This is a genomic window from Edaphobacter bradus (genome assembly GCF_025685645.1).
Lineage (GTDB): Bacteria > Acidobacteriota > Terriglobia > Terriglobales > Acidobacteriaceae > Edaphobacter > Edaphobacter bradus.
The window spans coordinates 115,344-230,686 of record NZ_JAGSYF010000003.1; the positions used below are offsets into that span (position 1 = coordinate 115,344).

At 60.2% G+C, this 115,343-nt stretch carries 102 protein-coding genes, 1 tRNA gene and 1 pseudogene (2 of these 104 cut by a window edge); 64 read left to right on the plus strand and 40 right to left on the minus strand.

What is annotated here, in order from left to right; translation table 11 throughout:
* On the plus strand, positions 1-518 hold the 3' portion of the coding sequence (locus OHL16_RS12795; protein ID WP_263367553.1) for an SGNH/GDSL hydrolase family protein. It extends 103 nt beyond the left edge of the window; 518 of the gene's 621 nt are visible here — the last part of the coding sequence; its start codon lies beyond the left edge, outside the window; its stop codon occupies positions 516-518.
* A 7-nt stretch (positions 519-525) separates the two neighbouring features.
* Here the strand turns inward: OHL16_RS12795 and OHL16_RS12800 are convergent, their stop codons facing one another.
* From OHL16_RS12800 to OHL16_RS12815, 4 genes are read right to left on the minus strand one after another with little or no spacing between them, the layout of a single operon-like run.
* Positions 526-909, minus strand: a complete 384-nt coding sequence (locus OHL16_RS12800) for a hypothetical protein (RefSeq protein WP_263367554.1) — start codon at positions 907-909, stop codon at positions 526-528.
* A 56-nt stretch (positions 910-965) separates the two neighbouring features.
* Positions 966-1,109: a hypothetical protein gene (locus OHL16_RS12805; RefSeq protein ID WP_263367555.1), complete on the minus strand. Its 144-nt coding sequence runs from the start codon at positions 1,107-1,109 to the stop codon at positions 966-968.
* A 43-nt stretch (positions 1,110-1,152) separates the two neighbouring features.
* Positions 1,153-4,371, minus strand: a complete 3,219-nt coding sequence (locus OHL16_RS12810; protein WP_263367556.1) for a hypothetical protein — start codon at positions 4,369-4,371, stop codon at positions 1,153-1,155.
* Positions 4,372-4,424: 53 nt separating this feature from the next.
* Positions 4,425-8,021 carry a TonB-dependent receptor domain-containing protein gene (locus tag OHL16_RS12815; protein WP_263367557.1) on the minus strand — a complete coding sequence of 1,199 codons (3,597 nt, stop codon included), beginning with the start codon at positions 8,019-8,021 and terminating at the stop codon, positions 4,425-4,427.
* A gap of 286 nt (positions 8,022-8,307) precedes the next feature.
* Between OHL16_RS12815 and OHL16_RS12820 the strand changes: the two genes are divergently transcribed.
* A complete protein-coding gene (locus OHL16_RS12820) occupies positions 8,308-8,550 on the plus strand; it encodes an enolase C-terminal domain-like protein (RefSeq protein WP_263367558.1) in 243 nt (80 codons plus the stop codon).
* Here the strand turns inward: OHL16_RS12820 and OHL16_RS12825 are convergent.
* Positions 8,496-8,681: pseudogene (locus OHL16_RS12825) on the minus strand (IS5/IS1182 family transposase); the annotation flags it as partial. The gene OHL16_RS12820 and the pseudogene OHL16_RS12825 sit on opposite strands and share 55 nt — an antisense overlap.
* Positions 8,682-8,806: 125 nt before the next feature.
* Here OHL16_RS12825 and OHL16_RS12830 point away from each other — a divergent pair.
* Positions 8,807-9,442, plus strand: coding sequence for a hypothetical protein (locus OHL16_RS12830; protein WP_263367559.1), 636 nt, complete (start codon positions 8,807-8,809; stop codon positions 9,440-9,442).
* A 241-nt stretch (positions 9,443-9,683) separates the two neighbouring features.
* On the opposite strand, the gene OHL16_RS12835 is transcribed toward OHL16_RS12830, so the two are convergent.
* Positions 9,684-12,968: a vitamin B12-dependent ribonucleotide reductase gene (locus OHL16_RS12835; protein ID WP_263367560.1), complete on the minus strand. Its 3,285-nt coding sequence runs from the start codon at positions 12,966-12,968 to the stop codon at positions 9,684-9,686.
* Positions 12,969-13,602: 634 nt separating this feature from the next.
* Complete coding sequence (locus OHL16_RS12840; protein WP_263367561.1) at positions 13,603-14,073, minus strand: HNH endonuclease; 471 nt, start codon at positions 14,071-14,073, stop codon at positions 13,603-13,605.
* A gap of 140 nt (positions 14,074-14,213) precedes the next feature.
* Between OHL16_RS12840 and OHL16_RS12845 the strand changes: the two genes are divergently transcribed.
* The 3 genes from OHL16_RS12845 to OHL16_RS12855 are packed head-to-tail and all read left to right on the plus strand — an operon-like array spanning position 14,214 to position 16,375.
* Positions 14,214-14,786, plus strand: coding sequence for a thioredoxin family protein (locus OHL16_RS12845; protein WP_263367562.1), 573 nt, complete (start codon positions 14,214-14,216; stop codon positions 14,784-14,786).
* A gap of 24 nt (positions 14,787-14,810) precedes the next feature.
* Entirely contained in the window at positions 14,811-15,461 is a 651-nt protein-coding gene (locus OHL16_RS12850; protein ID WP_263367563.1) for a carbonic anhydrase, read from the plus strand.
* On the plus strand, positions 15,458-16,375 hold the full coding sequence (locus OHL16_RS12855; protein WP_263367564.1) for a bestrophin family protein: 918 nt from the start codon (positions 15,458-15,460) through the stop codon (positions 16,373-16,375). Before OHL16_RS12850 ends, OHL16_RS12855 begins: the two co-directional genes overlap by 4 nt.
* Before the next feature lie 3 nt (positions 16,376-16,378).
* Here OHL16_RS12855 and OHL16_RS12860 read toward each other — a convergent pair whose 3' ends face one another.
* The 3 genes from OHL16_RS12860 to OHL16_RS12870 are packed head-to-tail and all read right to left on the minus strand — an operon-like array spanning position 16,379 to position 18,765.
* Complete coding sequence (locus OHL16_RS12860; protein ID WP_263367565.1) at positions 16,379-17,263, minus strand: magnesium transporter CorA family protein; 885 nt, start codon at positions 17,261-17,263, stop codon at positions 16,379-16,381.
* A gap of 26 nt (positions 17,264-17,289) precedes the next feature.
* Complete coding sequence (locus OHL16_RS12865; protein ID WP_263367566.1) at positions 17,290-17,949, minus strand: DUF2007 domain-containing protein; 660 nt, start codon at positions 17,947-17,949, stop codon at positions 17,290-17,292.
* Positions 17,950-17,988: 39 nt separating this feature from the next.
* A complete protein-coding gene (locus OHL16_RS12870; protein ID WP_263367567.1) occupies positions 17,989-18,765 on the minus strand; it encodes an ABC transporter ATP-binding protein in 777 nt (258 codons plus the stop codon).
* Positions 18,766-18,800: 35 nt separating this feature from the next.
* Here OHL16_RS12870 and OHL16_RS12875 point away from each other — a divergent pair, with 35 nt between their 5' ends.
* The 5 genes from OHL16_RS12875 to OHL16_RS12895 all read left to right on the plus strand — a co-directional run bounded on the left by OHL16_RS12875 (position 18,801) and on the right by OHL16_RS12895 (position 23,644).
* Positions 18,801-19,409 (plus strand): hypothetical protein, encoded by a 609-nt coding sequence (locus OHL16_RS12875; protein ID WP_263367568.1) that lies wholly within the window; start codon positions 18,801-18,803, stop codon positions 19,407-19,409.
* A gap of 464 nt (positions 19,410-19,873) precedes the next feature.
* Complete coding sequence (locus OHL16_RS12880; RefSeq protein ID WP_263367569.1) at positions 19,874-21,193, plus strand: hypothetical protein; 1,320 nt, start codon at positions 19,874-19,876, stop codon at positions 21,191-21,193.
* Positions 21,194-21,276: 83 nt separating this feature from the next.
* Entirely contained in the window at positions 21,277-21,678 is a 402-nt protein-coding gene (locus tag OHL16_RS12885; protein WP_263367570.1) for a hypothetical protein, read from the plus strand.
* A gap of 34 nt (positions 21,679-21,712) precedes the next feature.
* Positions 21,713-22,354, plus strand: coding sequence for a C39 family peptidase (locus tag OHL16_RS12890; RefSeq protein ID WP_263367571.1), 642 nt, complete (start codon positions 21,713-21,715; stop codon positions 22,352-22,354).
* A gap of 18 nt (positions 22,355-22,372) precedes the next feature.
* Positions 22,373-23,644, plus strand: coding sequence for a transporter (locus OHL16_RS12895; protein ID WP_263367572.1), 1,272 nt, complete (start codon positions 22,373-22,375; stop codon positions 23,642-23,644).
* Between the two features lie 96 nt (positions 23,645-23,740).
* Here OHL16_RS12895 and OHL16_RS12900 read toward each other — a convergent pair whose 3' ends face one another.
* On the minus strand, positions 23,741-24,106 hold the full coding sequence (locus OHL16_RS12900; protein ID WP_263367573.1) for a hypothetical protein: 366 nt from the start codon (positions 24,104-24,106) through the stop codon (positions 23,741-23,743).
* A 124-nt stretch (positions 24,107-24,230) separates the two neighbouring features.
* On the opposite strand from OHL16_RS12900, the gene OHL16_RS12905 reads away from it, so the two are divergent.
* From OHL16_RS12905 to OHL16_RS12930, 6 genes are all read left to right on the plus strand, one after another.
* Entirely contained in the window at positions 24,231-24,629 is a 399-nt protein-coding gene (locus tag OHL16_RS12905) for a holo-ACP synthase (RefSeq protein ID WP_317891061.1), read from the plus strand.
* A gap of 245 nt (positions 24,630-24,874) precedes the next feature.
* Positions 24,875-25,960 carry an MlaD family protein gene (locus tag OHL16_RS12910; RefSeq protein ID WP_263367574.1) on the plus strand — a complete coding sequence of 362 codons (1,086 nt, stop codon included), beginning with the start codon at positions 24,875-24,877 and terminating at the stop codon, positions 25,958-25,960.
* A gap of 115 nt (positions 25,961-26,075) precedes the next feature.
* Positions 26,076-28,133 (plus strand): M13 family metallopeptidase, encoded by a 2,058-nt coding sequence (locus OHL16_RS12915; protein ID WP_263367575.1) that lies wholly within the window; start codon positions 26,076-26,078, stop codon positions 28,131-28,133.
* 240 nt (positions 28,134-28,373) lie between these two features.
* The gene (locus OHL16_RS12920) at positions 28,374-29,573 is read left to right on the plus strand and encodes a lactonase family protein (RefSeq protein WP_263367576.1); all 1,200 of its coding nucleotides are present in this window, start codon (positions 28,374-28,376) and stop codon (positions 29,571-29,573) included.
* Positions 29,574-29,671: 98 nt separating this feature from the next.
* Positions 29,672-30,874 carry a lactonase family protein gene (locus OHL16_RS12925; protein WP_263367577.1) on the plus strand — a complete coding sequence of 401 codons (1,203 nt, stop codon included), beginning with the start codon at positions 29,672-29,674 and terminating at the stop codon, positions 30,872-30,874.
* Positions 30,875-30,944: 70 nt separating this feature from the next.
* On the plus strand, positions 30,945-32,213 hold the full coding sequence (locus tag OHL16_RS12930) for a lactonase family protein (RefSeq protein WP_263367578.1): 1,269 nt from the start codon (positions 30,945-30,947) through the stop codon (positions 32,211-32,213).
* A gap of 191 nt (positions 32,214-32,404) precedes the next feature.
* Here OHL16_RS12930 and OHL16_RS12935 read toward each other — a convergent pair whose 3' ends face one another.
* The 5 genes from OHL16_RS12935 to OHL16_RS12955 form a co-directional block, all read right to left on the minus strand.
* A complete protein-coding gene (locus tag OHL16_RS12935; protein WP_263367579.1) occupies positions 32,405-33,322 on the minus strand; it encodes a hypothetical protein in 918 nt (305 codons plus the stop codon).
* Positions 33,323-33,613: 291 nt separating this feature from the next.
* Positions 33,614-35,323 (minus strand): ArnT family glycosyltransferase, encoded by a 1,710-nt coding sequence (locus OHL16_RS12940; protein ID WP_263367580.1) that lies wholly within the window; start codon positions 35,321-35,323, stop codon positions 33,614-33,616.
* Positions 35,324-35,580: 257 nt separating this feature from the next.
* Positions 35,581-36,672, minus strand: a complete 1,092-nt coding sequence (locus tag OHL16_RS12945; RefSeq protein WP_263367581.1) for an ABC transporter permease — start codon at positions 36,670-36,672, stop codon at positions 35,581-35,583.
* 55 nt (positions 36,673-36,727) lie between these two features.
* Positions 36,728-38,263, minus strand: coding sequence for a hypothetical protein (locus OHL16_RS12950; protein WP_263367582.1), 1,536 nt, complete (start codon positions 38,261-38,263; stop codon positions 36,728-36,730).
* A 329-nt stretch (positions 38,264-38,592) separates the two neighbouring features.
* Positions 38,593-39,657 carry a class I SAM-dependent methyltransferase gene (locus OHL16_RS12955; protein ID WP_263367583.1) on the minus strand — a complete coding sequence of 355 codons (1,065 nt, stop codon included), beginning with the start codon at positions 39,655-39,657 and terminating at the stop codon, positions 38,593-38,595.
* A 345-nt stretch (positions 39,658-40,002) separates the two neighbouring features.
* Here OHL16_RS12955 and OHL16_RS12960 point away from each other — a divergent pair, with 345 nt between their 5' ends.
* Positions 40,003-40,422 carry a helix-turn-helix domain-containing protein gene (locus OHL16_RS12960; protein ID WP_263367584.1) on the plus strand — a complete coding sequence of 140 codons (420 nt, stop codon included), beginning with the start codon at positions 40,003-40,005 and terminating at the stop codon, positions 40,420-40,422.
* A gap of 14 nt (positions 40,423-40,436) precedes the next feature.
* Here the strand turns inward: OHL16_RS12960 and OHL16_RS12965 are convergent, their stop codons facing one another.
* The gene (locus OHL16_RS12965) at positions 40,437-41,606 is read right to left on the minus strand and encodes a hypothetical protein (RefSeq protein WP_263367585.1); all 1,170 of its coding nucleotides are present in this window, start codon (positions 41,604-41,606) and stop codon (positions 40,437-40,439) included.
* Positions 41,607-41,883: 277 nt separating this feature from the next.
* Here OHL16_RS12965 and OHL16_RS12970 point away from each other — a divergent pair, with 277 nt between their 5' ends.
* From OHL16_RS12970 to ahcY, 5 genes are all read left to right on the plus strand, one after another.
* Positions 41,884-45,555, plus strand: a complete 3,672-nt coding sequence (locus OHL16_RS12970) for a TonB-dependent receptor (protein ID WP_263367586.1) — start codon at positions 41,884-41,886, stop codon at positions 45,553-45,555.
* A gap of 212 nt (positions 45,556-45,767) precedes the next feature.
* Positions 45,768-46,934 carry a methionine adenosyltransferase gene (metK, locus tag OHL16_RS12975; RefSeq protein ID WP_449506063.1) on the plus strand — a complete coding sequence of 389 codons (1,167 nt, stop codon included), beginning with the start codon at positions 45,768-45,770 and terminating at the stop codon, positions 46,932-46,934.
* A 128-nt stretch (positions 46,935-47,062) separates the two neighbouring features.
* Entirely contained in the window at positions 47,063-48,169 is a 1,107-nt protein-coding gene (ada, locus tag OHL16_RS12980) for a bifunctional DNA-binding transcriptional regulator/O6-methylguanine-DNA methyltransferase Ada (protein ID WP_263367588.1), read from the plus strand.
* Positions 48,170-48,173: 4 nt separating this feature from the next.
* Positions 48,174-49,490, plus strand: a complete 1,317-nt coding sequence (locus OHL16_RS12985; RefSeq protein ID WP_263367589.1) for an MFS transporter — start codon at positions 48,174-48,176, stop codon at positions 49,488-49,490.
* A gap of 116 nt (positions 49,491-49,606) precedes the next feature.
* Positions 49,607-51,043: an adenosylhomocysteinase gene (gene ahcY, locus OHL16_RS12990; protein ID WP_263367590.1), complete on the plus strand. Its 1,437-nt coding sequence runs from the start codon at positions 49,607-49,609 to the stop codon at positions 51,041-51,043.
* A gap of 78 nt (positions 51,044-51,121) precedes the next feature.
* Here the strand turns inward: ahcY and OHL16_RS12995 are convergent, their stop codons facing one another.
* A complete protein-coding gene (locus OHL16_RS12995; protein WP_263367591.1) occupies positions 51,122-51,460 on the minus strand; it encodes a hypothetical protein in 339 nt (112 codons plus the stop codon).
* Positions 51,461-51,670: 210 nt separating this feature from the next.
* On the minus strand, positions 51,671-52,450 hold the full coding sequence (locus OHL16_RS13000; RefSeq protein WP_263367592.1) for a DUF4397 domain-containing protein: 780 nt from the start codon (positions 52,448-52,450) through the stop codon (positions 51,671-51,673).
* A gap of 52 nt (positions 52,451-52,502) precedes the next feature.
* On the opposite strand from OHL16_RS13000, the gene OHL16_RS13005 reads away from it, so the two are divergent.
* Positions 52,503-53,726 (plus strand): LssY C-terminal domain-containing protein, encoded by a 1,224-nt coding sequence (locus OHL16_RS13005; protein WP_263367593.1) that lies wholly within the window; start codon positions 52,503-52,505, stop codon positions 53,724-53,726.
* Between the two features lie 60 nt (positions 53,727-53,786).
* Here the strand turns inward: OHL16_RS13005 and OHL16_RS13010 are convergent, their stop codons facing one another.
* Together OHL16_RS13010 and OHL16_RS13015 are read right to left on the minus strand one after the other, a co-directional pair.
* Positions 53,787-56,393 (minus strand): GAF domain-containing SpoIIE family protein phosphatase, encoded by a 2,607-nt coding sequence (locus OHL16_RS13010; RefSeq protein WP_263367594.1) that lies wholly within the window; start codon positions 56,391-56,393, stop codon positions 53,787-53,789.
* 56 nt (positions 56,394-56,449) lie between these two features.
* Positions 56,450-56,773: a ComEA family DNA-binding protein gene (locus OHL16_RS13015; protein WP_263367595.1), complete on the minus strand. Its 324-nt coding sequence runs from the start codon at positions 56,771-56,773 to the stop codon at positions 56,450-56,452.
* Positions 56,774-57,104: 331 nt separating this feature from the next.
* Here OHL16_RS13015 and hisI point away from each other — a divergent pair, with 331 nt between their 5' ends.
* The 8 genes from hisI (at position 57,105) to hisF (ending at position 63,324) form a co-directional block, all read left to right on the plus strand.
* On the plus strand, positions 57,105-57,443 hold the full coding sequence (gene hisI / locus OHL16_RS13020) for a phosphoribosyl-AMP cyclohydrolase (protein ID WP_263367596.1): 339 nt from the start codon (positions 57,105-57,107) through the stop codon (positions 57,441-57,443).
* Positions 57,443-58,348 (plus strand): ATP phosphoribosyltransferase, encoded by a 906-nt coding sequence (gene hisG / locus OHL16_RS13025; protein WP_263367597.1) that lies wholly within the window; start codon positions 57,443-57,445, stop codon positions 58,346-58,348. The genes hisI and hisG overlap by 1 nt, the downstream gene beginning before the upstream one ends.
* Before the next feature lie 67 nt (positions 58,349-58,415).
* Positions 58,416-59,678, plus strand: coding sequence for a histidinol dehydrogenase (gene hisD, locus OHL16_RS13030; protein ID WP_263367598.1), 1,263 nt, complete (start codon positions 58,416-58,418; stop codon positions 59,676-59,678).
* Positions 59,675-60,814 carry a histidinol-phosphate transaminase gene (gene hisC, locus OHL16_RS13035; protein WP_263367600.1) on the plus strand — a complete coding sequence of 380 codons (1,140 nt, stop codon included), beginning with the start codon at positions 59,675-59,677 and terminating at the stop codon, positions 60,812-60,814. Before hisD ends, hisC begins: the two co-directional genes overlap by 4 nt.
* On the plus strand, positions 60,814-61,413 hold the full coding sequence (gene hisB / locus OHL16_RS13040; RefSeq protein WP_263367601.1) for an imidazoleglycerol-phosphate dehydratase HisB: 600 nt from the start codon (positions 60,814-60,816) through the stop codon (positions 61,411-61,413). The genes hisC and hisB overlap by 1 nt, the downstream gene beginning before the upstream one ends.
* Positions 61,410-62,018 (plus strand): imidazole glycerol phosphate synthase subunit HisH, encoded by a 609-nt coding sequence (gene hisH, locus OHL16_RS13045; protein WP_263367602.1) that lies wholly within the window; start codon positions 61,410-61,412, stop codon positions 62,016-62,018. The genes hisB and hisH overlap by 4 nt, the downstream gene beginning before the upstream one ends.
* A 120-nt stretch (positions 62,019-62,138) precedes the next feature.
* Positions 62,139-62,540 carry a YcxB family protein gene (locus OHL16_RS13050; protein WP_263367603.1) on the plus strand — a complete coding sequence of 134 codons (402 nt, stop codon included), beginning with the start codon at positions 62,139-62,141 and terminating at the stop codon, positions 62,538-62,540.
* A gap of 4 nt (positions 62,541-62,544) precedes the next feature.
* Positions 62,545-63,324, plus strand: a complete 780-nt coding sequence (hisF, locus tag OHL16_RS13055) for an imidazole glycerol phosphate synthase subunit HisF (RefSeq protein ID WP_263367604.1) — start codon at positions 62,545-62,547, stop codon at positions 63,322-63,324.
* On the opposite strand, the gene OHL16_RS13060 is transcribed toward hisF, so the two are convergent.
* Positions 63,274-64,299: a CHAD domain-containing protein gene (locus tag OHL16_RS13060; protein WP_263367605.1), complete on the minus strand. Its 1,026-nt coding sequence runs from the start codon at positions 64,297-64,299 to the stop codon at positions 63,274-63,276. The genes hisF and OHL16_RS13060 overlap by 51 nt on opposite strands.
* Between OHL16_RS13060 and OHL16_RS13065 the strand changes: the two genes are divergently transcribed.
* The gene (locus OHL16_RS13065) at positions 64,284-64,985 is read left to right on the plus strand and encodes a 1-(5-phosphoribosyl)-5-[(5-phosphoribosylamino)methylideneamino]imidazole-4-carboxamide isomerase (protein ID WP_263367606.1); all 702 of its coding nucleotides are present in this window, start codon (positions 64,284-64,286) and stop codon (positions 64,983-64,985) included. The genes OHL16_RS13060 and OHL16_RS13065 overlap by 16 nt on opposite strands.
* Positions 64,986-65,026: 41 nt before the next feature.
* On the opposite strand, the gene OHL16_RS13070 is transcribed toward OHL16_RS13065, so the two are convergent.
* Positions 65,027-66,061: a VWA domain-containing protein gene (locus tag OHL16_RS13070; RefSeq protein ID WP_263367607.1), complete on the minus strand. Its 1,035-nt coding sequence runs from the start codon at positions 66,059-66,061 to the stop codon at positions 65,027-65,029.
* A 212-nt stretch (positions 66,062-66,273) separates the two neighbouring features.
* Between OHL16_RS13070 and OHL16_RS13075 the strand changes: the two genes are divergently transcribed.
* Entirely contained in the window at positions 66,274-67,566 is a 1,293-nt protein-coding gene (locus tag OHL16_RS13075) for a VWA domain-containing protein (protein WP_263367608.1), read from the plus strand.
* 14 nt (positions 67,567-67,580) lie between these two features.
* Positions 67,581-68,456, plus strand: a complete 876-nt coding sequence (locus OHL16_RS13080; protein WP_263367609.1) for an EamA family transporter — start codon at positions 67,581-67,583, stop codon at positions 68,454-68,456.
* Positions 68,457-68,815: 359 nt separating this feature from the next.
* Here the strand turns inward: OHL16_RS13080 and OHL16_RS13085 are convergent, their stop codons facing one another.
* Together OHL16_RS13085 and OHL16_RS13090 are read right to left on the minus strand one after the other, a co-directional pair.
* Positions 68,816-69,622: a polyphosphate kinase 2 family protein gene (locus OHL16_RS13085; RefSeq protein WP_263367610.1), complete on the minus strand. Its 807-nt coding sequence runs from the start codon at positions 69,620-69,622 to the stop codon at positions 68,816-68,818.
* Positions 69,623-69,694: 72 nt separating this feature from the next.
* Positions 69,695-69,907: a Sec-independent protein translocase subunit TatA/TatB gene (locus OHL16_RS13090; RefSeq protein ID WP_263367611.1), complete on the minus strand. Its 213-nt coding sequence runs from the start codon at positions 69,905-69,907 to the stop codon at positions 69,695-69,697.
* A 145-nt stretch (positions 69,908-70,052) separates the two neighbouring features.
* Between OHL16_RS13090 and OHL16_RS13095 the strand changes: the two genes are divergently transcribed.
* Positions 70,053-70,760, plus strand: a complete 708-nt coding sequence (locus OHL16_RS13095) for a hypothetical protein (protein ID WP_263367612.1) — start codon at positions 70,053-70,055, stop codon at positions 70,758-70,760.
* 120 nt (positions 70,761-70,880) lie between these two features.
* Here the strand turns inward: OHL16_RS13095 and glgC are convergent, their stop codons facing one another.
* Positions 70,881-72,134 (minus strand): glucose-1-phosphate adenylyltransferase, encoded by a 1,254-nt coding sequence (glgC, locus tag OHL16_RS13100; RefSeq protein ID WP_263367613.1) that lies wholly within the window; start codon positions 72,132-72,134, stop codon positions 70,881-70,883.
* Between the two features lie 216 nt (positions 72,135-72,350).
* Positions 72,351-72,659 carry a hypothetical protein gene (locus OHL16_RS13105; RefSeq protein WP_396127198.1) on the minus strand — a complete coding sequence of 103 codons (309 nt, stop codon included), beginning with the start codon at positions 72,657-72,659 and terminating at the stop codon, positions 72,351-72,353.
* 279 nt (positions 72,660-72,938) lie between these two features.
* Here OHL16_RS13105 and OHL16_RS13110 point away from each other — a divergent pair, with 279 nt between their 5' ends.
* Both OHL16_RS13110 and OHL16_RS13115 read left to right on the plus strand, forming a co-directional pair.
* A complete protein-coding gene (locus tag OHL16_RS13110; protein ID WP_263367615.1) occupies positions 72,939-73,409 on the plus strand; it encodes a hypothetical protein in 471 nt (156 codons plus the stop codon).
* 100 nt (positions 73,410-73,509) lie between these two features.
* A complete protein-coding gene (locus tag OHL16_RS13115; RefSeq protein ID WP_263367616.1) occupies positions 73,510-75,129 on the plus strand; it encodes an acyl-CoA mutase large subunit family protein in 1,620 nt (539 codons plus the stop codon).
* A 4-nt stretch (positions 75,130-75,133) separates the two neighbouring features.
* Here OHL16_RS13115 and OHL16_RS13120 read toward each other — a convergent pair whose 3' ends face one another.
* Positions 75,134-75,784 carry a hypothetical protein gene (locus OHL16_RS13120; RefSeq protein WP_263367618.1) on the minus strand — a complete coding sequence of 217 codons (651 nt, stop codon included), beginning with the start codon at positions 75,782-75,784 and terminating at the stop codon, positions 75,134-75,136.
* Between the two features lie 133 nt (positions 75,785-75,917).
* Here OHL16_RS13120 and gcvT point away from each other — a divergent pair, with 133 nt between their 5' ends.
* From gcvT to OHL16_RS13155, 7 genes are all read left to right on the plus strand, one after another.
* Positions 75,918-77,048 carry a glycine cleavage system aminomethyltransferase GcvT gene (gcvT, locus tag OHL16_RS13125; RefSeq protein ID WP_263367619.1) on the plus strand — a complete coding sequence of 377 codons (1,131 nt, stop codon included), beginning with the start codon at positions 75,918-75,920 and terminating at the stop codon, positions 77,046-77,048.
* Positions 77,049-77,081: 33 nt separating this feature from the next.
* A complete protein-coding gene (locus tag OHL16_RS13130) occupies positions 77,082-77,372 on the plus strand; it encodes a muconolactone Delta-isomerase family protein (RefSeq protein WP_263367620.1) in 291 nt (96 codons plus the stop codon).
* 72 nt (positions 77,373-77,444) lie between these two features.
* Complete coding sequence (gcvH, locus tag OHL16_RS13135; RefSeq protein ID WP_263367621.1) at positions 77,445-77,834, plus strand: glycine cleavage system protein GcvH; 390 nt, start codon at positions 77,445-77,447, stop codon at positions 77,832-77,834.
* Positions 77,835-77,837: 3 nt separating this feature from the next.
* Entirely contained in the window at positions 77,838-79,163 is a 1,326-nt protein-coding gene (gene gcvPA, locus OHL16_RS13140; protein ID WP_263367622.1) for an aminomethyl-transferring glycine dehydrogenase subunit GcvPA, read from the plus strand.
* Positions 79,164-79,169: 6 nt separating this feature from the next.
* Positions 79,170-79,514, plus strand: a complete 345-nt coding sequence (locus OHL16_RS13145; RefSeq protein ID WP_263367623.1) for a hypothetical protein — start codon at positions 79,170-79,172, stop codon at positions 79,512-79,514.
* Positions 79,515-79,523: 9 nt separating this feature from the next.
* A complete protein-coding gene (gene gcvPB, locus OHL16_RS13150) occupies positions 79,524-81,071 on the plus strand; it encodes an aminomethyl-transferring glycine dehydrogenase subunit GcvPB (protein ID WP_263367624.1) in 1,548 nt (515 codons plus the stop codon).
* Position 81,072: 1 nt separating this feature from the next.
* Positions 81,073-81,357 (plus strand): hypothetical protein, encoded by a 285-nt coding sequence (locus OHL16_RS13155; RefSeq protein ID WP_263367625.1) that lies wholly within the window; start codon positions 81,073-81,075, stop codon positions 81,355-81,357.
* 3 nt (positions 81,358-81,360) lie between these two features.
* Here OHL16_RS13155 and OHL16_RS13160 read toward each other — a convergent pair whose 3' ends face one another.
* The gene (locus OHL16_RS13160) at positions 81,361-81,885 is read right to left on the minus strand and encodes a DUF2911 domain-containing protein (protein WP_263367626.1); all 525 of its coding nucleotides are present in this window, start codon (positions 81,883-81,885) and stop codon (positions 81,361-81,363) included.
* Positions 81,886-82,137: 252 nt separating this feature from the next.
* On the opposite strand from OHL16_RS13160, the gene OHL16_RS13165 reads away from it, so the two are divergent.
* Positions 82,138-82,214 (plus strand) — tRNA-Arg (locus OHL16_RS13165).
* A 1,747-nt stretch (positions 82,215-83,961) separates the two neighbouring features.
* On the opposite strand, the gene OHL16_RS13170 is transcribed toward OHL16_RS13165, so the two are convergent.
* The 7 genes from OHL16_RS13170 to OHL16_RS13200 all read right to left on the minus strand — a co-directional run bounded on the left by OHL16_RS13170 (position 83,962) and on the right by OHL16_RS13200 (position 91,021).
* Positions 83,962-85,092 (minus strand): GGDEF domain-containing protein, encoded by a 1,131-nt coding sequence (locus OHL16_RS13170; protein WP_263367627.1) that lies wholly within the window; start codon positions 85,090-85,092, stop codon positions 83,962-83,964.
* A gap of 99 nt (positions 85,093-85,191) precedes the next feature.
* The gene (moaA, locus tag OHL16_RS13175) at positions 85,192-86,274 is read right to left on the minus strand and encodes a GTP 3',8-cyclase MoaA (protein ID WP_263367628.1); all 1,083 of its coding nucleotides are present in this window, start codon (positions 86,272-86,274) and stop codon (positions 85,192-85,194) included.
* Positions 86,275-86,361: 87 nt separating this feature from the next.
* A complete protein-coding gene (locus OHL16_RS13180) occupies positions 86,362-87,351 on the minus strand; it encodes an electron transfer flavoprotein subunit alpha/FixB family protein (protein ID WP_263367629.1) in 990 nt (329 codons plus the stop codon).
* Entirely contained in the window at positions 87,348-88,112 is a 765-nt protein-coding gene (locus OHL16_RS13185) for an electron transfer flavoprotein subunit beta/FixA family protein (RefSeq protein WP_263367630.1), read from the minus strand. Before OHL16_RS13185 ends, OHL16_RS13180 begins: the two co-directional genes overlap by 4 nt.
* Entirely contained in the window at positions 88,109-90,121 is a 2,013-nt protein-coding gene (locus OHL16_RS13190; RefSeq protein WP_263367631.1) for a (Fe-S)-binding protein, read from the minus strand. The genes OHL16_RS13185 and OHL16_RS13190 overlap by 4 nt, the downstream gene beginning before the upstream one ends.
* Before the next feature lie 126 nt (positions 90,122-90,247).
* Positions 90,248-90,532 (minus strand): hypothetical protein, encoded by a 285-nt coding sequence (locus tag OHL16_RS13195; protein WP_263367632.1) that lies wholly within the window; start codon positions 90,530-90,532, stop codon positions 90,248-90,250.
* A 216-nt stretch (positions 90,533-90,748) separates the two neighbouring features.
* Entirely contained in the window at positions 90,749-91,021 is a 273-nt protein-coding gene (locus OHL16_RS13200) for a hypothetical protein (protein ID WP_263367633.1), read from the minus strand.
* A gap of 111 nt (positions 91,022-91,132) precedes the next feature.
* On the opposite strand from OHL16_RS13200, the gene OHL16_RS13205 reads away from it, so the two are divergent.
* The 6 genes from OHL16_RS13205 (at position 91,133) to OHL16_RS13230 (ending at position 95,792) form a co-directional block, all read left to right on the plus strand.
* On the plus strand, positions 91,133-91,351 hold the full coding sequence (locus tag OHL16_RS13205; RefSeq protein ID WP_263367634.1) for a hypothetical protein: 219 nt from the start codon (positions 91,133-91,135) through the stop codon (positions 91,349-91,351).
* A complete protein-coding gene (locus tag OHL16_RS13210; protein WP_263367635.1) occupies positions 91,348-92,067 on the plus strand; it encodes an SIMPL domain-containing protein in 720 nt (239 codons plus the stop codon). The genes OHL16_RS13205 and OHL16_RS13210 overlap by 4 nt, the downstream gene beginning before the upstream one ends.
* A 48-nt stretch (positions 92,068-92,115) precedes the next feature.
* Positions 92,116-92,913: an acyltransferase gene (locus tag OHL16_RS13215; protein ID WP_263367636.1), complete on the plus strand. Its 798-nt coding sequence runs from the start codon at positions 92,116-92,118 to the stop codon at positions 92,911-92,913.
* 63 nt (positions 92,914-92,976) lie between these two features.
* Positions 92,977-93,678 (plus strand): site-2 protease family protein, encoded by a 702-nt coding sequence (locus OHL16_RS13220; protein WP_263367638.1) that lies wholly within the window; start codon positions 92,977-92,979, stop codon positions 93,676-93,678.
* A gap of 36 nt (positions 93,679-93,714) precedes the next feature.
* On the plus strand, positions 93,715-94,806 hold the full coding sequence (gene trpS / locus OHL16_RS13225) for a tryptophan--tRNA ligase (protein ID WP_263367639.1): 1,092 nt from the start codon (positions 93,715-93,717) through the stop codon (positions 94,804-94,806).
* A gap of 8 nt (positions 94,807-94,814) precedes the next feature.
* Entirely contained in the window at positions 94,815-95,792 is a 978-nt protein-coding gene (locus tag OHL16_RS13230; protein ID WP_396127199.1) for a segregation and condensation protein A, read from the plus strand.
* Positions 95,793-95,875: 83 nt separating this feature from the next.
* Here OHL16_RS13230 and OHL16_RS13235 read toward each other — a convergent pair whose 3' ends face one another.
* The gene (locus OHL16_RS13235) at positions 95,876-96,883 is read right to left on the minus strand and encodes a choice-of-anchor A family protein (protein ID WP_263367640.1); all 1,008 of its coding nucleotides are present in this window, start codon (positions 96,881-96,883) and stop codon (positions 95,876-95,878) included.
* 146 nt (positions 96,884-97,029) lie between these two features.
* The gene (locus tag OHL16_RS13240; protein ID WP_263367641.1) at positions 97,030-98,181 is read right to left on the minus strand and encodes an endo-1,4-beta-xylanase; all 1,152 of its coding nucleotides are present in this window, start codon (positions 98,179-98,181) and stop codon (positions 97,030-97,032) included.
* Positions 98,182-98,239: 58 nt separating this feature from the next.
* On the opposite strand from OHL16_RS13240, the gene scpB reads away from it, so the two are divergent.
* From scpB to msrA, 4 genes are all read left to right on the plus strand, one after another.
* The gene (gene scpB / locus OHL16_RS13245) at positions 98,240-99,247 is read left to right on the plus strand and encodes an SMC-Scp complex subunit ScpB (protein ID WP_263367642.1); all 1,008 of its coding nucleotides are present in this window, start codon (positions 98,240-98,242) and stop codon (positions 99,245-99,247) included.
* Positions 99,248-99,317: 70 nt separating this feature from the next.
* Positions 99,318-99,737, plus strand: coding sequence for a cupin domain-containing protein (locus OHL16_RS13250; RefSeq protein ID WP_263367643.1), 420 nt, complete (start codon positions 99,318-99,320; stop codon positions 99,735-99,737).
* A gap of 48 nt (positions 99,738-99,785) precedes the next feature.
* Positions 99,786-100,700: a pseudouridine synthase gene (locus OHL16_RS13255; protein WP_263367644.1), complete on the plus strand. Its 915-nt coding sequence runs from the start codon at positions 99,786-99,788 to the stop codon at positions 100,698-100,700.
* 257 nt (positions 100,701-100,957) lie between these two features.
* A complete protein-coding gene (msrA, locus tag OHL16_RS13260; RefSeq protein ID WP_263367645.1) occupies positions 100,958-101,434 on the plus strand; it encodes a peptide-methionine (S)-S-oxide reductase MsrA in 477 nt (158 codons plus the stop codon).
* An 86-nt stretch (positions 101,435-101,520) separates the two neighbouring features.
* On the opposite strand, the gene OHL16_RS13265 is transcribed toward msrA, so the two are convergent.
* Together OHL16_RS13265 and OHL16_RS13270 are read right to left on the minus strand one after the other, a co-directional pair.
* Entirely contained in the window at positions 101,521-102,792 is a 1,272-nt protein-coding gene (locus OHL16_RS13265; protein ID WP_263367646.1) for a glycosyltransferase family 9 protein, read from the minus strand.
* Positions 102,782-104,179: a lipopolysaccharide biosynthesis protein gene (locus OHL16_RS13270; protein WP_263367647.1), complete on the minus strand. Its 1,398-nt coding sequence runs from the start codon at positions 104,177-104,179 to the stop codon at positions 102,782-102,784. The genes OHL16_RS13265 and OHL16_RS13270 overlap by 11 nt, the downstream gene beginning before the upstream one ends.
* 241 nt (positions 104,180-104,420) lie before the next feature.
* Here OHL16_RS13270 and OHL16_RS13275 point away from each other — a divergent pair, with 241 nt between their 5' ends.
* The 8 genes from OHL16_RS13275 to OHL16_RS13310 all read left to right on the plus strand — a co-directional run.
* On the plus strand, positions 104,421-105,101 hold the full coding sequence (locus OHL16_RS13275; protein WP_263367648.1) for a class I SAM-dependent methyltransferase: 681 nt from the start codon (positions 104,421-104,423) through the stop codon (positions 105,099-105,101).
* Positions 105,102-105,307: 206 nt separating this feature from the next.
* Complete coding sequence (locus OHL16_RS13280; RefSeq protein ID WP_263367649.1) at positions 105,308-106,147, plus strand: FkbM family methyltransferase; 840 nt, start codon at positions 105,308-105,310, stop codon at positions 106,145-106,147.
* Positions 106,148-106,528: 381 nt separating this feature from the next.
* A complete protein-coding gene (locus OHL16_RS13285) occupies positions 106,529-108,025 on the plus strand; it encodes a DEAD/DEAH box helicase (protein ID WP_263367650.1) in 1,497 nt (498 codons plus the stop codon).
* Between the two features lie 318 nt (positions 108,026-108,343).
* Positions 108,344-109,579: an acyltransferase family protein gene (locus OHL16_RS13290; RefSeq protein WP_263367651.1), complete on the plus strand. Its 1,236-nt coding sequence runs from the start codon at positions 108,344-108,346 to the stop codon at positions 109,577-109,579.
* A gap of 184 nt (positions 109,580-109,763) precedes the next feature.
* On the plus strand, positions 109,764-111,401 hold the full coding sequence (locus tag OHL16_RS13295; protein WP_263367652.1) for an ABC-F family ATP-binding cassette domain-containing protein: 1,638 nt from the start codon (positions 109,764-109,766) through the stop codon (positions 111,399-111,401).
* 162 nt (positions 111,402-111,563) lie between these two features.
* Positions 111,564-112,814, plus strand: a complete 1,251-nt coding sequence (rocD, locus tag OHL16_RS13300) for an ornithine--oxo-acid transaminase (RefSeq protein ID WP_263367653.1) — start codon at positions 111,564-111,566, stop codon at positions 112,812-112,814.
* A 41-nt stretch (positions 112,815-112,855) separates the two neighbouring features.
* On the plus strand, positions 112,856-113,257 hold the full coding sequence (locus OHL16_RS13305) for a DUF2237 family protein (RefSeq protein ID WP_263367654.1): 402 nt from the start codon (positions 112,856-112,858) through the stop codon (positions 113,255-113,257).
* A gap of 251 nt (positions 113,258-113,508) precedes the next feature.
* Positions 113,509-115,343 carry the 5' portion of a TonB-dependent receptor gene (locus tag OHL16_RS13310; RefSeq protein WP_263367655.1) on the plus strand. It continues 1,519 nt past the right edge of the window, so only the first 1,835 of its 3,354 coding nucleotides appear in the window; its start codon is at positions 113,509-113,511; its stop codon lies off the right edge, out of view.

Below are 115,343 nucleotides of genomic sequence, written 5' to 3' on the forward strand. Positions count from 1 at the left end.
GAGACTCGATCTCACGGAACTACTTTCCCGAGGTAACGAAGGACCTTGACGGGATTGCGAATGTTTACCTGTATGCGACGTCTACTTCTGTTGGTGATCCCAGGCTGCCGAAGCAGATCGAAGGGTTTGCGGTGATGGAACATGTCTCCTTTCGGGTGGTGCATTTCAACAACGGCATGCACGGATGGAACTACGCGGAGACGCAATACAAGGCTGCGTTCCCCGCCCTGCTGCATAGCGTTCGCCGGCTTACCGGAAAAAACGGGGCATTGGTGTGGGCAACCATCACCCCAGTTCAAGATCATGCTTTCAACGGAGCTACGAACGCGCGTGTGGATGCGCGCAACACGATCTCGCTGGCGATAGTGCAGGGCGCCCACATTCCTATAGACGACCAGCACGCGTTGATGATGAAGCACCAGGACCTCTATGAAGACACCGTTCACTTCGGTCCTGCAGGGGCGGCGATCATGGGCGATCAGGCCGCCGAAACGATTCGTACAGAACTGAAGAAGTGACTCTGGGTTAGTCGACCTGATGTACCTCGATCAGTTTCGACTCGGCAGGTTGCAGCTGGATTGTGATCTCGCCGTGTGCTGGTGCGAGCATCCCGGAAGCGACATCCTTTACGGATACGGTATGGGCTGCCGACAGCGCTGGGCCTAGGCGATCCAGTGGAACGTGAATGGTCTGTGACTTCTTGTCTTCGTAGTTGAAGACTGCGATATAGGTGCCGTTTGGGGAAGGCCAAGCGAAGACCGCCGCAGCCTTGTTTCCAGTGTCTCCTTCTATAGGCCGGAAGACTTTGCTTTCCGAAGCTACCGCAAAGAGATTGCGATTGTCATAGACGGCCGTGGCAAGCACCTGGCTTTCAGGATCGTCGGCCACCCGACTGCTATCAAGAATCATGCCTCCGCTGAGTACGAGTTGGAAGAAGCGGCGACCGGGGTGTTGTTCTGGAAGAACTACTCACTGGTGATCTGACCACCTTGTGGACCGATGCCATTATTGGAAGGATTGCCCAACGTGGGATGGTTCAAAAGGTTGAAAGCATCCGCGCGGAACTGCAGGCGCTCCTCGCGGAAGGTGGTGAAGTCCGTAAAGGACATGACATGTCGCGGGCACAGCAGATTGCTGTGCCCGCAGGTTGAGTTACTGCAGTTTGTAGATGGTGCTCTCGGCAGCGTTCAGGTTGACGGCCAGACTGCCGGTAGCTTGCGACGTAGTGCCGGTCCACAGGTCTGTGACGGTGTAGTTGGTTGAACTGCTCAACCCCGCGTGGCCCAGATCGATGCTCTGCACCATCGGATTGTTGCTGTCGTAGTTGAACACCGCCAGGTAGTAGGTGTTGCCCGACTGCGCCACCAGCACCGATGTGGGATTCTGAGCTGTGCTGCCGTCCACCGGACGGAAGTTCAGCTTGAGCGCGGCCAGACCATTGATGCTGCTATTGGTCAGCCACTTCTGTGCCAGCGCCGGAGCGACCGAATCGGTGAGGTCGTCGCCATCGATCATGTAGCCCTGGATCGCTGCAGAGGTGACACGGCTCTTGTTTTCGTTGCTGGTGAAGCCCTCCATAACGATCTGGTCGGGGTCATTGAAGTTGTACAGCCGACCCGCGAGCCACCAGCCGTAGCTGGCCGAGTTCATCTCGTTGGCGGTTGTGCCCTGACTCTTGTTGGGGTCGGTGGGGCTGCCGATGCCTCCGAACGTGTCGCAGGAGACGCGACGGGCGTGGGCGTACTGGTAGGGGAAGATCGGCGAGATCGATTCATCCATGTACATCGTCGCGCCAAACTTCTTGGCCAGATAGGCCATTCCCTGGTTGTAGGCCTGGACCCCGGTCTGCACGGTGGGATCGTAGTGTACTCCGTTGTTGGAACCGCCTTCGACGATGCCGTGACTCATGAAGTCGAACTTGACGGAGTCAAAGCCATTGGTGCTGAAGCGCAGGTAGTAGAAGTCGATGCGCTGACGCGCACCCGGATGCGTCGGATCGATGGGATAGGCGCCGTCGATCGTCCGCAGCGGGTTACCGTACGTGTCACGCATCACGATGTCTCCGTAGGTATAGTTGGAGCCCTCGACCAACTGGGTCAGGTCGCCGCCCCAGTATACCCACGGCGTCCAGTAGGTGCTGACCTTCTGGCCCTGGCTGTGCGCCGTCGTGATGAACTGCTGGGACTGCGTGTCGCTCCAGCCGGTGTTGGCATCGAGGTTCATGGTGCTAACACCCTGGTTGTTGAAGTTGGGCAGTTGCGTGTGGAAGTAGCTCGCGTCCTGAAGCGCGGTGCCAACCACGATGCTCGACTGCACCTTGCCCCAGCTGCTCCAGCCCATCGGCGCGGGATTGATCCAGGTCAACATGGGGGCGACCTTCGCGTTGGCGTTGGCATATGCTTCCAAGCCGTTGCGCCAGTCGCTGTAGAAGCCCACCATCACCGTCGGCGAAGCGATGGTGCTGCCGCTGACGGAGCCGTGCGGCACCTGGTCCTCGGGAGCGGTGAAGCCTCCCACCACACTGATCGTATCGAGCCCGAAGGTGCCCCAGGCGGCGTTGGCGATGATACCGGTCTTCCAGGTGTCATGGGTCACCGATCCGAGCACCAGGCCGTTGCGGCTGCCGCCGTCATGGAAGACGGCCACCTCATAGCTGGGGGTGTTGTACAGACCATTGTACGAGCCGTAGTCGTTGTAGGTCCTGAAGCTGTCGTTATCGAACGGCACCTCCAGGAAGCGCGGGTCCGAAGGGGTATTGGGCAGCTTGATCGACCCGGGCATCGTGGTGACGATCGGCGCCATCGAGTTGCTGCTCAGGGTCGCGCCGGTCGCGCCCACCAGTTCGACCTGCATCAGCAAGTAGTTGTTGTCGACGATGATGAAGCGCTGCACCATCGTCGGCGTGCCGTCGGTGGCCGTCAGCGTAACGTCGGTTTCACCGTTGGAACCAGCGGTCACCTTGCGGGTGTAGCTGCCCGAGGTGCTCTGCACGGGGGTTCCGCCCAGCATCACCTGACTGTAGAAGTTGGAGATGATGGTCGCGCCGTTGTAAGCGAACGAGGCCAGACCCGTGTTCAGATCGTAGTTGATCTGCACCGGACCGCTGCCAATCGGCGTCCACTGCGCCTGCGGACTCACCACGATATAGTCCAGCTGCGGACTGTAGTTGCTCGGCAAGGTATAAAACTTCAGCGTATTGTTGCCTTGCGTGAGCTGTACCTGGGTGGTGACCGGAGGCGCGTCGGCGTTCCAGTCGTTGCCGCTGATATTAGCCGACTGCGGAGTTGAGGATCCATTGACGGAAACGCTCACAGTGCGGTAGCCCGGGCTGTCGCCATCGACGCCATAGATCGTCAGGTTGTACGTTCCGCTGCTCGCAGCATAGACGTTGTTGAAGGTCACAGAGCCGTTCCCCGTATCGAAGCCGCCGACCTTGTAGCCGGTCTTGCAGTTGGAGCAGCCGACGACCTGCGCATTGGAGACGATGGTGTTGTTCGGGTCGTCCGCGTTGTAGACGCAGGTGGCGCTGGTGCAGGGCGCCGCGGCCACCTTCGTGTTCGGGCTGATGACGATGTAGTCCAGATCGGGCGCGTAGTTGCCGGCGTTGCCGAACTGAATCGAGTTGTTGCTGCCCTGGTTGAGCTTTACCTGCATGGTGCTGACGGGCGAGGTGGCACCCCAGCTGGGACCGTTGATATTGATCGTCTGCGTCGATCCGCCGTTGACGGAGACGGTAAAGTTACGACCGTTCGAGCCGATGCCATCGCCATCGACACCGTAGACGTTCAACGTGTAGGTGCCGGTGGCAGGCGCGGAGATATCGTTGATGGTCACAAAGCCGGATCCGCCCAGCCAGCCCACCTTGAGACCGCCCGAGCAGCCAGAGCAAGAATCGACCTGGGCGCCGCCGATCAGCGTGCTCTGCGGGTTCTCGGCCTCGTAGGTGCAGACCGAGCCTGTGCAGATGGGCGCATTGGAGACGGTGGGGGTCTGCGGCGCGGGCTGGTAGGTCAGCGCCTTGGCCAGCGTCACCGTGCCCGTCGAGGGACTGCTGACCACCACGTCCACGGCGCCGGGGGTGTTGTTGGCCGGGGCGTTGGCCGTCAGCAGGGTCGGGCCACCGTAGAAAACCGTTGCCGACTTGCCACCGATCGTCACCACTGCGTCGGGGGTAAAGTTGTTGCCGCCGAAGCTCACCTGTCCACCGGTTGCAGGCACGAGGGTCGGAGTGACAGAGTTGACGGCCAGAGGTCCGGATACGGTGCCGGCGGTGTTTTTGCTGCAGCCGGCCAACTGGATCAGCAGCGCTACAGACAGCAGTTGCAAACCAACGAACGAGATCCAGCCTAGTTTCTTGCCAGAACGATGCATAAAGCCTCCAAATGGGTTGGTGCGCGCGTGCCCCTTAGGCACGCGCGCGGGAATTACCACAGCACCTTGACGGCGATCTGTCCCTGACGCGGCACATTCGTTTGGCCCCACTGCTTCAGAATGGCTCCAAACTGCGGGTCCGACGGGTTTCTGTCATAGTCCTGCTGGAAGACCGGATGATTGGCCACGTTGAAGGCCTCCAGCCGCAACTGAACGGTGAACCGCTCCGTGGGATGGAAGTTCTTCGACAGGTTGGCATCGATCTGGTGGAAGTTGGGGATGCGAATGCCCGAGTAGACGATGTTCTGGTTTGGAGCATACGGAGCCTGCGAGATGAAGTCGTAATCGATGACGCCTGCGCTGGTCTTGCAGTTCGCAGCAGCCACCGGGTACGGCGTGATCTGCCAGTTGTATAGCCCTTTCTGAGTCCAGCCTGCCGCGCACGGCGCAGCACCGCGGATCGAGCCGGGAATGGACGGATCCGGACGATGCGGAACACTGGCGTTGTGCATGTAGTTCAGGCCGTTGCCGTTCAGGCTCCACGGGCGACCGGTCTCAAAGATGTAGAGCGAGGCCAACTCCCAGCCGCCGATCACCGCATCCACAAGTCGGTTGCTGGTGCCCAGGAAGCGGCGATTGCGGCCCACCGGCAGCATGTAGACACCCGAGAGGGTGATGCGGTGCGGAACGTCACTCCCATCGATCGTGCGCGACAGAATGCGGTAGTTTCCGTCCACAAAGCCGCCCGAGGTCATGTTCTTCGAGTACGTCCAGGTGCCGTGCAGCGTCAGGTCCTGGCCCATCTTGTGCGTGGCCGTCACCTGCAGCGAGTTGTACCACGAACGGCCTTCGTTCAATTGGTACTCGGTAATGTCGCTGAATTCCGGAAAGGCACGGCTGAAGCGGCTGGCCGGGAGGGTCGTCGAGCTGTAGTCGGAGCTGCCCTGGAAGTCCGGTACGTCAAAGAACGGGTTGGCCGACTGCCTGCCGCAGGCCGCCGAGCTCGGATCTCCGCCCAGCGTCGGGGCGCACTTCTCCATCGCTGCGATGCTGACGTGGTTGATGTTGTCGGCGCTGTCCTGGCGGGTGCTGCGGCTTCCCGAGTACGTCACGTTGATCACGTCGTGCTTGAGGAACTGACGCTCCACGCCCAGCGAGTAGTTCTCGTACCGCGGCGTCTTGTAGTTCGGGTTGATGAACCACAGACCCTGGCCCAGACCCGTCTTCAGCCCCAGCTTCGAGCCGGTCGGTTGGATGATACCGGTCGGGAACGGATTGTCGAGGGTGTTTCCGCTCTGGTGGATGCCGCCGTCAAAGCTATTGACGAACTGCGTGTTGGCGGAGAAGCCGAGGTTGTTGTCGCCCGGGACCGGGTTGCGGAACATCATGCCGTAACCACCACGGATGACCGTCTTCTCGTTGAGCGCATAGGCAAAGCCGATGCGCGGCTGCACATTGGACTTGATCATCGGAATGAACGTGCGCGGAGCGCCGTTGACACCGAGGAAGGTCATGCCGCCCAGAAGCTGTGTCCCCGCCGGCATCAGGCCTTGATTGACCTGCGCATTGACCGGATTGACCGAGGTAGTGTCAAAGGCATAGTTGCCGCGGTTGTTGCGCTCCGACTGTGTACCGTTCAGGTCGTAGCGCACGCCCAGGTTCAGCGTCAGCCTGTTGGTCAACTTCCAGTCGTCCTGTATGAACGGTGCAAAGTAGTGCTGCGACCAGTAGACCGGGGAGCCGATGCTCACGTTGCCATTGTCCGGCGTGCCCAGCAGGAACGAAGCGATCGAGTTGCCGGACTGCTCCGTTTGCGCACCGCCGTAGTTGTAGAAATGCTGCGTCCAGCCGGCGCCGGTGTGGAAGTAGGCGCCGCCGCCGACCTGCTTATTGATCTGCTGCAGGAAGCGCAGATCTACGCCGCCGTGGATGCTGTGCCGGCCTTTGATCCAGGTGAGGGTCGGATTCATGGCCAGCGCGTAGGCCGGGCTGATGTTGCCCCCCTGGTTCCCCATGCTGGCGAAGCTGTCGATGTCCAAGCTAGGGAAGTAGTTGTTGAAGCCGCTGTACTGAGAGACCAGGCTCGACGGCAATCCCAGCGAGGTCTGATCAAAGCCCTGCGCTCCACCCAGGTTGATCTGGATAAAGGTGGTCACCACCGCCTTGAAATCCAGCACCAGATTGGGCGTAAAGGTGTGCACCTCCTCTGTGGCAAAGGTGGAGTTGCGCGATCCGTTGGGCCACGCCCTAGCCACCGGGCCCGACAGGCCATTTTGATTCCACGCACCGCGCCGCTCCCAGTATCCGAAGCGCAGCGAGAAGCGGTCGTGGGAGGTCAGGTTGTAGTCCACTTTGGCGAGCGCGTTGCGATAGATCGTGTCGATCGGCTCGGGGACTACGTAGTTGCCGTTGGTGGGGTTCTGACCAGGGCGCGGCGCAACGTTCGGCGCCGGGTAATACGAGAGGATATTCTTCGCCACCTGACTGATGCGGCTGGCCGGAATCTTGTTGTTCGGGAACGGCTGGCGCACGTACTTTTGGTAGGTGGGGCTGTTTGGGTTGGAGTCGAAGACGACGGTCTGCGGATCGTAGATGATCAGCGGCTGCTGCTTCTGCCCGTCCCAGTAGGTGGCGTTGCTGAAGTCGCCGTTGATCCAGCCGGCCATGGGCACAGAGGTAGTTACGGTGTTCGGTTCGCGCTCGTTCCAGTTCTCAAACTGCAGCACGAAGAAGGCGCGATCGCGGCCATTGAAGAGCTTGGGAACGACGACAGGGCCGTCGAGTTCAAAACCATACTGATCTTGCCTGTGCTGGGCCCGGGGAATGGGAACACCGTTGCGCAAGGTATTGTTGTTGACCCAGGTGTTGGAGTCCATCCAGGTCCGGCGGGCGAACTCGTAGACATCGCCATGCAGTGCGTTGGTGCCCGACTTGAGGGTCATGTCGATGACGCCTCCCTGGCCACGACCGAACTGCGCGTCATACGGGTTGGTGATGATCTTGAACTCCTGCACCGCGTCGACGGGAGGAATGTAGGCCACCTGTGCGTTGCCCTGCGGCGACTCGTTGGAGACGCCATCGAGCATCAGCACCGTGTTGCCCTCGCCGCCGCCATTGATGGCCAGAGCGCCTTCCGTCTGATCGAAGGGACGGGTCCACTGCTTGCCGCCATACCATGCCACGCCGGCGCTTAGCTGGGCCAGTGTGCTGGGATCGCGGCCGTTGAGCGGCAACTCGGTGACGCGGGTATTTTCCACCACCTCGCCCACATCGGCCTTGCCCACGTCGAGCAGCGCATCGGAGGTCACCGTAACCGTCTCGCCCACCGAGCCGACCTTCAGCGTGAAGTTGATCGTGGCCGTCTTGCCGACTTCGAGCTTGATGTCGGTCTTGTTCTGCTTCTGAAAGCCACCAGCCTGCGCGCTAACCGTGTAGAGGCCAGGTTTGAGATACGGCACCGTATAGTCGCCGCTGCTGGTGGTTACGGTGGTCACGTCCGTATTCGTGAGCTGATTGTGGACGATGATCGTAGCTTTTGACACAACTGCATTACTGGGGTCAGTGACATGGCCGGTGAACTCCTGGCCAAAGAGCGGGCATGCTGCCAGGAGCAATCCGAGCACAGACACGTAGAGTGTGCGATGACGCATTGAAAGCCTCCAAAAATGTAAAACACGGGGATCGAAAGATGTTTTATAGGTGACTACATACAATCGTCAATGAAAAAATGAAAAAGACTGCTTACAGTTGGGGCACCATACTCTCGATGGAGAGAAGGGCGCGAATTGTGCTAGAAATCAGTCTTTAATTCAGCCATCTGACTGAGTCATGAAGACAGGTACATCCTTGCAATGTGCATGGGAAAGATACTGAAACAAGGTCCGCGAACTCACGCTCAGAGCGGTCGATCGGGGCTTCAAAGCACTAAAGCTGAAGGTGGGATCAGCAGATCATTCGCGCGATCTGCGCCGTGCCGCCATGTTGCGCGAGACCATTGGCGACCCCGGAACACTGATGTTCGATGCCAACCAGAACTGGGACCTGCGCGTTGCAACCCGCATGTGCGGCGAGCTGGCCCGATTCAACCCGCTCTGGATCGAGGAGCCGACTCACCCTGACGATTTCCGCAGCATAAGGCCCAGACCTACAGGCGGACGCCCGTTCTCGCCCTTCGGATAATGCGGCCGTACCAACGCCTCCAGCTCCGGCCACGGCACGATCCGCTCCATCTCCTCCAGAAACTGCTCCCGCCGCGTCTTCCTTCCGTATCTCTCAAACCCTGCCTGCGATGCCAGTGTCTGCTGTCGCACGTGCCCCCCGCCTACACCTGCAAACCTACCCGCTTAGGTGATCTCGCTCTCCGGCGACGGAGGGTTCCTGTAGGGCGTGATAATTCGTGCCTTCGCGCTCTGGCAACCTGACAAACCGAGAGTTCATGATCGTGGAGCAAGGGTCCTACTTACACTGTCATGGTGCCAAAGCGATCTATGTCGGCCAAGATCCAACGATCAGGAGGATCCAGCACGCCATCTACATCGACGTGACGCCGGCGCTGAATGCGGCGAAAGGAATTCCTCTAGAATGGGCGCCCCGGAATATCGAACACTTCCGCGGCCACCTGGCTAAATATCGCGAAAGCAATTTGGCTCGGGTACGTCGTCTTGAGTTCAATCCCACTGGGGTCTCGCCGGAGACCACCGCCATCGCAAAAGCGCTCGGAAGCTGCCTTGTGGATTCGCCCGACCTTCAGGCGGCGCTCGTTTCAATTCTCGCGCCGCGCGACCGGCAATGGGTCTCTGAAAGGCTGGATACAGCCGAAGCCTTAGTCGTCGAAGCGGTGCTCGCTCTGAGCAGGGGAGGCGCCGAGCAACTTTACGCACGGGAGATCGCGGTCGAGGTCAACCGTCTACTGGAAGTGCGCGGCGAGCGATCCAAACTTAGTCCTGAGAAAGTGGGACATCGGCTGAGGAGGTTGGGTCTGCCGACCCGCCGACTAAGCCAGGCCGGCAATGGCTTGCTTATGAACAAGGAGACGCTGACCCGGCTTCTGACGTCTCTGCAATGTACGTAGGGGAGGATCAGCTCGCTGTCACCGAAAACCTCCATAGCCCGGAAGCAACGGAAAAAAAAGAAGTTGAGGAAGTTATGTAGGTTATGGAGGTTTATAGCACTCATCTTAGGATCACTTTCACGTAAGTCGTCTAAAATGAGTGCCTTTCACCTTATGGGGTCTTGACTTTCACGTTATGGGGTACAACTTTCATCTATTGCGTAAACCCACATTTTTTTCTTGTTGGCATGTCCACCTTGTTCTAGCTGCAGCCGCTGGTGCTTCCGCACTCCATGCAGCGGTAGCAGGAGCCGTTGCGGGTCATGATGGCTCCGCAGGTAGCGCAGGATGGGGCGTCTCCCATGTCGACCATGGACTTCATGGCGTTGGCGGCGTGGTAGATTCCGCGATCCTCCAGGGACAAGTTGTTGGTTGTTGGTTGCTGGTTGCTGGTTGTTGGGTCGGGGGCGATTCCCTGCTGGGGTGGCCGCGTGGTGTAGGTTTCCTCGAAGATCTGTGGCGCTTCGGACGAAATGCGGGGGTTCTTCGCTTCGCTCAGAATGACACCTTCAGCGGACGAGGCGGAGAGTGAGGGGATGATGCGGTTGCCGGGGCTGGTGACGGCTCCTTCGACGGGGACGGTCTGCTGTGGGGCGAGGCCGGCGAAGAGGTCGAGCTGGTGTCCGGAGAGGAAGCGGATCTGCATCCAGCGGAAGAGATAGTCCATGATCGACTTGGCGTAGCCGATCTGCTCGTTGCCGGTCCAGCCGGAGGGCTCGAAGCGGGTGTGGGCGAACTTCTCGCAGAGGACGCGGAGAGGGACGCCGTGCTGGAGGGCGAGCGAGACAGCGGTGGCGAAGGAGTCCATGAGTCCGGAGACGGTGGAGCCTTCCTTGGCCATGCGGATGAAGATCTCGCCGGGTGAGCCGTTGGGGTAGAGTCCGACGGTGATGTAGCCCTCGTGTCCGGAGAGGCCGAACTTGTGGGTGATCGAGGCGCGCTCGGCAGGCAGTCGGTGACGGACGGCGCGGGGCGGAGCCTGGGCGTCGGCAGCGTCGGAGTTCTGCAGGGAGGCCTCGGTGATGGCCTTGATCTGCTGTTCGAGGGCCGCGATGCGGACCTGTGCGGCGGCCTTGGCGGCGATGACGGCCTCTTCGATTTCTACAGAGCCGGCAGCTGCGGGGGCTACTGCTTTACCGGCTAGATTGCTATCTTTCTGCCCATCTTTTTGTGCCTTGCCGTCGGCGGCGGAGACGTTGAGGGGCTGCGAGCCCTTGGAGCCGTCGCGGTAGATGGCTACGGCCTTGAGGCCCTGGCGCCAGCTCTCGAGATAGGCCTCGGCGATGTCGTCGACGGTGGCGTCGTGGGGGAGGTTGACGGTCTTCGAGATGGCTCCGGAGAGGAAGGGCTGGGTGGCGGCCATCATCTTGATGTGGCCCATGTAGTGGATGGAGCGGGTTCCCTTGGCGGGCTTGAAGGAGCAGTCGAAGACGGCGAGGTGCTCGGGGAGGACGTGCGGTGCGCCTTCGATGGTTCCGGTGGCGTCGATGTAGGAGACGATGGCGTCGACCTCGGCGTTGGTGTAGCCGAGCTTGAAGAGCGCGGAGGGGACGGTGTTGTTGACGATCTTAATCATTCCGCCGCCGACGAGCTTCTTGTACTTGACGAGGGCGAGGTCAGGCTCGATGCCGGTGGTGTCGCAGTCCATCATGAAGCCGATGGTTCCGGTGGGAGCGAGCACGGTGACCTGGGAGTTGCGGTAACCGTGACGCTCGCCGTGAGCGAGGGCTCCGTCCCAGACGTTCTTGGAGGCTTCGATCAGCTCGGTGAGCTGAGGGGCGACGAAGGGCTCGGCGGAGCTGCGGGAGGAGCCGATGTTGTTGACCTCGGCGCGGTGCATGCGGATGACGTCGAGGAAGGGCTCGCGGTTGACGTAGAAGCCGGGGCAGGCTCCGCCGGCGATCTGAGCCTGCTGAGTGAGGGGCGTGGCGGCTCCGAGGGCCGGGCAGGTCTCGGCGATGCGTGACGACTGCCAGTAGGCTTCGCCGCAGAGGATGGAGGTGAGGGTGGCAGCGAAGTCGCGGCCGGCGTCGGAGTCGTACGGCAGACCGAAGGCCATGAGCAGGGCGCCGAGGTTGGCGTAGCCGAGGCCGAGCGGGCGATAGTCGTGCGAGTTCTTCGCGATCATCTCGGTGGGGTAGCCTGCGGCGTCGACGATGATCTCCATGGCAGTGGTGACGATGCCGATGGCGTGACGGTAGGCGGCGATGTCGAACTGGCCGCCGGGAGTGAGGAACTTCAGGAGGTTGAAGCTGGCCAGGTTGCAGGCGGAGTCATCGAGGAACATGTACTCCGAGCAGGGATTGCTGGCGTTGATGCGACCGGTGTTCTTGCTGGTGTGCCAGCGGTTGATGGTGGTGTCGTACTGCATGCCGGGGTCGCCGCACTGCCAGGTGGCTTCGGCGATGGCGTGCATGATGTCGCGGGCGCGGTACTCCTTGACCGGCTTGCGGTCCTTGACGGTGCGGGTGACGAAGGTGGAGTCGGCGTCGACGGCAGCCATGAACTCGTCGGTGACGCGGACGGAGTTGTTGGCGTTCTGGAAGAAGATGCTCGAGTAGGCCTCGGAGTCGGGGCTGGAGCCGTCGTAACCGGCCTGCATGAGGGTCCACGCCTTCTTCTCTTCATTGACCTTGCAGTCGATGAAGTCCATGATGTCGGGGTGGTCGACGTTGAGGATGACCATCTTGGCGGCGCGGCGGGTCTTGCCGCCGGACTTGATGACTCCGGCGAAGGCGTCGAAGCCGCGCATGAAGCTCAGCGGGCCGGAGGCGGTTCCGCCGCCGGAGAGGGTCTCCATTGAGCCGCGGATACTGGAGAGGTTGCTGCCTGCTCCGGAGCCCCACTTGAAGAGCATTCCCTCGGTCTTGGCGAGGGTGAGGATGGAGTCGAGCGAATCCTGAACCGAGTTGATGAAGCAGGCCGAGCACTGCGGCTTCTTGTAGCCGGTGACGGAGAACTCAATGGCGCAGGAGTGCGGGTTCCAGTGCCAGTTCTGGGCGTCGGAGTTGGGCTCGAGGCGGTCGCAGCCGACGTTGAACCAGACGGGCGAGTTGAAGGCGACCTTCTGGTTGAGGAGCAGGTGGGCGAGCTCGTTGTAGAAGGTCTCGGCGTCGGCGGCGGAGGCGAAGTAGCCGCCTTCGATGCCCCAGTCGCGGATGGACTCGGCGACGCGGGTGATAAGGGCGCGGACGCCGGTCTCGCGCTCGGAGGTTCCAAGCTGGCCGTGGAGGTACTTGGAGGCCACGATGTTGGTGGCAGTCATGGACCAGTCGGCAGGGACCTCGACAGCCTTCTGCTCGAAGATGATGCGGCCCTTGAAGTCCTGGATGACGGCGTCGCGGAGCTCCCAGACGATGTCGTCGAAGGGCGAGTCGCCGGACTGCGTGAAGTGCCGGTTGAAGGTGAGTCCCGGGGCTCTCGAGCCCGTGGCGGCCTGCGCTTGAGAGGTGGAGGTGGCGGCAGTCTGTTTCGAAATAGTGGCCATGGGGAAGGTGCTCCTTTTAACTTGGATGATGTCTTCAAGGCCCCTGACCCACGGTGCGGTGGGCGAGAGGGCAAATCTGGTGGCTGCAATACCGTGACTGATGAGAAGACTGCTATCAGCCGGGGGTTGAAACCGGGTTTGAATCCAATGTCTTGTAAGCCCCAACGGGCGGGCTGCAGTCGTGAAAGTACCGCCGCTTATGGGGTGTGTCAAGTATAAAGCACAAGATGTAGTGTTGGCTGTGGGAATACCTCTATTTCAGAGGATTTCGTTGCGGAGGGTCACCGGAAATCGGTGATTCTGCTGTGGATTTCGCAAAATCGAGGCGGCAGGTGCGGGAACCGGGGGGCAGAATCCGGAGCGATTTTCAGGGGCAAGTTCTAACACCTTTGTTGTACCTCTGCGAGGGTAGGCCGGATGGCTCGGCGATACAAGGCGCAAGGGTTGTGCAGAGAATGTGGATGGGGGTGGAAACGGTGGAAAAAAGGGTGGTCAGGTCTGTGGTGTCATGGGTAAACCGCAGGTCCTTCGACTGCGCCTCTTGCAACAAGGCCGCAAGAGGCTCCGCTCAGGATGACACTTTCATTTAAGAATCAAACGCTTACGCAGTTCCACTATCCCAATACGCCCCTGGTCAGGCGGTGCGGCGGGCCTGGAGGCGCTGACGGAGCTCTGCGGTGGCCTGGCGGTGGCAGAGGAGGCAGAGGGTGCGGATGTTATCCAGGTCGCACTGGCCTCCGCCCTCGGCTACGGGGAGGATGTGGTCGGCGTCCCAGAGGCTGCGGCGGCTAGTGATGGTTTTCATGCCGTAGAGGCGGAGCCCGGCGGCGCGGGCGGGGCCTCGGGCACGCTTGAGGGCGGCGAAGACGGCGATGGTGTCGGTGCGGCAGAGAGTGCAGATTCCGCGGTCGCGGGTGAAGACCTGGTCGCGGAGGTAGCCGGGGTCGGTGCGGAGGCGCCACTGGTGGACGCAGTAGTCGCTGCAGAAGGTGCGGCGGCGTTTGGCGAGGATCTCAAGCTGGCACCAGCGACAGAGCGGCAGGCCGTTGGGTCCTTTGGGGAGGGATTTGCGAGTGGCGTGACCTCCCTGAAGGTTTCGCGGCATGAGCATGGCACGAGGATAGAGCCTCCGACGCGATGGACGCGATGATGAATTGGGTTCATTCTGGCTGCGAACTCATGAGCCGCGGTTCAGGGCAGACGTCGGGATGGATAGCTATATTGGAGAGAGATTTCGGAGGAGATATGTCGCGGACACAATCGACGATGGTAGAGCTTGGAACCACAGCCCCGGCGTTTGAGCTACCGGATGTGGTGACGGGCAAGGCGGTAGGACGCGATGATGTTGCAGCCGGGCAGAAGGGGATGCTGGTGATGTTCCTTTGCGTTCACTGCCCGTATGTGAAGCACGTGGAGGCCGAACTGGCGCGGATTGGCGTGGATTACGAGGACAAAATCGGCATCGTGGCGATCTCGTCGAACGACGTCGCCGCGTATCCTGAGGACTCGCCTGCTGAGATGAAGAAGCAGGCCGAGCGGCTGGGGTTCCGCTTCCCTTACCTCTACGATGAGTCGCAGGAGATCGCGCACGTCTATGACGCTGCGTGCACGCCGGATTTCTTTCTCTTCGATGGTGAGATGAAGCTGGTGTACCGCGGGCAACTGGATGACAGCAGGCCTCGCCGCAAGGACTTCGGTAATGACCTTCCTGTGACCGGCAAGGACCTCCGCGCGGCGATGGATGCGGTGATTGCGGGCAAACAGCCTGACCCCAACCAGAGGTTCGGTGTGGGTTGCAATATTAAGTGGAAAGAATAGAAGATCGATACGATCGAGGACGCCATGAAAGACGTGCTTTCAGAGCTGAAGGCGGGGATTCGCCAGTTTCGGACAGAGGTATATCCCGCACAGGCGGAGGTGTACCGCAAGGCCGAGAGCGAGCCACAGCGGCCGGCGGCGATGATTGTGACATGCGCGGACTCGCGCATCGATCCGGAGCTGATCACGCAGTCAGGGACGGGCGAGCTTTTCGTGACGCGCAATATCGGGAACCTTGTGCCTGCGTACGGCGAGATGATGGGCGGCGTGAGCGCCGTGGTGGAGTATGCGGTGAGCGCGCTGAAGGTGAAGCATATTGTCGTGTGCGGGCATAGCGACTGCGGCGCGATGAAGGCGCTGTTGAATCAGGAGAGCCTGGAGTCGATGGGGACGGTGAAGCGGTGGATGCGCAACGCTGAGGCGGCGCTGAGTGTGGCGGACTCTCTCTCGGAGCCGGACGAGAAACCGAGCACGCGCCTGCGACGGCTGACGGAGGAGAATGTTCTGCTGCAGGTCCAGCATTTGCGGACGCATCCCTCGGTAGCAGGGGCGATTGCGCGCGAGGAGCTTTCGCTCTCGGGCTGGGTGTACGACATCGGCACGGGCGAGGTGCGGATCTCCGAGAACGGCGAGCGAGTGTTCCGCGCGGTCACGCTGGAAGGCAAGGCTGGATGATCGTTCCCCGGTCGAGGCAATTGCTACTGCACACGGTGCAGTATGTCGGTCGCCCTCTGCTGGTTCTGCTGGCGTACGACATCTTTGTGGTGGTCGCGTACAAGATGGGGCTTCTGAGGTGGAAGGCCCTGGACGAGATTCCTGTATCGCTGTTCGGATCGGCCATCGGCGTCGTTCTGGCCTTCAGGAACGCCACGTCGTATGCGCGCTGGTGGGAGGCGCGCACGCTGTGGGGAGCAATCGTCAATAACGCGCGGAGCTTTGGGCGGCAGGTGACGACGGTGATGCGGCCGCGAAGCGAGAGCGATGAGGCTGATCTGCGTATGACGCAGCGGCGGATGGTCTATCACCAGATTGCGTATGCTCATTCGCTTCGCCAGTATCTGCGGCGACTGGAGCCGTGGGCGGAGCTGGCTCCCCTGCTGAACGAGACGGAGATCGAGGAACTGCGCACGAAGCAGAATGTGCCGCTTGCGATTCTGCAGGAGATGGGCGTCATGCTGCGGGAGGCTATCGACAATGGATGGATCAACGACATCCAGTCACAACAGATCGAACGATCCCTTGACGATCTAGCGGATGCGCAGGGCGGAGCAGAGCGCCTCCAGAATACGCCGATGCCGAGGCAGTACGACTACTTTCCGCAGCTATTCGTGCAAATCTACTGTGTCCTGCTGCCGCTCGCGATGGTCTCGAGCCTGGGGTGGCTCACTCCGTTGGGATCAACGCTGGTGGGCTTCATCTTTCTGGCGCTGGACAAGATTGGACGCGATCTGGAAGATCCGTTCGACAACACAGAGCACGATATTCCGCTGACCTCAATCACGAGGACGATCGAGATCAATCTGCGGCAGCAGTTGGGGGAGACGGAAGTTCCCAAACCGCTTGCGCCAGTCGATGGCGTGCTCTGGTAGGGCTTAGAACCATTTCATCCGGCGAAGGATGAGGAGCAACGCGACGGTGGTGAGAACGGTCGCCAAGCCGACATACAGGGCTCCGTGCGGGGATTCTTCAAAGGGCAGGCCTTTGAGATTCATGCCATAGACGCTGGAGATGGCGAGCGCCGGAAGCGCAATGGTGCCGAGGACGGTGAGGACCTTCATGACCTCGTTGGTGCGGTTGGCCACAGATGATAGATAGATGTCGAGCGTGTTGTTGAGCAGGTCGCGTTGCGTTTCGACCGAGTCGAGCAGGCGGGCGATGTGGTCGTACGTGTCGCGGATGTAGAGCTGATGCTCGGCGTCGATAATGGTGTTGGGGTCGCGCTGCAGGTGCAGGCCGGCATCGCGCGTGTTGACGAGGACGCGGCGCAGATCGATGAGCTCGCGCTTGAGGGCGAAGACTTGCTGGAGGATGTCGGGCGAGGGATTGTCGACGACTTTGTCCTGGAGATCGTCGATGCGATCGTCGAAGTAGTCGATGGCGGGAAAGTACAGATCGACGACGGTGTCGAGGATGAGGTAGAGGAGATGCGCCGGGTGCTCCTCGTCGCCGCAGCGGCGCGCTCGCTCGAGCGCTTTGTCTGTCGTCGGACACGCCGGGTTGGCGATGGTAATGAGGAAGTCTTTGCCGGCGAAGACATCGATAGTGAAGAAGGTGGGCATCGACTCGGATGGCGCGTCGGGGTCGGGCTTGAGGTAGACAGGCTTGAAGACGGCGAATGCGTACTGCGAACCGGAGTCGACCTTGACGCTCTCGTCGGCGCAGCGCGCATCCTCGATGTGGAGAGGATGGAGATTGTACTGGCGGGCTAGCTCGTCGAGCTTGGGGTCGTTGGCGTCTTCGAGTTGGTACCAGGGCATGCCGGTGAGGTCTCCAATAGAAGCCGCTATAACTTGCCGATGCCATCATTTTCTAGTGGGAGCTGTGTTGAGTCATCATCCTCTTCCGCCCAGCGGAGACCGCAGTTGCCACAGTGCCAGGATTCGGAGCCGCGCGGTGCAGGCAGCGACAAAAGATAGAGTGAAATCAGAGCGGCCTTTCGCCCATAACGTTGCCACGCGATGTCAGTAGAGTTGCACCGCGGGCAGCGAGGTTGTTCGTAGCCTGGCTGGTCTGGGAGAGGAATGGAGTTGGGGATTGGCTGAGCGAGGACCGCTTCCGCCGCTTCGACGTCCGTAGCGGCGACCTGCAGACGAATGCCTCCAATGAGATTGGACATCTGCCAATCGAGTCGGACGAGATTCTCGTCCTTGAGGAAGCAGAAGATACCAATGGATTCGACGACAGCGCGAGCGACAACGGCTTCAGAGAGATCACGATAGCGGCGGAGCGTCACGAGATCACGGTACTTAGGCAGGTCGTCGATTGGAAGAGGTGGCTCAGTGAATTCAAGGCCGCGGCTGGCAAACTCCGTCACAAGAGCAGAGCGCGCCTCATCAATCAGCGAGTGCCAGTCGGTGGCAAGCTCGCGCAGCTCAGGCTCGGACATCGACTTGTAGAGATCGGCGAATGTCGGTTCAGGGCTGTGATGAAAGAAATTCGCCATGCGACGCGATGATAGCAGAGGCTACAACCAGGCCTGCGATCAGCACTCGTGGACGACGTGGCCCTGCCCTTTTTCAATATGGGTGATCTCGCCGTCGCGCATGTGGAGGATGCGGTCTGCGATCTGCGCGGCTTCGGGGTTGTGCGTGATCATCAACACGGTCTGGTTGAGCTCGCGGCTGGATCGGCGCAGCATATCGAGGACGACATCGGAGTTCTTAGTGTCGAGGTTGCCGGTGGGTTCGTCGGCGAGGACGATGGCGGGGCGGGTGATAAGCGCGCGGGCGATGGCGACGCGCTGCTGCTCGCCGCCGGAGAGCTCGTTGGGGCGGTGATGGAGGCGTCCGTCGATTCCCAGTAACTCCGTGAGGTGATCGAGGAGGTTCCTGTCGAGTGGCTGCTTCTGCGAGGCTCCGATGTTGGCGATGTCGTGGGCGATCTCGATGTTTCCGAGAGCCGATAGCGTTGGGAGCAGATTGAAGCGCTGGAAGACGAAGCCGATCTTGGCGCGGCGCATGCGAGTGCGCTCAATATCGGAGAGACGGGCAAAGTCGACGTCGTCGATGAGCAGCGAGCCGCTGGAGGCATGTGTCAGTCCGCCCAGGACGTAAAACAATGTTGATTTGCCGGAGCCGGACGGCCCGACGATGGCGACGAACTCGCCCGGATCGACAGCGAAGCTGACCTTACGAAGCGCAAGTACTTCGAGCTTGCCGGAACGGTAGGTCTTGCCAAGGTCCTTGGCGAGGATAATCGGCTGCCGGGAGACAGGGGTTGCGGCAGTTGCGGTGGGTTGGGCGGAGATATCGGTTGACATGCGTTACCTTGAAGTTTATCGCGAATGAGGCGGGAATGACCTTTCGGGAGCTTTTGCTGTTGGGATTGGTGGGCTGGACGGCCGTTGGGCATCTGGGAGTGGCGTTGTCGTTCGCTATGCAACAGAGGGAGAAGGCGCTCCGCCATCTGGGCTGGATCGGCGGGGTATGGGCGGTCTACCTGGCGGCGCTTCTGGTGACTTCGCTGCTGCAGCCGCAGAAGACAGTTGCTATCGGGCAGCGGCAGTGCTTTGACGAGATGTGTTTTACCGTGACGGGCGCGGACGAGATGCCTGGCTATCTGATTCGCGATAGTTCGCGCCTGGTGCGGGTTAAAGTGAGCGTGACTAACCGCGGGCACCATACGGAGAGCGAGTCGATCCTTGAGGCGTATCTCATTGACCGGCAGGGACGAAGGTGGAACGAGGTTCCTGGACTGACTGGAGTGAGATTGACCACACGGGTTCCTGCTGGAGGATCCGTCGTGAGCGAGCCTGTCTTCAAGGTCGCCGGCAGCGCGAGCGGGCTGGGACTGGTGTTTACGCATGGGTGGAAGCAGCCTGGTGTGCTTGTCCTTGGAGGAAGCGACAGTCTGCTTCACAAGCGCACAGTGGTGTGGCTCGGCGACAGGAGCGCTCAGAACTGATTACTCCGGCCGGTGCACTACGAGCGACTGTCTTTTTTTTCTCCTTTCCCTGCAAAAGGATGCAGCCACACTGTGGTGGCTAAGTCTAAGACAAGAGAATTCAATGACTACTGTTGGCAAAGAAATTGCACCAATCGGCTAGTGATCCTCGGCCCCCCCAATCTGCGTGCACGGACCTCGTGCAAAACGTAGAGAAGACAGCAAAGAGGGCACAGTAGGGCTCCACCAGCACAGTTCGGATAGACGAAGGTGACTGCCGGAACAGGTGGTCTTTCACGAACCACTTATTAACGCTTTATTCTCGTCGATCCGTGGTTGAAGCCCCGACCCCACAATTCGTAACGGCGCTCTAAGGGCCCGCGACCGTGCTGCGGAAAAGTGCGCCTCCAACTCGTCCTGCGCGACTCCCTTGAGCCGCGTAAACGGCCGCGTTCTGTCAAAAGCCACTTCCATGGAGAAGAGCAGTGAACAAACTAATCTGCACACTGACCACAGCCTTTGTTCTCGTTTCTGGCGTGGCGTTCAGCCAGAGCAAGCAGACAACCTCCAACGACAAGCAGGGCAAGCATACCCTGCAGGACAACCAGATGGACAAAGTTACCGCTGCGGGCGAAGAGAGCTCTGCGATTGCAGCGAATAACTCGACCGTAACGGAAACCAACACCGGAGCGGTAAGCCTCTCCGGGAGCGCGCTGATGGGAGCAAGCGGCGTCAACATCGTCAATTCGACCGACAGCCTGGTTGCAAATGGGGTGAACGTCTATAGCGGGAGCCTGACGACGCAGGCCAATAACACCAGCGCGGATGTAGACCAGGCCAACGCCATCAGTCAGACCGCTGTAAGAGAGGCTACCCTCACCGACTACTCGCGTGGAACGAACAGCCAGCTGGACGCCACCAAGTCGTCGAGTGAGACGGAGACCAGCAGTTCTTCCAAGACCCTCAACGCTACGTTCAGTCACATGGCTACCCACAGCGAAAACAATACGGACAATTTCACGACCAGCAGCAGCTCTACGAACACAGAAAGCTCGACCAAGAATGCAAGCGACGTGAAGTCAGCCTCCGAGACGGAAAGCGCAATGGCGAGCAAGGCAAGCACCGGCAACGACACTTGGTCTTCTAACTCGACAAGCGCCACTGCCTCCAGCGCCACCGGCGGCAGTTCCGGATCGTCCGGTAGTTCGTCGCACACCAACAGCGCTGCGGGCGGCGGAGCCACGTCGGCAACTGCGGGGACTCAGACCAACGCTCTGACCACTACCGGCACCGCGTCGGCAAGCAACTCCACCAGCTCCAAATCCTACACGGATGCGGACTCGTATAATGCCTCTCATCAGTCGTCTGAAACCGACAACTCGGCGTCGAACGTGAGCAGCTCGAGCACGAATTCAGAGAATTCGACGAAGAACTCTTCGACTACCCACAACGCGACTGAAACAGAGAGCTCCACCAGCAACACGTCTGCGAGTCTTGTGGCTACAGACTCGAAGACGCGCTCGGAAACCTCCAACGACAGCAGCCATGTCATTCACAACATAGAGGGCGCGGTGAGCTTCGAATCAGCCAGCGCGCAGAACATCGCGGTGGATGGATCGCACGTGACCGCGACCAATAGCTACTCCGTGACGCTGGCGGGTACAGCGGAGCAGAATGCGAACGCGCTGAACATCGTGAACGCAGCCGGCGGATTGGTTGCTGACGGCGTCAACGTTGCTCGCACGACGAACATGACTGCGACCCCAACACTCACGCAGGTCAACAGTATCAGCCAGCACCACTAGCCAGAGTGGCGCCGCGGGAGGGCAGTCACGTTGGCAGTCCTCCTGCGGTCGCAGCTTCTTCCAAAGCAATCAAGGAGAGCTTTATGAGAAGAACTCTGGTGATCGCAGCAATGGCTCTGCTCACCACAATGGGCATGGCCCAAACAAAGACAAAACCAAAGCCGCTGAGCGATGCTGCGCTTGATAGGGTCACGGCGGCGGGAGTCACTGCCGGGTTGTCGAATGGAGCGATTCAGTTCCAGGGGGAGGTTCCGACGAAGAACGGTCTGGTCACTGGCGCGGGCACGCTCGCGATTCTGAACGGACCGGTCAACGGAATCACCACGGGGACTCTCTCACTCAACGGCAACTCGCAGCAGAACCTGACGTCACTGGTCAATATCAACGCAGTGAACTCAACGATCAGCGTGCTGCTGAACCTGAATGTAAACATCAACTCGTCTGTGGGTACGTTGACCCAAACGAACCTGAGCAACAAACACTGATGTTATGAACAGGCTTAAGCTAACAACCTGTCTAATGGTTCTTGCTCTCCTGCCCCCACTCGTCCACGCACAACTGCCGGGTGACGAGGAGGTGCAGGGGAGCAAGAGCGTTCGCAGCCTGAAAGAAATTCGGGGCGAGGATGTTGTGCGGCAGAAGTGGGACATGAGCTGCGGCGCGGCCGCGCTCAGTACGCTGCTCACCTACGACTTCAAGGACAAGACTCCCGAGACGGCGATTGTGGTGTGGATTCTGCATCGGGTCAATCCGGTCCGGGTACGGGAGCGGGGAGGATTCTCGCTTCTTGATCTTAAGCACTTCGCTCAGGCGCGCGGATACCACGCGGAAGGCTTCAGCGGAATGACGATCCAGGATCTCGCCTCAGAGAAGACCTCGGTGATTACACCGATCCGGCTGAAGGGCTTCGATCACTTCGTCGTCGTTCGAGGAATTCAGGACGGCCGAGTGATTATCGCCGATCCTGGGTTTGGAAATCTCACGATGAGAGTCGACCGGTTCCAACAACTCTGGAAGAACGGCATCGTGTTCGTCGTGCATCCGCCGGACGATCGCATGATTCAGGAGAAGAAGCCAAACGAAGCATCGCGGTTGCTTCCCGACGAGACCGTCATCTCGCGGAGTATCGGAGTCTCGATTCCAAGCAACCCACTCTATTAGGAGGAAAGGCGGGCCGGGATGCTGTCGCGAACTGTATTCAAGAGCCTTCTGGCGTTGCAGTTGACGGTTGTTGCCACGGCACAGACCACGACGATAGCAGCGAATAACGCTGCGCCGCCTGGGCAGCCGCAGACAAGAGATATCGTCGACCTCAAGCTGCAGGATGCGTTGCGCGAGCGGGATGCCATCATCCGTAACCTTCTCGAGCGGGTTCAGGAGCTTGAGTGGAGGGTCAATGGAGGATTTACGACCAGGCCCGGGGAGCTGACCGCGGGCGGAGCTGCGGCTGAGAAGCTAAGTCATGCGGTCTCGTCTACGGCCTACTCGACGGTGACAAACGCCGGTTACGACATTGAAGAACGACAGGCGAGCGAGGCGCTTGATCGCGCCCTGCTCGTCCGCGGCGGACTTTTGCTGCCGCAGGGAACGCTCGAGATCGACAACACGACGTCCTACTACACCGCCTCATCGGATCATCTGACCGTCAACGGATTCGCCCTTCTACCCATTTTGGTCGTGGGCGATATCACGTCACAGCGCGTCCGCAAGGACATCCTTCTGCCTACCTTCACAGCACGCCTTGGCCTGCCGGCCAGACTCCAGGCCGAGGTGAACATTCCCTATGGCTACGAGATGAACCGTACCGTCGACGCGACTAACAAGCAGACCTCACAAAGCACCTTCGGCCTTGGCGATATTCAGTTCGCGGCCTCGCGCCAGCTCACCTTCGAGCACGGGCGCGTCCCCGATCTGTTGGCGAATCTCCGGTTCAAGACAACAACGGGCGTGGAGTCGTTCGACATTCAGAGCGCCCAGACCTCACTCGGCTCGGGCTTCTACGCGTTGCAGGGCAACCTTACCGCGGCGAAGTCGAGCGACCCGGTCGTCTTCTTCGGGAACCTTTCTTATACGGAGAACCTGCCGGGGACTCACACGATTCCTAACCCTGACGCCACAAGTTCCTCCCCAACGATCCTTGGGCACTTCCGCCCGGGCGACGCAATCGGATTCCAGCTGGGCTCTATCCTGTCGCTGAACCCGGAGACCTCGATGACGGTTGGCTGGGACCAGCGATTCACGCGATCCACAGTTCTGAATGGCACCTCTATCCCGGCTTCGTATCTGGTGGAAGGGTCGCTGCGTCTGGGAATGACCTATCTTTATGCGCCGGGAAAGTTGGTGGACCTGAGCTTTGGCGTGGGGCTCACGCCAGATACACCGAATCTTCAGTTTTCCGTCGGGCTTCCGTTCCGGCTGTCTCTCTGGAAGCCGCCGGCCCGGACGTACTGACGTTGATGACAAGTGATGCCGCTGGAAACAAGGCGGCACAAACGCAAAAGACCATAGGCGATGGAGCTCCGCTGAGCATCTCCATCGCCTGATTTTTCAGGCGAGCGTGCAGCCCGTCATCAGCAGTGACTGCAGGGTCATGTGGTCGAGAAAGCTGACCTCCAGGCGGATGGAGATCACCTGGCCAAGTTCGGCTGCGGATGCGAGATTCCTGCGGCAACTCCAGAGATCGGTGAGGGCAAGGTGCCCTGAGCGCGTCAGCTCGAGGCCCGAGGAGACGATCGCGGCGTAGACGTCGACGATGGAGCGCAGTTGGATCTCAATGCGGAACTCGATGGCCGTGGGGGACAAGGTTCTTCGGCCGAGCATCCATGCGCCACACTCGGCAAAGGCTGTGTTGAGGCGCGGCAACAGAGCGTCGCGGTCTGCGTAACTGAAGCTCTGAATGTCGAGCGATTGCATGGATTCCGTCCGGATGCCTCGTTAGCTCTCTGTTGTTTAGTCTGTTCATCGGTGGGAGAGGCTTGTCGCATGACAGCCGGCGCGGTACGGTGGTCATGTGACGGAGGAGAGTAACCGTCGGTGAATGGAGATGCGTGCAGCGATGGTGCTTGGTTTGGGGTCAGACCTGATTGAGATCAACCGGATTGCGGAGAGCATGGAGCGGTTCGGCGACCGGTTTTTGCATCGCGTCTTCACCGAAGAGGAGATCGCATACTGCCAGCGCAAGAAGAAACACGCCGCTGAGAGCTTCGCCGCGCGCTTTGCCGCCAAGGAGGCCGGAGCCAAGGCTCTGGGGACTGGAATCAGCAGGGGCATCGGCTGGCGCGAGATCGAAGTGAGGCGCGAGTCCGGCGAGCGGCCGACCCTGCACCTGAGCGGGCGCGCCGCCGCGCGCGCCGCGGCCATGGGAGTCCGTCATATTCAGCTCACGCTCACGCACGGCCGTGATGTCGCCATGGCGGTGGTCCTGGTGGAGGATTAGTTCGCCTTACCGTCTGACGTCAGGCTGGGGGCAGAAATCTGAACCCTGTGGCGATTTTTCTGCATCTATCGAAGACGAAAGCACTTTTCGGATGTGGTCTGCGGCGGCATCGTCCAAGAGATCGAAGCAGGGTGATGTATTCTCTGAATGACCGGACCCCCCTGCGTGCTGTGTCACAGGGACACCCGGCAGACGATAACGCCGTGCCGATCAAGTCCCACGGGAAATGACTTCGAAGGAGAGCTATGCCCAGCCAGCAGGAGGTCAGGTGGTCGCAGTTGAAGGTGGGTCTGATCGTACTGGCAGCGACCATCTTTCTGGTGACGCTGCTGTTTCTGATCACGAGCGCCTCCGGCATCGGCATCCTCTCCCACAAGCTGACGATCACAACCTACTTTGAGAACTCGGCCGGCCTGAAGGAAGGCGCGCCCGTGAACCTGCACGGCGTCACCATCGGCACGGTGAAGAGCGTCACCGTGGTGAGCGCCCCGGATCGCAAGCTGACACCCGTCAAGGTGGTCATGAAGATCAATGAGAAGAATGTTGCGGAGCTGAAGAAGGACTCCAAAGCTTCTTTGACTACCATCGGCGTGCTCGGCGATACCGTGGTGGACATTAGCAGCCGATTCGCCGTTGGGCCTCAGTTGCAGGATGGCGACGAGTTGGCGACGCTTGAGACCCCGAGCCTGACCGACGTCGTCAAGGCGAGCCAGGGAACGATTGAGAACCTCAACGTCATCCTCGCCAAGATGAACGTCATTGTGGACAACCTCCAGTCGGGGAAGGGCTCGATTGGCCAGCTGATCAATAGCCCCGACCTCTACAACAAGGCGAACAGCACGGTTGACGAGTTGCACAAGCTTACCGTGAACCTCAACAGCGGCAAGGGCTCCGTGGGCAAGCTGGTAAACGACGACGAACTCTATAATCGCCTCAATGGCACGGCGGCAAAGCTTGAGAGCATCACAAATGCGCTCGAGAGCGGCAAGGGCACAGCCGGCAAACTGCTCAAGGACGAGACGCTCTATAACAATCTCAACTCTTCACTGGCCCACGCGAACTCGATTCTTGCCGAGGCAGACGCGGGCAAGGGCGGGCTGGGCTTGCTGTTGAAGGACCCGAAGACGAGGGAGCAGTTGAGTAACACGATCACTCAGATGGATACGCTGGTCTCGGGCCTCAATCAAGGCCGCGGAACGCTCGGCAAACTAACGACGGACGATACAGCCTATACGAACGTGAACCGTCTGCTCACAGAGAGCACGAACCTGGTCACGGCCATCCGCCGGGATCCGAAGAAGTACCTGACGATCCACATGAAGATCTTCTAGGCCGGGGCCTTCCGGGCGTCTATCTGCAGAACCTTCTGGCATTTCCTTGAATTGCGGTGTATTGTGCGGTCACAAAGTTTTTGCAGTTTCTGTCACTCTACTTTAAGGAAACACAATGGGCTTCAAGTACGCCGCTTCCCTGCTGGCGCTATCCAGCGCTATGTGTCTGGGGCAGTCCCATACCTCCACCGAGATGGCGCCAGGACCTGCTTCCGAACCGGCGAAACCGATCAGCTTTGATCTCTCTGCCATCGACACGAAGGCCGACCCGTGCACGGATTTTTACCAGTACGCCTGCGGCAACTGGAAGAAGAACAACCCGATTCCTGCGGACCAGGTGCGATGGGGACGGTTCAATCAACTGGCGGAGCGCAATTCCTGGCTGCTCTACCAGGACCTGAAGGCTGCGGCAGACGCCCCGAAGACCCCGCTCCAGAAGAAGTACGGCGACTACTTCGCCGCATGTATGAATGTTGGGTTGGCCAACCGCTTGGGAGCCAGGCCGATCGAGCCCATGCTCAAGGCAATCGACTCGTGGGATGACAAGAAGAAGCTGGCCAGCCTGATGAAGATAACCGAGGACAAGCTCGGCTTTTTCTTCAGCTTCTCCTCGACGCAGGACCAGAAGGACTCAAGCCAACAGATCGGAGAGGTCGATCAGGCGGGGCTCGGGCTGCCCGACCGCGACTATTACCTGAACCAAGATGAGCGTTCGAAGACGCTGCGTGCCCAATATGTCGAACACATCACGAAGATGTTCGCGCTGCTGGGTGACACTCCCGAACGGGCCGCGAAAGAAGCCGCAGATGTTTTGAAGATTGAGACGGCACTGGCACAGGGTTCCATGTCACGCGTGGACCGGCGCTCCCCAGCGAATGTGTACCACATCATGACCATCGACCAACTCCAGGCCCTGACCCCCGAGTTCGACTGGAAGCTCTACCTGGCCGCCAAGAGAGAGGGCGACCTGAAGTCCCTGAATGTTGCGACTCCGGAGTTCTTCAAAACGTTCAACCAACAGCTTGATTCGGCAGATATGACCGCGCTCAAGAGCTACCTGCGCTGGCAGACGGTGCACCGCTATGCGACTTCGCTCAGCGACCCGTTTGTCGAAGAGAACTTCCGCTTCTTCGGCGCGATTCTTACGGGGCAGAAGGAGCAGACGCCGCGCTGGAGACGCTGCACAGCGCAGACCGACCGCGCGCTCGGCGAAGCTGTAGGACAGGACTGGGTAGCCAGAAACTTCCCGCCGGCCGCGAAGGAGAATATGGAGAAGCTCGTTGCCGCGCTGGAGAAGGCGCTCAACGAAGACATCAGGCAACTGGACTGGATGAGCGACACAACGAAGGCCGCAGCGGTGGACAAGCTGGCTGCGTTCCGGCAGAAGATCGGCTATCCGGAGAAGTGGCGCGACTATTCGATGCTGAAGATCGAGCGTGAAGACCCTGTGGGCAACGTGGACCGCGTCGCGGCCTTCAATGATCGGCGCAACCTTTCGAAGATTGGCCAACCGGTCGATGAGAGGGAGTGGGGCATGACGCCTCCGACGGTGAATGCCTACTACAGCCAGGGCAAGAACGACATCAATTTTCCTGCCGGCATCCTTCAGCCTCCCTTCTATGACTTCAAGATTGACCCTGCGGTGAACTTTGGCGGGATTGGGGTGGTAATCGGCCACGAGATGACCCACGGCTTCGACGATCAGGGAAGCCTGTACGATGCCAAGGGCAACGTGCGCAGCTGGTGGACTCCTGAAGACAAGAAGAAGTTCGATGAGCGCACGGACTGCGAGGTGAAGGAGTACAGCGGCTTCGAGGTTGCTCCGGGGCAGAACCTTAACGGCAGGCTGACGCTTGGCGAGAACACCGCTGACAATGGCGGCCTGCATGTCGCCTATGCTGCGTTGATGTCGGCCCTTGCCGAGCAGGGCTTTGATTCTTCGGCAAAGATCGACGGATACACACCGGCGCAGCGGTTTTTCCTCGCATTCGGCCAGGTGTGGTGTGAAAACCAGACGGAGGAGTCTGCACGGCTGCGGGCCAAGACCGATCCGCACTCGAGCGGCCAGTGGCGCACCAACGGAAGCGTGCAGAACTTTGCTGAGTTCGGTAAGGCTTTTGGCTGCAAAGTTGACCAGCCGATGACGCCTGTGAATGCCTGCCACGTCTGGTAGAGTGTCGCGGTTAGATTCCAGAGCCCGGGGGTTCCCTTCCCCGGGCTTTTGCTTTTCCGGGGCCAGCCATCATTTCCATCCCGCGAAAGTGGCACAAAGTCGCATCACCTTCTACAATTGCGCAAGGAATCTATCCCTAAAGAATTGCTCGCTGTAGAGGCGTTCCTGGTGGTTCGCCGGCGAGGATTAAGGAAGCGCATGAAGTTGAGCAGGTTCGGCCGGGTTTGGATGGCCTTGGTAGTGTCCGTTGCGATGGGTCTGGGAATGACGGCGTGCGGTGGCGGCACGATCGGCTATCTATGGGTCCTGGGAACGCAGTACAACCAGATCGTCGGATACAAGATCGACGATTTCACCGGAAACCTGACGCAGGTGCTGCACTCGCCCTTCTCCACAAACGGGACGACCCCTGTCTCGATCGTGGTGAAAGCTGGCGGCCGCTACGTGTACGTCGTCAATAAGGGAACTACGGGTTCCAACGCCACGCCGGGCAATATCTCGGTATTTAGCGTGGGCTCGGGCGGTACTCTCACCTTCCAGACGCAGTATTCAAGCCGCGGCTCAACCCCGGTCTGGGCAACCATCGACTCAAGCGGCAGCTTTCTTTATGTACTGGACACGCTCTATCCCGACACGCCGGCCTATCCGAATCCGAATGGCTACGGAGACATTACGGTCTTTGCGATCGATGCCAACACCGGTCGCCTGCAGCTTGTCCCGAACCAGCAGATCAAGGACAGCAACCAGACCCAGCTGACCTTCTTCCCTGTCGGACCTAAGCCCATTATGTCGAAGGTCACTGGCAGCGGCTGCCTGTTCACCATCAACAGCGGGGACCAGACGATCTTCCCGTATTCGATCGGTTCGAATGGACAGCTCACCGTTACCGCCAACTCAACCGTCCAGACCGGGGCCGGCAACCTGACCTCGATCAACTCCAACGGCAGCTATGTCTACCTGACTGACGCAGCGGCAACTACGGACAGTCCTGGAGGGCGCGTCCTGCCTTACACCGCAGGCTCCAACTGCTCGCTGAATACGCTGACCGGCGGCGCAATCAACAATCTGGGGCTCACCTCCAACCCGACCTACTCGATGGTGGATAGCCAGGGCAAGTACCTCTATGTGTTGAACCGGTCGTCAACCAACAGCCAGAATCCGGCCACCAGCTCGATCTCGGCCTTCACGATCGACTCGGCGACCGGCAAGCTGCAGACGCTTAACAGCACGAACAATCCTTTTTCCGTTGGGTCTGGACCGGTTTGCGTGGTGGAGGATCCGACGAATCAATACATCTATACCTCGAACAACATCAGCGGCACAGTGACCGGCAAACTGATCAACAAGCACACCGGAGAACTGGCAGACCTGCAGCGCGGATCGAACTTCCCGGCAACAGGACTGGCCACGTGCCTGGCCGTGAGCGGCAACGTCAACTAACGAACTGCCATTCGCCTGGGTACGGAGCCGGTTGAGTGCGGCTCCGTACCGGCACAGCAGGGCAGCGAAAATGATTGGCATCGGAGCAAGAAAAGAGCATGACGTTTAATTCAATGGGCCGTGGAGCAATAGCCTCGATGCTGTCTCTGGCGATGGGGCTAGGCCTGACGGCATGCAGCGGCACCTACACGGTTGGCTATGTGTACGCCACAGCGGCGAAGAATACTGCAGGTCTGGTCGACGGCTTCAAGATCGACTATCAGTCAGGCGACCTGACACCGCTTGCGGACTCGCCGGTCTCTTCAGGAGGCAAGAATCCGGTTACTCTCGTTGCCGCGCCGAATCAAAAGGCTCTCTACGTCGTGCATCGGGATGACTCGAACGTGGTGTTCTTCGCGATCGGAACCGATGGCAAGATCTACCCGCAGAATACCTACAATGTGACGGGCAGCTTCCCCACCGCGGCGGCTGTTGACCCCGCCGGTAAGTTTCTCTACGTCACGTTCACTTATCAGAACGGCCCCAACGGCCAGTTGTATACGCCTGCGAATCCCGGTCCTGGAGGCGTGGCGATTTTCCCCATCAACACGGATAACTCGCTGGGAACGCCCTCGACTTTCAACCTTGGGCGCAGTCCGGTCGGAATCACTGTCACCAAGAACAACTTTGTGTACGTGATCGCGCAGGACTCCGCGACGGCAGCGAATCTGTTTGGCTTTTCGGCCAACTCCTCGAACGGTCAGCTGACTCCGCTGCCGGGCGTGACGATCAATCCCGGCAATGTCGTCTCCACTGGATACCCCTCCGGCGTCACTCCGAGCGCGATCATCACGGACTCTTCGGGAAGCCATCTATACCTCTCGGACCAGGGCGGGAACCAGGTAATTGGATACTCGATCGCCTCAAACGGAGTCCCTAGCCAGATTGGCTCGGCTCAGACCGATGCATCACCTGCCGGGCTGACGATCGATGTTACCGGCTCGTATCTTTATGTTGTCAGCTTCACCGGCGGCTCGATCAACGGCTTCACCTTCGGATCGAACGGACAACCTGTCCCTTCGAAAGTGGCTGGCAGCGTACAGGCCGGAACTGGTCCGACTTGCGTCAGCACGATTGGAGTTCCCAACAATGCCTCGCCGACGCACGCCATCTATCTGTATACCTCGAATCAGTTGAGCAACACCGTCACTGGCACGCAGTTGAACCCAAAGGACGGCAGCCTGATTCAGATTCAGAACACGCCTTATAGCGCGAGCACGCTGCCAACGTGCCTGGTTACAGTGCGGTCTTTTCCGCACTAAGCCGGATTGAGTCAGCCAGTTTGGATACACTTTTAGCGGGCGGAAGAATCGCCCGAGGATAAGGAAACACATGAGTTGGAGAACGACAATCCGCAGGGCCGTCAGCCAGACCTCGACGCCACGCAGATCGGCCGCTCGCAGGGCGGTTGCCTCTGCGATCCTATTGCCTTTGGCCTTCAGCCTGACTTCGTGCACGCGCGACTACACGGTGGCATACCTGTATGCCACGGCTACGAGCGCTTCCGGAGCGGGCGTAGTCAACGAGTACCTCGTCGACTACCAGTCGGGCGCACTTGTAGCGGCCTCAGGGTCGCCAGTGAAGGCGGGAAATAACCCGGTTAAGTTGGTGACCTCACCCAACGGCCTGTTTGTGTACGTCGTCAATCAGGGCGACTCCACCGTGCAGGAGTTCGCGGTCAATGCGGCCAACGGAACACTCTCGTCGAAGAACACCTACAAGACCGGGAGCGCGCCGACCTCCGCAGCCATCGATGTCGCCGGCAAGTTCCTTTACGTGACCTACACCTACCAGAGCGGATACTCGGCGACTAACCCCGGCCCCGGTGGTATCAACATCTTTCCGATCAACTCCGACAACAGCCTCGGCACGGCAACCTCGGTCAACATTGGGAACAACCCGGTCGGCATCGTCACGAGCAACTTCAGCAACTACGTTTACGTAGTGGACCAGGAGCCAGCATCCGGAACCAGCGCTCAGCACGGCGTGATCCTCGGCTTCTCGCAGAACACGAGCACAGGCGCGCTGACGCCGGCCACAGGCACGACGATCACGACCGACAGCACAGGCAAGACGGTGGCCACAGGCTATGGAGCAGGTACCGTGCCGAGCGCCATCGCCATCGACCCAACGGCCCGCTTCGTCTACGTTACAGACCGCTCGACCAATCAGCTCTATGGGAGTGGAGTGCAGGCCGGCGGTCGGCTCACCCCGATGACCAACTCGCCCTTTGCCACGGGTCTGCTGCCGGTCTCCATTACGATTGACCCTCGCGGCCTATATCTGTACGTGGCCAACTTCAACTCGAACACCGTGGGAGCCTATGTCATCGACCAGGCCACCGGTGCGGCGGTCGGCTCGGTCGGTTCGGGGTCCACACAGGTGGGTACAGGCCCTTCCTGTGTGGCGATTGATCCTGCGCTGGGGGTTTACCTGTACACGGCCAACAATCTCGACAACACGATTACTGGCCAGAAGCTTGATTCGCATAACGGCGGTCTGAAGGCGATTGAAAACACTCCCTTCCCCGCCTCCGGACTTCCCACCTGCGTGGCCTCAGTCGCTAATGGCTCGCACGCAACCCAGATCGTCGTTCCGTAACTCGGATCGGCACGTCAGGTTGAATTACTTCAAAGGCCTCGCTTCGGCGGGGCCTTTCTGCGTGAGGATGGCTGGGCAGCCTTGCAGATGGCGAGGTGAGGATCTGCCGAAACGCAGCGGCCAGGAGCCAGATTAGCCAGCAAGCAGCAGGGTCTGCCAGCGCGAGGAAGAGGAGACAGGCCGCGCGCCCTTCAAGCAGCGCATGATGAAACTCCATCGACGAGAACTGGGAGAGCACACTGGCCCAGTAGCTGGGGCCAACGATGGCGATCAATCCAAATAGAACAAAGGCGATCTGCCTGATCCGTGATCATTGGAATCAGAAGACAGACGGGAAAGAAGCCCAGCAGGAAGTAAGGGGGCCAGGATTTCTTGGGGAACAGAACCAGAACGAGAGTCAAGGCCGCCATGCCGAAGACGAGAGGGCGCAGATAAAGGCGGCCCTGGGCGCGAGTCGTCGCGCGAGCCACGAGGATGAAGATCAGCAGGAGAAAGGCCGCGACAATGCCGCCCAGCAGCAATGAAGGCAATGTGATGACGAGCATCGCTTCGACGAGGTAAGGCAGATTGTTGGCCGATTTGAACCCGCCCTCAACCCGAAGAACACTCAGGATGGGAAGATGCTTTGCGACAAAAGCTCCATAGATGAGGACAACAGGTAGGGCAAGCCCCGCGGCCCAACGCCAGCGGCGCGGGACAGAGAAGAAGAACAATGGCGCGTAGAGCAGAGGGAGGAACTTGATGACGGAGGCTCCCAGACCAACGCATCCCCCCGACGGCAGAGGCCGGCCTCGAAGAAACAGCAGGGTAGAGAGAAGAAAGAGCATAGCGATGACGACGTTATCCTGACCGTCGATGGCGACAAACTGAAGGCTGATGGCGCTGGAGAGATAGAGCAAGGCGCTGCTGCGGAGTTGCTGGTCGGATACCACTCTGCGGCCGAGTTCGAGCCACAGCGGGAACATCACGCACTCGCATACGACCGAAAACAGGATGATGACCAGAGGCGAGGGCCAGAGACGCGCGAGGGCCGCATCCAGATAAGCGTGCAGCGGAGCGTAGCTGCTGCTGAAGTCGCGGTATGGGAGCAGCCCGTGGAGCACCTGCATGGCTTCAGGCCAGTAGAAGCCGGGATGTCCCCGCGAGGCTGGAGGCGGAGGACGAAAAGACTCCGAGGTAGGCGGCAAAGCGGCTGACGACAAAGGCTGCAGAGATGAGGCGGTCGAATTGTTAGGAAGGAAGAGCCCTGAGCCGTTTGCTCGAGACGGCGAAGAGGCCAGCGGTTCCCGCCACGACGCCGAGCACAGCCCGGACAATGAGAGTTTGATTGCCAGTCAAGCGATAGGCCCCCTGAATCCGCTAAGACGTTCTACCGGTATTGTGACACGCGTCGGGTCAGGCTAGTGCTCAAGCTGGGCGGCGCTTGGCTGCTGGCCAAAGCTGGTCACAAGCAGGTGGGGGACAGGACGCGAGCGATGACGACGAGGGCTCGCCGGTGTCGGAGGATCGAGGCGATAGAGAATGAGAAGATTGCGCTCAGGATCGTCCATGGCAGGAAAGGCGGCGACGCGCTGGAGATGGTAGAGAGGAGACAAGGCGTCCATCTTGTCGTCATCGACCTCGTTCCATGTGACGTACCAGCCGGGACGGTAAGCGCGGACGCGCGCAGCCAGTTCCATGGTGCCGAAGTCGTCGCAGATGCTCGGCAGGCCGGTCATGAGGGAGAGATCAGAGCCACTGATCGATAGCACGAGCGGGCTGTGCGTGGGGTCGGAGGCGATGATCCGGTGGATGCGGTCGGCGGCGTCGGCAAAGGTGTACTCCGGGTTGCGGACGAAGTGGAGCGTCTGGCGCGCGTCGGTTGCCACAACCAGAGCAAGCGCAGCCATGGCGGAGACCGCTGCCAGATGATGGAGCGGCGCAACGATGCCGCGGCGATTCCAGATACTCTCAAGCGCTACCACCAGGAACAGCGTGAGCGGAACCGCGATGACGAGGTAGTACCGTGGCTGCAGGTTGTTGTGATAGGCGAGGAATGCGGCGTAGCCGATCGACCAGAGCAGGAGAGCAGGAACCAGAGGGACTCGGAAGAGACGGGGCGTGAGAAAGACCGCGATCAGAGTAGCCGCCAGAGCCAGCGGGTAAAGGAGTCGACCGATCCACATGCCATCGGTAAACGTATCTCTGAGGACAGTGAGGGCGTTCTCGGTCGTGATTCCCGTGTAGGCGTTAGCGCTGAAGAGATAGCGATAGTCGCTAAGAAAGTGGGGGCGGACAATGAATCCGAAGTAGCCCAGCCAGATTCCAGCCGAGAGCACTGCGATGGGCAGCCCAATGTGGAGGAGAGAGCGAAGGCTATATCCCGCGCGGGCGAAGAGGAGCCACACAATAGCAGGAAGAAGGAAGACAGCCGTGGTCTTGGTAAGAACCATGAGCGGCACAAGAAGCCCAAGGGCAAGGGTGGGCCAGACCACGCCGGGCTGGCGGTAGAGGCCGCGCAGTGACTCGACTCTTCCCCGCTCGACGGGACGGATATAGCTTGCCGACAGCATCGCCAGGAGCGTGAGCAGGATGAGCATCGGCTCAAGGATGGCCAGGCGCATGAAGGCATAACAGAAGGGACTGACGGCAAGCAAAAGGACACCGATTGCCGGGGCCAGTGACGCACTCTTCTGTTCGCCCGGCTGTACGGAGGAGCTCAGCCAGCGGCGGAGCAGGAGAAACGACGCCACCAGAATAAGGCCGAAGACTCCGACCGTGAGCGCCCGCGCCGCGACGACGCTGACTCCTGTGAAGCGGAAGACGAAGGACTCAACCAGAGGCCAGACGGGGAGTGCAGCCGCTGGGTTGAAGTCGCCCGGAACGTACCAGTGACCACGCTGGAAGTGGCGGATTGCGGCATCCCCGTACCATCCCTCGTCGGTGTACTTGGCCCAATCCATCCAGGGGGAGTGGTTGGGGAAGTCGGCGCGGAGGTGGAGGGCGTGCAGGGCGAAGAAGACGGCGGAGAGCGCAAGCAGGAACAACTCAAACGTGCGGCCAGCAAGGCGAGAGAAGGCGGAGTCTGGCGCAGAGAGTGAACCGGTACCGTTCCTGGTCTCAGATGTCATCACTGTCGTCAACGAGTAGACCCTTCAATACAACTAGTGCCACGAGGCGAACCCTCCGGACGCCTGCCCGTTATACGGCTGTGTCGGGATTCAGGTTCCGGTGTGCGGTTGTCAGCAAGGCAGATCGTCAGATTTGCAAGTTGCAAGGCTGCAGGCCACTCGTCGCGGAGGGCCGTAACTTCCTCATTGCAATAGTGCTTCCCCAAGATTAGGGGGAATCCGAGTGGCGTGCAAGCCCTTTTCCCTCCAGGAGAGGGCTACTCGTACGCCAGGGCGTCAATGGGGTCCTTGCTGGCGGCCTTATAGGCCGGGTAGAGGGCCCCTAACAGCGCACCCACGAAGGCGATTGCCACCGCCTTCCACACCCATGGAAGGTTGATAACGAAATCGAGAGTCGGGATACGCGCCTGCAGCACCGCACTGAGGAGGTAACTGGAAGCAACGCCGAGAGCAATGCCTGCAGCGGCCAGCGTGCCGGTCTCGCGGAGAACGATGGAAACGATATAGAGCCGCGAAGCGCCCAGCGACTTGAGGATGCCGATCTCGCGCGTGCGCTCCATCACGGCGGTATACATGGACTGGAAGATGACGAGGAAGCCGATCACGAGCGCTATTCCCACGACGACCCGGATCGCGGTACTCATGTAAGGCAGCCGCGCCGGCGAGATGGCAGACAGATACTCCTCAGCCGTCGCGACCTGGTACTGATTCATGCCGGGGGTTGCGAGGATCGCCCTGCGAATCTCCTCCTGGTTCCTCGGAGGCTCCTCCGTCCTGAGATAGAACATCGAGGCCTTGTCAGGGGTCCCGGTCAACTCTCCCATCGTCTTGAGAGGAATGAACTTGCGTCCTCCCTTGCCGTGCTCGACGATACCACAGATCCGGAAGGAATGGTCAAGGATGTTGATGCTGTCACCCACCTTTTTGCCCGTTGCCGTGAAGTCGTCAACTATAACGTCGTAGGGTCCCTGGAACGACGTTCCCGAGAGGTAAGTGAATGGCAGAAGATCGTTGAAGCTCTTGTAGTCGATGCCGTAGATGCTGTCGAGAGAGCTGCTGAGCTGGATGTATACCGGAGCCGCTATCGCAACGTGCGGGATTTTCGCCAGGATGTCGCCCACCTTGACAGAGATACCAGCGGAGCTCATTCCGAGGAAGTTATTGGTCGTGCTGGGCCGCACGATCATGTCCATGCCAATACCGTTCTGACGCGCCTTAAATCCGTCGATCTTGCCCAGGAGGATCGCTGTGATCGAGAGGATCATGATGACCTCAATCGCTACGGCCAGGGCACTGATGAGCGAACGCAGAGGGCGGTGGACAAGATTGCCAATAACAAGTCTGTTCATGCTTATGAATAGTCTATGGGAGAGCTCTCCCATCCGTAAAACGGCCCGGCAGCCCTCATCCCTGCAGGCTTGATTCTCCACCGGCCCATGCCGCTTGAGAGCGTCGAACAGCGCCTCGCAAGAGTCGAGAGCGCCGCAGCCTCGTCTTCTCCGGTCCTTTGACCAGCGTGCCAAAGATTGGCATGACATAGGCTGCAGATAATGCAGCGAAAAGAAGGCCCATGGTAACGAAGCCGTAAGAGTAGATCACGCCGCCAAGCATTCCTTCCGGAGCAGTGTGGGCGAAGAGTGCCATGATGAGCAATCCCCACGGTGAAGTGCGAGTATCACCGCAAAGAGAGTCAAAAAGCGTAAACAGGCCGATCCACAGGATGGGAGCTATGAGAAACACTCCGACCCAACGAGCAATATGATAGGCGTCACCGGAAGGACTGAAAGCGATCCCCGTCGTGTAGTCATTCTCCGGGAGCCCGCCAATCTCACGGGCGTAGATGTTCCCGAACATAATTGCGGGTTTGTTAGGCCAAAAGACGTGGGGAACGAGGTTTTCAAAACCTGCGATGATTGGATAGAGGCCGAAGGGCCCTTTGCGTTCCGTTCCATCGATAAGGCTATCGTCCGGGGCGATCATGTGGAGGCGATCGAAGAAGCCCTGTGGCGTATTGAAGTAGTAGCTTTGAACGCTGTTCTCAGTATAGTCTCCAGCCGAAGACTCCTTGTACTTTTCGCGCACGTCGCCAAGGTTCGACAGCAGCTCCAGAGATGTATCAACATTCTGGCTGAATGTCCATCCGTCAAATCTTAAATTCCTGCCATATTGGGAATATGGAACCAGATACATCACCATTAAAGCGACGACAGCAACTCCGCCGATCAACTGGTAGAGAGAGACCTTGTAACGCTGCGATCCCGCGGCGATAGCCCAGCAAAGGACGGGGGTAAATATGCCCTCCTTGGAAAAGCCAAGGATTCCTTGGATAAAGATTGCCCCAGCGGAGAGCAACACCGGAAGATTGACACTGCGAGTTCCCCCGCTCCTGCGTATCGCATAGATCACGCCAAGGATAATCGCCATGGGGAAAAAGCGATTGATCTGCACCAGAGCACTTAGGACCGAACCGTTTACCGTGCGCGTGCCGATAAGGACAACCGAAATAAGAAAGCCGGCAACCATGCAGCCCACCGTGGCGTTCTGCATATTGTTGTCGTTGACCAGATTTTGCAGCAATCCATGACGGGATGACAGTCTTCGACTAATGAAAACCGCTCCGTACATCGCAGTGATGCCGCCGAGAAAAACCTCGATCGTCAATTGAGGCGCAAGGAGGTTCGAATCTGCCGGCTCGCCCAAATAAGCCTTCCAGCATAAGCCCACAATGACGCACAGTGTGGCGTAGAAGAAGACATAGGAACCAGAGGGGCGCGAAAAGCCACCCGCCAGGTTGAACGCCAGCGTGGCGATGCAAATAAAGAGGAAACAGCAGAGGGCGAAGAGTAGAGACGTCCCCTGTCTAAGCTGGACGGCGAAGAGAAATGCGGCAAAACCGGTAGCTCCCCACAGGGGGATATGGACTGGAAAAGGTATGCGCACGCTCTGATTAGTTTACTTCCCTTCCCCTTTTCCCGGGAGGAGCTGGCTCAAGTCATCGCCGACGCTTTCTGTTGAGCTAGGGGTATGACGGGTTGGCTACCAGCTACGGGAGATAAACCAGAATTTTACGTATGCCTGGAACGAGCAAACCATGCACCCTGTTCGCGAATCATTCCAGCGGTAGGGCGGTAGTTCTCCATGACAACGGTCACAATAGCACCTAGCGTATCTCTGACCCAGAGGACAGGTACTTTCTGGAAATCTTTTACGCTTCTCATCAAACGTACGATAGAGTGGCTCATTCGAATGATGCCTAACGGTAGGAGCAGTTATTCTGAGGCCTTACGTGCCAGCACGAGAACCTCTTGTGTGTACTTATTCTTCAAGCGGTTTGTGCCGAACCATATCCGCCTCTCGGCCGCCAGCAGAACTTTGGAGATGACGTTTGGCGCCCTTTTTGGAAAAGCCACCTTCGCAAACGAACGAGGCAAACCAAAAAAAATGGTATGGAGTATTTTGCCTATGGCCAACCCTGCGTTGAATCGCGCCTCCCCATACGCTGCCTCGCGCGAAAGGTGCTGCTCTCGCTGATAGAATACGGGCGGCTCAAAGCCTACCTCTTGCAGTGTCGCGCTCATGTCGGCAGGATTAGTCTTCCAAGGATGACCAGCGTCAAGGTATACATAGTCCAAGGGGTGCACCCTCTTCGTGATGGCAACATCCCTTACCCGTTTCAGAAACGGAGTACCGGCCATTCCATCCATCGGAAGAGTAGAGATCAACACTCCGCGATCCCGCAGGAGTCCCGAAAGCGTCGCTAGGATCTCGTCTGGTGTGTACAGGTGCTCGATGGTGTGGTTGGACGAGATCAGGTCAAATTCCTGCCCGAACCTTGCCAAAAGCTCATGCAGGTCACCCTGGAAAAACCGTACTCCAATCGCCCTGCTGAGCGCAGGGGGTATCATGTCCTCGTAATCGAGAGCCGTGATATTTGCCTCCGGTAGCACGGCACGGAGGAACATCAGCTCCGGCCCATCGGCGCACCCGATCACAAGGACGTCTTTTGTGTCGAGTGGTACCAGACTCGTCTCCCACGCATAGTCATCCACCAGACCGGCGCGAGCGGATGTAGATATGCCCGCCTCATTCATGAGGCGGTCCAAGCGGTCCATCTGCTTGGGTGTCAGCAGAGTCTCGTGCGGCTTAAGCATTATTGTTTCTACAGGATGAGTGCGGTTCCTGATGGTCAGCTGGTTTTGGAATATGTCGCCGCACCGAGCATTCATAGTGCGATCAGGTCCAACTGCAAAGGGGTGGCGCTGCAGATAGGCTCGTACGGTGGGATCTTCAACTGTCAATTGAAAGGCATCGAGGTTCTGATCAACAATCTGCACGCAAACTCCAGTACAAGTTGGTCGTTATGTATCTCATGGCGCGTACTGTACGCGATACAGTGAATCCCTTGCGAATGATCAGGTAACGTCCATTGTTACGTCCCTGTCTAACATTTCAAGGCGAGTCTTTGGCACAACCTGTCTGCATCGTACGATGGGAAATATTCCCCTGAATCATTCCATAAGCACCGCCTGGGTGCAAGATCATGCTGCCAGCTAACTAGTTTGGTTCCAATCGAGTATCTTAGATGAGGAGCTTTGACTGGATAGAGATCCGGGCATATCCTGCCGGAAACCGCAAATCTTTGCACTGCGGTTATCTGCGACGGACGTTCAACGGAGCGAATGGAGAGATTCGGCGACGAGTTGCGATTAGAGCGGGAACGGCGGCGGATTACGATTGACACAATCTGCGCCGTGACGAAGGTCTCCCTGCGTCACCTCCAGGCGCTTGAGGCTGGCAATTACGCTGACCTACCTGGGGGCGTTTTTCGCAAAGGGATCGTTCGCAGCTATCTGAATGTACTTGGCCTTGAAGAGGCTCAATGGCTGGAGCGATTTGAGGCCAGCCTGCGTGAGAGCGGCGCGGCCGGCATGCGGGACGACGACTGGGTGGAGTTCGCCGAGAACGTCCGGCGCAATCGCGGCGTGCAGCAACCAGGAACAGCGCCGCGATGGATTGGCGTGGCCGTGATGCTCGTCATGCTGGCGGCACTGGGATGGAGCGTGTGGAAGTTCGTCCTGCATGGACGGCTGGTACTCTGAACCCTAGGTTTCGGTCACGCTGTAGCCTCTACGATGAGATCTCCGGACTGATCCTGGGTCGTCTCCTCGAATCCCCTGCGACTCACCAAGTAGAGAATTCCTGAAAGCAGCAAAAAGACCGCCAATCCCCGCCATGCCTTCGTGGCCGGTGAAATGGCGACGACGGGAAGGGCCTTGATTCCATACAAGACTAAGCAAATGGCCGAAAGGATGAGAACCTTCGCCCTGGTCATCGCCCCGGTCAGGCAGGCCGCCAGTGGAATCGTGAGAAAGATGTAGTCGTAGGTGAGATGAGGGAAGAACATCAGGCTTGCAACCGCCAGTGCGGCTGCTTCCCTCTGTCGGGAAACGCCATTTTGGCGCGAGAAAAAGAAGGCATATCCGGCGCTCGCGAGAAATGCCACTGCATAGGTCAGTTCCCCTACGAAAGCCACAGGCAGGACGTGATCAAGCGCCCCATGAACCAGAACCATCAGGTCGCCCAGGCCCGGCGTGACGCCGACTCGACTCACAGCGAAGGGCTCTATCGCCAGCGTCAGCAGGTTTCCGTGGACCAGAGACCACATCCCCAGCAACCCAAGCAAAGGTGGCGCCAAGGAAACAGCGAGCACGCGGTATTCCCTCCGCAGAGCAAGGTAGAGGAACAAAACCGGGGAAAAACTGTACTTGAGATAACTGAAACCAAGGGCAAGCCCGCGCCCCAGAGGGCCCTTGAGGTCGAAGACGAGGCAGAACAGAAACAGTTCCAGAAGACTCTCTGTACCGGCTCCCACGACAATGCGAAACGGCGTACTGACGATAAGAAGCAAGGCGAGCAACAGAGTCCTGGCCTTGTCCAGACCGTAGATCCGTCGCAAAAGGAAGAGAACCCCGAGCATAAAGACCCCGTTCAGCACGAGCCAGACCACTCGGGCCGAAGCGAAGCTCATTGCCCCCAGTGGGAGGAAAAGGAGATACAGCTCGTGTAGATAGTTGGGCACCTGACTCAGCAGAATGAGGTGTCCCGGGTTATGAAGCAGGATCTGGCGGTAGGGATCAATGTGATGGAGCGCCAGCGAGGCCCCGGACCATTGGAAATCCTGGCTGTGACCAAGCTTTAGCGCATTACGCAGTGCAGCATAGAGCGAAACGGCTGCCGGCAATACGAGGGATAGATTCCACCAGAGGATGGTCCTCTTTTTCATGTTCCCAAAAGCTTACCAAGCGGGCTGGTGGGAGCTTGCGGGCAAGGCCCCGCTGTCGACACCCAGCTAGTGTATTTTGGAAATCTGTCTAGACCGGCGTACAACTTTTCATTGACATTGCCCCTGCGGCGTAATTAACTCTCTTTTCATCTGACACTTTTGCGTCAATCGTGTCTTGAGTGAATTCCGCCAAGGAATTCGCTCTCAAGTCGCTGCGTAAGCTAGCAACTATAACCAGGGCGATTTATTTTGGATTTTTTTGGGAGGAGCTGTTTGAATGACAACGCTTAAGCGTTTTGTTTGTAGTGTCTTAGTTGCAGTCGCTACCTTGGCTTTGGGAGCGACAGGAGCATGGGCCCAGGATATCTCGGGCAGCATCAGCGGAACCGTTACGGATACGACAGGCGCGATCGTAAAGGGTGCTATCGTAGCGGTCGCGAATACCGATCGCGGGCAAGTCCTGCGAACTCTGACCACCAACGGATCGGGGTTTTATACGGCGACCTCGCTGCCGGTGGGGAACTACACCGTCAAGATTACGGCTGAAGGGTTCAAGACCGAGACTGTGACGGGGCTCGTACTCCACGTCAACGACGCATTGACCGTCAATCGCTCTCTCGTCGCCGGAAGCGCCACGGAAGAGGTGACTGTCACGGCCGACCAGGTGCAATTGAACCTGGAAAACGGAATGAGCCAGGGCCTGATCAATGGCGTGCAGATCCGTGAGCTTGCGCTGAACAATCGCAACTACGAGCAGTTGCTGCTTCTGCAGCCGGGTGTCTCCTACGGCGGCGCAAGCGACCAGTTGTACATCGGCACGTCGCTGCCCTCGGGCACGTCGGCGCAGGTGGCTTTCTCGATCAACGGCTCCCGGCCAACCTCGAACAACTGGACGATCGATGGCGCAGACAATGTAGACCGCGGCGCAAACCTGACTCTGCTGTCGTATCCGTCGGTCGACGCGATCTCTGAGTTCAAGACGTTGCGCGGCACGTATACCTCAGAGTTTGGCCGCAATGCCTCAGGCCAGATCGATGTCATCACGCGCTCGGGAACAAACGCGTTTCATGGTTCGGCATATGAGTTCTTCCGGAACAATATCTTCAATGCCAATTCTTATTTCAACAAAGTAGCGACACTCGTCAACCGGCCGCTGCTACGTTACAACGACTTCGGCTACACGATTGGCGGCCCTGTGGTGATCCCGCACGTGTACAACGGGAAGGACAAGACTTTCTTCTTCTTCTCGCAGGAGATCCGTCGTGTCATCAACTACGCCACGGCCCAGGCTTTCCTTCCAACCACTGCCGAGCTGGCCGGCGACTTCACGCAGGGCTTCGCCGCCAAGACGAACGCACAGGGTCCTGTGGCTGTCTGCACCTCGTACACGCAGTCTGGCGCAAGCTACACCTGCAACAGCTACGGCACGAAGGTGACGACCTTCTCACCAACCGCCCAGGCATACATCAAGGACATCTACGGCAAGATGCCGCAGCCCAACGTCGCAGCGAACCTCGCGGCTGGCCTCGATCCGCATAGCTACATCTACAATCAGCGGAATATCTTCAACAACAATCAAGAGCTTGTCCGCATTGACCAGTACTTCGGGAAGCTGAGTGTCTTTTACCGCTACTTACACGATAGCCTGCCCTCACAGGAAGCCGGCGGTCTGTTCAATGGAAGCCCGCTACCGGGCGTTCCAACAACGAGCACGCGGTCTCCGGGTACGCAGCAACTCGGTCACGCGACCTACACGTTTACGCCCACGCTGGTGGCTGACGTGGGTTATGCCTACAGCTACGGCGGGGTGCTGAGCAACCCCATTGGGTTGGGCGCACAGGTGAACTCACCGGACATCCATCCGACGCTTCCCTTCGCGACCTCTGGCGTCCCGTCATCGACCGCTTTGAATATCATTCCCTCGGTTTCGATCGCAGGCCTGACTGGGGTCACGAACACGGGCGTGTACAACGATACGGACCACAACCACAATGTGTATGGATCGGTGACAAAGACACTGGGCCGCCACACGTTCAAGACCGGCTTCACCTACAACCACTATGAGAAGCATGAAAATGCCCTCGGTAATGGCAATCCGTTTCCGCAGGGTAACTTCGGCTTCACAAACGCGGGTGTCGCGACGCCTACAGCGGCGCAGGCCGCGGCTGCAGGTGGCGCCGTTCCGAACACTGCTGACGCTGCATTCGCAAACTTCCTGACCGGTAACGTGAACAACAGCTTCACTCAGGCGTCGGCTGCGCTTACAGTGAACATCGTTCAGAACTCGGTCGAAGCGTATGCTCAGGACGACTGGAAGGTTAATCCGCGTCTGACGTTGAACCTCGGTGTGCGCTACAGCTACTTTGCACAACCGACGGACAGCAACAATCTGTTGAGCAACTTCGACCCGTCGAGCTTCAATCCGGCAAACGCGATGACCGTCTCCTCGACCGGCGTGTTGTGTCTGCCGAACGTGACGGCGTGCGCGAACTCGAACGGTTTGAACCTCGGTCATGCGAACCCCAATGGCGACCGGATCAACGGCATCATCCTCGGGACGCCAGGTAACTTTGGCCATGCGTCGCCGTACGGGGCAAAGGTAGCTACGGCACAGAAGGGCAACTTCGCGCCGCGCTTCGGCTTCGCGTATGACGTCTTCGGCGATGGCAAGACGGCGTTGCGCGGTGGCTTCGGCATGGCCTACGACCAGTCGCAGGTCCACCCGTACGAGAACAACGCTTTCAGCAACCTGCCGTTCGTGAACGTTCCAACCATTCCGGTGACAACGTTCGATAATCCTGCAGGAGGGACAGCAGCAGTCAGCACGGCTCTGCCGAGCGTTCAGGGCTTCTCGGTACACTACCAGACGCCGTACACGATGCAATACTCGCTTGACGTTCAGCATGCGGTCTCATCGACTGTCATGCTGGATGTGGGCTACTTTGGTTCCGTTAGCCGCCACCTCGAGGGCGTTGTCGATCTGAACACACTGCGGCCGGGTACGTTCCTTGCGAAGGGCCTCTCGCAGTACGCGGTATGCTCGGGCGGTTTCACCTCGACATCTTGCGAACAGCAGTTGAACCAGATCCGTCCGTACCCCGGCTACCTCAACGTTAACATCACTTCCACGATCTTCACCGCAAACTATAACGGCCTGCAGGTGAAGACAACGAAGAAGTTCAGCGGCCAGAGCTACATCGACGCGAACTACACCTGGAGCCGAGCGCTGACCAACTCGATCAACGACTACGTCGCAGCACCGCAGAACGTATACAACATCAACGGTGACTACGGCCGCGCGGTGTATGACCGCACGAACATCATCACCTTCGATGGTGTCTATGAGTTGCCCTGGTACAGGGACCAGAAGGGTGTCGTCGGCCACCTTGTCGGCGGCTGGCAACTCACCGGCCTGTATACGATCAACAGCGGCCTGCCACTAACGGTCACGTTGAGCTCCTCCGGCGGAACAATCTGCTACACCTGCACCGCGAGCGCCAGCCAGACCAGCGTGCTTGGGTTGCCGAACGGCGGCGTGATCAACGACTCAGCGGGACTGGGCATCATGAACGGCCCCGATCCCGCGTCGCTCCGGCCAAACCAGGTGTTGAATCCGAACAACGGCTACGGCCAGAGGATTCACACGCGCCTGAACTGGTTCTATCGTCCGGCTTTCGTCTCTCCGACGGCGGCGGCAGTCCAGGTCGGAAACGAGAAACGCGGCGCCATCAACGGGCCAGGTTTCAACCGTCTCGACGTTGGTATCTTCAGAAACTTCAAGATTAGTGAAGGTATGAAGTTCCAGCTGCGTGGCGAAGCTTTCAACGCCGCGAACCACACGAACTTCCAGGCCGTCGGAACGAGCGGCGCATCGACCACTACCTTCGGCCAGGTGACGAGCGCGCGTGACAACCGCATCATGCAAGTTGCTGGAAAATTCACCTTCTAGCAATCCAACTGTTTACTTCGCGGGATCTGCCCACCGGCAGGTCCCGCTTTTTGCTGCAGTAAGCTGCCGTTCAATGCGGAATATAGCCGTTGGGTGATCCCGGCGGATGATAGCCGTCTCCTCCCCGTTTTGGACCACCTGAAAGGGTAGAATAAAAGGGTTGTGACCTGCGTGGGCGATGTGTCTTGCGTAGAGATATGGAGGAGTTTGTTTTGGCAAAACGCGACCGTTTTCTGTTTACCAGTGAGTCTGTAACTGAGGGGCACCCTGACAAGATTGCCGATCAGATCTCCGATGCGATTCTGGATGCCTGCCTCGAGCAGGATCCTTACAGCCGTGTGGCGTGCGAGACACTGACCTGCACCGGCCTGGTAGTGATCGCAGGCGAGATTACGACGAAGGCCTATGTGGACTTCCAGAGCCTGGTACGCGGCGTGGTCGCCTCGATCGGCTACGACAACGCCCTCTACGGGTTCGACTCGAACACCTGCTCGGTGATCTCGACGATCAACAAGCAGTCGGGCGACATCGCGATGGGCGTCGATACCGGCGGAGCCGGCGACCAGGGCATGATGTTCGGCTACGCCACCAACGAGACTCCAGAGCTGATGCCGACGCCGATCTCGCTGGCCCACAAGCTGGCCCAGCGGTTGAGCGAGGTTCGCAAGAACGGCCAGATGGCCTACCTGCGTCCCGACGGCAAGAGCCAGGTCACCGTGGAGTACGACTCGGACAACAAGCCGGTTCGCGTGGACGCGGTCGTCATCTCAACTCAGCACTCGGAGACAGTCGGCAACGAGGAGCTTCGCGCTGACATCCTGAAGAACGTGATTCAGGCTGTCATCCCCGCCGAACTGCTCGACGAGAACACGAAGTACCACATCAACCCGACTGGCCGCTTCGTCATCGGCGGGCCGATGGGCGACACCGGACTGACCGGCCGCAAGATCATCGTGGACACCTACGGCGGCATGGGCCGTCACGGCGGCGGAGCCTTCAGCGGCAAGGACTCGACCAAGGTTGACCGCTCGGCGGCTTACATGGCCCGCTACGTGGCAAAGAACATCGTAGCGGCCGGGCTTGCGGATCGCTGCGAGGTGCAGCTTGCCTACGCGATCGGCGTAGCTGAGCCGGTGAGCGTGCTGGTCGAGACGTTCGGAACCGGCAAGGTCGATGAGGCCAGGCTCGAGGAGCTGGTGCGGAAGAACTTCTCGCTGACTCCGAAAGGCATCATCGAGAGCCTCAAGCTGCGCCGCCCGATCTTCAAGGCGACCGCGGCTTATGGCCACTTCGGCCGCAAGGGCGAGAACTTCACCTGGGAGGCCACCGACAAGGCGGCCGCTCTGAAGGAGCAGGCTGCAGCGGTGGCCGCGAAGTAACGCAGGCGCTTGGACCTCAGAGGCGGGCCTTCGGGCTCGCCTCTTTGTTTTGAGGCAGTCGCAGGTGGCGACGAATTTGATGAACAAAGCGGAGTGTGACAGAACCTCAGTTTTGGAAGGATACTGTCATGGCGACGATGGCGAACCAACCTATCTCAAGCTCGACACGGTGGCAGCAGGTGCTTAGCCGGGATGCTAGCGCAGACGGAGAGTTCTTCTATGCGGTGAAGTCGACGCATATCGTCTGCAAGCCAAGCTGCCCGAGCCGGCGGCCTAGCCGGGAGAACGTGCAGTTCTTCCCTTCCCTTGAAGCGGCAAGGGCGGCGGGCTATCGGCCGTGCAAGCGTTGCGAGCCGGACCGCTCCGCGCGGAAGACCGATCCGCAGGCGCGAGCTGTCGCGGCGGTTGCCAAATACCTGCGAGAACACGCAGACGAACGCGTGAAGCTCGCCGATGTGGCACGGGCAACGGGCGTAAACCGGTTGGCGATCCTGCGCGGGTTCCGGCGAGTCTTTGGTGTCAGTCCAGCCGAGTACGCAAAAGCGCAGCGGCTGGAGCGCTTCAGGAAGAACGTACGGGAGAAGACGATGCGAGTGACGGATGCGATCTATGATGCAGGGTTCGGTTCAAGCAGCCGGCTGTATGAGAACAGCGGAGCTTCGCTGGGAATGACGCCGCGCGCGATACAGCGCGGCGGTGCAGGCGAGGATATTCGCTACTGCACCGCGGCGAGTCCGCTGGGACGGATGCTGGTGGCGGCGACCAGGCTGGGCGTGTGCTCCATCCTCTTCGGAGACGCGGATGACGAGATCATCGACGAGTTGCAGGAGCGGTTTCCGAAGGCTGAACTGATCGAGGACCGGGGCGACAAAGGATGGCTCGCCGAGGCGGTGAAGTTTATCGCGAGCCAGATGAGCGAGCATCCTCTTGCCGCGAGCTTCCCGCTCGACGTACGCGCCACAGCCTTCCAGCAGCGGGTCTGGAAGGCGCTGCAGGCGATTCCGAGGGGAGAGACGCGGAGCTATTCCGAGTTGGCGAAGGAGCTTGGGTCTCCAAGCTCGACGCGCGCAGTTGCAGGTGCGTGCGCGGCGAATCCGGTGGCAGTGATTGTGCCCTGCCATCGCGTCGTGGGCAAGAACGGTTCTCTGACCGGATATCGCTGGGGCCTGGAGCGGAAGCGGAGGCTGCTTGACGCAGAGCAGCGCGACAGCCCATCTCGACGCCAGTTACAGTAGAGCGATGACAGGAACAGCAGCGAGTGGTGTTGCCATCACCGGACAGGCGGTTGACGGACGGGCTCTTTATCGCAGAATTACCTGGCGGCTGATTCCCTTCCTGTTTCTGCTGTACATCGTTGCCTATGTGGATCGCGTCAATGTGGGGTTTGCCGCGATGGACATGAAGCGGCAGCTCAACTTCAGCGATACGGTGTATGGAACCGGCGCGGGAATCTTCTTCCTCGGCTACTCGCTGTTCGATCTGCCGAGCAATCTGCTGATGCGTCGCGTGGGAACGCGCGTGTGGATTGCGCGCATCATGATTACCTGGGGACTTGTTGCTGCGCTGATGGTGTTCGTCAGCTCGCCACGCTCGTTCTATACGATGCGGTTTCTGCTGGGCGTTGCGGAAGCGGGTTTCGTTCCGGGGATGCTGCTGTATCTCACCTACTGGTTTCCTTCGCACGAGCGTGCCCGCGCGGTGGCGAAGTTCATGACGGCGACCTCGCTTGCGGGCGTTGTTGGCGGTCCGCTGTCGAGTGCTCTGTTGAAGCTCGATGGAGTTGCCGGACTCGAGGGTTGGCAGTGGCTGTTTGTGGCGGAAGGGATTCCCACTGTCCTGCTCGGCGTCCTGGTGCTGTTCGTGCTGAAGGATGGTCCGGAGAACGCGTCATGGCTGCGTCCTGAGGAGCGGCAGTGGCTTGCGAGCGAGTTGGAGCGCGATCGCTCGATGTATGGCGCGACCGAGCACCATACGCTGGGAGATGCGTTCAGGATGCCTGCGGTCTGGATGCTCGCTGCGGTGTATGTCGCGATCCAGATTGGCGTGTACATCGTGAACCTTTGGATGCCCCTGATTCTGAGCAACATTGGAGGAGGAGCCCACGATGTCGGCTTGATCGCCAGGTTCTCCACGGTGCCGTATCTGCTTGCTGCGTTGTTTACGGTGATTGTGGGCTGGAGCTCGGACCGTCTGAACGAGCGGCGTGGGCATCTCGCCGGCTGCATGGCATTGGCGGCAGCTGGATTTGCATGGGCTGCCGTGGCGCACAGTATTCCTGTTGCCTTGTGCGCCATGTCGCTTGCGGCGATAGGACTGTGGAGCACGATGGGACCTTTCTGGGCTCTGATGACGCGCACGGTTGCGGGAACTGCGGCTGCAGGCGGCGTCGCGATGATCACGACGCTGGGCGGACTCGGCGGCTTTATTGGACCCTACGTCACGGGCAGGCTGAAGGACGCGACGCATAGCTTCTCCGGCGGCCTCTATGCGATGGGCGCGCTTGCTCTGGGCGCTGCGCTGCTGAGCTTAGCCGTAAGACAACGCAAGTTGGTGTAGAGCAATTCTTCCAAGCCCTCCCAGTCGTCCGAGTGGTGTGGGCGAAATGGTATCCTTGATGCTGATCCGACAGTTGATCGCAACTATTTTTTAAGACAAAGATTGAGGTGCCGGTAATGGCAACAGCAACGATTGATAAGGCAGCAGTAGCGGCGGAGTACAAGGTCGCGGACATCTCGCTTGCCGAGTTTGGGCGCAAGGAGATCGAGATCGCCGAGCAGGAGATGCCGGGCCTGATGTCGATCCGTAACAAGTACGCTCCGTCGAAACCGCTGGCCGGCGTTCGCGTGACCGGATCGCTGCATATGACCATCCAGACAGCCGTGCTGATCGAGACGATGGTCGCTCTCGGCGCCGACGTTCGCTGGGCGAGCTGCAACATCTTCTCGACGCAGGACCATGCTGCAGCGGCGATTGCGGCGGCGGGCGTTCCAGTCTTCGCGTGGAAGGGCGAGACTCTCGAGGAGTACTGGTGGTGCACCGACCAGGCTCTGCGGCACAAGGGCGGCCTCGGTCCGCAGATCGTAATCGACGACGGCGGCGACGTGACGCTGCTCATCCACAAGGGCGTCGAGCTTGAGAAGGGCGACGGCTGGGTGAATACGCCTTCGTCCAACCAGGAGGAGCAGGTCATCAAGAACCTGCTCAAGAAGATCCATGCCGAGGGCGCAACCTACTTTACCAAGCTGGCCAAGGAATGGAAGGGCGTCGCCGAAGAGACGACGACCGGCGTCCACCGCCTCTACAAGATGATGGAGCAGGGCAAGCTGCTGGTTCCAGCGATCAACGTGAACGACTCGGTGACCAAGAGCAAGTTCGACAATCTGTACGGTTGCCGCGAGTCGCTCGTCGATGGCATCAAGCGCGCGACGGACGTGATGGTTGCAGGCAAGACGGCCGTGATCTGCGGCTACGGCGACGTCGGCAAGGGCTCGGCGGCTTCGCTGCGCGGGCTCGGAGCGCGGGTCATCGTGACCGAGATCGATCCGATCAACGCGCTGCAGGCGGCGATGGAAGGCTACGAGGTCACCACGCTCGAAGAGACACTGGGACGCGGCGACATCTACGTGACCTGCACGGGCAACGTGGACATCATCACCTTAGAGCACATGAAGCAGATGAAGGACCAGGCGATCGTCTGCAACATCGGCCACTTCGACAACGAGATCCAGATGGACGCGTTGAACGAAGCCAAGGGCGTGAAGAAGACGAACATCAAGCCGCAGGTAGACAAGTACACCTTCCCGACCGGAAACAGCATCTTTGTGCTGGCCGAGGGCCGTCTGGTGAACCTGGGCTGCGCGACCGGCCATCCTTCGTTTGTGATGTCGAACAGCTTCAGCAATCAAACTCTCGCCGCGCTCGACCTCTGGAAGAACAAGGACACCTACAAGCCCGGCGTCTACATCCTTCCGAAGAAGCTGGACGAGGAGGTTGCACGGCTGCACCTGGAGAAGATCGGCGTGAAGCTGACAACTCTCTCGAAGAAGCAGGCCGACTACCTCGGAGTTTCGGTCGACGGGCCATACAAGGCGGAGCAGTACCGGTACTAAGACTTCGATCGATAGAATGAGAATGGCCGCTGGGAAACTCTCCCCAGCGGCCATTTTGATTTTGCCGAGGCCGGCAGACTACTTGTTGCCATGGAGGTCGTGCTTCTTGTTGTAGATGCGCTTAGACTCGACGTTCTGCTGTTGACGGAGGGTCTTGCGGTCCTGGGCGGTGAGGTGGCCGTTGTTCTGGGCGCGCATGCCACGCTCTTCTTTATTGATGCCGGCCTCCTGGTGCTCCAGGCGGGCGGCCTCAGACGGGCTGAGGGTTCCGTTCTTGACGCCCTGGGCGATGCGGTCCTGCTGGTTCTCTTTGCGCTGATTGATGGTGGGCTTCGATGTGGTTGCGGGCGCCTGCGCGTAGATGGCAGCGGAGGAGAGCGAGAGAGTCGCAATAAGGGCAAGCTTGGTGAAGTTCATGATTGAAGGCTCCTGTCTTTCTTTTTCCGGCTGCTTGATGTTGCCGCTGCCGTTCGGTCGGAATAGACACAGGGCTACATGGCGTGTTGCGGAATTTGCGAAAACTATATTTTTCGCGAATGACGCGACTTTTCGAGGGTTTCGGGGTAATGAGGGCCCTTGCCCTCGAGCGGCTAACACGAAAGTTGCAGAGGACTGAGAGAGGAAGAACTAGTTGGTCGCGGTGGGCGAGAGGAAATCAGTTGCCGAGAGAACCTGCAGGCCGGGGGTGGTGACCAGTTGCTGATCGATGAGGATGATCGTAGTCGCCGAGCCCTGTGTGTAGGTGACCTGCGCACCAGTGTAGGTCGCAATCGTAGTGCTGGTGGGAACCGTGCCGTTGGGGACCATGACGAGGGTATAGGTTCCGGCGGGGATGTTGAGGTAGCCCGTGTTCGTGTTGAAGACGAGTCCAGTTGTGACAGGGGTGACGTCAGTGAGCTTCGATCCGGCGGGAACGAGGTAGACGTCGACGGCGCTGATTCGCGTGGCCTGGTCGATGAAGCGAAGCGCGATCTGGCCGGAGGGGGCAGGCTGGCTCTGGTCCTTCAGAGTGAGCTGCTGCAGACTCGCGGAGACGTTCCCGATGAGAACCGTGTACTGGCTGGAGGCCGTAAAGGTTGCCTTGGAGGACGAGAGCACCTGTTTGGTTCCGGCGGCGTTTGCCGTGGTGATGTAGGGCCCGGGGTCGATGGGGACGTAGGAGGTGATGGTTCCGAAGCCGAGGTTGTAGGCGACGGCGGCGTTGTTCTGGTAGATATCGAGGCCTGGAGCGTCAGGCGACGCGTCGATGATGCGGACCTGGGATGCCTTGGTACTGCTGACGATGCCCTGGCAGCCAGAGAGCGTAGCGGCGAGAGCAGCCAATGCTATGCAACTCGTGGCCCGGCGGACCACAAGTTTGTGCAGAAGAACCCTATAGCCCGGATTGAGCGTCTTAAGAAAAGGCATAAATATGAACCACTCTAAACGATTTCCAGTAGTTAGGCGACGACCCATTTGGGTGAGAAAAGCGGCTGTACTGTTGTTGATACCCGGGGTGCTGGCGGGGCTCCGGGCGCAGACGGCTCCAGCAGCCGATACAGCCGCAGCGGCTGCGGTTTCTACGGTCCCGGCAGGGGCGGGCGTCCAGGCAATTGTGAGCATGCGGGACCATCCGGCGACTGGAGCGACGGCTAAGATTCCAACTCATAAGCAGAGCTATGAATTCACTCTGAATAACACCGACTGGCTGGACACGGGAGTGGTGCTGAGCGCGGGGGAACAGGCGACCTTTACGGTGACGGGGAGCTTTCTACTAGCTGATGGCCGGACCGCGGGGCCGGACGGCCTGGACCGCGGGTGGAAGGACCTGCTGCGCAGCTTTCCGCTCAATGATGCAAAGGTGGGCTCGGTGATCGGACGGGTGAGCGACGTTGGAGCGACGGTTCCCTTCGCGATTGGAGCCGGCGGCGAGATAACAATGCCGACCAGCGGCAAGCTTTTTCTGCGTGTGAATACGACGAGCGACCTGAACCCAACGGGCAGCTTTACCGTGAAGATGAAGTTTGCCAAGGCGGCCAGGACTCAGGCAACGGCGGCGTCAGCCACGCCTGCAGAGGTTGTGACCAAGCTGGTCTCTCCGGAGACGTTTGCGGAGATTCCGCGGCGGGTGAATGACCGGCCGAGCGGCGAGGGCAATCCGGGCGACATGGTGAACTTCGCGCTGATTGGAACCCCGGAGCAGGTGGAGGCCGCGTATAGGGCGGCCGGGTGGGCGTCCGTGGACAAGGATGTGCAGAGCGCAATTCTGAACGGGCTGATGAAGACGCTGAGCCACGAGTCGTACACGGAGATGCCGATGAGCACCCTGTATCTCTTTGGGCGCCCGCAGGACTACTCCTTCGCCAGGGCCGACCCGATCAAGGTGGCAGCGGAGCGGCACCATCTGCGCGTGTGGAAGACAGACCAGACGATCGACGGAAGGCCGCTGTGGGTGGGTTCAGCGACGCACGACATCGGGTTTGAGAAGGACCAGAGAAACGGCCGCGTCACGCACAAGATTGACCCGGAGATAGACACCGAGCGCGATTACCTGCTGCAGAGCTTCGATGCGGCCGGAGCGTTTTCGAGTGCGGCTTATGTGACTCCCACGAACCCCATGACCGAGGCGAAGACGGCCACAGGAGGAAGCTTTCATTCGGACGGGCGAATTGTGGTGATGGATCTGTCGGCGAATCTAAAGTGAGGCTAGACGGCTCCAAGCGTGACGTGACGCGCTCAACCGGAGTGCGAAGCAAGGCGCTCTTCAACTCACGGCGCAGATAAGCAGGGTCATGTCGTCGTGTTGCGGAGCTGCGGCGGTGAAGTGGTCGGCCTCATTGAAGATGCAATCGAGAAGTTGCTTTGCTGTGGTCTTGCAGTCGGGGCGCGCGAGCAGGGCCTGTGCGGCGGCGATCATGCGGGGTTCGCCCCACTCTTCTTCGGCGGCGTTCATGGCCTCGGAGATGCCGTCAGTGAAGGCCACCAGCATGTCTCCAGGGTGCAACAGGATGCTTGCGCGGCAGTAAGAGACCTCAGGCAGAAGTCCGATGACGGTTCCAGTGGAGTGGAGCGCGATGGCCTCAGAGCCGCGAAGGATGACCGGAGGATTGTGCCCGGCGTTGACGTAGGTAAGCAGACGCGTGGCAGGATCGAGCTCGGCATAGAAGAAGGTGGCATAGCGGTTGGACGTCGAAGACTCGTAGACGAGCCGGTTGACATGGCGCATGAGCGTGCCGAGGTCGCCGGGCTGGAGCTGCGCGGCGCTGCGCAGGCTGGCGCGGAGGCTCGCCATAAGCAGCGCGGCGGAGATGCCCTTGCCGGAGATGTCGCCGAGGGCGAGGGCGAGGCGCTCGTCGCCCTCACCGGCGGGGAGGATGAAGAAGTCGTAGTAGTCGCCGCCGACGGCTTGGGCCTGACGGCAGTGGCCGGCGAGATCGATGCCGGGGATGGAGGGGACGACCTGCGGGAAGAGATGCTGCTGGACATCGCGGGCGATCTCGATCTCGCGCGAGATGCGCTCGCGGTGGGCGACCTCGGCGGTGAGGTTCTGGAAGAGCTCGGCGTTTTCCAGCGCGAGACCGGTCTGCGTGGCGACAGATTGAAGGAGCTGGCGGTCGGTGCGGGAGTAGGGCTCCTCGGAGCGCTTGGGGCCGAGGGCCATGACGCCCTCGAGACGGTTGCGGCCGGGGAGCGGGACGAGGAGTTCGGCCGAGAGATCGCTGAGAGCGGCGCGCTCGGCGTCAGTGGCGTCGACGAGCCAGCTTGAGGGGTCGTCGCGGTAGACAGGCTCAGGCTCGGGGCTGCGAGCATGCGCGAGCCTAGAGATGACAGCGAACGTTGCAGATAACGCGAGCGAGCCAGGCGCGAGAGGGGCTCCGGTTGCGAGCTGGAGATGATAGGCGTCGCCTGAGCGAAGGAAGACAGCGATGCGATCGACGTGCAGAGTGTCGCCGATGCGCTGGGTGATGGTGGTGAGGAGCGGCGTGACCTCAGTGAAGTTGCGGACCTCGTCGGACAGCTCGGAGAGCACCTGCTCGGCCGAGTAGGCTTCGCGGAAGAAGCGCTGGTCGATTTTTTGTTGAAGGCGTTTGGCCAGGGGGTAGCGGAATCCGAGGAAGATGGCGATGATGCCGATGATGCCGATGAGATCGACAGCGCGATGTTGATGTGGATAACGAATGAGATGGACGATCGAGGCGATCATCCAGATGGCGAGCAGCGCGAGGATGACGACGATGGTGCCTCGGGCGAAGGCGTACTTTGTGCCTTGGCGAATGAGGATGCGGACGTCCATCGCGCGCTGGACGACGACGACATAGGCGAGGGTGAGGGGAAAGAGAAGAAGGATGACGAAGACTGAGATATCGAGCCACTGCGGGATGCCCTGCCCGAGATCGACGTTTCGATAGGCAGCATAGAAGACGAGGAAGAGTAAGGGCGTGAGCCCGATGCTGGCTCCCCAAAGCATGACGACGATGCGGCGGCGAGCGTCGCCTGCCAATGCGGCTCGCTTGACGCCGAGCGTGGCGAAGAACCAGCTGATGGCCAGAGCCGCGAGCACGTTTTCCGTGAAGTTGATGGCGTACGTGGGTCGTACCAGCCAACTGCCGGCGGTGAACTTCCAGGCATCGCTGTAGTAGTAGATGAGATCCAGCGGCATGAAAGCCAGGATGGAGATGGTGAGAACCCATTTGACCCACGGAAATCTGACGTCAAGGCCGGAGTGCTGCGGGAAGTAGACGCCCAGAAACATCAGGCAGAGCGGCATGGCGGTCTGGGCGACGGTGTTCCAGAAGATGGCAAATGCAAAGAGAATGCCGCCGGAAAACTTGCCGTAACCGATGAACAGGGAGTCGAAGTAGCCGAGGATTCCCAGGATGAGCCAGGCGTGCGGATTGTGCGGGCGTGCGAGCACAACCCAGACGCCGATGAGGAGAAAGAGCAGCGGAAGCGCGAGAAAGATGCTTCGCGTAATCCAGAGATAGAAGGGAGCGGGGGTAGCACGCTCTGGCGCGAGCGCGATGGAACCACTCTGCACGCCAGTGTCGCCTGGATGGGTCCAGGTGATGGCGAGGGGAGCGCCAACATGGCTGCTGCGAACCTGGGCGATGAGTACGACGCGGCCGGTGAACCGCTCGCCACTAACAGTAAGGACAGTGTCGCCCTGCCGGAGTCCCGCCGCCTGGGCCTCGGGCTCCATGGACGATACTACGGGCGTGAGATCGGTAGTGATGAAAGGCGTGCGAGGGCTGGTCTGGCCGCGGACCAGGTTACGCAGATTGTTCGACAGCCCGACATAGAAGTGCGACAGCGCAAGAACGGCCACAAGCGCGAGGAGCCCGTACTGGAGACGTGCGGATCGCTGCAACATAAATGGGCTGGCAGCATGGTAGCAGCCAGCCGGGGTCTCTTTCGGGTATCGTCAGGCTACTTCTTGGGCTTGCTGGCGATGATCTGGTCTTTGATCTTGTCGTAGACGCCCTGAGGAAGAATGCCGCGGCTGACGAGCTGGTTCTTCGCGGTGTAGGGGCGGCCGTCGATGATTCGCTTCGCATAGACGTCTCCGATGCCCTTGAACGCCTTGAGCTGGTCGGGGGTGGCAGTGTTGATGTCCAGTTTGTCGGCATCCTGAGCAGCGGCTTTGGCAGTCGACTTGGCGGCACCCTGCGCAAGAATGGAGGCGGGCGAAGCAACCAGAACCGGAGTCGCGAGGAAGAGTGTTGCGGCGAGAAGCTTGTTACGAAGATTCATCGTGGATCATCTCCTTCGAGAGATACTGAACAACGCTTCAACCGGAAGAGTACGGGAGCGGTAGACCCTCGTCAATGAACAAGTTGACGGGCATCAGGTTGACTTTGCGACGGCATGGCAGCTACTCTTGAAACTAGCGATGCGTTTGCTGAACCTCCATCACGGACATCATCACCATCATCATGCGGAGAGCGTGTTGGCGGCTGTGTCCGGTATGGCGAAGTAACGAAACGCATACCAAGGGATTCTGAAAGGCCCGCTGACGCGCACATCGCGAGCGGGCCTTTTTGCTGCGCGGTTTCGCTTCAACGGAAGAGAGTGAGGAAGAAAAATGGATGCAGTGAAGATCGATTTTGCGAAGATGGATGGGCTGGTCCCGGGAATCGTGCAGGACGCGAAGACCGGCGAGATGCTGATGCTCGGCTTTCTGAATGAGACCAGCTACCAGAAGACTCTGGAGACAGGGTTCGTCACTTTCTGGAGCAGGACGCGCGGCAAGCTGTGGATGAAGGGCGAGACGAGCGGCAACCGCCTGCGCGTCATCGAGGCTTCGACCGACTGCGACAACGATACGCTCCTCTTCAAAGTCGAGGTCGAGGGCGATGGGCTGGTGTGCCACGAGGGCACTGTGAGCTGCTTCACCAAACCGATTGTGAAGGGAACAAAATAATGAGCGAGGTGAAGTTGAGCGAGACGAGCGAAACCGGGAAGCTGAAGCTGGGGATTCCTAAGGGTAGCCTGCAGGATGCGACGATTGCGCTGTTTGAGCGCGCTGGGTGGCGGATCTTCGCCAGTGGACGCAGCTACTTCCCTACGGTCGATGACGCGGAGATCGAGTGCATGCTGGTGCGGGCGCAGGAGATGGCTCGCTATGTGGAGCACGGTGCGCTGGACGCGGGACTCACCGGTAACGACTGGGTCCTCGAAAACGAGAACAATGTGGAGTATGTCACCAGCCTCACCTACTCGAAGCAGAGCCGGCAGAAGGTGAGGTGGGTGCTCGCAGTGCCCGAGGATTCGCCGTTCCAGAAGCCGGAGGACCTGGCAGGCAAGATTATTGCAACGGAGCTCGTCGAATTTACGAAGCGATACTTTGCTGCGAAAAATATTCCAGTGAAGGTGGAGTTCAGCTGGGGAGCGACCGAGGTGAAGCCGCCGACGCTGGCCGACGCGATCGTTGAGGTGACCGAGACCGGAAGCTCGCTGCGCGCGAACCGGCTGCGGATTATCGAGACGCTGATGGAGAGCGAGACGCAGTTGATCGCGAACAAGGCCGCTTATCAGGACGACTGGAAGCGGCGGAAGATCGAGAACATCTCACTGATGCTAAATGCGGCAATCGCGGCGCAGGGCCGCGTGGGGCTGATGCTGAACGCGCGCAAGACAGATCTGCGCGAGATTCTGGCCGTGCTGCCGGCGCTGAACTCACCCACGGTGTCGCAGCTGAGCGATGCGGAGTGGGTCGCGCTGAACACGATCCTGGAAGAGGCCGAGGTCCGCGAGGTGATTCCGATGCTGAAGGCGGCAGGCGCTACGGGGATTGTGGAGTATCCGCTGAGCAAGGTTGTGCTGTGAAGCAGCCTCTAGCTTTTAGCTAAAGGCTAGAAGTTAAAAGCTAGAAGCTGGTTCTGGAGTTTGGTTAATGAAGCTGGTGAAGACATTTGGCCGGACCGCGAAGACCGCAGCAGCGCTGATTGAGACGCTGGAGCGGCGCGGCGCGGTGAGCACAGCGAAGGTAGAGCCCGTGGTGCGGCGGATTCTTGCTGATGTTCGCAAGGGCGGCGACGCTGCGCTGCGCCGCTATGCCACCAAATTCGACGGGCTGGCTAAGCGCTACGGTCTACTGGTCTCACGGAACGAGATGCAGGCAGCGTGGGAGGCTACTGCGCCTGAACTGCAGGCCGCGATGATGGTGGCGCGAGGGAACATTCTCGCGTTCGCCGAGGCGCAGCGGCCGAAGGAGTGGATGATCTCGCCCGCGGATGGAGTGAAGACCGGGCAGATCGTGCGGCCGCTGGCGAGCGTAGGTTGCTATGTTCCGGGAGGGCGGTATCCATTGCCTTCGACGCTGCTGATGACGGTGACTCCGGCGCAGGTGGCCGGGGTGGAGCGAGTGGTGGTATGTTCGCCGAAGCCCGCGCGAGAGACGATGGCGGCAGCCTGGCTCGCTGGCGTGACGGAGTTCTATCGTGTGGGTGGAGCACAGGCGGTTGCCGCGATGGCCTATGGCACGAAGACGGTTGCGCGTGTGGACAAGATCGTAGGGCCGGGGAATCTGTTTGTAACTGCGGCGAAGACGCTTGTCGCGAGCGAGTGTGGGATTGATATGCCTGCAGGACCGACTGAGATCGTCGTTACGAGCGAGACGGGAGATGCGGCTGGAATCGCAGCGGACCTGGTCGCGCAGGCGGAGCACGATCCTGAGGCGCTGGCGATTCTGATCACGAGCAACGAAGCTCTGGCCAAGGCTGTTGCGGTAGAGGTGAAGCAGCAGGCCAAAGCGAATTCGATTGCAAAGCAGTCACTAGCAGCACAGGGATGTATCTTTGTGACGAAGACCGTGGCAGAGGCTCGTGAGTTGACGAACCGGTTGGCTCCGGAGCACTTGACCGTAGATACTGCGGCGGACCTGAAGTGGGTTCGCAACGCGGGCAGCGTGTTTGTGGGAGACTATGCTCCGCAGTCAATGGGCGACTATGTCTCCGGGCCGAACCACGTGCTGCCGACCGGACGCGTGGGCCGTGTGCGCGGCGGACTGAGTGTGATGGACTTCGTGAAGGTGATTACGGTGCAGGAGTACTCGCGCAACGGACTCAGGAAGATTGGGCCGCACGCGATTGCATTGGCTGAGGCTGAGGGATTAGTTGCGCACGCGGAGAGTGTGCGAGTGAGGATGACGCGATGAGTGTTGTTTCAGAGGTAAAGACAGTGAGGCCTCGCCAGCTGGTGCTGGAGATGCCGGAGTACCACCCACCGCTGGCCGGGCGCGAGGCCCTGAGGCTGGACTTCAACGAGAACACCGCAGCTCCCTCTCCGCGTGTGATGGAGCGGCTGCGGCAGATCACGGCCGAAGGGCTGACGAAGTATCCGGAGCGCGAGCCGGTAGAGCGAATCGTCGCAGCGCACTTTGCGCTGCGGTCCGATCAGGTGCTGCTGACCAACGGCGTGGATGAGGCGATCCACCTGATGTGCTGTGCGTTTCTGGACGAGGGCGACGAGGCGCTGATCTGCACGCCGACCTTCTTTATGTACGACGTCAACATCACCATGATGACGCGCGGGCTCGTAAAGGTGCAGGCCGATGAGACGCTGTCGTTTCCGTTTGAGCGATTTCTCGCGGCGATCACGGAGCGGACCAAGCTGATTATCGTCGCGTCACCGAATAATCCGACGGGCGCAGTGGTGAGCCGCGAGCGGCTTCTAGCAATTGCCAATGCGGCTCCGCACGCTGTGCTGATGGTCGATGAGGCCTACCATCACTTTGGCGGCGAGTCGGTGATGGGCGACCTAGCAGCAACTCCGAATGTGATCGTTGCGCGGACGTTTTCCAAGGCGTACGGGCTAGCGAATCTGCGTATCGGCATGCTGGCCGGCAGCGCGGAGCTGCTGAAATATCTGCGGAAGGTGAGCTCGCCGTACAACGTGAACGGCGTGGCGCTCGATTGTCTTTCTGCGGCGATTTCAGACGAGACCTATCTTGCGTGGTACGTCGAGCAGGTGCGCGTAGGCCGCGAGCGGATGATGGCCGGGCTGGATGAGCTTGGCGTCGGATACTTTCCGAGTGCAGCGAACTTTGTGCTGATGAAGATTGGACCGAAGCATAAAGAGCTAGTGGCTGCGATGCGCCGGCATGGCGTGCTGTTGCGCGATCGCTCGACCGATCCGGGATGCGACGGCTATGTGCGGATCACGATCGGCGTGGAAGACCACGTGACGCGCGGGTTGGAGGCGCTGAAGGCTTCGCTGGACGAGATTGGATGGAAGCGAGTCAGCGGGTCGGCGGGTCAGCCAGTCAGCGAGGGCGTGAGGGAGTTCGAGTAATGGCCAAGAGTGTGAGAAGCGCGACAATCAAGCGAAACACGACAGAGACGCAGATTGCGCTGAAGCTGGTCGTCGATGGGCAGGGTGTCTATAAGGTCTCGACGGGGATTCGGTTCTTCGATCACATGCTGGAGCTGTTTACGCGGCATGGTGGATTCGATCTGACGCTGGCGTGTAAGGGAGACCTCGACGTCGACCAGCATCACACCGTGGAGGACGTCGGCATCGCGCTGGGCGAGGCCTTCAACAAGGCGCTGGGCGACAAGAAGGGCATCATGCGCGCCGGATACTTTGTGATGGCGATGGACGAGACGCTCGCCGTGTCGGCGGTCGACCTAAGCGGGCGTGTCGCGTATGTCGTCGATGACAAGGTGAAGGTGCGGCTCGTGGGAGACTTCCAGAGCGAGCTCCTCGCGGACTTCTTCGATGGTTTCGCTCGAGGTGCGAAGGCGAATGTGCATGTGAAGACGATGTACGGGCGGTCGAACCATCACAAGATCGAGGCGATCTTTAAGGCGTTTGCGCGTGCGCTGCGCGGGGCTTGCTCGCGGGATGAGCGCATGAAGGAGATTCTGCCGAGCACGAAGGGACTGCTGTGATTGCCGTCATCGACTACAAAGCGGGCAACCTGACCAGCGTCGTGAAGGCGCTGCGGTATCTGGGTGCGGAGACGCAGGTTACGCAAGACCCGGCGGTGGTACGCGCAGCATCGAAGATCGTGCTGCCGGGAGTAGGACACTTTCAGGCGACACAACTGTTAAGCGATCTCGGCCTGACCGAAGCAGTGCGTGAGAGTGTTGCAGGGGGCGCGTGGTTCCTGGGGATCTGTGTTGGGTTGCAGTGGTTGTTTGAGGGATCGACGGAGGCTCCGGCGACAGCTGGGCTGGGACACTTCGCGGGAATGTGCGAGCGCTTCCCTGCTCAGTACAACGGCGCGGAGCTGAAGTCCCCGCATGTGGGATGGAACTCGCTGGAGAATGTGCGGAGGGATTCGAAGCTGCTGCGCGGTATTGATGATGGCGGGTTTGTTTATTACACGCATTCGTGGCGGGCTCCTGTGAGCGAGGCTACGGCTGCGACCACGAGCTACGGTGGGGCGTTTACTGCAGTGGTTGAGCGGGACAATGTGATGGGTGTGCAGTTTCATCCGGAGAAGTCGGCGACGGTGGGGATGCGCGTGCTGAAGAACTTTGTGGAGTTGTGATTGAGCTTTCAAGTCCATCGATATCGTCTTACGTATCCGGAGTGGATCTCTGGCCTACGGTTTGCCAGAAGACGAAATCTTCTCTGGACGATCCGCTTTTTTCTTAGCTGGCTCGTTCCTATGTTTCTTGCCTACATGATTGTTGCCGTTACGTGGAACTTCACTCGCGGCAAGGCGAAAGGTTCGGATGCATTGTTTGGAGCAGGAGTATGCGTGGTTTCGCTCATCTTGCTTGTTGGTTATAGGGTCTTTCGACTTCGAAGGACTTACGCGACGGCGGCGTTTGTAAAGAACCCGGAAGGAATCGCCGTGGCTTTTGACAAAGAATACTTTGTGTCTGGCCTGCCAGGTCGGAGCGAGACACGCTTTCTTTGGCCTGCAATTTATGACTTCGCCGAGAATGAGCGAATTGCGCTTGTGTATTTGTCCAGGCGTAGTTTTATCGTGATTCCAAAACATGCGATGCCTGAAGAATCCTGGCGCGAATTTCGTTCCTTTATTCCGCAACGAAGGCAGGAGTAATAAAATGCTGACCAAAAGAATCATCGCCTGCCTTGACGTACGCGACGGACGTGTCGTCAAGGGCGTGCAATTTGTGGACATCGTCGATGCCGGCGATCCGGCGGAGTTGGCGCACCGCCATGCGGCTGCGGGAGCCGACGAAATCGTGCTGCTGGACATTACAGCCACGCACGAAGGACGCGGGACGCTGCTCGATACGGTGAAGCGCGCGGCGGCGGAGTTATTTGTTCCCTTCACTGTTGGTGGCGGGATTCGCAGCACTGAGGACGCAGCGGCAGTGTTTGATGCGGGTGCGGACAAGGTGAGCATTAACTCGTCTGCGATTGCGAGGCCGGAGCTGATCGCCGAGATCGGCGGAAGCTTTGGCGCACAGGCCGTGATTATTGCCATCGATGCGCGGCGCGCGGCTGGCTCGGCCGATCCGGTGGGTGATGCAGAGGTCTACGTGAGCGGCGGGCGCAAGCCTACCGGGCGCAAGGTCATCGAGTGGGCCCGCGAGGCTGAGCAGCGCGGTGCGGGCGAGATTCTGCTGACAAGCATGGACACCGATGGCATGCGCTCGGGCTTCGATTGCGAGCTTACCGCGCGGGTGAGCGAAGCGGTGCAGATTCCGGTGATCGCCTCCGGAGGCGCCGGCACGGCGGGCCATTTTGTGGAGGTGTTCGGTAGAGGCAAAGCCGATGCGGCGCTCGCGGCGAGCATCTTTCACTTTGGAGTGACGGATTCCCGGGAGCTAAAGGCTGAGCTGAAGCGGGCCGGAGTGAGCGTGCGGCTGCCCTGCTAGAGCAACGACTGCATTCAATTCATAAGCTAGCGGATCCCCTTCCTCCGACGCTTCGCCGTGCTCCGTGACTGCTGCGCTCCGCTTGGAGGGCTTGCTGAGAAATCTCTTTCGCATCGCGTTGGATAGCGAAAGAGCGTGGTGGAACTTCACGGCGACGACGGACCGAATCTCTTTCAGGATGGGGGCACCTTTCGATGCGGGAAGCACGTCGGTAGCAATCTCAAGCAGAGTGGTGCAGTCATGCCATTCACCGATGGCATCTTTGATCTCGCCCAGAGCGGAGATCCAGGTTTCCGGAGGATGCTCTTCGAGTTGAAGCGTATATCGCAACTGCTTCACCTTGAGGCGAAATTCGTGCATGTTGCCGCTCGCCAGCCGCGGCCAGTGCCGCAGCTCATCCAGGAGCTTCAGCGCAACGGACGTCGCATGTGTCTGCGACGCCTTCTGAACCATGGACGAATACCTCTGCAGGTCTCTGCCGGCCTTCTTTCCGTGCTCTCGCACCAGATCACGAAGCCTGCGCGCGGATCTTCGCCGCCGAACGGCAAGATGATCGCGGAGTTGAACGAAGCAGTCCTCCTGGCTGTGCGAGGTCAGGGTGGCGATGAAAGCCATTAGCACGTCCATGTCGCGGACCTTTCCGGCACGTCGACGGATGGAGGCGATCGTCTTGAGACGGTCTTCCGATGACTTCTGGCCGAGGGCGAGAATGTGCGTCAGCGCTTCGAACTGACGCACCTGCGTGCGAAGGTCGTGCACGTCTTCCGGCGCGCTCCATCGTGACTTGCGCTTCAGTGACTTCCTGAGTTTGTCTACGACCTCACCCGCTTTTTTGGTGTCCAGCGCCATGAGAGTCAGACGTCGAGAGGCTGAAGGCGGTTGGATGTAAGACTGCGCGGTCAGCCCGCCGCCGTTTCCTTGCACATAAGCATAAGACAGAATCCTGAGACAATCTTTGTATGTTGATTCCTTCAATTGATCTGATGGGTGGCCGGATTGTGCAACTGGTGCAGGGCGAGAAGCTGAAGCTGGCCTTTGACGATTTTGAGTACTGGATCGAGCGGTTCTCAAAATATCCGGTCGTGCAGTTGATCGATCTCGACGCGGCCATGCGGCAGGGCGAGAACCGTGCGCTGATTGAGATGTTCTGCAAGCGGCTTCCCTGCCAGGTTGGTGGCGGTCTGCGGACCGCTGCCGATGGTCGGGCTCTGCTGGATGCCGGTGCGAGGCGGGTGATCTATGGGTCGAGCCTGTTTGGCGCGGCGCAGGAGGGCGAGGCGCGGCGGCACAAGCTCATTAGCCTGGAGTTTGCCGAGGAGTTGAAGAAGACGCTAGGCGAGGAGGCGCTTGTCTTCAGCGTGGATACGAAGGGCGGTCAGGTTGCAGTGAAGGGGTGGAAGGACTCGGTCGCGCTGACTCCTGAGGAGGCAGTGACGTGGCTCGAGGACTACTGCGCAGCGTTCCTCTACACGCACGTCGATACTGAGGGCACGATGACTGGATTTCCGATTGATGTTGCCGCGATTCTGCGGGCGACGACGGCGAAGCAGTTGATCGTCGCGGGCGGCATCAAGGAGCGGGCCGAGGTGGACGCTCTGGATGCGATGGGCGTGGATGCCGTTGCCGGAATGGCAGTCTATTCGGGCGCGATGGAGGCCTAGATCCTCGACGAGCGACTGGCTGTCGATGACCTGAATTCGGCTCAGTTGCCCGCGTTGTCGGCGATGGCGTAGTAGCCTTTGCGGGCCTGAACTTTGGTGTCCTTTCCGCAGGAGATGTTGAGGGTGCGGAAGGACCCGTCGAACTTGGTGTTTGTCGGCGTGTAGCTGGCGAGGTACTGGGTGCGGAGCTCGTCCTGAATCTGGTCGAAGGCCTCCTGCAGCTTCTTGCCATTGTTGCCAACGTTGATGACGCGGCCTCCGGTCTCGCGGGCGAGACGTTCCATATCGCCTGCGCCGCTGTAGACCAATCCGTAGTTGCCGTAGAAGCCACGGTCGGCGATGAGGATAACGTAGACGATGGCGTTGGCCTTCTGGGCAGCCTCGGTGGCAGTCTTCAGGGTCTCCTGCGAGCCTTGGTCGCCGCCATCGGTGAGCAGGACGAGGATCTTGCGCCCGGCCTCCTGGCGGAGCTTGTCGTTGGCGGCGAGGTAAACCGCGTCATAGAGCAGCGTGCCTCGCGGATTGCTGTTGCCTGTGACTGAGCCGGTTCCGGCGCCGGTGTTGATGCTGGCCTTGTCCATCGCGCGCTGGATCTCGCGCGGGCTGTTGGTGTAGTCGGCGAGGAGGTCGACGTTGATGTCGAAGGAGATCAGGAAGGCCTCATCCTTGGGAGTGAGGACGTCCTTGAGGAATTCGGCTCCGGCCTGCTGCTCGAGCGGGAGTACGTTCTGCTGGCTGCCGCTGGTGTCGAGCAGTATGCCGATGGTAAGGGGAAGTTTCTTTTCCTGGGTGAAGTTCTTGATGGTCTGCCGGTTCTTGTCTTCGAGGATGGCGCAGTCGTCCTTGTGCAGGTTGGTGATATAGCCGTTCTTGTCACGGACGGAGAAGTAGACGTTGACAAGGTTGACGGTGACCTTGAGAGTCTCGGTTTCGAGGCCCTCGACGGGCTTGGGCGGCGGAGCGTCGCTGGCCGGAGGCGGACCACCAGGCGAGGGGGCCTCCTGCGCGTGGAGCGAGGCCAGAGCGGGAGCGATGGCAAGACATAGAGTTGCGAGAGCGAGTTCGAAACTGCGCATGCTGTATTAGACGATGAAGGACGGAACTGTGTCAGCGGAAAAGTGCCGGTGCAGGGCGAGCACAACGTTGAGGTTGCGGTCTGCGTCCAAAGGTAGCGGAGACCGGAATGGCGGCGCAGGGTGTGCGCTGGTAATCTGATAGCTGGCAGATTTCGGCAAATGGCCGCCGGGACGGAAGTGTATGGGGGTAGTGCTTGGTAAGGGATAGCGTATTGGCGGGAGCCCTGGCGATGATGATGCTGGGGCCGCAGACACAGCAGACGGCGCAGCAGCAGGCCATTCCTGATGGTCCGAGGCCGCAGGTGACCCTGCCTACGGCGGGTGCGGTCAGTCCCGGCATGGGCACGACGCCAGACTCAAACGGCGATACCACCACGACAACCCCTGATGACAATAAGGTTCCGAACAGCCTGCCGACGTCTCCGCCAGCGCAGGAGAGGCTCGATGACGGACCTCTGCCCGAGATTCCGGCGCCGGGCGAGGGGCCGAAGAACTTTACGCTGATCGTCCGTTCGAACTTCGTCGAAGTCCCCTTCACGGTGAAGGACAACAAGGGCAAGCTGGTTCCGGGGATCAAGCCGCGCGAGGTCCGGGTGTATGAGAACAACCTGCGGCAGCAGCTCGCCATTTTTACGGTTGACCCGTGGCCGCTGTCGGTGGCGCTGGTGATCGACCAGAGCCTGACCTACGACAACATGACGAAGGTGAACAACTCGCTCGCGGCGCTGCAGGGAGCGTTCGCGCCCTACGACGAGATGGCGGTCTTCACCTACAACAACGGGCCGCAGATGAGGACGGACTTTACCGGGGCGCAGAGCGACCGCTTGAAGTTTACTCTCGAAACGTCGAAGGCCTCGGGCCGTGAGCCGCTGATGCCTCTGGGCGGACCGATGGCAGCCACGAACAACATCAACAACCAGAACTTCGACCCGAACACGGCGCCGGTGCGGAACAATCGGGGCATCGAGCTGAATCCGCCGAAGGAAGTGCACACGCTGAACGACGCGATCCTGGAGGCAGCGAGGTCTCTTACCAAGACGGGCAAGGGACGGCGGCGCGTGATCTATGTGATCAGCGACGGCAAGGAGTACGGAAGCACGGCGAAGTTCAAGGACGTTGTGAAGTACCTGCAGCAGAACAAGATTGCGGTGTATGGCACGCTGGTGGGCGACTCTTCCCTGCCCGTTATCGGATTTCTGGACCACATTCACCTGCCTCTGACGATGCGCGACAACGTTCTTCCGGCATACGCCTACGCCACGGGCGGCAGCTTCGACGCCGAGTTCCGGCAGAGAGGCATCGAGCAGAGCTTCGCGAAGATCTCCGAAGAGGTACGCACGCAGTACACGGTCGGCTACTACTCGCATGAGGACTTTATCGACGGCAAATACCGGCAGATCGAGGTGAAGGTGCTGCGGCCGAATCTGACGGTGCTGGCGAAGAAGGGCTACTATCCGACTGCGGGCGACTCCCGTCCGACGAACGTAGTCAGGCCGTCGAACTAGGCCGGCCCTCGACGATGTTTGCGAGCAATGCGCTGATGGCGCTGGCTGCGGCTGTGCTGTGGGGCGGCGGCGACTTTTCCGGCGGAATGGGAGCTAAACAGGCGGGCGGCGCGATGGGCGGCGCGCTGCGTGTGGTGCTGTTGAGCCATGCGACAAGCCTGAGCGTGCTGGTGGCGATCGCGTGGCTGCGCGGCGATGCGTTTCCTCATGGCGCTCCTCTGGCGTGGGGCCTGACGGCGGGCGTAACGGCCGGCCTGTCGCTGACCGGGTTCTATGTTGCGCTCTCGCGCGGGGCGATGGGGGCCTCGGCGGCGGTGAGCGGACTGCTGGCGGCGGCGATTCCGGCGGCGGTTTCGATGGCGCGGGAGGGTTCTCCGGGAACGCTGCGGATCTTCGGTTTTCTGGTCGCCGGAGTCGCGATCTGGCTCATCGCGGCGGGCGAGAATCCTGAGGCTGTGCCGGCGTCTCCGGGAACAGTCTGGCTTGCGGTGCTGTCGGGTGCTGGCTTCGGGGTTTACTTTGTTGCGTTGAAGTTTGCCGGCACTGCCGCAGTAATCTGGCCGATGGCGACGGCGAGGATGGGGAGCCTGACCGTGTGCTCCCTGCTGCTGGCCGGGCTCATGCTCGGACGGAGTCCGCTGCGGAACGGCCGACTGACATCGACTGCAGTGCTGTGGGTGCTAGGGACGGCTGCGCTCGATACGTCAGGGAACATGCTGTTTATCGCCGCAACACGCGCCGGAAGGCTGGACGTGGCTGCAGTGCTGGCCTCCCTGTACCCGGCCTCAACGATTCTGCTGGCGGCGTGGACGTTGCATGAGCGGCCTACGCGGCGGCAGAGTCTTGGGATGGCAGTGGCGGCAGCGGCGGTCGTGATGGTCACGCTCTGAGGGTAACCCCCTCCCTCCTCTTTTTTCGTAAAATATTCATTTCATTTGGCTTAGCTGCTGACCTCTGCCGCAAAATATTCCATCTAAAGGACTTAATGGTCAAGATATTCAAAATAAATGAGTTGCGGATAAACGCGAAGGCCCCGGAGGATTTCCGGGGCCTGTTCTTCTTTGGACTACTTCGAGTTTAGCAAAATGAGTGAAACTGCTCTGCCACTGGTATGTGGTTTGTTTTGTTATGGTTAGTGCGTATGGGGACTTGACAGCCTATTTTTGCTGAATTCTAAAGGGTATGTATTACAAACTATTGGCTACAAATGAGTTACCTGAGAAATCGACAAGCGTTCTGCAGACCCAGGTCAGAGATGGACTTTGGTGGGGTCCATGGAGGGTTTGGGGTAGGTGAGTTTGAGGGACTTCATGGCATCGACGATGATCTGCGAGACAGCGATGTTGCGGTACCACTTGTGGTCCGACGGGATGACGAACCAGGGGGCGTGCTTTTTGCTGGTGGCGGCGATGGCGTCGTTGTAGGCCTGCTCGTAACGGGGCCAAAAGCGGCGCTCGATGAAGTCGGACTCGGAGAGCTTCCAGTGCTTGTCGGAGTCGGCGATGCGGGACTTGAGGCGGGCGGTCTGCTCGGCGCGGGAGATGTGGAGGAAGAACTTGAGGATGACGATGTCGTTGTCGTAGAGCGCTTGCTCGAAGCGGTTGATGTCGTCGAGGCGTTTGTCGATGGTCTTTTGCGGGAGAAGCTTGTGGACGCGGGAGACAAGGACGTCCTCGTAGTGGGAGCGGTTGAAGATCTGGATCATGCCACGCGGCGGCAGCTGGGAGTGGACGCGCCAGAGGAAGTCATGGCGCGACTCGATAGGCGTGGGAGCCTTGAAGGCAGAGACGTCGCAGCCCTGGGGATTGACTCCGGAGAAGATGTGGCTGATGGTACCGTCCTTGCCTGCGGTATCCATACCCTGGAGGACGATAAGGATGGCCTTCCGCTGGCCTGCGTAGAGGACTTCCTGGAGGTCTGCAAGCTGTTTGCGATGGCTGTCGAGGACGGGAGCCGCGGCCTCCGGGGACTGGAAGGCGCCGGTGGAGGACGTGGCAATGCGCGAGAGTCTGACCTGAGTTCCGGGCTTGATGAGGTGCGGAGACTTCAGCTTCATGTGCGGCCTCGTGAACGACGCAGAACAGCCCCTCGCACGACGGATCGATGGGGAGGGGCCGTTGGGTACTGCTTACTTGTTGACGGTGGTCTCGCCGGGCTTGGTGGCGGTGGAGTTGTCAGTCGGCTTGTTGACGTCGTCGGTGACACCCTTCATGCCCTCTTTGAATCCACGGAGCCCCTCGCCGAGCCCCTTGCCAAGCTCTGGCAGCTTCTTGCCACCGAAGAGGACAAGAACAACGATTGCGAGGACGATGAGATGTGTCGGTGTAAAGAGTTCGCCCATACCAATTTCTCCCTTGCAGCCGGAAACTCTGAAAGCACCGTGCGGCATTGCTCCCTATTGTCGCACAAGGAGAACGCTGCTGGTACGGCGGCAGAGGGACGCAGAAACGTTATATCTTGGAAGTGCACAAAGATTGCAGGAGATGATGTTGGAGACGAAGACGAAGGGGATTCGACTGCCCAAAGGGCTTTCGGCAGGAAGGTTGAGCAACTGGGCGTTGGCTGGAGCGCTAGCGATGCTGGCGACGGCAGGAACCGTACAGGCGGCGGCGCAGACCAGCAAGATCGGACCGGCGGCTCCAGTGACCTACGACAATAAGTGGGAGATCTTCGGCGGCCTGAACTTTCAGAACTTCCAGGCCGGGCAGTCCCTGCCGAAGCGCATGAACCTTGGCGGCGGTGAGGTGCTGGGAACGTACTGGATTACGCCGAAGCTTGGCCTGGGCGCCGAGTGGAGAGGCGACTGGGGAACGACGCCGATCATGCCGAACCCGTACTTCAACGGCCGGGCGCTGGTGTCTCTTAATGGTGGGCTGCTGGGCGCGCAGTATCGCGGGCCGAAGAACCAGTATGCCGCGCTGAACTATCATGCCTACTTCGGCGCGTCGCATGGCGACTTCACCCATAGCACGGGACATTTTCCGCCGCAGTTTCTTCCGACGACGGGACTGTATACGAACCGCACAAAGCCGATTGCGGCGCTGGGTGGAAGCGTGGACTTCAACTTCAAGAAGAACTTCGCGTTCCGGCTGTCTCCGGACCTGATCCTGGAGCACTTCGGAAGCGAGACAAGGGAGTTTATCGGCATCTCGGGCGGCGTGGTGTGGAGGATCGGCAAGCGGCAAAGTAGGTGATAGGTGACCGCGGATTCGCGCGGAGAAGCACGGATTTCAAAAGCGATTTTGAATTGCTCTTTTGAAATTTCGATCCGTGTTTGTCCGTTTGAATCCGCGGTCGTTTTTTAACCGCAGTTGTCAGCCCGGCTGGAGGAACTCAGGCGAGACGGGGTTCTCGAAGACGGAGTAGTCGCGGGTGACGACGGTGATTCCGCTGGAGGTGACGAAGTAGTTCTTCTTGTCCTCTTGCGGGTCGTAGCCGATTACGGTTCCGTCGGGGATGTGGACGTCGCGGTCGATGATGGCGTGCCGCACGCGGCAGTGGCGGCCGATGTTGACGTGGGAGAAGATGATGCTGGAGTCGACGTCTGCGTAGGAGTTGACGCGGACGTCCTGCGAGAGGACGGAGTCGCGGACGACCGCGCCCGACACGATGGAGCCGGCCGAGACGATGGAGTTGATGCCCATGCCGGTGCGTCCGGGCTCGCCGAAGACGAACTTGGCGGGCGGGTACTGGTAGGGCCTGGTGCGCATGGGCCAGGACTTGTCGTAAAGGTTGAAGATTGGGGTGACGCTGGCGACGTCCATGTTGGCCTCGTAGTAGGCCTCGAGTGTGCCGACGTCGCGCCAGTAGAGAGCCTTCTGCTTGTTCTCGTCGACGAAGTTGAAGGCGTGCATCCGGTAGCGGCCGAGAAGCTTGGGCAGGATGTCGTGGCCGAAGTCGTGCTTGGAGTGTGGGTCCTCGGCGTCGCGGATGAGCTCGGGCAGAAGGACGTCGGTGTTGAAGAGATAGATTCCCATGGAGACATCGACCATGTCGGGCGTGAAGGGCGAGCGGAGGCTGGTCTCCTTGGGCTTCTCGATGAAGCCGGTGACCTCGCCGTTGCGCGCGACCTCGACGACTCCGAAGGCCGAGACCTCAGAGGGTGAGATGGGAAGCGTGGCGAGGGTGACGTCTGCTCCGGAGTCGATGTGCTGCTGAAGCATGAGGTCGTAGTTCATCTTGTAGATGTGGTCGCCGGAGAGGATGATGACGTATTTGGGCTCTTCGGAGCCGATGGAGTAGATGTTCTGGTAGACGGCGTCGGCTGTGCCCTGGTACCAAGACTTGGAGACGCGCTGCATGGGCGAGAGGATCTCGATGAACTCGCCGAGCTCGTTGGCGACGATCGGGCCCCAGCCCTCGCGAATGTGGCGGTTCAGCGAGAGCGCCTTGTACTGCGTGAGGATGTAGACGCGGCGCAGGTCGGAGTTGATGCAGTTGGAGAGGGTGATATCGATGATGCGGTATTGCCCGGCGAATGGAACGGCGGGCTTGGCGCGGTCGCGCGTGAGTGGAAAAAGCCTTTCGCCAGCACCTCCAGCGAGCAGAACTCCCAACGTATCTCTCATGATCCGATTACCTCGCGAATTCAGAAGCCCCTTCGTTCCCTAAGATGCACAAAAACAGAGGCGCATCGGACGGGAAACGCGAGTCTATCACGTGGTCATGGACTTTGTGGCGTACACACATCGTTTGTATGTGTGCACGCGCACAGAAACGGCGCTGGCGAGCCATAAGAGATGGCTCGATGGGAAAGCGAGGGGCGGCTCGCTACGGGCGGCTCGCTACGCTCCAGGGGCGGAATCGCCTGAGTCGGTCTCGGTCGATTCGGTGAGACTGATCCGAAGGGACTTCAGAAAGGTCAGGTCGCTCTGGGTGAATGGGCCGTCGCCCGCCTGCTCCTCGGCTTCCGCGGTCTCCTCAGGCTCAACCTCGTTGAGGCCGATGGTGGCCTCGAGCATGAGGAGGACGTCGAAGCCCTGCTCGCGGATGTTCTTGACGACACCTGCGATGTCTTCAGACTCGGAGACGGACTCGTGGATAGCCTCGCCTAGCTTCTGGATCAGGTTTTTGACCTTTTGATTCAATGCCACCTCCGGGCTGCCCTAGTTTGCAAAACAGTCTGCAATCGAACCGCGCATCGGGTATTCCCAGCCCCCAGGTAAATTGGCGGGAACGGCATTGCGGGTACAACGACTTTACTGGGTACAGAATACGCGTTCGTGTCACCGGCTGCAACGAATTTGAAAGCGGAAAAAGAGGAGTTCGCGGAGGTTCTCCTGACAGCGAAACGAGAGTCAGGGGCCATGCTGCGGGACGGCAAGGGCTTTCGTGAGGCGAGGTGTGCGGCTACACTGCAAGGTATGGATTCCGTGCGATTCGGCCGGGTGCTGGGAGTGGGAGCGCGTGTGGCTGCCAGGACGCTAGTGAACGCAGTAGACGCGGCGACTTCGCCGAATCCTTCGGCTGAGCCGGCGCCGTCGAAGACAGTAGCGCAGGCGACTCAGCAGGCCGCTCGGACGGCGACGCAGACCGCGGCGCAGGTGAAGCAGACGGGACAGGGGCTGGCGCAGGGCAGCAGACGGTTTGGGGAATCGTTCTGGGGGCAGGTGACGCGCCTCTCCGGTGTGCTCTGGCTGGAGTTCACCGGGGTCTTCTTCGGGATCTTTGCGCTGTATGGCGCGAGCGGAGCGTGGAAGCTGCGCGGGAACCTCCACAGGACAGCCACCAATCAGGACGCGCATGCGCACTTTCTGCTGCTGGCAGGGATGGCGGCGCTGTTCGGGTACTTCTGCGTGACGAGTTTTTTGCGTGCCGGACGACGTGGGCGGCGGAAGGCCTGACACCGATTTTGAAAGGCGAACGAGCGACGCAGAGGACGCGACGTTTCCGCGAAGGGCAGCGAACGTACGGCGGACGTGAACGGGTACACTTGTGCGCGTGATGCCGAAGACACCGCAAACGAGCTCTGGGATTCCTGTCGATCTGGTTTATAACGCGGAGAGCCTGAAGGGGTTCGACGCCGCTGCGCAGCTTGGTGAGCCGGGAGCGTATCCGTTCACGCGAGGGATTCAGCCGACGATGTATCGCGGGCGGCTGTGGACGATGCGGCAGTATGCGGGGATGGGCGACGCCGAGGAGTCGAACCGGCGGTACAAGTTTCTGCTGGCGCATGGGACGAAGGGCTTGTCCGTCGCCTTTGATCTGCCGACGCAGATCGGGTATGACTCGGATTCACCGTATGCGCTGGGTGAGGTGGGCAAGGTTGGGGTCGCGATCGATTCGATCGAAGACATGGAGCGGCTGTTCGACGGGATCCGGCTCGATGGGATCTCGACCTCGATGACGATCAACGCGACGGCTTCGATCCTGCTGGCGCTGTATGTGGCAGTGGCGAAGCGGCAGGCCGCAGAGGTGAAAAGGCTTAACGGGACGATTCAGAACGACATCCTGAAGGAATACATCGCGCGGGGGACGTACATCTATCCGGTCGAGCACGCGATGCGGCTGGTGACGGATATCTTTGCGTGGGCGGCGAGTGAGGTTCCGGAGTGGAATACGATCTCGATCTCGGGCTACCACATGCGCGAGGCCGGCTGCACCGCGGTGCAGGAGGTGGCGTTTACGCTGGCCGATGGCATGACGTATGTGCAGGCGGCGCTCGATGCGGGGCTGGATGTGGATGCGATTGCAGGGCGGCTGAGCTTCTTCTTCAACTCGCATAACAATCTTCTGGAGGAGGTCGCAAAGTTTCGTGCGGCGCGGCGGATGTGGGCCCGGATCATGAAGGAGCACTTCGGCGCGAAGAGCCCGCGGAGCTGGATGCTGCGGTTTCATACACAGACGGCGGGGTCGACGCTGACCGCGCAGCAGCCGGAGAACAATATCGTGCGAACGACGCTGCAGGCGCTGGCTGCGGTGTTGGGTGGGACGCAGTCGCTGCACACGAATGGCTTCGATGAGGCGCTCGCGCTGCCGACCGAGCAGGCGGCGAGGACTGCGCTGCGGACGCAGCAGATTCTGGCGCACGAGAGCGGCGTAGTGCAGACGGTCGATCCGCTGGCGGGGTCGTACTATGTGGAGTCCCTGACGGACGAGATCGAGCGGCGCGCGGAGGAGTACATGAAGACGATTGCGGGCTTCGAACGGTCTTCCTCTTCGAAAGAAGGAGGCGGCAAGTATGGGATGCTGCGTGCGATTGAGCAGGGCTATGTGCAGCGGGAGATTCAGAATGCGGCGTATGCCTATCAGCGGGCGGTGGATGAGAAGGATGCAATCGTCGTTGGAGTGAATGAGTTCACCAGCGATGAGGTCGCGGTGCCGATTCAACGAATTGATGAGGCGCTGGAGGCTCGGCAGGTGGAGCGGGTGCGGGCGCTGCGGGCGCGTCGCGATTCGGGTGTACATGCTGCGGCGTTGCGCGGAGTGGAAGACGCGGCACGAGGCGGGGAGAACCTCATGCCGAGGATTGTGAATGCGGTGGAGAGCTGTGCGACTGTGGGGGAGATAGCAAATACGCTGCGTGACGTATTTGGGGAGTACCGGGAGTCGGTGGTGGTGTAGGGATTTACTTGGCCGGCGCTGACCGCGCCTCCGACGAGTTTGGGGCCTTGGGGTCGATGGTGAAGTCAAAGACAACCGTCGAAAAGGTGTTCGCCACTCTTGGAACTGGCTGAAGAACATACTCGCCTACTGCAAGAGGCTCTTTCGGTGTGATCTTCAACCAACCGTCGGAGAATTTTTCGCCGTTGGCGTCGACCTGAGTGTCACGGCGTTTTGCGTTACCGGTGAGTTGCGTGAAGTTGATCTGAGCGAGGATACGGCGGTCCTTGTCAACCTTGGCACGAACAATGGCCCAATTAGCGAGTAGATTGGTGGAGGAGTCCCCGCCCGGATCGTCGTCCATCACGTGGACATAGAAGACAGGCTTGTCGGTATGCAGTGCTACGCGGGCATGTGCTCCTTCGATTTCGGTAGTCATCTTGGGTTTGTAAAAGACACTTCCGGCAAGCGAGCCGGCAACATTGGCTCCCTTGTGGTTGTTCACTCCGACGTTTGTATGGTGAATCGGCACAAGCTGCTGTTTGCCTTCGTAGACATCGACGGCCCATGGGAAGCTGCCGTTTGTGATCTGCACTCCGGGGATAGGCTCAGGTATGTTTTGAGCCGGCGCGGAGCCGATCAAGGCAAGGGTAAGGGCAGAGAGAAATACGAACACACGATCAAATCCCAAAAAGTACCTCGCAGTGAGGAAGATTGAAGAAACAATGCCACACCCGGTCCTCAGTGGCAATGCCCAATTCGTTGACCGAGCCGCACCGGCAAACTAGGATGACTTAGAGGTCAAAATCTTGTCAGAACTTCAAACTCCCCTTCGTAAGACTGCTTTGAATGCCGTACACCGCGCCGCAAAGGCGAAGATGGTGGACTTTGGCGGCTGGGACATGCCGGTAGATTGCTGCGGGCTGACGGCCGAGCACATGGCGGTGCGGACGGCTGTGGGCGTCTTCGACGTGTCGCACATGGGAGACATTCAACTTCGCGGGCCGGGATCGCTGGCGGCGGTGCAGCGGCTGTGCATGAATGATGCTTCGAAGCTGCAGGTGGGGCAGGCGCACTACTCGGCGATGCTGTATCCGAACGGGACTTTTGTGGATGACGTGATCGTGCACAAGCTCTCGGACAATGACTACCTGATTGTGATCAACGCGGGAACGCGCGAGAAGGATGTGCAGTGGGTTCGGCAGACGATTGGCCAGATGCCGGGCGTGCATGTGAACGATTACAGCGACTACTACACGCAGCTTGCGATCCAGGGGCCGAGGGCGGCGGAGACGCTGCAGAAGCTGACTCCGGTGGACTTGGGCCAGATCAAGAACTACTGGTTCACGTGGGGGCAGGTGTGCGGGCTACACAACGTGATGATCGCGCGGACGGGCTACACGGGCGAGGATGGGTTTGAGATTTACATTCCCTCGGACGAACCGACGAGCGCGCGAGTGTGGGGCGAGGTGCTGGAAGCCGGCAAGGAGTTCGGGATTCTGCCGTGCGGCCTGGGAGCGCGGAATACGCTGCGGCTCGAGGCGGCGATGGCGCTGTATGAGCACGAGATCTCGGACACGATCAATGTGTTTGAGGCGGGGCTGGGGCGCTACGCGAAGCTCGACAAGGGCGATTTTGTTGGACGCGATGCGCTGGTAAAGATTCAGGAAGAGGGCGGGCCGAAGAGAAAGCTGGTTGGCCTCGAAATGATTGAGCGCGGAATCGGGCGCGACGGGTATCCGGTGTTCTCGCTCGACGGTAAGCGGATCGGCGAGATTACTAGCGGGTCACCTGCGCCTTTCTTGAAGAAGAACATCGCGCTGGCGTATGTGCCGGTGGAGTCGTCGGCGCTGGAGACGGAGGTCGCGGTGGAGATTCGCGGCCAGATGGTGAAGGCGAAGGTGGTCCCGACGCCGTTCTACAAGCGGGCAAAGAAGTAGATCAAACAGGCGCGGATAGCGCGAGGTGAGAGTGTGCAATTTTTGATTGTGACGCGGCGGCGAATGGATGCGTTTCCGCCGGAGGCATGGACGCCTGAGCTGCTGGAGGCCGAGGGACAGAGAGTGCGCGAACTCTACGCCGCGGGGTATGTCCGTTCAATCTGGAGGCGGAAGGACGCGCCGGGCGCGGTGATTCTGGCCGAGGCAGCGAACGAGGACGAGGTACGGGCAAATACAGCGACACTTCCCCTGGCCCAGCGAGGGATGCTGGAGGTAGTAACGGTGACGCAGCTCGAGCCGTATCCGGCATTTGGTCCTCGCTGACGTTCCCATGACCCGGACCAGCAATTTCCATGCTGGACGCACTACAATGAAGGAGGAGATCCCCAGACATCTATGTCCTATCCTGCGAATTACAAGTACACGAAGGAACACGAGTGGATTAACGTCGACGGCGCCAAGGGCACGGTCGGCATAACCGATTATGCGCAGAACTCGCTCGGCGATATTGTGTTTGTCGACCTGCCGAAGGTCGGCGACATCCTTGAGGCCGGGAAAATCTTCGGCTCGGTCGAATCGGTGAAGGCGGTCTCGGACCTGTACTCGCCTGTGAGCGGCACAGTGACCGAGATTAACAACGCACTCAAAGATGCTCCGGAGAAGATCAACGCCGACGCAAACGCCACCTGGTTGATGAAGGTGGATGTGAGCAACGCGGCGGAGTTGGATGGCCTGCTTTCGGCGGCCGATTACGAGAAGTTCATCAGCGAAGAGACCGGACACTAAACGATGCGTTATTTGCCGAAGTCCCCTGCGGACCGTCAGGAGATGCTCGCCGAGATTGGCGTGGCTTCGATCGACGATCTGTTTTCGACGATCCCTGCTGAGTACCGGCTGACGCGCGATCTGGATGTTCCGCGGCAGCATGGCGAGCAGGAGGTGATTGAACACTTCAAGGCGTTTGCCGAGCAGAATGCCACGGGGTATGCGAGCTTTCTGGGCGCGGGTGCTTACAGGCACTATCGCCCAGTGCTGATCGATACGGTTGTCTCGCGCGGCGAGTTTCTGACGAGCTACACGCCGTATCAGCCGGAGATCGCGCAGGGCACGCTTCAGGCGCTGTTCGAGTTCCAGACGATGATCTGCGAGCTGACAGGCATGGAAATCTCGAATGCGTCGATGTATGACGGCTCGACCGGCGCGGCCGAGGCTGTAATGATGGCAGTCCGTGTGACCGGCCGTAACGGCGCGGTGGTTGCGCGGACGGTGCATCCGGAGTACCGCGAGGTGCTGACGACCTATGCGCAGCACCAGGAGATTCCACTGACGCTGGTGGACTACACCGACGCGGGCCGCGTGGATCTGGCGAAGCTGGATGCAGCGATTACGGACGACACGGCGTGCGTGCTGATTCAGTCGCCTAACTTCTTCGGGACGATTGAGGATGTGGCTGCGGTCGCCGACATCGCCCACAAGAAGGGCGCGCTGCTGATTGTGTCGATCGCCGAGGCTGTGTCGCTGGGGATTGTGAAGCCTCCGAAGGAAGCGGACATTGTCGCGATGGAGGCGCAGTCGTTTGGCGTTCCGGTGGGTTACGGCGGGCCGTACTGCGGTGTGATCGCGTGCAAGGAGAAGTTTCTGCGGCAGATGCCTGGGCGTCTCGCCGGCGAGACGAAGGACATGGACGGCAAGCGCGGGTTTGTGCTGACGCTCTCGACGCGCGAGCAGCATATCCGGCGCGAGAAGGCTACTTCGAACATCTGCACCAATCAATCTCTTGTCGCGCTGATGGTCACGGTGTTTTTGACCGTGTATGGCAAGGGATTGAAGGAGCTTGGCGAGCAGAACCTGGCGAAGGCGCACTATACGGCGCAGACGCTGGGCAAGAGCGGCAAGGTGCTGTTCGGCGGCGCTCCTCGGTTCAATGAGTTTGTACTCGATCTGGGCAAGGATGCTGAGCAGGTAAATGCTGGGCTGCTGGAGAAGAAGATCATCGGCGGATTGCCTTTGCACAAGTGGTATCCGGAGCTTGGCGAAGGCGCGAGCTTGTGGTGCGCAACCGAGCTGACGACGAAGCGGCAAATTGATGCGGCAGCCGCTGCGCTGAAGGGCTGAAGCGCAATGAATATCTCGGCCATCGTCGGGGAGGAGCTGACTGCTGTGGAGTTCGTGCAGGACTATCTGCAGCTTCGCTTCGATGGGCCACTGTTGACGCTGTATGCGTGGCCGGCTGTGTTGCTCAGCGATTATTCCGTCGCCTTTGGCGAACCGGAGTATCGGAATTCGCTTTGCGCGCAGATCGGCGAGACCGTCGAAGAGGCTGAGCTTGATGAGGGGAACGCGCTGACGGTGAAGCTGGAGAATGGTACGGTCCTCGCGCTTTCGCTGCGCGAGGAGGACCTTGATGGGCCGGAGGCCGGGGCATACTCGGCGACGGGTTCACCGACAGATCAGATGGAGTTTTGAGGAACGCTGATGAGTGACAAGAAGTTTGTGGGAACACCGAAGAAGGCGACGAGCCACGTTAATCAGAACGAGGATTTGATCTTCGAGAAGTCGTCGCCGGGGAAGAAGGCGTACCGGCTGAGCGAGCTGGATGTTCCGGCGGTGGATGCTGCTTCCCTGCTGGGTGACGCGGTGCGCACCGATCTGGGCGTGATGCCGGAGCTTTCGGAGATTGAGATTGTGCGTCACTTCACGCGGCTTTCGACGTGGAACTATGCGATCGACCTCGGGATGTTTCCGCTGGGAAGCTGCACGATGAAGTACAACGGCCGCGTGAATGAGCTGGTGGCGCGGCTGGAGGGGTTGGCCGAGGCGCATCCGTATCAGCCGGAGGCGGTATCGCAGGGCGTGCTCCAGATCATGAAGGTGCTGAGCGATTGCCTGATCGAGATCACCGGCATGGACACGATCACGCTGCAGCCGGCGGCGGGCGCGCACGGGGAGTTTACGGGCATCCTGCTGGCGCGGGCGTATCACGAGAGCAAGGGCAATGCGCGGAAGAAGGTTCTGATTCCGGATTCGGCGCATGGAACGAATCCGGCGACGGCGGCGGTGGTCGGCTACGAGATACAGAACCTGAAGTCGAACGCCGAGGGCATGGTCGATCTGGCCGAGTTGGAGAAGCTGGTCGATGAGGACACCGCGGCGCTGATGCTGACGAATCCCTCGACGATCGGCGTGTTTGAGAGCGAGATCCACAAGATCGCCGACATTCTTCACGCGAAGGGCGCGCTGCTCTATATGGACGGCGCGAACATGAATGCGCTGGTGGGCAAGGTGCGGCCGGGTGACTTCGGCGTGGATGTGATGCACCTGAACCTGCACAAGACGTTCTCGACGCCGCATGGAGGCGGTGGCCCGGGGTCGGGGCCGGTGGCCTGCAAGAAGATTCTGGAGCCGTTTTTGCCGACGCCCGTGCTGGCCACGAAGGCCGATGGCAAGCTTACGTTCGATTATGACCGGCCGCAGACGGTGGGCCGCGTGCGCGCGTGGTACGGCAACTTCGGCATGTTCATCCGCGCGCTGGCGTACATCCTGGCCAACGGGCCGGATGGTCTGCGGCAGACGACCGAGGATGCAGTGCTGAACGCGAACTATCTGCGGGCGAAGCTGAACGGGCACTTCGATCTGCCTTTCAAGACGGCGTCTATGCACGAGGTCGTGTTCTCGGACAAGCTGCAGGCGAAGAATGGCGTGAGAACGGGCGACATGGGCAAGCGGCTGCTGGATTATGGCTTCCATGCGTACACGGTCTCGTTTCCGCTGATCGTTCCGGGCGCGATGATGATTGAGCCTACCGAGAGCGAGAGCCGCGAAGAGCTCGATCTTCTGGTCGATGCGTTGCAGCAGATTGCGCGCGAGGCCGAGGAGAATCCGGAGATTGTGAAGACGGCCCCACATACGACGCGGCTGAGGCGGCTGGATGAGACGACGGCGGCGCGCAAGCCGGTGCTGCGATGGAAAGCGCCGGCAGCGCCGAACGGCGTGACGATCGATACCGCTGCGAAGGAGTGGTAGCGTGGAGCGCTTCCGTTACCTCGGAGACGACCGCCATGCGGAACTGGAGAAGCATGAGTTCATGATGGGCGAGGCGAGGGGGCGGCTCGCCGTGACGCTCGATGTGCTGACCGATGCGCTGATTCTGGTTGGACAGCATGGCGTGTACTGCACGAGCAACCGGAACCCTACGGTTCCGGCGCTCGATCTGCAGGCTGTGCTGGCGAATCTGAATGGAGCGAAGGAGCTGGTCTCGTCGGTCATGGAGAAGCTGCGGCTCGAGCGCGAGGCCTCCGAGACGAAGTAGCAGCTACTGAGCTGTAATCGAGACGGACTCGTCGGTGTTCTCCCAGCGGACGTGCAGCTCCGTGGCGTTGCCTCTGGTCTTCTCGAACGAGATGGACATCTTCTCCTGCGGTGACGCGAGTGTTGTGCCCTTCATGGGGATGCGGACGAGATCCCGATCCTGGTGGTACTCCGTGCCCCACTGCCCGGTCTGCTTGTTGATGATGAGCAGCCACTCGGTTTTTGAAGGTAGTGTGTAGAGGGTGTAGGAACCGGCGGGAACCGTGGCCGAGCCGATCTTCAGGTTTGCCTTTGTGACGAACGTGGTGGCTGGGTTCGCTCCGGTGCGCCAGACTTCGTTGTAGGGGACGACTTCTCCCATGATCTTGCGGCCGCGCATGGAGGGGGCACCGTACTTGATGGCGATGGTCTTGCCGTCAAGCGCGACGGTGGCGGTCTCAGGAGGGCTCAGGACAGGCTTGGCTTGCGCCAGACTGGCTGTGGCGAGGAGGACGGTACAGGCCAGAGAGGCGATGGAGCGTGCGAACATGCGGGAGAGTCTCGCTTTCCTTTGATTTAGCTTGCGATTCGATGCTCGACGCTGTGGGGGATTCTGTCAACCTGCTACAGACCTCTCCCGTGCGCTCGCAGGCGGCACGAAAGGAGCGGGATCGTCAGTGGTATGATGCCGGTCAGATTTTCGAACCTATGAACCGGGAGGCAGCAGATGAAACTCAGGACTCTTCGGGCGGGATCCCTGGCTGTGGCGTGGGTTGCGAACAGATGCTAGGCTAGAGATAATGCGCCCGTAGCTCAGCTGGATAGAGCGGCAGCCTCCGAAGCTGTAGGTCAGAAGTTCGAATCTTCTCGGGCGCACCATTCTCCCACAAAAACGATGCAGCGCCACAACTGGCAGTAGTGGCGTGCATGATATGCGCGAAATGCGGTTGGCGGTTACCTGCCGGGTGGACTAGCGTGAAACAGGAAAACTCTGCTTAGTTTTCTATGGGAGAATTGCCATGCTGAAACTAATCTTCTCGGCTCTGCTTGCTGTTTTGGGGATGCAGACCCCTACGCCTAAAACCTGGTACGTGCGCGTGGACGGGGCCTTGACGGCCGACGGCCTGGCCGATGCTCCCTGTGCACCGAGAGTCACCCACTGCGCCTTCTCCACCCCGGCGCTGCTGGCCTTGAAGATGAAGCCGGGGGATACGGTGGTGATCCACGCCGGGCAGTACCGCTGCGGCTATCTGGGGCCGAACGTCAACGACGATGGCGGCCTCTCCGAGCACGGCAACCCCTACGCCCCCTGCTTCAGCGTTCCGGCCAACACTACCTGGGTAGGAGACGGGAGTAGCAAAACGCAGATCTTCGGCGGGTACGGCGCGGGGACGGTCTTCGACCTGAAAAACTCACCGGGAGTCACGATCAAAGGCATCGAGGTGACCGACCACGGTTCGTGCTCCAAATACGGAGCCGATCCAATACCGTGCAATACCAGTTACCCGCTCAGCGACTTTGCGGACAACGGAATCTGGACCGGAACCGGCACCTGTGGGCTGACCCTCGAGGACGTGAACATCCATGGCTTCACCAAAAACGGCATCGTCGGCCCAATTTGCGGCACGGTGACCGCCACGAACGTGCGGATTGCGGCCAACGGGGCGGCGGGATGGAACTTCGACGACGGCGCGCGTACTCCTACGGTGAGCGGTTCAGTAGTAGCCAGCCACCTCACGGTGGAGTGGAACGGCTGTAACGAAGAGTACCCAATCACACACCAATACCCGTTGCGGAGCTGTTATGACGACAACAACGGTGGATACGGCGATGGGATCGGGACCCCTGACACGCCGCTCAACTTTGCGTGCGACCACTGCACCTTCCGGTACAACACCCAGGATGGGTTTGATCTGCTGCACACGAGCGGCAGCGAGATCTCAATCACGCACTCCACCTCCTACGGTAACGAGGGGCAGCAGTGGAAGATGGGCGCGATGAAGAAGGTCGTCTTCCAGAACAACGTCACGGTGCACAGTTGCAGCCGAATGTCCCAGCCGATCGGGGACTGGCCCGGCAGCACGGGGCTGAGCGACTTCTGCCGCGCGGCGGGGGATGGTATCACCTTCGCCGTGATGGACGGGGGAACCTACACATTCCAGAACAACAGCTTTGCGGGGTACGGGGAGACTTCGTACGACATCGAGTGCGGTCGCAATGTGACCTGTACGCAACCAAACATCACGTTCCAGAACAACCTGCACATCGGCTATGTGAGTCCGAGGGCTGGCCAGACTCCCGGAGTCTTCTATATGAACGGGGTCCCGGCAAACCCGTTTGTCGCGGCAGATCACAACATCTACTTCAACATGCGTACCTGCCCGACGGAAAAGGGCAGCTCGTGCGCGGACCCGAAGATAGCGGTTGAGCCAACCTTCACGAGCGAAGCCGCGCTTGATGCTATCGACTTCCACCTGACCCCGGCAAGCACGAACGCCATCGGAGCGGGCGCGGCGGTAGGCCTGACCGATGACTACGACGGAGTGGCAAGGCTCAACCCCACCAGCATAGGGGCCTATGAGAGCACGGCGCCCGCTGCGCCGCCGCCACACAATCACGCTGTCACTCACCCGCGGAACGCGTCTATGACGTCAGCTCCGAGGGCAGTCTCCGAGGGGCGCGATCCGCGGGGAATGGCGGGGATGGGTGCGTGGTCGATCTGCAGGCCGCGTCCTGCGATGGCGACGTTGTCGCGTGTAGTCTTGGCCTGATACATCATGGTGTCGGCGGCGCGAAGGATGCTGGGAACGGAGTCGCCGTCCTCCGGGTAGGTCGCAAGCCCGAAGCTGCCGGAGACAGCCAGTGACAGGCCGGCGCCGCTTAGGAAGCGAGCCGAGCGGAGATCGTTGCACAGCGTCATGGTCGCACCGGTCGCGGCGATTTTCCCCATGCTGGGGAGCAGCGCCACGAACTCGTCGCCGCCGTAGCGGAAGGCGGAGTTGGCCGGTCCAAGCGAGCGCTTCAGCAGGCTGCCGACCTCGGCCAGCAGGCGGCTGCCGACCAGATGCCCGTGAGTGTCGTTGACCGCCTTGAAGTGGTCGAGATCGACGAAGAGCAGGCTGAACGGCCGGCCAATGGCGATCTGCTCGCCGAGCAGGGTGTAGAGATGGCGCGCGTTGAAGAGCCCTGTGACGTCGTCGGTGATGGTGAGCTCCTGAATGAGCGTCATGGAGCGGGCGTTCTGGATAGCGATGGCCGCGTAGTCGCAGAGAATGCGCAGGAACGAGATGGAGTACTCGGAGAGCAGGTCGAGCTTGCTGTTGAGGAGCTGGATGACTCCGAGCGTCTTGTCTCCCGAGCGTACGGGAACGCAGGCGATGGACTGAATGTTGAGGTCGCGGTGCTTCGCAGCGAACGCCGACCAGTGAGGATCGAGCGAGACGTCAGGCACGACGAGCGGATTGCCGGTCTTCGCGACCCAACCAGCCACTCCCTCGCCGAGGGGGACACGCAGCCCTTTGAGGCTCTGGGCGTTTTCGCCAACCGCGATGGCGTAGTAGAGGGTCTGTTCGGCCTCGTCCACCATGAGCATCGACCAGCGCTCCGGCCCGAAGAACTGGGCCATCTTGTCCATGATGGCGCTGAGAATCTCCTCGAGTTCGAGGCTGGAGGTAAGTGCGCGAGCGACATCGTGGAAGACCCGAAGGTGATCCAGCTGGCGGCTATCAATTACCTCGAACTTTTGACGGTCCTTCAAGACCTGTCCTTAGCCACAGAACTTACCCCGTTCAAAACAAATCTACCTAAGTAAGGGTGCGATGCGGTATTTAACGCAGCCAGGACAGGAAAGTTGCAGTCATCCACCAATATGAACCATATTTCGTGACGGCTTCTCGAAACCGGGCTCGCCTATATGATGACGCGCCTCTTTCTTCATGACAATCTTTCTTACATACGCACGCAGGTCGGAGTCGGTTCCGCCGCGCAGCATCTCGCCGTAGAGGTCGTGGTCGCTTTGCGAGAAGAGGCAGGTGCGGATCTTGCCATCGGAGGTGAGGCGGACCCGGCTGCAGTGCCCGCAGAAGGGACGCGAGACGGGCGCGATGATGCCGATCTCGCCCAACCCGTCGTCGAAGGTAAACCTCTTTGCAGTCTCACTTGCAGCGTGTGGCGGAAGCTCGACCAAGGGGCGGAAGGCGCCGAGGCGGGCGACGAGCTCGTCCATGGGGACGACGGTCTCAGGGCGCCAGCTGCGGTCCTCCTCGAGGGGCATGAACTCGATGAAGCGCACGATGACGCCTTCGCGGCGGGAGAACTCGGCGAACTGCTCGATCTCGTGATCGTTGAAGCCGCGCAACAGGACGCAGTTGATCTTGACCGGGCCGAGGCCGACCTCTTTCGCTTTGCGGAGGCCCGCCTGGACGCGATCGAAGCTGCGCGGAACTCGCGTGATGGCGGCAAAGGTCTCGGGATCGACGGCATCCATACTGACAGTGACACGGCCGAGGCCAGCCTCCTTGAGGGGGGCGGCGAGCCCTTCGAGCAGATGGCCGTTGGTGGTGAGGGCGATGTCGAGAGGGTGGCCAGCGTCCGTCGGTGTTCCGTCGGGAAGGTAGGCCGTGCCCATCTTCGCCAGCTCCCGAACCATATCGACGAGGCCGCGACGCAGCAGGGGTTCGCCGCCAGTGAGCCGCACTTTTTCGATGCCGAGCGAGACGAAGATTCTTACCATGCGGAGGTAGTCCGCGATGGCCAGCTCGGTGTACTGCGCGCCTTCGTTGCCTGTGCGGCAGTAGACGCACTTGTAGTTGCAGCGATCGGTGACGGAGACGCGGAGATCGGTGATCTGACGGCCGAACTTGTCGCGCAGCCTTCCCTCCGGACTGGGGAGCCGGGCTTCGTCGCCTTCTCTCGCGATGTCAGTTACAAAGGTGGCCATGGGCTGCGTCATCTTTTGGATGCGCGGGCGCTGCCGAAGCTTCAGCAGCGCCCTTCCCACAGTATAGTCGCGAGACCAAAGCCGCCATTACCCCTTGGCGGCGAGGACCGCTTTAGTAAGGGCGGGGACGATCTCGAAGAGGTCTCCAACGACGCCGTAATCGGCCACCTCGAAGATGGGCGCGTTCTCGTCCTTGTTGATGGCGATGACGGACTTTGAGCCCTTCATCCCAACGAGATGCTGAATCGCGCCTGAGATTCCGACGGCGAGATAGAGCTTCGGCGAGACGGTCTGGCCGGAGCTTCCGACCTGACGCTCCATCGGCAGCCAGCCGTTGTCGCAGATGGGACGCGAGGCGGCGAGCTCTGCCCCGAGCGCGGCCGCGAGCTCTTCGACGATGTTGATGTTCTCCTGCTCGCCGATGCCACGCCCGACCGAGACGATGACCGGCGCGGCGGTGAGGTCGACGGTCTGGGCTGACTCGCGGAAGAGTTCGCCGGGCTTGCTGCGAAGCTGTGCGGAGTCGAGCTGCGGAGTAAATGCCTCGACGGTCGCGCTTCCCTCTTCGACCGCGTCGGAGCGGAAGGTCCCTGCCTGCACCGAGATGAAGCAGGGGCCGGAGGCGGTGTGTCGGTAGTCGGCGTTGAGCTTGCCCTGGAGGAGCTGGCGCACGAAGACCGGGCCCGCGGAGCCAGCGGAATCATGGCGAATGGCGATCACGTCACTGATGAGTACCTGCCTGAAGCGCGTGGCGAGCGCTGGGGCGAAGTCGCGCACCTGGTAGGTGTGGGGCAGAAGGACGTAGGCCGGGCCCGCCTGCTTGATGAGCTGTTCGAGCGCGACGACGTAGCCGTCGGCCGTGTAGACGCTGAGGAGGTCATGCTGGACAGCGACGGCCTTGGCGAGTTTTTTTGTTGCGAGTTCGGAGCCGAGCGAGTCGATGCTTTTCCCGATGACGGCGGCCGAGCACTCGACGCCGAGCTTTGCCGCAAGCTGCTGACCGGCGGCGAGCGCCTCGAAGCTCATGCGGTTCCATGCGCCGCCGCGCTGTTCCATGATTACAAGGACTCCGCTCATATCACTCTCACCTCAAACTTCAGCTTCTCAACGATCTTGTTCGCGACCTCATCGGGCGAACCGGTGAGCATCTCGGTCTTCTTCTGCTTCTCGGGCAGGTAGACGCGCTCGAGCGCTATGGCTGGCGCTGCCGAGGCGTCCGACGCTGCGACTGTCTTCAACTCTTTGGTCTTCGCCTTTTTGATTCCCATCAGCGTGGCGTAGCGCAGCTTATTGCCACCGGACTGGATGGTGAGGAGCGCGGGCAGCGGCATCTCGACGTGCTGGAACCAGCCGTCTTCAAGTTCGCGCTTGACCTTGAGACCGGAACCGGTGGGCTCGACCTGCATAATGATGGTCGCGTGCGGGATGCCGAGCAGCTCGGCGAGCACGACGCCGGTCTGGCCGAGGCCGAGATCGTCGGACTGCAAGCCTGTGAGGATGAGATCGGGCGACTCGGCCTTCACAGCATCCGCGAGAATCTGGGCGACGCCGAGCGTGTCGCGTGAGCCGAGGTCGTCGGCCTCGATGTGGATGGCGCGATCAGCTCCTTTGGCGAGAGCCTCGCGGAGAGTGGTCTGCACGCGCTCGGGGCCGGCGCAGACGACGATGACCTGGCCGCCGTTCTTCTCCTTGAGTTGCAACGCCTCTTCGAGCGCGTAGGCGTCGGGCTCGTTAATGGTGTAGTTGAGGTCTCCCTCGTCGATCCACTTGCCGTCGGCGGCAACGCGGACCGGCGCATCGCGCTCGGGAACCTGTTTGATAGCTACGACAATCTTCACTGCACTCCTCCTGAACTTTCCTGCGCGGGCAATGCCCGGGCGGTCAACTGCGCGATGTCGAGCAACTGCGGCGGGGCCTGGCTGACCGCCGACAACGCATCGCGGAACATCGTATTGCAGAACGGGCAGGCCGTGCCGACGACCTGCGCGCCGGTGCCTGCAAGCTCTTTCGCGCGGACGTGGCTGACGCGCTCGCCCTGCTCTTCACCGAGGAAGGCGAGTCCGCCGCCGGCTCCGCAGCAGAAGCTGCGCTCGTGCGAGCGAGGCGCTTCGACGAGCGAACCAGCCTGCGCGACGACGGCGCGCGGCTCGTCGTAGATGTTCTGGTAGCGGCCGAGGTAGCAGGGATCGTGGTAGACGATGCTCTCGCCGCTCGACTGCTTCGGCAGGCGGTCTTTGTGGCGTGCCATGAACTCAGAGTGATGCTCGATCTCAGGAGCGACGCCGAACTCGCGCCAGTCGTTGGCGATGGTGCGGACGCAGTGCGGGCAGATGGCGACGATCTTCTGCACCTTCGCGGTCTCGAAGGCCTTAAGGCCGGACTCGGCGAGGGTCTGGAAGACGAGATCGTTGCCGAGGCGCCGCGCCGGGTCGCCCGTGCACTTCTCTTTCTTGAGGACGCCGAAGGTGGTGCCGAGGTGCTTCATCACGCGCGCGAAGTCGGCGATGATCTCGCGGCCCTTGGGGTCGTAGCCTCCCATGCAGCCGAGCCAGAGACAGTACTCCTGCGTGCCGTCGAAGATCGGGAAGGCCTGCTTCTGGATAAATTTGTCTCGCTCCATCGCGCTGAGGCCGAGCGCGTTGCCGTTTTTTTCCAGCGCGAGGAAGAGCTTGGTGCCGTAGTCGTCCTCCCACGCGCCGGTGTTCGATGCGCCGCGTCGCAGGCCGACGATGATGGGCACATGCTGGATGCCGACCGGGCACTGGAACTCGCAGCTTCCGCAGGTGGTGCACTCGAAGGCGGCCTCCATGCTGAGGTACTTCGCCGGAGGATTGTCAGGCGAAGTAATTCGGCCTTCGGTGAGCAACACACACTCGGAAGTGGGGCCAAACTCGTTGAGGTAGCTGCGCATCCCGAGGATGATCTCCTTCGGGTTGAGGACCTTTCCTGTCGTGGATGCCGGGCAATGCTCGGTGCAGCGGCCGCACTCGACGCAGCTATAAGTCTGCAGCGAGATGAGTTGCGTGACGTCCTTGCCTGCAACCAGGCCAAAGTCCTCGTCGCCAGAGAGCGGCGGTATCTTCGAGAAGCCGTCGCGCTTGAGGAAGACCGTAATCGGGCTGAGCACAAGGTGGAGGTGCTTGGTGTGCGGGATCAGCGGAAGGAAGACGAGCAGCGCGAGAGTGTGGGTCCACCAGAGAGCCTTGACTGCTGTTCCTCCCGCCACGACGAAGAACGCCCCGAGGTACGTGACCATCAGGAGGAAGATGAGGAAGGAGATGAAGCCGGACTCATAGGAGAGCTTCTTGCCCAGCCAGATGGGCCGTACGAAGAAGCGGCGGATGAAGAGGCCTGCAATGGAGACCGCGACCAGCAACGCCCACAGCGCAGCAAATATGAAGTAGAAGCCTCCAATGAGGCTCGTTGGCGGGAGAAAACCGAGGCGCATGCCGCTTGCCATGTGGTTGAGGCTGACCAGCGCGAAGGCGAGAAAGCCCCAGAAGACGAAGGCGTGGGCGAGGCCGGGCAGCGGACGCTGACGGATGACCTTGCCCTGGCACAGGACCTCCCAGACGAAGTCCCAGACGCGGCGGCCGATAGGATGCAGCGAGAAGTCAGCGTCTTTTTTGGAGCGGAGGATATTCCGAAGGATGGGACCGAAGCGCCTGAAGAAGAGCCCCAGTGAGGTCGCGATGCAGAGGATGAGAAGGGCGCTCTCAAGCCACGAGAAGTGCTCCGGCTCAGCCAGAGCGACGCGGAGTGGATGAAAATCCGGCTGTTGGAGAAAGAGCATCGCACCCGCAAGACCACGGGTACCCACTACCGCCAGAAGCGCCTCAGCAACCATCCGAACCCTTCGACCTCATCGACGTTCACAGAGACGTCAGAGTACGACGTTCACCATGAACGATCTCCCGAACGATCTCCGCGGGTTGCCGAGGCTTCCAGCAAGCTAACGACCGGTCACCGGCCTTTAGTAGCTAAAGAACTCGTTGGTCCCGCGGCGCAGACGAAGACCGGTAATGCCGAAGATCGCAGCCAACGTAAACGTGATGATGTCCCAATAAACCATTGGGTGTGCAAGGCCCGGCGAAAGCGTCAGGTCCTGACCGGCCCACAGGGTGACCAGCGTGGCCACGATGAGGCATTGGAAGCAGATCACCAGGCAAGCCTGTCCGCTACGGCGGCGCTTGTCCAAGCGTTCGACCTCCTCAGGGGTCAAGTTGCGTTCTTCGATGGGCAGCAGTGTGTTGGCCATGATTCTTTGCTCGTCTCCTCGAGTTTTCTTTCCGGCTCGAATCGCTGTTGCTTGTGGAGCGATCAGCTTGGCTCCATTAAATCACAGCAAGTCGAGCCGGAGAGATAACGCAGTGAGACAGGTCTTCGTCCAGCAGGCGAAAGCATAACTGAATGATCATTCAGCCGTAAAGCGTGCGGACGGGAAAAGCTGAAAATTCGCAATTCCCGAGGTTTATTAGATAAATGCCACCGACTGGATGCCGGAGACCTCAAACCGCTTGCGGCAACGGATGTTTTTGCAGCCCACGAGATCGTCACGCCTGACCATGTAGCTCTGCGCCTTGGCGAAGCGGGCGCGATCGCGCTCATCGGCTCCGCGGGGAAGCTGCGCCTTCTTTCGACGCACCATCCAGCTCAGTTCGTATTCCGCCTGCTGGCCGCAGTGCGGACAGGTCATTGTGTGGGTTCGCTGCTCAGCCCGCTCGTCGAAAAACTCCCGCTCTTCCATTCCTGCACCTCGCCGGTCTGCGACAGCCCTGGAAGGCACTCTCGCACCGGTCCGCACTCTGGCAAGCCGGTTCGTCACCAGACCGTGCGAACAAAGTATTGCATAATCGCTATGGGCTTCGCAGCACAGCGCGTTGCCGAGGAACGGATGAGTAAAACGAAGAAGCAGACCTTCTCGAAGATCAAGGCGGCCAAGGCAAACGCTCGAACCCGCGTCGGCACGCCGCCTCCTGAACGCGTGCTGCCAGACCCTAAACAGAAGCGCACGACCAACGAAAAACACAAGACAACACTGGCAGATCTGATCAACCGAACAGGAGAAAACGAATGAATATCTTCCGAGCCGCCACGCTCGCCCTCTGCGCCGCGGGTCTCGCGATCCCGGCCCACGCCCAGGCCATCCAGGTGAGCAAAGACAACCGCACCATCGCCATCACGGCCACCGACAAGGTGACCGCAATCGCCGATGTGGCGACGGTGCACGTGGGCTTCCTCGCCTACGGCCCGAACTCGGACGCGGCCTATGCGAATGGCTCGAAGATTTCAAACGCCATCGTCCAGGCGCTGAAGGACTCTGGCATTCCGGCCGAAACCATCCAGAGTGAGCGCCAGGCCGTCACACCAGTGCAGCCGTATCTGGTCGAAAAGCTCACCCCGGCCGAGCGCGCGCAGCGGCAGTTCGAGGTGGCGCAGAGCTGGACCGTGAAGACCGCAGCCGATAACGCGGCGAAGACGCTCGACGCCGCCGTAAAGGCGGGAGCCAACCAGTCCGGCCAGATCGACTGGAGCTTCAAGGACGAATACGCTCCCGAGGCCGCGGCCGCTGCCAAGGCGCTGAGGCGCGCCCGCGCACAGGCCGAGCAGATGGCCACAAGCCTGAATGTAAAGCTGGGCGCTTTGCTTTACGCGAGCAACGAACAGCCCGGCCCGCGACCGCTCGTGCGCGCGATGGCCGCCCAGGCCATGAAGGACGTTGAGCCTCTGGCGATCAACCCGCGCGAGATTGAGACGACCGCGACTGTGCACGCGGTCTTCGCCATCGAATAGAATCGCTGCCGTCCCTGTACCTGCAATTACGAAGAAGAGAGAGAATCCATGGCACGTTACGTCTACCGCGAGCTGAAGCCGACTCCCGAGGCTGAGGCCATCTACCGCCGCTGGCTGGCCCAGCTCAACGAGGAGTTCACGCGGCACGAGTCCGTCGACCGCCGCTCGGAGATTGTTCGCGACGAGCTCTACCAGATGTACCTGGCGAGACAGCACGGCGGCCGCATCCGGGCGACGCTCTCAACCGAACTGGCAACCCTCGCCCTGCTGGAGTCCTTCGACCCGCGCAACGTGACGCTGGAGCCCGAGTACTACGGCGACATCGACGCGGAAAAGTACGCCGTTCGCAAGCCGCTGATCTGGTTCTGGCAGATGTTCGACCGCTCGCCGCTGGGCCTGAACCACTGGCTCGGCTTCCGCTTCCGCTGCATGCTGGGGAAACACATCTTCAGGCACCTTGGCAAAGGCGTGAAGATCTTCCACAACGTCGAGTTCACCTTCGGCTACAACCTGACCATCGAGGACAACTGCACGATTCACAAGAACGTGATGCTCGACGACCGCGGCGAGATCATTCTGCGTGAGGGCACCAGCGTCTCCGACTACGCCAACATCTACTCGCACACGCATGACATCAACGTGCAGGCCGATGTGACCAACAAACCGACGGTTATCGGCCCGCGCGCCCGCGTCACCTATCACGCGACGGTGCTGGCGGGGGCAGACATAGGCGAGAATGCGATGCTGGGGGCAATGGGTCTCGCGACGAAGCCCGTGCCGCCCTCGTCTGTGTCGGTGGGGATTCCGGCGAAGGTGAAGATGAAAAAGGACGCTAGCGTCAGCTAGAAGTGGAATGCAACCCCGGCTGCGAGCGAGATATTTCCGGCGCTCCGGTAAACTTGAATCATCATGAATCAGGACATTGTCCTCATCCTCTTCCAGGTAGTCGCGCTGGTCCTCGGCTTCAGTGTGCATGAGTGCGCACACGCATGGACGGCATGGCGCCTGGGAGACCCCACGGCTCGCATGCTGGGCCGCGTCACGCTGAACCCGTTGAAGCACCTCGACCCCTTTGGCTCCGTGCTGATGCCGCTCATCGCGCTGGTCTACCACTGGCCGCTGATCGGCTGGGCCAAGCCCACTCCAGTCACCGCGCGCAACTTCAAGAACTACATGCGCGACGACATTCTCGTCACGCTCGCCGGGCCCGCCAGCAACCTTCTGCTCGCCTCCGTCGCGCTGATTCTGCTGCTGATTATTAAGCACGCCGTAGGCGGAGGCGCCATCGCTGTCCAAACCGCGATGGTCTTAGCCACCTACGGAGGCGGTGTCTCCACCGTGAACCTGCCGGCCCTTTTCCCTATTGCGCTTCTCCTTTACTTCATCATCCTCATCAATCTGCTACTGTTCGTCTTCAACTTGATTCCCTTCCCTCCACTCGATGGCAGCCACATTCTGCGCCACTTCCTTCCCTACAAGGCGCTGCAAATCTACGACCGCATGGGAATCCTAGCGCTCTGGATCTTCATGCTGGTGGCCGGCAGCTTCATCTTCCGCGTCTTCTTGTATCCGCTGCGGACAGCCTTCGACAACATCCTCGCTGCGCTGTAGCGCGGAAGTTTCCCGTATCATCGTTAGTTGAACGGAATGACCATCGCGACCCCCTCCACACCACGGCCCCGCGTCCTCAGCGGCATGCGCCCCACGGGCAAGCTCCATCTGGGCAACTACATGGGTGCGCTCTACAACTGGGTGAAGCTGCAGCACGAGTACGAGTGCTACTTCTTCATCGCGGACTACCACGCCCTGACGACCGACTACGCCGATCCAAGCGGGCTTCAGAGCAACATCCGCGAGGTCGCCCTTGACTTTCTCTCCGCCGGACTCGATCCGGAGCGCTGCACCATCTTCGTGCAGTCTCACGTCCACCAGCACGCCGAGCTTAATCTCCTCTTCGGAATGTTCACGCCGCTGGGCTGGCTGGAGCGCGTGCCCACGTATAAGGACCAGCAGGAACAGTTACGCGAGAAGGACCTCAATACCTACGGCTTCCTTGGCTACCCTTTGCTCCAGGCCGCTGACATCCTGCTCTATCAGCCGGACTTCGTGCCGGTTGGAGCCGACCAGGTGGCCCACGTTGAGCTGACGCGTGAGGTGGCGCGCCGCTTCAACCAGCTTTACGCCTCGCGGCCCACTCCGGCCATCCGGCACGCCCACTCCGATAAAGAAAGGCTCGCAGCGGAGATCTCGCAGAACGAGGTCGTTGAGCAGATTCTTCCTGAGCCTAAGGCTCTGCTTACGCCCAGCCCAAAGCTCCCCGGTACCGATGGTCGCAAAATGTCCAAGAGCTACGGCAACACCATCCTGCTCTCCGACCCCGAGGATGTCGTGCGCGCCAAGCTCAAGCCCATGGTCACCGACCCGGCACGCATCCGCCGTACTGACCCAGGCAATCCAGATGTCTGCCCTGTCTTTGATCTACACAGGGTCTTTTCCACCGAAGAGACGCTACAGAATGTGCGCCAGGGGTGTACGACTGCGGGGATCGGCTGCATCCAATGTAAAGGCTGGCTAACCGACGCTGTCGTCAAGGAGCTTGCTCCTATTCAGGAGCGGCGCCGTCACCTCGAGGCGAATCCGAAGCAGGTAGACGATGTTCTTGAGGCTGGCGCTGGACGCGCGAGCCAGTTCGCTGCACGCACTATGCTTCCGGTACTGAAAGCCGCAGGTCTCCGCTGACGCCATTTATGTCCGACGAAATCCGCAATCCCGAAGCAACACCTGAGTCATCTGTTGAGGCTGCGAGCCACGCAGCCCCGGGCGTCGGAGCCATGGCTACGCCGGTGCCACATGAGCCTTTTGCTCTGAAGCACCCCGCGCCTGCTCCCGAGCCCGAGCCGAAGCGCGCCGCCAGGGATAAGGACAAGGACAAAGAGAAAGAAGAGGCCTCGCAGTCGCCCTTCTCCGTGACCGTCGGTCAGGTCTACGACGGGCCTCTCGACCTTCTGCTCGACCTCATCCGCAAGCAGAACATCGACATCTACGACATCCCCATTGCGCGCATCACGGCGCAGTTCCTCGACTACACGCACCAGCTGAAGCAGACCGACGTCGACTCCGCGGGCGAGTTCATCTACATGGCCTCGCTGCTCATCCACATCAAGTCGAAGACGTTGCTGCCGCGCGACCCGAGCGACGTCACCGGCGCCGACTCCGAAGACCCGCGCCGCGAGCTGGTCGAGCGCCTGCTCGAGCACGAGCGCTTCAAGGCCGCCGCGCAGATGCTGCTGCAGAAGCAGCAGATCGAGGAAGCCACATGGACCAACCCCGGCATCCGCGAGTTCAAGCTCGATACCAGCGCCGAACGCGAGATCGACGCCGACACCGTGGACCTGGTGCGAATCTTCCGCGAAGTGCTCGATCGCGTCCGGCAACGGCCGGTCCTCGACGTCAACGAGGAGTCCGTCACGGTGGCGCAGATGATCGACTACGTGAAGCGCCGCCTGGTCATGGAAGACAAGCCCGTCTCGCTGCGCCGTCTGCTGCACAATACGCATACGGAGCGCGCGCTGATCTGCATGTTCCTCGCGATGCTCGAGCTCGTCCGGCTGCAGGCCGTCCTGCTGAACCAACCCGTCGCGCAGGGCGACATTCTCGTCAAGAAGACTGACCGCTTCGACCAGGTCTTCGCAGACCAGCAGCAGGCCCGCGACGACTGGCGATAATCCCGCTGCCACAGCGCGAGCAGCCAGCAATAAGAAGACCCCGGCGTTGACCGGGGTCTTCCTGCTTTACGAAGCAACTGCGCTCAGGAGCGCTTCACTCGCCGGATCGCCGCGGCAAACGCAGCCATTCCTGTTCCCATCAGAGCCAGCGATCCCGGCTCAGGCGTCGTGGCTGGCGGCGGACCGGGCAGCGTGCCCGTGAACTCATCGTTGTGGACCTCGCCCGTCTGGCCGATCTGCGCCGCGATGAAGGTTCCGCCCATCTGCGAATCTCCGGTCAGAATGGCAAACGGAGCCAGAATCGACGCAGTGAACTGCGCGTCGATCGTGACTGTCTGTGCATCGGCGAAGTTGAACAGGATGTTGTCATCGGCGCTGCTGTCGCCTGTGGCCTGGTTCTCGTTGTAGAAGAGAGGCGAGCCAAGCGTAAGGTTCGTCCCATCGACGTTGATGATGATCGTCGAGCCTGCCGGCGCCTGGATATCGATGGGGTGGCTCGTGTCGGCGAACTCCGCCGCCGTGATGTTGAAGATGTTCAGCGTCGTGCTCGTCCCCTTCAACACGAAGAAGGAAGGATTGACGCCGGGCTGGTTGGTCCCCAGCACCTGGCCGGTCGCCGCAAGCGTGTTGAGATAGAGCGACCCCGCATCGAGCGTCGTGCGCAGGCTGTTGAAGTCGATGCCCGAGCCGCCGCTCGTGACGCGGTGGCCGCCGCCGTTGAAGTTAAACGAGCCATCTGCGCCCGGAGCGTACGCGTTGCCATGGCTGTTGATGTTGAAGGACTCGCCGGGGTTCAGACCGCCGCTCGAGACGAAGTCGTAGGCGGCCAGCGAGCCCCAGGGGTCTCCGTTCAGCGAGCTGCCAATCGTTGTTCCGTTGAGCACCATCCCAGCCGCGGCGACGCGTCCTGTGACGTCAGCGCTTGTACTGATGTTGCCGGGGAGAACAGTGTTGCCGTGGCCATCCACCGTTCCGAGGGCTACGAGGTTATATGCGCTTGCGACACCGAAGGGGGCCGAACCGTCAGCCTTGCACACGCCGGGGATGGCAGCAAGGCTTGCTGTGAGGAGAAGGAAGGTTTTGATCTGCATTGCAGCGGCTGTTGCAATTCACAAGCCAGAGCTGAGTCGGAAAAAGTGCCCGCTATTTCGCACGATTCGCAGGAGAACCTTTTCAGTAAACATGCAGGCTGATGCATATTTCGGAGAAGATGTTTTCCTGCTGGACACCTCTGCGGCTATCGCCGCTTCGCATTGTCGAAGCTCTCGCGCAGGGCGAAGAACGCAGGCGTCGGTGAGTACTGGTCGTCAAACGGCAGCGGACGCTGCTCACGGTCAGGATGCTTCTCTCGCCACTTTGCCCCGTTCAGCCACGTGTGCGCGTCGCTGACGCCCCAGGTCAGCACCGCCTTCACCTCTCTGCCTTCGAGCATCCGTCCCAGGTAGTCGCGATAAACGCCTGCCACGGCCTCGTCGCGTTTGGCTACGTCGTCTACTTCAAGGCCATCGTCCTTCACATCCAGCTCCGTCACGAAGACCTGCAGCCCCAGGCTCCGCGCGCCGTCGAGAAGCTCGCGCAGGCCGCTGCCGAAGCCGCTCGTCGAAGCGGCATTCAGATGCGACTGCACCCCCAGCGCGTCGATCGGCGTGCCCGCAGCCTTCATACGCTTAAGCAGATCGAGCACCGCCGCGCGCTTCTTCGCTTCCTCGCCGTTGTCGTACTCGATCCCGTAGTCATTGTAGGTCAGCAGAGCCTTCGGGTCGGCCTCGCGCGCCGTGCGGTAAGCGAAGTCGATGTAGTCCGGCCCCAACATCTGAAACCACGGCGACGACGACCGCAGTCCATCAGGACGTCCATCCGGAATCCAGATCGCCTCGTTCACAACGTCCCAGCTATGAATCCTTCCCTTGAAACGGCCGCCGACCGTCATGATGTGGTCGACGAGAATCTTCTCTGCATTCTCCTTGGTCACCGTCCCGGCGAACCATTCCGGCAGCGCCTCATGCCAGACGAAGTTGTGCCCGCGCACCTTCATCCCGTTAGACTCGGCGAAGCTCACCAGGCCATCGGCGTCGTTGAAATAGTAGGTTTCGGGCCTGGGCTGAGTGGCTCCGAACTTCATGCAGTTCTCGCCTACCAGAATGTTGTACTGCTCGGCCAGCACCTGGCGGTACGTGTCGTCGGTGCGCAGCAGCCGTGTGTCCACTGCCGCTCCCGCCAGCATTCCGCGAGCGGCCGCGCGGGATGCCAGCGAGCCACGCCCGGTAATGTTGTCGGGGTTGCCATGACGCCGTTTTGCCAGCGCGCCCGCCCGCCGTCCGAACAGTGCCGGAAGCCCTGCCGCTACAACAGTTCCCGCCGCCCGCCGAAGCCACTCTCGCCGCGTCATAACCGCCATCCCTTCCCGCAAGCAATCCTACGCGACGTTGGATATGCTTATGAGATACATGAGTCTCAAAGCTAAGATTGAAGCAGTCATCTACGCCTCGGAAGAACCGGTCACCCTCGCCCAACTCATCGGGCTTCTCGGCCAGGAGGCCCAGGCCGAGCTTGACCAGTTGGCCGCCGCTCAGCAGGCCCTCGCCCTCGAAGAAGAGTCCGCCCGCAGCCTGGTTGACGGTGAGGCTGCCGAGTCCGCCGATCCCGACGCGCTCAACGAAGAGATCATTGCCCCCAGGGAGACAGCTGCCCCAGCCGAGGCAGCCGCTCCCGCTTCTGAAGCGGCCATCCCCGCGGCCGCAGAGGCTACCGCTGACGACTCCGGCAGGAAGTCCAAAGAGGAGAAAGAGACTGCGCGCCGCCTGCGCGAGTACTTCCGCTCCATCCTCGACCAGCTCATCTCCGACTACACCAACGGCGACCGCGGCCTCGAGATTCGCGAGGTCGCCAGCGGCTACCGCTTCGCCACCAAGCCCGAGTACCACGATGCCGTGCGCGGCTTCGTCAAGTCGCTCAAGCCGCCGCTGAAGCTCTCGCTCCAGGCGCTCGAGACACTGGCCGTCGTCGCCTACAAGCAGCCCATCACCGCACCCGAGGTCTCCGAGATCCGCGGCGTCGACTCTGGCGGCGTGCTTGGCTCGCTGATGACGCGCAAGCTCGTCACCACGGCCGGCCGCAAACAGGTCATCGGGCGCCCCATCCTCTACAAGACCACGCGCGACTTCCTTCTGCGCTTCGGCCTCAAAGACATCAACGAGCTTCCCTCCATCGAAGAGTTCGAGAAGATGGCCAGCGAACTCGCCGAGCAGGAGGAAATTCCGCTGGACGAGGCAACTCCCGTCCACCACGCGCCCGAGACCCCCGAAGAGCTGCAGCCCGAGCGCCACACACACCTGCCCCAGGCCGACGGGAGCCCCGACCCCGTGGACGATCCTCTCGACGATCAGCTTCCCGACGATGGTCTGCCGGATGATGAACCCGAGCAGAAATCAGAGACAACCAGCACCACCGAGTAGGCGAGAGACAGATTCTCCGTTATGCTGATGCGGTTTCATGTGCCCCTATTTCGTTGAAATCGGAGCTTCAATGCAGCCAATCAAGAGCCTGAACATTCTGGGCGAGAAGGTCGACATTCTCGTCGACGGCGCCATGACGAACGGCGCGTCTGTCACGGTCATCCAGACCACCAGGCCCGGAGGCGGTCCGCCGCCTCATTCGCACACCAGAGAGGACGAGACCTTCACCGTCCTCGAGGGCGACTTCGAGATCCTCAGCGACGGGCAGTGGATCAAGGCTCCGGTCGGCGAGGTCTTCTTCGCTCCCCGCGGCGGAGTCCACACCTTCCGCAACGCGGGCACGACCACCGGCAGGATTCTCGTCTTCATCTCACCCGCCGGCATGGAAGGCTTCTTCGAGAAGATCTCCGGACTGACTACTGCCGATTTGCCGAAGATCCTCGAGGCCTTCGCCGAGTACGGCCTGTCGCTGCACCTCCCCCAGGCCTAGCCGTGCTGAATCGCAGCGCCGAGTCCGCATCCAGTTCATAATGGAAGGATGACCGAATCGACCGAACCCCGAGGAGAGCGCCTCCAGAAGATTCTCGCGGCGGCCGGCATCGCCAGCCGCCGCAAGGCCGAGGAGATCATCCTCGAAGGCCGCGTGCAGGTCAACGGCCAGACCGTTACCGAGCTGGGGACCCGCGCCGATCTCTCGCGCGACCACATCCGCGTGGACGGCAAGCTGCTCCACGGGCGCGAAGAGCAGCGCTACTACATGCTCAACAAGCCACGCGGTTACGTCACCACGCTCTCCGACCCAGAGAAGCGCCCTACCATCATGGAACTGATGACCGCGAAGAAGGGCCCGCACGGCGACAACGTCCGCCTCTACCCCGTCGGCCGGCTCGACTACCTCAGCGAGGGCCTGCTGCTGATGACCAACGACGGCGACCTAGCCAACAAGCTCTCCAAGGCAGCCGCCGGAGTCGAGAAGACGTACCTCGTCAAGGTCTCCGGCGCTCCCCCACCCGAGAAGATCGCGCAGCTCCGCCACGGAATCATGATCGACCGCGGCCGCCTCAACGAGGTCCGCAGCGGACGCCGCGACCGCGTCATCACTGCGCCTGCCAAAATCGAGCAGGTTCGCGGCGGCGACAATCCCTGGTACGAGCTCACCCTCACCGAGGGCAGAAACCGCCAGATCCGGAAAATGTTCGAGGAGATCGGCCACCACGTCGAAAAAATTCGCCGCATCGGCTACGGAGCCCTGCGCCTCGACGTCCCTCCAGGCGAGTTTCGCGAGCTGACATCGGGCGAGGTCACGGCTCTCGACCGCGCCGCACGAGGCCTGAAGGTCGTTCCCAAGCAGAGGACCCCGGAGTTCGCGCAGCTGAAAAAACCCGTCCCGCCGAAGGCCGCGAAACGCCGTTCTTTTCCGCCGAAGACTTCGACGCGCCGGCGATCGAGCTAGCCTTCACGTCGGCCGGCCGCTCGTTGTCCGGGCAGCGCAGGATCAGCCTGCGCACCCACGCCAAAAAGCCCCTTATTTCCAGCAATTTGGTCGTCCGCCACTCACCTCGACCGGTACAACTTTAGTTACAGCGAAATCCATTGACACAGTTCCACAGGTGCGCCCAAAATTACTCCCGCAATTCACACTCCGGGTGATGACAAACTCACCTCCGGAAGCATCCAATGGATGCAGTGAGCAGTAAAGGAGTAACAAGAGTGGCAATTGAAAAAGCAACCTTTGGAGCAGGATGTTTTTGGGGTGTAGAAGCGAAGTTCAACGAGATCACCGGGGTAATTGAGACAGCTGTCGGATACGAGGGCGGCGACCTGGAACACCCAACCTACAAGGAAGTCTGTACAGACCGCACCGGCCACGCGGAAGTTGTTCAAGTTACCTACGACCCGTCCCGCATCTCCTATGAGGACCTTCTCGACGCGTTCTTCGCCTTGCACGATCCCACACAAGTCAACCGCCAGGGCCCGGACTGGGGAACCCAGTACCGCAGCGTCATCTTTACCAATACCGGCGAGCAGCAGGCGCAGGCGCGAGCCAAGATCGCCGAGCTGAGCGCGGCAGGAACCTACCGCAACCCCATCGCCACGCAGGTCTGTCCGGCAAGGACCTTCTGGCGGGCCGAGGAGTATCACCAGCGCTACCTCGAAAAGCGCGGCATGGTGAGCTGCCACATCTGATAGTGGAAGAACTGGAACAAAACAAGAGTGCGGCCTCGGGGCCGCACTCTTTTTGTCTCTCTTGCGTAGATTCGTAGATTCGACGCCTATTCCGATCCAGCCCCGACCTTGGCATGCAGACGCGACTTGAACTGGCCAACGTTCTTCTCGAGGAGCTTCCGAAGTGCCGTGCCCATCTCCTCCACGGTGACCTGCCCAATGCAATGCACCTCATCCGCGAGACACTCGGTTGTGCATGGTAGCAGCTGATTGTCTGGCTGCACCACGGCGACCCAAGGTCCAAGGGGATGCGAGCGTTTAGGCGATGCATGATGATGTGGCTGGCCGCTGTGCGCGAAGGCAGTCACAATGAGAGTCGGAACACCGCATGCACCGGCAACGTGTGACGTTCCTGAGTCGTTCCCAAGGAAACATTGAGCGCCGCCACAGACCGCAACGAGCTGTTCGAAGCTCGTCTTGCCTGTCAAATCCAGAACACCCCCTCTGATGTGTCCTTGAATCACCTGAGCAGCCATGGCGGTCTCCGGACCGCCCACAAGCACAGGCAGCCAACCGCGAGGCAGCAGTTCCAGGCGGGCCAGTTCCCCGAAATCGGCAGCAGACCATGCGCGTCGCGGTAACGAGGCCCCCGGAGCGATAACGGCGTAGGGCCGGCCTGACAAGCCTAGCTGCCCCAGATAAGTCCGAGCGGCCTGACTGTGTGCGATCGTCAACACACTCTGCACCGGCTGCCTGATGTCTACCTGCTCTTTAAGCAGGCCAGCCAGCTGCAAGACTTCGTTTCCGCGGCTGACTTCATGAACGCCTCGCATCTCTGTCACCTCAGCAGTGAAAAGAGGCGAGACGCCAAACTGACTCTCCCATTTTTCGGGTTCCAGCTTGGGGCTGTAGGCGAAGCGAGCCCTTCCACCCAGCAGCCACGCAAGATGATGCGAGAAAGATGGCTCTACACCACCACGAAGGACCACTACTGTGTGGAAGCGAAGATTGCGCAATTCACGCCACCACCATTGGAGAACCTCAAAAAGAAAGGGAGGAGAAAGGAAGCGACGGTTCTTCGCCTGCTTGCGCGCAATGCAATAGAGGTGATCCACTGCGGGGTGCGAGCCGATGAGACTCCCCGCACCGGAGGTGAAATAGCTGATCTCAAGATCAGGGTTTTCCCGGCGGAGAGCGTCGAGCAGTGGGAAGATCATGACCTTGTCGCCAAGGTGCGGGATGAGGTCCGAGATCGCGAGTTTATGACGTCCGCCTGGCGGAGCAGGAGCTGCCTGCGGCGCATACAGTCGGAAGAACCGGCCAGCGATGACAAAGTTGAATCCACGGCGAAGGACACGCTTGAGGAGGTTAGATTCCATATGTCGATACCTCTTCAATAGGGCCTTCCTCTTCACTCTTCACTGTCAGGTATCGACCGTGAAGTATTCGCCGCACCTCCCACGACTGAGGAAGAACAACGAACAGCAGGTAAGAGATGATCGTTGCCGAAAGAACCCCAATCGCTCCGATGCGCTGCACTAGCGCGATGGAGAGCACGAGATTCAGGATTGCTGTGAGGACTGAGCAAACAGCCTGCAACTGGAGACGTTGGGTTGCTGCCAGCAAAGCTGCCTGATTGACCGTAATGGCTAGCAGCAGAGCCCAAAAGCACATACCCCACAGAAGGCCCGGATTCGGAACTGCTGCCTTACCGGCCCATACGCTGATGATCCACCGTCCGGCAAAACCAACCAGTAAAGCGGCAGGAGTCACGATCAATAAGGTGGCACGCATGATACGACGGTAGGCCGCGCGAATCCAGGCCATATCCTGTCCGACATACGCTTCCGAAAACGCCGGCCAAAGCGACGGTACCACGAGAGACTGCAACACGGAGGCATATCCCACGAGTCGCCAGGTAACTGCATAGGGAGTCACCTGCTCGGCTCCGAGGAAGTGCGCAATGATGAGGTTATCGGAATTGAAGACAGCCAGCCCAGCAATCTGAAGAATGAAAAAGAGCACGCCATGGCTCATAATCTCGCGGGCTGCGCCCAGATGCGCTCTTCGCGGTGTTGGACGAATACGTGGTTCATGACGAAGGCCCATCCAAAGATTCAGCAAGATGGTTCCAGTCAGCATAGCGGCGCAAAAAGCAGCCATTAGATCAACCACTGTGCCATGCATTCGTACCACGAGAATGGTCGCTACCAGCCCAAGCACGCTGTTGAGCATCGCGAACATATTTGTCACCGGCACACGCTGGTATCCGCCCATAACTTTATTGGCAAGCCCCAACGGCAGGGTGAGAAGAACGTAACCAAATGAGATGGCTACGCATTTCCCCGCTTGTCGACCCATCGCTGAGTCGCTCAATCCGAAGAGTTTTCCCCAATCGATATGGGGCCAGATGACCGCGCCTATAAGTCCCAGAAGTATGGCAATAGCAGACGTGGCCCAGAATGCCGTGGCATAGTAGCGCTTCGCCATCTCTTCGGAGCGTTCGGCATAAGCTCGCGAGATACTGTTGGTGAGCGTATTGGCGATTCCCAGATCAAGCACCGCCAACATCATGATTGTGGTACTGATCGTTACCCAGAAGCCATATTGTTCTCGACCAAGATACCGAACCGTAATTGGCAGGCTAACAGCATTGACTAGAACAGCCGTCGCCTTCCCCAAAACTCCCGATAGCCCTCCCTTGAGGACGCGAGCCAATCGCGGGTCATCTTTAAGTTTAAGCTTGGCGCGCAACGCATGGATCATCGAAGATTAGCATCTCTCTTGAGGCTCGCAATTGGACGAAAACGCATCCGAACAAATGCCTTGCCGCAGCAACATCAAATTCCCCGGGTAGTAACTGATTTACATTTTATCCGCAGGTCGTCTGCTGGTGCATTAGAGTTCCCATCTGCGCGAACTCTATCTAACCCCCCAGTGAAAGGAAAAAAGCTTAGTCAGAGTCTCCTTAAGTCGATTTGCTACTATTGATTCCGGAGAACGACGAATGAACGAAGCGTCCAAAACGAGATCTGTTCGTAACAGCGATTTTTATTCTAGATATATGAACGACAGCGTCCTCGATATTGGATGTGGTCCCGATTTAGTTGTTCCCCACGCTACGCCGTTCGACCAAGAGGACGGAGATGCAAATGAAATTCTTAACTATTTCAAGCCAGAGAGTTTTTCTTGCGTTCATAGTTCACATTGCTTGGAACACATGAGAAATCCTCAAAAATCCATAGCAGACTGGTGGACATTGCTAAAACCTGGTGGATACCTAATTACGGTCGTTCCCGATGAGGAACTCTATGAGCAGGGATACTGGCCCAGTCTCTTCAACACTGATCATAAGAGCATGTTTCGCTTGGACGGAATTTCTAAGCATCCTGAAGTGTCATTTAATATGAAGGACTTAGTCAGCTCTTTGCCAGGCGCCACTATTATCTCCGTTAAGCGCCATAGCGGTCATTATTGTCATTGGAAACCATTGATTCCATTTCGTGCTGTTAAACCTGTCCGTAGCATTTTCTTTCGTATACGGCACTGGTTCTTGGGCATGGGGCTAATTGACAGTATTTTCGACCAAGTCCTTATCAGAGCGGCCCGTCTATTAAATGTGCCTACGGATCAGACTTTGGGGAAGGCGCTAGCACAAATTGAAGTCGTGGCACAGAAACGACTATGAATGATAAGAATTGAGGTATGCAGAGAACTCCTTCACGTCTTGCCCAATTTACCTTCGATATCGTAAACAGGTTGCAGGTCCTGTCTTCGCACCCAAATTTGATAGTTCGAGAGTTTGGGCGAATCCTTCATAGGACAGTCGCCAAGTTTTTGCTGCCAGTTGTAGGAGCAAACCATACGGTCGATGGGTATCTCTATGGCCGTTCCATGGTGATGCCGGCAGAACATGCCCTACCCACTGTCCTGTACAACTACCCTCAGTACAACCGCCCTCTCGCGTTGGCCGTGAGTGCGCTTGCATCATCCTCTTCCGGCAACTCGGGGTTGACTGTAATCGATGTGGGCGCCAATATCGGTGAGACTGTCGCTGTAATCGACCAGTTCGTCCCCGGGGTCTCCTATCTCTGCATCGAGGCCGACCAAGATATCGCCCGGATATGCAAGTTTAATCATCGCAACAACCCTCGAGTACAGACAGAGCAGTGTTTCATTGGTGAGCACGAAGGCACCGTCGTCTGGCTCGAGGATGACGGCCGTGCAAACTCATCGACCAAACTGGTGGATCAGGCAAAGTCCGGCGAGTCTTCCGAGTACGGCCGACTGATACGGCTGGATGCTGTCGCCGGCCCATTCGCAGAAGCCCACGGAAGCCTGAGCCTCGTCAAGGTTGACACCGAAGGGTACGATTTCTCAGTTTTGCGCTCGGGCGCTGCACTCCTTGACCGTTACAAGCCGGCCCTCTACTTCGAATGGTACCCGGATCTCTTGATTGGTCTGCATGAGCAGGTCTGGGACGGCTTCGACTATCTGGAGAGCATCGGATATCACCACTTCGTATTCTTCTCCAGTCAGGGTGACTACTACTGCCACCTGTCGAGACCGGACCACTTCATTCTGCGAAGCCTGGCCAGCACCGCCAGCCAGAACAAAACCCTCCTATACTTCGATGTATTCGCCTCGACCGATGAAGGCATTTGCAAAAGGCTGGTCGAACTAACTATCACCCCAATGAACTCTTCATCCTACTCACACGCCGAGCCATCATGACTGCCAGCTGAACGTCTTTTGACCGTCACCTCTCCAAACAGCAGCAAGGACCAAATGCGAAACTGCAAAATGTGCCTCGCAACTGTGATATAGTATAGTTGCGCAGTGAGAAAATGACTCACGCGCAAAGAGCATCGCAGGCAAAGACTCCTCGTGGAATTCGGAGATCTGGCCAGAGACTGCGATCGCTTCTCCCCACCGCCTGTCTTCCCACCTGAATTGGAAGCCGCGTTGGTTGCTCTGGCTCGAGGCCGTCATCGGACGAGTCTCGCCTGCAGCAGCAACGCTTCGGACGTACAAAGCCTTGCTGATTACCCGAATCCATGGCGCCTAGGCGCATCTGCATCTCTCTGCCGCTTCATCAACGCGAAGGAACACATCTTGACTACAGCAACGCTCGAGCAGCCCGCAACCCCGCAGGCTGACGCCGCAACCTCTACCCTCCCCCAGAACGGTCCCCTCTTCACGGACTTCAACATCTCCGACTCCCTCAAGAGCCGCCTCACCAACGCCGGCTTCATCAAACCCACGCCGGTCCAGGCCGGAGCCATTCCGCCCGCCCTTGAAGGCAAAGACATCCTCGCCACCGCCTCCACCGGAACCGGCAAGACGCTCAGCTTCCTCGTGCCCATCATCGAGCGGCTCGACGCCACCTCGGCGCCCAGCACGCGCGGCAAGCGCAACCCGATTCGTACGCTCATCCTTCTGCCCACGCGCGAGCTCGCCATGCAGGTCCTCGACGTCTACTGGAAGCTGATGCCCAGCGCCAAGCACGACGCCGTGCTCGTCTGCGGTGGCCTCTCGGAGAACAACCAGTTCGACCAGCTCGACCGCGGACCGCGCCTCGTCGTCGCCACGCCTGGACGGCTCGAGGACTTCCTCCGCCGCCGCGAGATCGACCTCTCCCACGTTGAGATGTTCGTCCTCGACGAGGTCGACCGGATGCTCGACATGGGCTTTCTCCCCGCCATCCGCCGCATCGTCACCGCCGTGCCGCGCCAACGCCAGACCATGTGCTACTCGGCGACGCTCGACGCCAACATCCAGGAGATAGTGCGCGACTACGTCAAGAGCCCTGTCCGCATCGAGATCGGCGCCACCTCGAAGCCGTCGGACCGCGTCGAGCTCCGCGCCTGCACCGTCATGCAGGACCAGAAGCTCGGCCTGCTGAACCAGATGCTCAACGAGGAGCAGGGAACCTTCCTCGTCTTCTCACGCACCAAGCACGGCGCTGACCGCATCTCACGCAAGCTGCAGAAGCTCGGCCACGACTCCGACGCCATCCACGGCGACCGCAGCCAGTCGCAGCGCACCGCGGCACTCAAGGGCTTCGCAAATGGCAAGCACCGCGTGCTCGTCGCCACCGACGTCGCCGCGCGCGGAATCGACATCTCCGACATCGCCCACGTCGTCAACTACGACCTTCCCAACGCCAGCGAGGACTTCGTCCACCGCATCGGCCGGACGGGACGCGCCGGCGCTAAGGGCATTGCCACCACCTTCGTCATGCCGCAGGAGCGCCATGACGCACGCAAGCTCGAGCGCGAACTCAACATAAAGTTCGACTGGCGCGAGGCCGATAAGAACCTTGAGCGGGAGGAGCGCAACAAGCCCGTCGATCTCAACACCATCGTGAACTCTGGCGTCACCGACCTGCTCGCCCTTGAGACCCGTTCCTGGCGCAACGACTCCAGCGCATCGGCCTACGGCAAGCCTGCCGACTCGCGTGGCGGCAACAACGGCTTCCGCAGCCGCCGCAAGGGCAAAGGCCAGCAGCAGGGCCACGGCGGCAACAACGCCCATCCCGGCCGCAACGCCTCGCACTCGCGCGGAGGAAACTCGGGCAACCGCCCAACCCGCGGCAACCGGGGGCGCTAGCTTCAGTCTGAATCCTCGCTTCAACCACGCTCCGCGCCGGCCAACCAGCCCCGCGGAGCGTTTCGTCTTAACCGGGCTCGCGGTGCACTCCCTGTAAGGTGGAGGTGTTCCGATCCAGCATCTGCCTGCAGGTCATCGTCGGTGGAGGCCTCGTCTTCGCCGCCGGAGTCCTCACCGGCCAGTCCTGACGCGCGTCACTCAAGAAAAAATTTACCTTCTCTCAAGCTCCGCCCTATACGATGGAAGAAAAGCTATGACCTCTTTCTCCAAGGTCAGCACGCGCGACGTCCGGAAGTTCAAGCGCGAAGCGGCCTGTTCATGAGCGTGGCCAGCTTGCCAAAGACCGCGGCTCGCTTCGCAGACTCACGGGCCTCCGTTCTCTTCGATCTCATTCGCGGCCTCGCGGCTCTCGTCGTTCTCTTCGAACACTCGCGCAACCTCTTCTTCATCGACTATCACCAGATTACGCAGCATCGCGGTCTGCTGGCGCTGCCGTACCTTCTCTCGGGAGCGGGCCATCAGGCGGTTGTCGTCTTCTTCCTCCTCAGCGGCTACTTCATCAGCGGAGCCGTCTTCCGTGCTCTCGATCGCAACCAGTGGCAGTGGAGCGACTATCTTCTGCGGCGATTCCTGCGCCTCTGGGTTGTCCTTGTGCCGGCTCTTCTCCTGTGCCTCTTCTGGGATAAGCTCGGAATCCGCCTCGGCCACGCCCCGGCTCTCTACAGCGGGGCCGTTCAGAACCACATGATCGGCGATGTGCGACATCTCCTCGCCCCGCATATCTTCTTCGGCAATCTGTTCTTCGTGCAGGTCGTTCTCACGCCAGTCTTCGGCTCCGACGGCGCGCTGTGGAGCCTCGCCTACGAGTTCTGGTACTACATCCTCTTCCCCCTGGGCATCCTCGCGCTGCGGCGTCGGACGCAGCGGCTTTATCGTGTTGTGTGTGCCGTGCTCTTCGTGGCGACGGCGTGGTTCGTCCGCGGAGGTATCCTTCTCTCGTTTCCCATCTGGCTGGCGGGCGCGCTGCTCTACAAGCTGCCTGCGCCACGCCTCTCTGCTGGCGCGGGATACTGGTTGCGCATAGCCGCGGCGGCTATCTATCTGCCGGCCTTCTTCGGGCTGGCGAAGATCCACACCTTCCCGAGCCTTCTCAACGACTACATCCTGGCCATCCTGACCTTTGGCCTGCTGTGGCTGCTGCTTTCTGCAAACGACTGCTACACCCCCGGCTCCCCGGGCGAGCGGGCCTCGCGCAATCTGGCTCGTTTTTCTTACACTCTCTACGCCGTCCATACGCCGCTGCTGGTGTTCCTTGCATCGCTGCTCATTGGGGATACGCGCTGGACTCCCTCCTTGCGGACCGTCGCCCTCTTCATAGGCATTCTGCTCGCGACTGTCGGCTACGCCTATCTCCTCGCCTACTTCACCGAGTTCAGGACCGACACTCTGCGCCTACGCCTCGAAAGGCTCTTCGGCATGCCGACCTCCAGACCTGCGCTGCCCTCTGCCCCGGTCACAGAGGCGATCGCTGCGCGCGAGATGGCAAGCCAGTAAAAATCGGTGCGAAGTGCGACTTCTCTCCTCTGACGCGATCAAAGGGGCGACGCTCCCGCTGCAAGCGCTCCCTTCGAGCTGCACGTCGTTTCACATTCCCGATCTCGCGTGATCCATTGATCCGCTGCTCACAATTGCATCCACCGCGAAATTCGGCGAAACCCTGTAAAATAAGAGGAATCACATGATCTCCGTCTCCAACGTCACCATGCGCTACGGCTCGAAGCTCCTCTTTGAGGATGTTTCGGTCACCTTTACCACCGGCCGCCGCTACGGCCTCACCGGCCCCAACGGCGCCGGCAAATCCACCTTCATGAAGGTCCTCACCGGCGAGATCGACGCCCAGAAGGGCAACGTCGTCCGCCCCAAGAAGATCGGCGTCCTCAAGCAGAACCAGTACGAGTTCGACGCCTACCGCGTCATCGACACCGTCATCATGGGCAACAAAGCCCTCTGGGCGGCTCTCGAAGAGCGCGAGCGCATCTACGAGAAGCCTGAGATGACTGACGAAGACGGCTCTCGCCTCGGCGAGCTCGAAGGCATCGTCGGCGACGAAGACGGCTACGAGGCTGAGGCCAACGCCGCCGTGCTCCTCCAGGGCCTCGACATCCCCGACGAGCTCCACGAGCGCAAGATGAGCGAGCTTCAAGGCGGCCAGAAGGTCCGCGTTCTGCTCGCGCAGGCCCTCTTCGGCAACCCCGAAGCGCTGCTCCTCGACGAGCCGACGAACTACCTCGACCTCGACTCCATCCACTGGCTCGAGAATTTCCTCCTCCGCTACAACGGAACCGTCATCACCATCTCGCACGACCGCCACTTCCTCAACTCCATCTGCACCCACATCGCAGACATTGATTACGAGACCATCATCACCTACACCGGCGGCTACGACGACATGGTGCTGCAGAAGACCCAGGTCCGCGCCCGCATCGAGAGCCAGAACGAGCAGCGCGAAAAGAAGATCGCCCAGCTCAACGACTTCATCGCCCGCTTCTCCGCCGGCACGCGCAGCTCCCAGGTGAACTCGCGCAAGAAAGAGGTCGAGCGCCTCGCCACCACGGAGCTTGCCCGCTCTAACATCCAGCGCCCCTACATCAGCTTCAAGATGGAGCGCCCCTCAGGCAAGCACGTCCTTGAGTTCGAGAACGTCAACAAGTCCTACGCCCAGCCCGACGGCAAGACCGAGCACGTCATCAACAACTTCTCCGCCTCCGTGCTGCGCGGCGAGAAGGTCATCCTCATGGGCCGCAACGGCCAGGGCAAGACCACACTGCTCAAGGCGCTGCTCGCCAACGGCCCCGCCGTAGAAGAGACCGACGTCTCCATCGACTCCGGCGAAGTCAAGTGGGGTCACGAAGCGCAGATCGGCTACTTCGCCCAGGACCACACCGGGTCCATCCCCAAGGGCACTACCGCCGCCGAGTGGCTTCACACCTTCGACCCCAAGGCCACCAAGGAGGACATCCGCGGAATCCTCGGCCAGATGCTCTTCCGCGGCGAAGAGGGCATGAAGAAGACCGAAGCTCTCTCCGGAGGCGAAGCCGCGCGCCTGCTCTTCTGCAAGATCATGCTGCAGAAGCCCAACATTCTCGTCTTTGACGAGCCCACGAACCACCTCGACCTCGAATCGATCAACGCGCTCAACCAGGCGCTGCAGAAGTACGAGGGCACGGTCTTCCTCGTCACCCACGACGAAGACCTCATCGAAGAGGTCGGTACGCGCATCTGGCACTTCGAGGGCGGCCCCAACGACTTCCAAATCACCGACCACAAGGGCCCCTACGAAGAGTATCAACAGCAGCTTGCAATGGCCGCGAAATAGCTGAAATTGCAACACGCTCTCTGAATGGCGCGGCTCAGCAGTCGCGCCATTTTTTCATGAGCCATCTGAGTCCTGTCCTGCTTGTGGCTTACGCGCATGAAATAATGGATGAAACACACAGAAAAATCAGACGTCTCTCAAACAAAAGGTCAGGCGATCGATATGGCAGTCACAATTCTGCAAAACGACACCTCGCAGGATCCTCTCCACAAGGAGAAGCATCTGACATCCCGTTTCATCGCGCTTGAAGAGCAATACGGCGCGCACAACTACAAGCCGCTCGACATCGTGGTCGAGCGAGCAAGCGGCGTCTGGGTCTACGACGTCGAAGGCCGCCGCTACCTCGACTTCCTCGCCGCATACTCCGCCGTCAACCAGGGCCACTGCCACCCGCGCATCCTCGCCGCCCTGCTCGAGCAGGCCCAGAAGGTCACCCTCACCTCGCGCGCCTTCCGTAACGACCAGCTCCCTCTCCTCTACGAAGAGCTGCACAACCTCACCGGCTTTGAGATGGCGCTGCCCATGAACTCCGGCACCGAGGCCGTCGAGTCCGCCCTCAAGATCGCCCGCAAGTGGGGCTACACCGTCAAGGGCATCCCAGAAGGCCAGGCCGAGATCATCGTCTGCGCCAACAACTTCCACGGCCGCACCATCTCCATCATCAGCTTCTCCACCGAAGAGCAGTACCGCATGGGTTTCGGCCCCTACCTCTCCGGCTTCAAGGTCATCCCCTTCGGCGACGCCGCGGCCCTCCGCGCCGCCATCACGCCCCACACCGCGGCCTTTCTCGTCGAACCCATCCAGGGTGAGGCCGGGGTCCTCATCCCGCCAGACGGCTACCTCCGCGAGGCCGCAGCCATCTGCAACGAAAACGGCGTCCTATTCATCGCCGACGAGATCCAGTCCGGCCTCGGCCGTACCGGCAAGCTCTTCGCCTGCATGCACGAGGGAGTCACTCCCGACGTCCTCATCATAGGCAAGGCGCTCGCCGGAGGCTTCTATCCCGTCTCCGCCGTGCTGTCCTCGCGTGAGGTTCTCGGAGTCCTCACTCCCGGCGACCACGGCAGCACCTTCGGGGGCAATCCCCTGGCCTGCGCCGTCGCGCGAGCATCGCTCCGCGTCCTCGTCGAGGAGAACCTCTCAGACCGTTCCGCCGAACTCGGCGCAGTCCTTCTCGATCGTCTCCGTCAAATCAGGAACCAGCATATCCGCGAGATTCGCGGCCGTGGCCTCTGGGTAGCCATCGAGCTGGACTCCCCCGCGCGCCCCGTCTGCGAGGCGCTGATGCGCCAGGGCCTCCTGTGCAAGGAGACCCACGACAACGTCATCCGCCTCGCGCCTCCGCTCATCATCACGAAAGAGGAGCTGCTCTGGGCGTGCGACCGCGTCCAGTCCGTCCTCGAGCAGCTCTAACCCGCGAACAGCCCCATCGCCGGGCACTGGAGCCACAGCACATGCCGACCACCGAACCCATCAAAGCCCCTGCCCTCAACGTCCTCGGCCAGCCGCTCGGCACCTGCGGCTGCGAGCCCATGACCGGCTTCTACCGTGACGGCTGCTGCAACACCGGCCCCGACGATCTCGGCGTCCACACCGTCTGCTGCGTCGTCACCGCCGACTTCCTCCATGTCTCCCGCGAGCTTGGCAATGACCTCAGCACCCCGATGCCGCAGTACGGCTTCCCCGGCCTCAAGCCCGGCGACCGCTGGTGCGTCTGCGCCGCGCGTTGGCTCGAGGTCCAACAAGCAGGAGCCGCCTGCCCCATCGTCCTCGAGGCCACCCACGAGGCCACCCTCGCCATCATCCCCTTCGAGATCCTCATCCAGTACTCCGTAGTTCCCGACCAGCTCCAGTAAAATCCGTGCTTTTGCATCCCATCAGTCCCTGAATTACCGGGTTTTGAGAACCTGGATTTGCAGAACGTTGATACAGAGCCCCTTGACAGCGCGCTCGCGCCTGATTAACCCTAGGGCTACTACACCAAAACAAACTGGGACCGTAGCTGAACCTTATGCGGCAGATACTTACGCCGCCCTAAAGAGCCCGGCCACCCACCTGAACACCGCGCCCACTTATCGGTGTCGTCTCATTCAAGGAGCCAGTTCACATGACACGTCCTACGTGGAAACGTCTCTCTCTCTCGCTCGCAGTGTTGCTGACCCTCGCTGTTGCGCCTCCCGCTCGACCCCAGACCGCCGGCACAGGGACCATCAGCGGCACCGTCACCGATACCTCCGGTGCTGCCGTCCCGAACGCCACTGTCCAGATTGTGAACACCGACAACGGCGCCGCTCGCAACCTCACCACTAACTCCGACGGCTACTACAGTGCCACCTTCCTTCAATCGGGACACTATGAAGTCGTCCTCGGCGGTGGTCCATTCGGCAAAGTAGACCGCAAGAACCTCCAGCTCACCGTCGGCCAGACGCTCTCCGTCGACGCCTCTCTCGCCGCGGCCTCCGTTGCCACCGAAGTCCAGGTCACCACTGAAGAGCCGCCCATCGATACCCAGCGCACGGAGCAGTCCCAGACCATCAGCCAGACCTACATCGGCAATCTCCCCGTCAATGGCCGCCGCTGGGATAACTTCGTCCTCCTCACCCCCAACGTCGCTCCCGACGGCTCTACCGGCCTCGTCAGCTATCGCGGTATCTCCGGCCTCTACAACACCAACCTCGTCGACGGCGTTAGCAACCAGCAGGCACTCTTCAATGAAGCCCGCGGACGCTCCCTTGGCGCTCCCTACGTCTTCTCGGCCGACTCCATCAAGGAGTTCGAGTCTGCCGTCTCCGGCTACTCCGCCCAGTTCGGCGGCGCCGCCGGTGGCCAGGTCAACGCCATCACCAAGAGCGGAACTAACCAGCTCCATGGCGATCTCTTCTATCTGCTTCGCTACCCGACCCTCAACGCACTCGATCCGTACAGCAAGTGGTCGGCCCTGCACAACGGCGCCAGCCCCGTCCTGTTGACCCAGACCGTGCACCAGCAGCATCAGTTCGGCGGCTCCGTAGGCGGCCCCATCATCAAGGACAAGCTCTTTGGCTTTTTCACCTACGATGGCTTCCGCAAGGTCAACCCCATCCTCTACACCTCCAGCACACCCGCTGCGACCCTCCTCGGCTACGCTAACTCCACTACCACCTGCCCGGCGCCTCTCACCGCCTCGCAATGCACCGCCGCCGCCAACTTCCTCATCTCCGAGACCACCGGGACCTTCCCCCGCAACATCAAGCAGGACGTCTTCTTCCCCAAGCTCGACTACCAGCTCAACGGCAAAAATCACCTCAGCGCGAGCTTCCTCTGGCAGAACTTTCACCAGCCCAACGGCTATAACACCAGCCCCTCACAGAGCAATGGCGGAATTCAGAACAATGGGACCGCAGCCTTCCACGAGCGTTTCTTCGTAGCCGGCTGGGACTCGGTCCTCGGCTCCTCCACCGCCAACGAGCTTCGCTTCCAGTGGTCCCGCGATCTTGAGACCAACACCGCCAACGGGCCCGGGCCCGGTGTCACCATCGGCTCCGGCGTCATTGGTAACTACGGCGAGACCGCGGCCCTACCCCGCATCGCTGAGCCTGACGAACATCGCATCCAGTTCTTCGACGTCATCTCACAGACCCGCGGCCGTCACAACTTCAAGGCCGGCGTCGATCTCAACTTCATCCACGAGATCATGATCAACCTTTTCCAGGGCAACGGCGGATACACGTACAGCGGCCCCGCGGCCACTTCCTTCGCCAACTGGGTTCAGGACGCCTACGGAGTCAACGGCGGCCAGCACTACTCCACTTTCACCCAGGTCGTCGATCCCATCACCAAGTCTGGCAAAGACGACTTCTGGAGCAAGAACCTCGCAGGCTTCTTTGAAGACAACTGGAAGGTGACCTCTTCCCTCGTCCTCAACCTCGGCATTCGCTACGACACGCAGCTTGTGCCTCAGCC

What these genes read in the sequence shown, in the direction of transcription:
- OHL16_RS12860 (WP_263367565.1), bottom strand. Translation starts at nt 17,263, where the DNA reads ATGCCCTGGTACCAACTCGAAGACGCCAACGACCCCAAGCTCGACGAG.
- OHL16_RS12925 (WP_263367577.1), top strand. Translation starts at nt 29,672, where the DNA reads ATGACGTTTAATTCAATGGGCCGTGGAGCAATAGCCTCGATGCTGTCT.
- OHL16_RS13230 (WP_396127199.1), top strand. Translation starts at nt 94,815, where the DNA reads ATGTCCGACGAAATCCGCAATCCCGAAGCAACACCTGAGTCATCTGTT.
- ada (WP_263367588.1), top strand. Translation starts at nt 47,063, where the DNA reads ATGGCGACGATGGCGAACCAACCTATCTCAAGCTCGACACGGTGGCAG.
- gcvH (WP_263367621.1), top strand. Translation starts at nt 77,445, where the DNA reads ATGTCCTATCCTGCGAATTACAAGTACACGAAGGAACACGAGTGGATT.
- OHL16_RS12945 (WP_263367581.1), bottom strand. Translation starts at nt 36,672, where the DNA reads ATGAACAGACTTGTTATTGGCAATCTTGTCCACCGCCCTCTGCGTTCG.
- OHL16_RS12915 (WP_263367575.1), top strand. Translation starts at nt 26,076, where the DNA reads ATGGGCTTCAAGTACGCCGCTTCCCTGCTGGCGCTATCCAGCGCTATG.
- moaA (WP_263367628.1), bottom strand. Translation starts at nt 86,274, where the DNA reads ATGGCCACCTTTGTAACTGACATCGCGAGAGAAGGCGACGAAGCCCGG.
- OHL16_RS13305 (WP_263367654.1), top strand. Translation starts at nt 112,856, where the DNA reads ATGCCGACCACCGAACCCATCAAAGCCCCTGCCCTCAACGTCCTCGGC.
- OHL16_RS12895 (WP_263367572.1), top strand. Translation starts at nt 22,373, where the DNA reads ATGCTGTCGCGAACTGTATTCAAGAGCCTTCTGGCGTTGCAGTTGACG.
- OHL16_RS13050 (WP_263367603.1), top strand. Translation starts at nt 62,139, where the DNA reads ATGTTTCTTGCCTACATGATTGTTGCCGTTACGTGGAACTTCACTCGC.
- OHL16_RS13115 (WP_263367616.1), top strand. Translation starts at nt 73,510, where the DNA reads ATGCCGAAGACACCGCAAACGAGCTCTGGGATTCCTGTCGATCTGGTT.
- OHL16_RS13275 (WP_263367648.1), top strand. Translation starts at nt 104,421, where the DNA reads ATGAACGAAGCGTCCAAAACGAGATCTGTTCGTAACAGCGATTTTTAT.
- OHL16_RS13160 (WP_263367626.1), bottom strand. Translation starts at nt 81,885, where the DNA reads ATGTTCGCACGCTCCATCGCCTCTCTGGCCTGTACCGTCCTCCTCGCC.
- OHL16_RS12830 (WP_263367559.1), top strand. Translation starts at nt 8,807, where the DNA reads ATGATCGTGGAGCAAGGGTCCTACTTACACTGTCATGGTGCCAAAGCG.
- OHL16_RS12965 (WP_263367585.1), bottom strand. Translation starts at nt 41,606, where the DNA reads ATGAAAAAGAGGACCATCCTCTGGTGGAATCTATCCCTCGTATTGCCG.
- OHL16_RS12885 (WP_263367570.1), top strand. Translation starts at nt 21,277, where the DNA reads ATGAGAAGAACTCTGGTGATCGCAGCAATGGCTCTGCTCACCACAATG.
- OHL16_RS12835 (WP_263367560.1), bottom strand. Translation starts at nt 12,968, where the DNA reads ATGGCCACTATTTCGAAACAGACTGCCGCCACCTCCACCTCTCAAGCG.
- OHL16_RS12910 (WP_263367574.1), top strand. Translation starts at nt 24,875, where the DNA reads ATGCCCAGCCAGCAGGAGGTCAGGTGGTCGCAGTTGAAGGTGGGTCTG.
- OHL16_RS13145 (WP_263367623.1), top strand. Translation starts at nt 79,170, where the DNA reads ATGAATATCTCGGCCATCGTCGGGGAGGAGCTGACTGCTGTGGAGTTC.
- OHL16_RS12985 (WP_263367589.1), top strand. Translation starts at nt 48,174, where the DNA reads ATGACAGGAACAGCAGCGAGTGGTGTTGCCATCACCGGACAGGCGGTT.
- OHL16_RS12935 (WP_263367579.1), bottom strand. Translation starts at nt 33,322, where the DNA reads ATGCAGGTGCTCCACGGGCTGCTCCCATACCGCGACTTCAGCAGCAGC.
- OHL16_RS13015 (WP_263367595.1), bottom strand. Translation starts at nt 56,773, where the DNA reads ATGAATCTTCGTAACAAGCTTCTCGCCGCAACACTCTTCCTCGCGACT.
- OHL16_RS13215 (WP_263367636.1), top strand. Translation starts at nt 92,116, where the DNA reads ATGGCACGTTACGTCTACCGCGAGCTGAAGCCGACTCCCGAGGCTGAG.
- hisI (WP_263367596.1), top strand. Translation starts at nt 57,105, where the DNA reads ATGGATGCAGTGAAGATCGATTTTGCGAAGATGGATGGGCTGGTCCCG.
- OHL16_RS13265 (WP_263367646.1), bottom strand. Translation starts at nt 102,792, where the DNA reads ATGGAATCTAACCTCCTCAAGCGTGTCCTTCGCCGTGGATTCAACTTT.
- OHL16_RS12930 (WP_263367578.1), top strand. Translation starts at nt 30,945, where the DNA reads ATGAGTTGGAGAACGACAATCCGCAGGGCCGTCAGCCAGACCTCGACG.
- OHL16_RS12800 (WP_263367554.1), bottom strand. Translation starts at nt 909, where the DNA reads ATGATTCTTGATAGCAGTCGGGTGGCCGACGATCCTGAAAGCCAGGTG.
- OHL16_RS13090 (WP_263367611.1), bottom strand. Translation starts at nt 69,907, where the DNA reads ATGGGCGAACTCTTTACACCGACACATCTCATCGTCCTCGCAATCGTT.
- OHL16_RS12865 (WP_263367566.1), bottom strand. Translation starts at nt 17,949, where the DNA reads ATGGCGAATTTCTTTCATCACAGCCCTGAACCGACATTCGCCGATCTC.
- gcvPB (WP_263367624.1), top strand. Translation starts at nt 79,524, where the DNA reads ATGAGTGACAAGAAGTTTGTGGGAACACCGAAGAAGGCGACGAGCCAC.
- OHL16_RS12995 (WP_263367591.1), bottom strand. Translation starts at nt 51,460, where the DNA reads ATGAACTTCACCAAGCTTGCCCTTATTGCGACTCTCTCGCTCTCCTCC.
- hisF (WP_263367604.1), top strand. Translation starts at nt 62,545, where the DNA reads ATGCTGACCAAAAGAATCATCGCCTGCCTTGACGTACGCGACGGACGT.
- hisD (WP_263367598.1), top strand. Translation starts at nt 58,416, where the DNA reads ATGAAGCTGGTGAAGACATTTGGCCGGACCGCGAAGACCGCAGCAGCG.
- OHL16_RS13280 (WP_263367649.1), top strand. Translation starts at nt 105,308, where the DNA reads ATGGTGATGCCGGCAGAACATGCCCTACCCACTGTCCTGTACAACTAC.
- hisC (WP_263367600.1), top strand. Translation starts at nt 59,675, where the DNA reads ATGAGTGTTGTTTCAGAGGTAAAGACAGTGAGGCCTCGCCAGCTGGTG.
- OHL16_RS13295 (WP_263367652.1), top strand. Translation starts at nt 109,764, where the DNA reads ATGATCTCCGTCTCCAACGTCACCATGCGCTACGGCTCGAAGCTCCTC.
- scpB (WP_263367642.1), top strand. Translation starts at nt 98,240, where the DNA reads ATGAGTCTCAAAGCTAAGATTGAAGCAGTCATCTACGCCTCGGAAGAA.
- hisB (WP_263367601.1), top strand. Translation starts at nt 60,814, where the DNA reads ATGGCCAAGAGTGTGAGAAGCGCGACAATCAAGCGAAACACGACAGAG.
- OHL16_RS12875 (WP_263367568.1), top strand. Translation starts at nt 18,801, where the DNA reads ATGACCTTTCGGGAGCTTTTGCTGTTGGGATTGGTGGGCTGGACGGCC.
- OHL16_RS13070 (WP_263367607.1), bottom strand. Translation starts at nt 66,061, where the DNA reads ATGCGCAGTTTCGAACTCGCTCTCGCAACTCTATGTCTTGCCATCGCT.
- OHL16_RS12805 (WP_263367555.1), bottom strand. Translation starts at nt 1,109, where the DNA reads ATGTCCTTTACGGACTTCACCACCTTCCGCGAGGAGCGCCTGCAGTTC.
- OHL16_RS13210 (WP_263367635.1), top strand. Translation starts at nt 91,348, where the DNA reads ATGAATATCTTCCGAGCCGCCACGCTCGCCCTCTGCGCCGCGGGTCTC.
- OHL16_RS13080 (WP_263367609.1), top strand. Translation starts at nt 67,581, where the DNA reads ATGTTTGCGAGCAATGCGCTGATGGCGCTGGCTGCGGCTGTGCTGTGG.
- OHL16_RS13180 (WP_263367629.1), bottom strand. Translation starts at nt 87,351, where the DNA reads ATGAGCGGAGTCCTTGTAATCATGGAACAGCGCGGCGGCGCATGGAAC.
- OHL16_RS12890 (WP_263367571.1), top strand. Translation starts at nt 21,713, where the DNA reads ATGGTTCTTGCTCTCCTGCCCCCACTCGTCCACGCACAACTGCCGGGT.
- OHL16_RS13085 (WP_263367610.1), bottom strand. Translation starts at nt 69,622, where the DNA reads ATGAAGCTGAAGTCTCCGCACCTCATCAAGCCCGGAACTCAGGTCAGA.
- OHL16_RS12840 (WP_263367561.1), bottom strand. Translation starts at nt 14,073, where the DNA reads ATGCCGCGAAACCTTCAGGGAGGTCACGCCACTCGCAAATCCCTCCCC.
- OHL16_RS13065 (WP_263367606.1), top strand. Translation starts at nt 64,284, where the DNA reads ATGTTGATTCCTTCAATTGATCTGATGGGTGGCCGGATTGTGCAACTG.
- rocD (WP_263367653.1), top strand. Translation starts at nt 111,564, where the DNA reads ATGGCAGTCACAATTCTGCAAAACGACACCTCGCAGGATCCTCTCCAC.
- OHL16_RS12870 (WP_263367567.1), bottom strand. Translation starts at nt 18,765, where the DNA reads ATGTCAACCGATATCTCCGCCCAACCCACCGCAACTGCCGCAACCCCT.
- OHL16_RS13195 (WP_263367632.1), bottom strand. Translation starts at nt 90,532, where the DNA reads ATGGCCAACACACTGCTGCCCATCGAAGAACGCAACTTGACCCCTGAG.
- OHL16_RS13010 (WP_263367594.1), bottom strand. Translation starts at nt 56,393, where the DNA reads ATGTTGCAGCGATCCGCACGTCTCCAGTACGGGCTCCTCGCGCTTGTG.
- OHL16_RS12900 (WP_263367573.1), bottom strand. Translation starts at nt 24,106, where the DNA reads ATGCAATCGCTCGACATTCAGAGCTTCAGTTACGCAGACCGCGACGCT.
- OHL16_RS12815 (WP_263367557.1), bottom strand. Translation starts at nt 8,021, where the DNA reads ATGCGTCATCGCACACTCTACGTGTCTGTGCTCGGATTGCTCCTGGCA.
- OHL16_RS12850 (WP_263367563.1), top strand. Translation starts at nt 14,811, where the DNA reads ATGAAAGACGTGCTTTCAGAGCTGAAGGCGGGGATTCGCCAGTTTCGG.
- OHL16_RS13240 (WP_263367641.1), bottom strand. Translation starts at nt 98,181, where the DNA reads ATGACGCGGCGAGAGTGGCTTCGGCGGGCGGCGGGAACTGTTGTAGCG.
- OHL16_RS12855 (WP_263367564.1), top strand. Translation starts at nt 15,458, where the DNA reads ATGATCGTTCCCCGGTCGAGGCAATTGCTACTGCACACGGTGCAGTAT.
- OHL16_RS13220 (WP_263367638.1), top strand. Translation starts at nt 92,977, where the DNA reads ATGAATCAGGACATTGTCCTCATCCTCTTCCAGGTAGTCGCGCTGGTC.
- OHL16_RS13000 (WP_263367592.1), bottom strand. Translation starts at nt 52,450, where the DNA reads ATGCCTTTTCTTAAGACGCTCAATCCGGGCTATAGGGTTCTTCTGCAC.
- OHL16_RS13250 (WP_263367643.1), top strand. Translation starts at nt 99,318, where the DNA reads ATGCAGCCAATCAAGAGCCTGAACATTCTGGGCGAGAAGGTCGACATT.
- OHL16_RS12940 (WP_263367580.1), bottom strand. Translation starts at nt 35,323, where the DNA reads ATGACATCTGAGACCAGGAACGGTACCGGTTCACTCTCTGCGCCAGAC.
- trpS (WP_263367639.1), top strand. Translation starts at nt 93,715, where the DNA reads ATGACCATCGCGACCCCCTCCACACCACGGCCCCGCGTCCTCAGCGGC.
- OHL16_RS13235 (WP_263367640.1), bottom strand. Translation starts at nt 96,883, where the DNA reads ATGCAGATCAAAACCTTCCTTCTCCTCACAGCAAGCCTTGCTGCCATC.
- OHL16_RS12970 (WP_263367586.1), top strand. Translation starts at nt 41,884, where the DNA reads ATGACAACGCTTAAGCGTTTTGTTTGTAGTGTCTTAGTTGCAGTCGCT.
- OHL16_RS13095 (WP_263367612.1), top strand. Translation starts at nt 70,053, where the DNA reads ATGTTGGAGACGAAGACGAAGGGGATTCGACTGCCCAAAGGGCTTTCG.
- OHL16_RS13255 (WP_263367644.1), top strand. Translation starts at nt 99,786, where the DNA reads ATGACCGAATCGACCGAACCCCGAGGAGAGCGCCTCCAGAAGATTCTC.
- glgC (WP_263367613.1), bottom strand. Translation starts at nt 72,134, where the DNA reads ATGAGAGATACGTTGGGAGTTCTGCTCGCTGGAGGTGCTGGCGAAAGG.
- OHL16_RS13200 (WP_263367633.1), bottom strand. Translation starts at nt 91,021, where the DNA reads ATGGAAGAGCGGGAGTTTTTCGACGAGCGGGCTGAGCAGCGAACCCAC.
- OHL16_RS13190 (WP_263367631.1), bottom strand. Translation starts at nt 90,121, where the DNA reads ATGGTTGCTGAGGCGCTTCTGGCGGTAGTGGGTACCCGTGGTCTTGCG.
- OHL16_RS12845 (WP_263367562.1), top strand. Translation starts at nt 14,214, where the DNA reads ATGTCGCGGACACAATCGACGATGGTAGAGCTTGGAACCACAGCCCCG.
- OHL16_RS13270 (WP_263367647.1), bottom strand. Translation starts at nt 104,179, where the DNA reads ATGATCCATGCGTTGCGCGCCAAGCTTAAACTTAAAGATGACCCGCGA.
- OHL16_RS13290 (WP_263367651.1), top strand. Translation starts at nt 108,344, where the DNA reads ATGAGCGTGGCCAGCTTGCCAAAGACCGCGGCTCGCTTCGCAGACTCA.
- hisG (WP_263367597.1), top strand. Translation starts at nt 57,443, where the DNA reads ATGAGCGAGGTGAAGTTGAGCGAGACGAGCGAAACCGGGAAGCTGAAG.
- OHL16_RS13205 (WP_263367634.1), top strand. Translation starts at nt 91,133, where the DNA reads ATGGGCTTCGCAGCACAGCGCGTTGCCGAGGAACGGATGAGTAAAACG.
- OHL16_RS12905 (WP_317891061.1), top strand. Translation starts at nt 24,231, where the DNA reads ATGGAGATGCGTGCAGCGATGGTGCTTGGTTTGGGGTCAGACCTGATT.
- OHL16_RS12960 (WP_263367584.1), top strand. Translation starts at nt 40,003, where the DNA reads ATGGAGAGATTCGGCGACGAGTTGCGATTAGAGCGGGAACGGCGGCGG.
- ahcY (WP_263367590.1), top strand. Translation starts at nt 49,607, where the DNA reads ATGGCAACAGCAACGATTGATAAGGCAGCAGTAGCGGCGGAGTACAAG.
- OHL16_RS12810 (WP_263367556.1), bottom strand. Translation starts at nt 4,371, where the DNA reads ATGCATCGTTCTGGCAAGAAACTAGGCTGGATCTCGTTCGTTGGTTTG.
- gcvPA (WP_263367622.1), top strand. Translation starts at nt 77,838, where the DNA reads ATGCGTTATTTGCCGAAGTCCCCTGCGGACCGTCAGGAGATGCTCGCC.